106 protein-coding genes and 3 tRNA genes (1 of these 109 cut by a window edge) are annotated in these 113,356 nt (G+C 63.0%); 81 read left to right on the top strand and 28 right to left on the bottom strand.

What is annotated here, in order from left to right; translation table 11 throughout:
• The 6 genes from LVY65_RS00550 to LVY65_RS00525 all read left to right on the top strand — a co-directional run.
• Positions 1 to 24 (top strand) — tRNA-Cys (locus tag LVY65_RS00550) (it extends 50 nt beyond the left edge of the window).
• A 220-nt stretch (positions 25 to 244) separates the two neighbouring features.
• Positions 245 to 1,405 (top strand): efflux RND transporter periplasmic adaptor subunit, encoded by a 1,161-nt coding sequence (locus LVY65_RS00545; protein ID WP_235067135.1) that lies wholly within the window; start codon positions 245 to 247, stop codon positions 1,403 to 1,405.
• Positions 1,406 to 1,411: 6 nt separating this feature from the next.
• Entirely contained in the window at positions 1,412 to 4,603 is a 3,192-nt protein-coding gene (locus LVY65_RS00540) for an efflux RND transporter permease subunit (protein ID WP_235066069.1), read from the top strand.
• Positions 4,600 to 6,003, top strand: coding sequence for an efflux transporter outer membrane subunit (locus LVY65_RS00535; RefSeq protein WP_235066068.1), 1,404 nt, complete (start codon positions 4,600 to 4,602; stop codon positions 6,001 to 6,003). Before LVY65_RS00540 ends, LVY65_RS00535 begins: the two co-directional genes overlap by 4 nt.
• Before the next feature lie 68 nt (positions 6,004 to 6,071).
• The gene (locus LVY65_RS00530) at positions 6,072 to 6,503 is read left to right on the top strand and encodes a copper chaperone PCu(A)C (protein WP_235066067.1); all 432 of its coding nucleotides are present in this window, start codon (positions 6,072 to 6,074) and stop codon (positions 6,501 to 6,503) included.
• Between the two features lie 2 nt (positions 6,504 to 6,505).
• Positions 6,506 to 7,093, top strand: coding sequence for an SCO family protein (locus LVY65_RS00525; RefSeq protein ID WP_235066066.1), 588 nt, complete (start codon positions 6,506 to 6,508; stop codon positions 7,091 to 7,093).
• Here LVY65_RS00525 and LVY65_RS00520 read toward each other — a convergent pair.
• Positions 7,090 to 7,965: an alpha/beta fold hydrolase gene (locus tag LVY65_RS00520; protein ID WP_235066065.1), complete on the bottom strand. Its 876-nt coding sequence runs from the start codon at positions 7,963 to 7,965 to the stop codon at positions 7,090 to 7,092. The genes LVY65_RS00525 and LVY65_RS00520 overlap by 4 nt on opposite strands.
• Positions 7,966 to 8,006: 41 nt before the next feature.
• Between LVY65_RS00520 and LVY65_RS00515 the strand changes: the two genes are divergently transcribed.
• Together LVY65_RS00515 and astD are read left to right on the top strand one after the other, a co-directional pair.
• Entirely contained in the window at positions 8,007 to 9,386 is a 1,380-nt protein-coding gene (locus LVY65_RS00515; protein WP_235066064.1) for a protein adenylyltransferase SelO family protein, read from the top strand.
• Between the two features lie 45 nt (positions 9,387 to 9,431).
• Complete coding sequence (gene astD, locus LVY65_RS00510; protein ID WP_235066063.1) at positions 9,432 to 10,862, top strand: succinylglutamate-semialdehyde dehydrogenase; 1,431 nt, start codon at positions 9,432 to 9,434, stop codon at positions 10,860 to 10,862.
• Here astD and LVY65_RS00505 read toward each other — a convergent pair whose 3' ends face one another.
• Positions 10,863 to 12,377: a replicative DNA helicase gene (locus LVY65_RS00505; protein ID WP_235066062.1), complete on the bottom strand. Its 1,515-nt coding sequence runs from the start codon at positions 12,375 to 12,377 to the stop codon at positions 10,863 to 10,865.
• Positions 12,378 to 12,496: 119 nt separating this feature from the next.
• Between LVY65_RS00505 and dcd the strand changes: the two genes are divergently transcribed.
• Complete coding sequence (gene dcd, locus LVY65_RS00500) at positions 12,497 to 13,051, top strand: dCTP deaminase (protein WP_235066061.1); 555 nt, start codon at positions 12,497 to 12,499, stop codon at positions 13,049 to 13,051.
• A 3-nt stretch (positions 13,052 to 13,054) separates the two neighbouring features.
• Here the strand turns inward: dcd and LVY65_RS00495 are convergent, their stop codons facing one another.
• The 7 genes from LVY65_RS00495 to LVY65_RS00465 form a co-directional block, all read right to left on the bottom strand.
• Positions 13,055 to 13,234, bottom strand: coding sequence for a YegP family protein (locus LVY65_RS00495; protein ID WP_235066060.1), 180 nt, complete (start codon positions 13,232 to 13,234; stop codon positions 13,055 to 13,057).
• Positions 13,235 to 13,296: 62 nt separating this feature from the next.
• Positions 13,297 to 13,887, bottom strand: a complete 591-nt coding sequence (locus LVY65_RS00490) for an NADPH-dependent FMN reductase (protein ID WP_328282458.1) — start codon at positions 13,885 to 13,887, stop codon at positions 13,297 to 13,299.
• Positions 13,888 to 13,990: 103 nt separating this feature from the next.
• The gene (locus tag LVY65_RS00485) at positions 13,991 to 14,200 is read right to left on the bottom strand and encodes a hypothetical protein (RefSeq protein WP_235066059.1); all 210 of its coding nucleotides are present in this window, start codon (positions 14,198 to 14,200) and stop codon (positions 13,991 to 13,993) included.
• A gap of 108 nt (positions 14,201 to 14,308) precedes the next feature.
• A complete protein-coding gene (locus LVY65_RS00480; protein WP_235066058.1) occupies positions 14,309 to 15,166 on the bottom strand; it encodes a cytochrome c in 858 nt (285 codons plus the stop codon).
• A 38-nt stretch (positions 15,167 to 15,204) separates the two neighbouring features.
• Positions 15,205 to 17,478, bottom strand: coding sequence for a ribonuclease R family protein (locus LVY65_RS00475; RefSeq protein ID WP_235066057.1), 2,274 nt, complete (start codon positions 17,476 to 17,478; stop codon positions 15,205 to 15,207).
• Positions 17,479 to 17,485: 7 nt separating this feature from the next.
• On the bottom strand, positions 17,486 to 18,424 hold the full coding sequence (locus LVY65_RS00470; RefSeq protein ID WP_235066056.1) for a DMT family transporter: 939 nt from the start codon (positions 18,422 to 18,424) through the stop codon (positions 17,486 to 17,488).
• A complete protein-coding gene (locus LVY65_RS00465) occupies positions 18,425 to 19,831 on the bottom strand; it encodes a M28 family peptidase (protein ID WP_235066055.1) in 1,407 nt (468 codons plus the stop codon).
• A 90-nt stretch (positions 19,832 to 19,921) separates the two neighbouring features.
• On the opposite strand from LVY65_RS00465, the gene LVY65_RS00460 reads away from it, so the two are divergent.
• The 21 genes from LVY65_RS00460 (at position 19,922) to metK (ending at position 39,790) form a co-directional block, all read left to right on the top strand.
• Positions 19,922 to 21,424 carry a CoA-acylating methylmalonate-semialdehyde dehydrogenase gene (locus tag LVY65_RS00460; RefSeq protein WP_235066054.1) on the top strand — a complete coding sequence of 501 codons (1,503 nt, stop codon included), beginning with the start codon at positions 19,922 to 19,924 and terminating at the stop codon, positions 21,422 to 21,424.
• Between the two features lie 41 nt (positions 21,425 to 21,465).
• Positions 21,466 to 21,963 carry a hypothetical protein gene (locus LVY65_RS00455; RefSeq protein WP_235066053.1) on the top strand — a complete coding sequence of 166 codons (498 nt, stop codon included), beginning with the start codon at positions 21,466 to 21,468 and terminating at the stop codon, positions 21,961 to 21,963.
• A gap of 64 nt (positions 21,964 to 22,027) precedes the next feature.
• A complete protein-coding gene (locus LVY65_RS00450) occupies positions 22,028 to 22,582 on the top strand; it encodes a hypothetical protein (RefSeq protein WP_235066052.1) in 555 nt (184 codons plus the stop codon).
• A gap of 30 nt (positions 22,583 to 22,612) precedes the next feature.
• Positions 22,613 to 23,755, top strand: coding sequence for an acyl-CoA dehydrogenase family protein (locus LVY65_RS00445; protein ID WP_235066051.1), 1,143 nt, complete (start codon positions 22,613 to 22,615; stop codon positions 23,753 to 23,755).
• Positions 23,752 to 25,434 (top strand): PHA/PHB synthase family protein, encoded by a 1,683-nt coding sequence (locus LVY65_RS00440; protein WP_235066050.1) that lies wholly within the window; start codon positions 23,752 to 23,754, stop codon positions 25,432 to 25,434. The genes LVY65_RS00445 and LVY65_RS00440 overlap by 4 nt, the downstream gene beginning before the upstream one ends.
• 5 nt (positions 25,435 to 25,439) lie before the next feature.
• Positions 25,440 to 26,510, top strand: coding sequence for an enoyl-CoA hydratase/isomerase family protein (locus LVY65_RS00435; RefSeq protein WP_235066049.1), 1,071 nt, complete (start codon positions 25,440 to 25,442; stop codon positions 26,508 to 26,510).
• Positions 26,511 to 26,518: 8 nt separating this feature from the next.
• Positions 26,519 to 27,292, top strand: a complete 774-nt coding sequence (locus LVY65_RS00430; RefSeq protein WP_235066048.1) for an enoyl-CoA hydratase — start codon at positions 26,519 to 26,521, stop codon at positions 27,290 to 27,292.
• A gap of 11 nt (positions 27,293 to 27,303) precedes the next feature.
• Positions 27,304 to 28,239, top strand: a complete 936-nt coding sequence (gene mmsB / locus LVY65_RS00425; RefSeq protein ID WP_235066047.1) for a 3-hydroxyisobutyrate dehydrogenase — start codon at positions 27,304 to 27,306, stop codon at positions 28,237 to 28,239.
• A gap of 27 nt (positions 28,240 to 28,266) precedes the next feature.
• Entirely contained in the window at positions 28,267 to 28,845 is a 579-nt protein-coding gene (locus tag LVY65_RS00420) for a NifU family protein (RefSeq protein WP_235066046.1), read from the top strand.
• Between the two features lie 76 nt (positions 28,846 to 28,921).
• Positions 28,922 to 29,533, top strand: coding sequence for a tRNA (adenosine(37)-N6)-threonylcarbamoyltransferase complex dimerization subunit type 1 TsaB (tsaB, locus tag LVY65_RS00415; RefSeq protein WP_235066045.1), 612 nt, complete (start codon positions 28,922 to 28,924; stop codon positions 29,531 to 29,533).
• Positions 29,533 to 30,015: a GNAT family N-acetyltransferase gene (locus LVY65_RS00410; protein WP_235066044.1), complete on the top strand. Its 483-nt coding sequence runs from the start codon at positions 29,533 to 29,535 to the stop codon at positions 30,013 to 30,015. The genes tsaB and LVY65_RS00410 overlap by 1 nt, the downstream gene beginning before the upstream one ends.
• 119 nt (positions 30,016 to 30,134) lie before the next feature.
• Entirely contained in the window at positions 30,135 to 30,554 is a 420-nt protein-coding gene (locus LVY65_RS00405) for a MucR family transcriptional regulator (RefSeq protein ID WP_328282457.1), read from the top strand.
• 122 nt (positions 30,555 to 30,676) lie between these two features.
• Entirely contained in the window at positions 30,677 to 31,099 is a 423-nt protein-coding gene (locus LVY65_RS00400) for a Fur family transcriptional regulator (RefSeq protein WP_235066042.1), read from the top strand.
• Between the two features lie 13 nt (positions 31,100 to 31,112).
• Positions 31,113 to 31,841 (top strand): lysophospholipid acyltransferase family protein, encoded by a 729-nt coding sequence (locus tag LVY65_RS00395; protein WP_235066041.1) that lies wholly within the window; start codon positions 31,113 to 31,115, stop codon positions 31,839 to 31,841.
• An 11-nt stretch (positions 31,842 to 31,852) separates the two neighbouring features.
• Positions 31,853 to 33,181: a tRNA (N6-isopentenyl adenosine(37)-C2)-methylthiotransferase MiaB gene (gene miaB / locus LVY65_RS00390; protein WP_235066040.1), complete on the top strand. Its 1,329-nt coding sequence runs from the start codon at positions 31,853 to 31,855 to the stop codon at positions 33,179 to 33,181.
• On the top strand, positions 33,181 to 34,182 hold the full coding sequence (locus LVY65_RS00385) for a PhoH family protein (RefSeq protein ID WP_235066039.1): 1,002 nt from the start codon (positions 33,181 to 33,183) through the stop codon (positions 34,180 to 34,182). Before miaB ends, LVY65_RS00385 begins: the two co-directional genes overlap by 1 nt.
• Complete coding sequence (ybeY, locus tag LVY65_RS00380) at positions 34,182 to 34,685, top strand: rRNA maturation RNase YbeY (RefSeq protein WP_235067134.1); 504 nt, start codon at positions 34,182 to 34,184, stop codon at positions 34,683 to 34,685. The genes LVY65_RS00385 and ybeY overlap by 1 nt, the downstream gene beginning before the upstream one ends.
• A complete protein-coding gene (locus tag LVY65_RS00375; RefSeq protein ID WP_235066038.1) occupies positions 34,685 to 35,578 on the top strand; it encodes a hemolysin family protein in 894 nt (297 codons plus the stop codon). The genes ybeY and LVY65_RS00375 overlap by 1 nt, the downstream gene beginning before the upstream one ends.
• Before the next feature lie 65 nt (positions 35,579 to 35,643).
• Positions 35,644 to 36,978 (top strand): PQQ-dependent sugar dehydrogenase, encoded by a 1,335-nt coding sequence (locus LVY65_RS00370; protein ID WP_235066037.1) that lies wholly within the window; start codon positions 35,644 to 35,646, stop codon positions 36,976 to 36,978.
• Positions 36,979 to 36,988: 10 nt separating this feature from the next.
• Positions 36,989 to 38,503 carry an apolipoprotein N-acyltransferase gene (gene lnt / locus LVY65_RS00365; protein WP_235066036.1) on the top strand — a complete coding sequence of 505 codons (1,515 nt, stop codon included), beginning with the start codon at positions 36,989 to 36,991 and terminating at the stop codon, positions 38,501 to 38,503.
• Positions 38,504 to 38,560: 57 nt separating this feature from the next.
• Positions 38,561 to 39,790 (top strand): methionine adenosyltransferase, encoded by a 1,230-nt coding sequence (gene metK / locus LVY65_RS00360; RefSeq protein WP_235066035.1) that lies wholly within the window; start codon positions 38,561 to 38,563, stop codon positions 39,788 to 39,790.
• 42 nt (positions 39,791 to 39,832) lie between these two features.
• Here metK and LVY65_RS00355 read toward each other — a convergent pair whose 3' ends face one another.
• Positions 39,833 to 40,228 (bottom strand): DUF1761 domain-containing protein, encoded by a 396-nt coding sequence (locus tag LVY65_RS00355; RefSeq protein ID WP_235066034.1) that lies wholly within the window; start codon positions 40,226 to 40,228, stop codon positions 39,833 to 39,835.
• A gap of 120 nt (positions 40,229 to 40,348) precedes the next feature.
• Between LVY65_RS00355 and trmB the strand changes: the two genes are divergently transcribed.
• Genes trmB through LVY65_RS00340 form a run of 3 tightly spaced genes read left to right on the top strand, consistent with a single transcriptional unit; the run spans position 40,349 to position 42,856 of the window.
• Positions 40,349 to 41,050, top strand: coding sequence for a tRNA (guanine(46)-N(7))-methyltransferase TrmB (gene trmB / locus LVY65_RS00350; protein ID WP_235066033.1), 702 nt, complete (start codon positions 40,349 to 40,351; stop codon positions 41,048 to 41,050).
• Positions 41,051 to 41,089: 39 nt separating this feature from the next.
• Positions 41,090 to 42,139: a cysteine synthase A gene (locus tag LVY65_RS00345; RefSeq protein WP_408021969.1), complete on the top strand. Its 1,050-nt coding sequence runs from the start codon at positions 41,090 to 41,092 to the stop codon at positions 42,137 to 42,139.
• A gap of 36 nt (positions 42,140 to 42,175) precedes the next feature.
• Positions 42,176 to 42,856 (top strand): peroxiredoxin, encoded by a 681-nt coding sequence (locus LVY65_RS00340; RefSeq protein WP_235066031.1) that lies wholly within the window; start codon positions 42,176 to 42,178, stop codon positions 42,854 to 42,856.
• 3 nt (positions 42,857 to 42,859) lie between these two features.
• On the opposite strand, the gene LVY65_RS00335 is transcribed toward LVY65_RS00340, so the two are convergent.
• Positions 42,860 to 44,011, bottom strand: a complete 1,152-nt coding sequence (locus tag LVY65_RS00335) for a PQQ-dependent sugar dehydrogenase (protein ID WP_235066030.1) — start codon at positions 44,009 to 44,011, stop codon at positions 42,860 to 42,862.
• 40 nt (positions 44,012 to 44,051) lie between these two features.
• On the opposite strand from LVY65_RS00335, the gene LVY65_RS00330 reads away from it, so the two are divergent.
• The 10 genes from LVY65_RS00330 (at position 44,052) to LVY65_RS00285 (ending at position 52,897) form a co-directional block, all read left to right on the top strand.
• Positions 44,052 to 45,098: a type III polyketide synthase gene (locus tag LVY65_RS00330; RefSeq protein ID WP_235066029.1), complete on the top strand. Its 1,047-nt coding sequence runs from the start codon at positions 44,052 to 44,054 to the stop codon at positions 45,096 to 45,098.
• On the top strand, positions 45,098 to 45,583 hold the full coding sequence (locus tag LVY65_RS00325; protein ID WP_235066028.1) for an isoprenylcysteine carboxyl methyltransferase family protein: 486 nt from the start codon (positions 45,098 to 45,100) through the stop codon (positions 45,581 to 45,583). The genes LVY65_RS00330 and LVY65_RS00325 overlap by 1 nt, the downstream gene beginning before the upstream one ends.
• Before the next feature lie 128 nt (positions 45,584 to 45,711).
• Positions 45,712 to 46,233, top strand: a complete 522-nt coding sequence (gene rimP / locus LVY65_RS00320) for a ribosome maturation protein RimP (RefSeq protein WP_235067133.1) — start codon at positions 45,712 to 45,714, stop codon at positions 46,231 to 46,233.
• Between the two features lie 5 nt (positions 46,234 to 46,238).
• A complete protein-coding gene (nusA, locus tag LVY65_RS00315) occupies positions 46,239 to 47,900 on the top strand; it encodes a transcription termination factor NusA (protein ID WP_235066027.1) in 1,662 nt (553 codons plus the stop codon).
• Positions 47,881 to 48,600 (top strand): DUF448 domain-containing protein, encoded by a 720-nt coding sequence (locus LVY65_RS00310; RefSeq protein ID WP_235066026.1) that lies wholly within the window; start codon positions 47,881 to 47,883, stop codon positions 48,598 to 48,600. Before nusA ends, LVY65_RS00310 begins: the two co-directional genes overlap by 20 nt.
• A complete protein-coding gene (gene infB / locus LVY65_RS00305) occupies positions 48,597 to 51,104 on the top strand; it encodes a translation initiation factor IF-2 (protein WP_235066025.1) in 2,508 nt (835 codons plus the stop codon). Before LVY65_RS00310 ends, infB begins: the two co-directional genes overlap by 4 nt.
• A gap of 3 nt (positions 51,105 to 51,107) precedes the next feature.
• Positions 51,108 to 51,545, top strand: coding sequence for a PaaI family thioesterase (locus LVY65_RS00300; protein WP_235066024.1), 438 nt, complete (start codon positions 51,108 to 51,110; stop codon positions 51,543 to 51,545).
• The gene (gene rbfA / locus LVY65_RS00295; protein WP_235066023.1) at positions 51,545 to 51,937 is read left to right on the top strand and encodes a 30S ribosome-binding factor RbfA; all 393 of its coding nucleotides are present in this window, start codon (positions 51,545 to 51,547) and stop codon (positions 51,935 to 51,937) included. The genes LVY65_RS00300 and rbfA overlap by 1 nt, the downstream gene beginning before the upstream one ends.
• Entirely contained in the window at positions 51,934 to 52,464 is a 531-nt protein-coding gene (locus LVY65_RS00290; protein ID WP_235066022.1) for a GNAT family N-acetyltransferase, read from the top strand. The genes rbfA and LVY65_RS00290 overlap by 4 nt, the downstream gene beginning before the upstream one ends.
• Positions 52,465 to 52,495: 31 nt before the next feature.
• Positions 52,496 to 52,897: a hypothetical protein gene (locus LVY65_RS00285; RefSeq protein ID WP_235066021.1), complete on the top strand. Its 402-nt coding sequence runs from the start codon at positions 52,496 to 52,498 to the stop codon at positions 52,895 to 52,897.
• 36 nt (positions 52,898 to 52,933) lie between these two features.
• On the opposite strand, the gene LVY65_RS00280 is transcribed toward LVY65_RS00285, so the two are convergent.
• A complete protein-coding gene (locus LVY65_RS00280; RefSeq protein WP_235066020.1) occupies positions 52,934 to 53,809 on the bottom strand; it encodes a hypothetical protein in 876 nt (291 codons plus the stop codon).
• A 250-nt stretch (positions 53,810 to 54,059) separates the two neighbouring features.
• On the opposite strand from LVY65_RS00280, the gene LVY65_RS00275 reads away from it, so the two are divergent.
• Together LVY65_RS00275 and LVY65_RS00270 are read left to right on the top strand one after the other, a co-directional pair.
• Complete coding sequence (locus LVY65_RS00275) at positions 54,060 to 55,175, top strand: glycosyl transferase (protein WP_235066019.1); 1,116 nt, start codon at positions 54,060 to 54,062, stop codon at positions 55,173 to 55,175.
• Between the two features lie 32 nt (positions 55,176 to 55,207).
• Complete coding sequence (locus tag LVY65_RS00270; protein WP_235066018.1) at positions 55,208 to 56,212, top strand: glycosyltransferase; 1,005 nt, start codon at positions 55,208 to 55,210, stop codon at positions 56,210 to 56,212.
• Here LVY65_RS00270 and LVY65_RS00265 read toward each other — a convergent pair.
• A complete protein-coding gene (locus LVY65_RS00265; RefSeq protein ID WP_235066017.1) occupies positions 56,174 to 57,304 on the bottom strand; it encodes a glycosyltransferase family 2 protein in 1,131 nt (376 codons plus the stop codon). The genes LVY65_RS00270 and LVY65_RS00265 overlap by 39 nt on opposite strands.
• Between LVY65_RS00265 and truB the strand changes: the two genes are divergently transcribed.
• The 9 genes from truB to LVY65_RS00215 all read left to right on the top strand — a co-directional run bounded on the left by truB (position 57,248) and on the right by LVY65_RS00215 (position 69,759).
• Positions 57,248 to 58,096, top strand: coding sequence for a tRNA pseudouridine(55) synthase TruB (truB, locus tag LVY65_RS00260; RefSeq protein WP_235066016.1), 849 nt, complete (start codon positions 57,248 to 57,250; stop codon positions 58,094 to 58,096). The two genes, LVY65_RS00265 and truB, sit on opposite strands and share 57 nt — an antisense overlap.
• A gap of 18 nt (positions 58,097 to 58,114) precedes the next feature.
• Positions 58,115 to 58,384 carry a 30S ribosomal protein S15 gene (rpsO, locus tag LVY65_RS00255; RefSeq protein WP_235066015.1) on the top strand — a complete coding sequence of 90 codons (270 nt, stop codon included), beginning with the start codon at positions 58,115 to 58,117 and terminating at the stop codon, positions 58,382 to 58,384.
• A 163-nt stretch (positions 58,385 to 58,547) separates the two neighbouring features.
• A complete protein-coding gene (gene pnp / locus LVY65_RS00250) occupies positions 58,548 to 60,917 on the top strand; it encodes a polyribonucleotide nucleotidyltransferase (protein ID WP_235066014.1) in 2,370 nt (789 codons plus the stop codon).
• A gap of 365 nt (positions 60,918 to 61,282) precedes the next feature.
• Complete coding sequence (locus LVY65_RS00245) at positions 61,283 to 62,119, top strand: hypothetical protein (RefSeq protein WP_235066013.1); 837 nt, start codon at positions 61,283 to 61,285, stop codon at positions 62,117 to 62,119.
• A gap of 196 nt (positions 62,120 to 62,315) precedes the next feature.
• Positions 62,316 to 64,322 (top strand): DUF3604 domain-containing protein, encoded by a 2,007-nt coding sequence (locus LVY65_RS00240; RefSeq protein WP_235066012.1) that lies wholly within the window; start codon positions 62,316 to 62,318, stop codon positions 64,320 to 64,322.
• The gene (locus LVY65_RS00235; protein ID WP_235066011.1) at positions 64,306 to 65,220 is read left to right on the top strand and encodes a peptidyl-prolyl cis-trans isomerase; all 915 of its coding nucleotides are present in this window, start codon (positions 64,306 to 64,308) and stop codon (positions 65,218 to 65,220) included. Before LVY65_RS00240 ends, LVY65_RS00235 begins: the two co-directional genes overlap by 17 nt.
• On the top strand, positions 65,217 to 66,221 hold the full coding sequence (locus LVY65_RS00230) for a HupE/UreJ family protein (RefSeq protein ID WP_235066010.1): 1,005 nt from the start codon (positions 65,217 to 65,219) through the stop codon (positions 66,219 to 66,221). The genes LVY65_RS00235 and LVY65_RS00230 overlap by 4 nt, the downstream gene beginning before the upstream one ends.
• 970 nt (positions 66,222 to 67,191) lie before the next feature.
• Positions 67,192 to 68,220, top strand: coding sequence for a hypothetical protein (locus tag LVY65_RS00220; protein WP_235066008.1), 1,029 nt, complete (start codon positions 67,192 to 67,194; stop codon positions 68,218 to 68,220).
• A gap of 924 nt (positions 68,221 to 69,144) precedes the next feature.
• The gene (locus tag LVY65_RS00215; protein ID WP_235066007.1) at positions 69,145 to 69,759 is read left to right on the top strand and encodes a hypothetical protein; all 615 of its coding nucleotides are present in this window, start codon (positions 69,145 to 69,147) and stop codon (positions 69,757 to 69,759) included.
• A 79-nt stretch (positions 69,760 to 69,838) separates the two neighbouring features.
• Here LVY65_RS00215 and LVY65_RS00210 read toward each other — a convergent pair whose 3' ends face one another.
• Positions 69,839 to 70,669: a helix-turn-helix domain-containing protein gene (locus tag LVY65_RS00210; protein WP_235066006.1), complete on the bottom strand. Its 831-nt coding sequence runs from the start codon at positions 70,667 to 70,669 to the stop codon at positions 69,839 to 69,841.
• A gap of 147 nt (positions 70,670 to 70,816) precedes the next feature.
• Here LVY65_RS00210 and LVY65_RS00205 point away from each other — a divergent pair, with 147 nt between their 5' ends.
• Entirely contained in the window at positions 70,817 to 71,809 is a 993-nt protein-coding gene (locus LVY65_RS00205) for an alpha/beta fold hydrolase (protein ID WP_235066005.1), read from the top strand.
• A gap of 47 nt (positions 71,810 to 71,856) precedes the next feature.
• Here the strand turns inward: LVY65_RS00205 and LVY65_RS00200 are convergent, their stop codons facing one another.
• From LVY65_RS00200 to LVY65_RS00185, 4 genes are all read right to left on the bottom strand, one after another.
• Positions 71,857 to 72,132, bottom strand: coding sequence for a YgaP family membrane protein (locus LVY65_RS00200; RefSeq protein WP_235066004.1), 276 nt, complete (start codon positions 72,130 to 72,132; stop codon positions 71,857 to 71,859).
• 69 nt (positions 72,133 to 72,201) lie between these two features.
• The gene (locus tag LVY65_RS00195; RefSeq protein WP_235066003.1) at positions 72,202 to 72,438 is read right to left on the bottom strand and encodes a YgaP family membrane protein; all 237 of its coding nucleotides are present in this window, start codon (positions 72,436 to 72,438) and stop codon (positions 72,202 to 72,204) included.
• 50 nt (positions 72,439 to 72,488) lie between these two features.
• Positions 72,489 to 72,671 (bottom strand): hypothetical protein, encoded by a 183-nt coding sequence (locus LVY65_RS00190; protein ID WP_235066002.1) that lies wholly within the window; start codon positions 72,669 to 72,671, stop codon positions 72,489 to 72,491.
• 148 nt (positions 72,672 to 72,819) lie between these two features.
• Positions 72,820 to 73,728: a LysR family transcriptional regulator gene (locus LVY65_RS00185; RefSeq protein ID WP_235066001.1), complete on the bottom strand. Its 909-nt coding sequence runs from the start codon at positions 73,726 to 73,728 to the stop codon at positions 72,820 to 72,822.
• 102 nt (positions 73,729 to 73,830) lie between these two features.
• Between LVY65_RS00185 and LVY65_RS00180 the strand changes: the two genes are divergently transcribed.
• Positions 73,831 to 74,070, top strand: coding sequence for a hypothetical protein (locus tag LVY65_RS00180; RefSeq protein ID WP_235066000.1), 240 nt, complete (start codon positions 73,831 to 73,833; stop codon positions 74,068 to 74,070).
• Between the two features lie 23 nt (positions 74,071 to 74,093).
• Positions 74,094 to 74,792, top strand: a complete 699-nt coding sequence (locus LVY65_RS00175) for a pirin family protein (RefSeq protein WP_235065999.1) — start codon at positions 74,094 to 74,096, stop codon at positions 74,790 to 74,792.
• A 104-nt stretch (positions 74,793 to 74,896) separates the two neighbouring features.
• On the opposite strand, the gene LVY65_RS00170 is transcribed toward LVY65_RS00175, so the two are convergent.
• Positions 74,897 to 74,972, bottom strand: a tRNA-Ala gene (locus LVY65_RS00170).
• Between the two features lie 198 nt (positions 74,973 to 75,170).
• Between LVY65_RS00170 and LVY65_RS00165 the strand changes: the two genes are divergently transcribed.
• Together LVY65_RS00165 and LVY65_RS00160 are read left to right on the top strand one after the other, a co-directional pair.
• Positions 75,171 to 76,073 (top strand): DUF2171 domain-containing protein, encoded by a 903-nt coding sequence (locus LVY65_RS00165; RefSeq protein ID WP_235065998.1) that lies wholly within the window; start codon positions 75,171 to 75,173, stop codon positions 76,071 to 76,073.
• Positions 76,074 to 76,186: 113 nt separating this feature from the next.
• Positions 76,187 to 77,176 (top strand): NADP-dependent oxidoreductase, encoded by a 990-nt coding sequence (locus LVY65_RS00160; RefSeq protein ID WP_235065997.1) that lies wholly within the window; start codon positions 76,187 to 76,189, stop codon positions 77,174 to 77,176.
• 35 nt (positions 77,177 to 77,211) lie between these two features.
• On the opposite strand, the gene ypfJ is transcribed toward LVY65_RS00160, so the two are convergent.
• Positions 77,212 to 78,057 carry a KPN_02809 family neutral zinc metallopeptidase gene (gene ypfJ / locus LVY65_RS00155; RefSeq protein WP_235065996.1) on the bottom strand — a complete coding sequence of 282 codons (846 nt, stop codon included), beginning with the start codon at positions 78,055 to 78,057 and terminating at the stop codon, positions 77,212 to 77,214.
• Between the two features lie 99 nt (positions 78,058 to 78,156).
• Here ypfJ and LVY65_RS00150 point away from each other — a divergent pair, with 99 nt between their 5' ends.
• Genes LVY65_RS00150 through LVY65_RS00140 form a run of 3 tightly spaced genes read left to right on the top strand, consistent with a single transcriptional unit; the run spans position 78,157 to position 80,872 of the window.
• A complete protein-coding gene (locus tag LVY65_RS00150; protein WP_235065995.1) occupies positions 78,157 to 78,942 on the top strand; it encodes a 3-hydroxybutyrate dehydrogenase in 786 nt (261 codons plus the stop codon).
• Between the two features lie 9 nt (positions 78,943 to 78,951).
• Positions 78,952 to 79,554: a DUF4893 domain-containing protein gene (locus LVY65_RS00145; RefSeq protein ID WP_235065994.1), complete on the top strand. Its 603-nt coding sequence runs from the start codon at positions 78,952 to 78,954 to the stop codon at positions 79,552 to 79,554.
• Position 79,555: 1 nt separating this feature from the next.
• The gene (locus LVY65_RS00140; RefSeq protein WP_235065993.1) at positions 79,556 to 80,872 is read left to right on the top strand and encodes an amidohydrolase; all 1,317 of its coding nucleotides are present in this window, start codon (positions 79,556 to 79,558) and stop codon (positions 80,870 to 80,872) included.
• 27 nt (positions 80,873 to 80,899) lie between these two features.
• On the opposite strand, the gene LVY65_RS00135 is transcribed toward LVY65_RS00140, so the two are convergent.
• The 4 genes from LVY65_RS00135 to LVY65_RS00120 form a co-directional block, all read right to left on the bottom strand.
• Positions 80,900 to 81,661 (bottom strand): OmpA family protein, encoded by a 762-nt coding sequence (locus LVY65_RS00135; protein ID WP_235065992.1) that lies wholly within the window; start codon positions 81,659 to 81,661, stop codon positions 80,900 to 80,902.
• A gap of 133 nt (positions 81,662 to 81,794) precedes the next feature.
• Positions 81,795 to 82,061 carry a hypothetical protein gene (locus LVY65_RS00130; RefSeq protein ID WP_235065991.1) on the bottom strand — a complete coding sequence of 89 codons (267 nt, stop codon included), beginning with the start codon at positions 82,059 to 82,061 and terminating at the stop codon, positions 81,795 to 81,797.
• Positions 82,062 to 82,262: 201 nt separating this feature from the next.
• The gene (locus LVY65_RS00125; RefSeq protein ID WP_235065990.1) at positions 82,263 to 83,201 is read right to left on the bottom strand and encodes an aldo/keto reductase; all 939 of its coding nucleotides are present in this window, start codon (positions 83,199 to 83,201) and stop codon (positions 82,263 to 82,265) included.
• Positions 83,176 to 84,246, bottom strand: a complete 1,071-nt coding sequence (locus LVY65_RS00120) for a mannose-1-phosphate guanylyltransferase (protein ID WP_235065989.1) — start codon at positions 84,244 to 84,246, stop codon at positions 83,176 to 83,178. Before LVY65_RS00120 ends, LVY65_RS00125 begins: the two co-directional genes overlap by 26 nt.
• Positions 84,247 to 84,353: 107 nt before the next feature.
• Here LVY65_RS00120 and prsK point away from each other — a divergent pair, with 107 nt between their 5' ends.
• The 3 genes from prsK to LVY65_RS00105 all read left to right on the top strand — a co-directional run bounded on the left by prsK (position 84,354) and on the right by LVY65_RS00105 (position 89,734).
• Positions 84,354 to 86,441 carry an XrtA/PEP-CTERM system histidine kinase PrsK gene (prsK, locus tag LVY65_RS00115; protein WP_235065988.1) on the top strand — a complete coding sequence of 696 codons (2,088 nt, stop codon included), beginning with the start codon at positions 84,354 to 84,356 and terminating at the stop codon, positions 86,439 to 86,441.
• Complete coding sequence (gene prsR, locus LVY65_RS00110; RefSeq protein ID WP_235065987.1) at positions 86,438 to 87,811, top strand: PEP-CTERM-box response regulator transcription factor; 1,374 nt, start codon at positions 86,438 to 86,440, stop codon at positions 87,809 to 87,811. Before prsK ends, prsR begins: the two co-directional genes overlap by 4 nt.
• Positions 87,812 to 87,913: 102 nt before the next feature.
• Positions 87,914 to 89,734: a DUF885 domain-containing protein gene (locus LVY65_RS00105; RefSeq protein WP_235065986.1), complete on the top strand. Its 1,821-nt coding sequence runs from the start codon at positions 87,914 to 87,916 to the stop codon at positions 89,732 to 89,734.
• A gap of 21 nt (positions 89,735 to 89,755) precedes the next feature.
• Here the strand turns inward: LVY65_RS00105 and LVY65_RS00100 are convergent, their stop codons facing one another.
• The gene (locus tag LVY65_RS00100; RefSeq protein WP_235065985.1) at positions 89,756 to 91,591 is read right to left on the bottom strand and encodes an ABC-F family ATP-binding cassette domain-containing protein; all 1,836 of its coding nucleotides are present in this window, start codon (positions 91,589 to 91,591) and stop codon (positions 89,756 to 89,758) included.
• Positions 91,592 to 91,721: 130 nt separating this feature from the next.
• Between LVY65_RS00100 and LVY65_RS00095 the strand changes: the two genes are divergently transcribed.
• On the top strand, positions 91,722 to 92,054 hold the full coding sequence (locus LVY65_RS00095) for a hypothetical protein (RefSeq protein ID WP_235065984.1): 333 nt from the start codon (positions 91,722 to 91,724) through the stop codon (positions 92,052 to 92,054).
• Between the two features lies 1 nt (position 92,055).
• On the opposite strand, the gene LVY65_RS00090 is transcribed toward LVY65_RS00095, so the two are convergent.
• On the bottom strand, positions 92,056 to 92,655 hold the full coding sequence (locus LVY65_RS00090; protein ID WP_235065983.1) for a DedA family protein: 600 nt from the start codon (positions 92,653 to 92,655) through the stop codon (positions 92,056 to 92,058).
• A 157-nt stretch (positions 92,656 to 92,812) separates the two neighbouring features.
• Here LVY65_RS00090 and LVY65_RS00085 point away from each other — a divergent pair, with 157 nt between their 5' ends.
• The 5 genes from LVY65_RS00085 to gnd all read left to right on the top strand — a co-directional run bounded on the left by LVY65_RS00085 (position 92,813) and on the right by gnd (position 99,062).
• Positions 92,813 to 93,478, top strand: coding sequence for a response regulator transcription factor (locus tag LVY65_RS00085; protein WP_235065982.1), 666 nt, complete (start codon positions 92,813 to 92,815; stop codon positions 93,476 to 93,478).
• Positions 93,475 to 94,881: a sensor histidine kinase gene (locus LVY65_RS00080; protein WP_408021950.1), complete on the top strand. Its 1,407-nt coding sequence runs from the start codon at positions 93,475 to 93,477 to the stop codon at positions 94,879 to 94,881. The genes LVY65_RS00085 and LVY65_RS00080 overlap by 4 nt, the downstream gene beginning before the upstream one ends.
• A gap of 80 nt (positions 94,882 to 94,961) precedes the next feature.
• Complete coding sequence (locus LVY65_RS00075) at positions 94,962 to 96,989, top strand: M13 family metallopeptidase (protein WP_235065981.1); 2,028 nt, start codon at positions 94,962 to 94,964, stop codon at positions 96,987 to 96,989.
• 37 nt (positions 96,990 to 97,026) lie between these two features.
• Positions 97,027 to 98,040, top strand: a complete 1,014-nt coding sequence (locus LVY65_RS00070) for a polyprenyl synthetase family protein (protein ID WP_235065980.1) — start codon at positions 97,027 to 97,029, stop codon at positions 98,038 to 98,040.
• Between the two features lie 41 nt (positions 98,041 to 98,081).
• A complete protein-coding gene (gene gnd, locus LVY65_RS00065; protein WP_235065979.1) occupies positions 98,082 to 99,062 on the top strand; it encodes a phosphogluconate dehydrogenase (NAD(+)-dependent, decarboxylating) in 981 nt (326 codons plus the stop codon).
• A gap of 33 nt (positions 99,063 to 99,095) precedes the next feature.
• Here gnd and LVY65_RS00060 read toward each other — a convergent pair whose 3' ends face one another.
• On the bottom strand, positions 99,096 to 99,677 hold the full coding sequence (locus LVY65_RS00060; protein ID WP_235065978.1) for a hypothetical protein: 582 nt from the start codon (positions 99,675 to 99,677) through the stop codon (positions 99,096 to 99,098).
• Positions 99,678 to 99,810: 133 nt separating this feature from the next.
• Between LVY65_RS00060 and LVY65_RS00055 the strand changes: the two genes are divergently transcribed.
• From LVY65_RS00055 to LVY65_RS00045, 3 genes are all read left to right on the top strand, one after another.
• Entirely contained in the window at positions 99,811 to 100,779 is a 969-nt protein-coding gene (locus tag LVY65_RS00055) for a L,D-transpeptidase family protein (RefSeq protein WP_235065977.1), read from the top strand.
• 67 nt (positions 100,780 to 100,846) lie between these two features.
• Positions 100,847 to 103,297 carry an ATP-dependent helicase HrpB gene (gene hrpB / locus LVY65_RS00050; RefSeq protein WP_235065976.1) on the top strand — a complete coding sequence of 817 codons (2,451 nt, stop codon included), beginning with the start codon at positions 100,847 to 100,849 and terminating at the stop codon, positions 103,295 to 103,297.
• A 32-nt stretch (positions 103,298 to 103,329) separates the two neighbouring features.
• Positions 103,330 to 103,611, top strand: coding sequence for an NADH dehydrogenase ubiquinone Fe-S protein 4 (locus LVY65_RS00045; protein ID WP_235065975.1), 282 nt, complete (start codon positions 103,330 to 103,332; stop codon positions 103,609 to 103,611).
• Between the two features lie 3 nt (positions 103,612 to 103,614).
• Here LVY65_RS00045 and LVY65_RS00040 read toward each other — a convergent pair whose 3' ends face one another.
• Complete coding sequence (locus LVY65_RS00040; protein WP_235065974.1) at positions 103,615 to 104,499, bottom strand: phosphodiesterase; 885 nt, start codon at positions 104,497 to 104,499, stop codon at positions 103,615 to 103,617.
• Positions 104,500 to 104,584: 85 nt separating this feature from the next.
• Here LVY65_RS00040 and wecB point away from each other — a divergent pair, with 85 nt between their 5' ends.
• The 7 genes from wecB to LVY65_RS00005 all read left to right on the top strand — a co-directional run.
• Positions 104,585 to 105,742, top strand: coding sequence for a non-hydrolyzing UDP-N-acetylglucosamine 2-epimerase (wecB, locus tag LVY65_RS00035; RefSeq protein WP_235065973.1), 1,158 nt, complete (start codon positions 104,585 to 104,587; stop codon positions 105,740 to 105,742).
• A gap of 52 nt (positions 105,743 to 105,794) precedes the next feature.
• Positions 105,795 to 105,870, top strand: a tRNA-Glu gene (locus LVY65_RS00030).
• A gap of 903 nt (positions 105,871 to 106,773) precedes the next feature.
• Positions 106,774 to 107,385 carry a TetR/AcrR family transcriptional regulator gene (locus LVY65_RS00025; RefSeq protein ID WP_235065972.1) on the top strand — a complete coding sequence of 204 codons (612 nt, stop codon included), beginning with the start codon at positions 106,774 to 106,776 and terminating at the stop codon, positions 107,383 to 107,385.
• Between the two features lie 337 nt (positions 107,386 to 107,722).
• A complete protein-coding gene (locus tag LVY65_RS00020) occupies positions 107,723 to 108,127 on the top strand; it encodes a hypothetical protein (protein ID WP_235065971.1) in 405 nt (134 codons plus the stop codon).
• The gene (locus LVY65_RS00015) at positions 108,127 to 109,401 is read left to right on the top strand and encodes an efflux RND transporter periplasmic adaptor subunit (protein ID WP_235065970.1); all 1,275 of its coding nucleotides are present in this window, start codon (positions 108,127 to 108,129) and stop codon (positions 109,399 to 109,401) included. The genes LVY65_RS00020 and LVY65_RS00015 overlap by 1 nt, the downstream gene beginning before the upstream one ends.
• A 14-nt stretch (positions 109,402 to 109,415) precedes the next feature.
• The gene (locus LVY65_RS00010; RefSeq protein WP_235065969.1) at positions 109,416 to 112,595 is read left to right on the top strand and encodes an efflux RND transporter permease subunit; all 3,180 of its coding nucleotides are present in this window, start codon (positions 109,416 to 109,418) and stop codon (positions 112,593 to 112,595) included.
• 9 nt (positions 112,596 to 112,604) lie between these two features.
• A partial coding sequence (locus tag LVY65_RS00005; RefSeq protein ID WP_235065968.1) for a TolC family protein occupies positions 112,605 to 113,356 on the top strand: 752 nt, incomplete at its 3' end.

Raw genomic sequence — 113,356 nt, 5'->3', positions numbered from 1 at the left:
GTTCGATTCCCGGTCGGGCCTCCATCCTTTCGGGAAATACCCGGAAATCCCCAAAAAGCGCATCGAAAAATCCTTTTTCGATTCTATTGCGGCATTACCAATTGCGGCCGGTCGAATCCTTGATGCGGTTTTGTATCTTCCTTGCTAGGCGGAGCCCCGTTGGAGGACGCCGCATGTCGAAGAGCTGCCTTTGCTAAGACAAGATGTGAAAGGGCGGACGGGCCTTCACTTGCGGGACGCGGCGATGCTTGCCGCGCTGCTGCTGCTAGGCGCTTGCGGAAAGGCCGATAATGCGGCCGGCAAAGGACCCCAGGGTCCGGTCACCGTTGGCTATGTGGTCGTGCAACCCAGCAGCGTTCCTGTCGAACAGGATCTTCCCGCGCGGGTTTCGGCCTATCAGATTTCCGAAGTGCGCCCGCAGGTCTCCGGGGTGGTCCTGCGGCGCCTGTTCAAGGAGGGCGGGGTCGTCCATCAGGGGCAAACGCTCTACCAGATCGACCCCAGCCTCTATCAGGCGCAGGTCGCGCAGGCCTCCGCGAACGTACAAAGCGCCCGCGCCAGCGCCGAGGCAGCGCGCGCCCGCGCCAATCGCTATCGGCCGCTCGCCCAAATGGAAGCGGTTTCGAAGCAGGATTATACCGACGCACTGTCGCAGGCTCGGCAGGCCGAAGCGGCCATTGCCCAGAACAACGCCGCCTTGCGGACCGCGCAGATCAACCTGCGCTACACGCGAGTGCCGGCGCCGATCACGGGCCGGATCGGCCTATCGAACGTCACCGAGGGCGCGCTTGTCACCGCCAACCAGGCGGAATCGCTGGCGACCATTACCCGACTCGACCCGATCAATGTGGATATCCAGCAATCCGCGTCCGACCTGATCGGGCTAAGGCGGTCGCTGTCGCAGGGCGGGGTATCGCCGACCACGGCCCAGGTGCGGCTGCTGCTGCCCGACGGCAGCGACTATGGCTATACCGGCACCGTCCAGTTCAGCGAGGTCATCGTTAGCCCCGATACCGGCGCGGTGACGCTAAGGGCCCGCTTTCCCAATTCGCAGAATATCCTGCTGCCGGGGATGTTCGTGAAGGCGCGCTTTGCCCAGTCGATCGACACGCTGGCGTTCCTTGTGCCGCAATCGGCGGTGACGCGCGATCCGAAGGGCAATGCAACGCTGTGGGTGGTAGGACCCGGCAACAGGGCCGTGCATCGTACGGTCGTTGCCAGCCAGACTCAGGGTTCCAACTGGGTTGTTACCCAGGGCCTGGCGCCGGGCGAGAAGGTCATTACCCAGGGCACCGCCAATCTTCGCCAGGACGCCCAGCTAAAGCCTGTCCCGGCCTCCGCGCCACAGCGCATCGAGGCGCCGCCAGCCGGTACACAGGCCCAGCCCGCCGGCCGCCGGCCCTAAGCGCCCATGTCGCGCGTCTTCATCGATCGGCCGATATTCGCCTGGGTAGTCGCGATTATCTTCATGCTGGTCGGGATCGGATCGATCACGCAACTGCCGATCGCCCAATATCCCGACGTGGCCCCGCCCCAGGTCAGCATCCGCGCAACCTATCCGGGCGCGTCGGCGCAGACGCTTCAAGACAGCGTCACCCAGGTGCTGGAACAGCAGCTGACGGGCCTGGACGGGCTGCTTTATTTCCAGTCGTCGTCGAGCTCGCGCGGCCAAGTGACGATCAATGTCACTTTCGCCAAGGGTACCGATCCGGATATTGCCCAGGTCCAGGTCCAGAATGCGATTCAGCCCGCCTACTCGCGACTTCCGCAACAGGTCCAGCAACAGGGTGTCCAGGTCGTCAAGGCGTCGACCGACTTCCTGCTGATCGTCGGCCTTTATGACGAGAACGACAAATATAGCGACATGGACATTGCCGACTGGCTGTCCAGCAATTTGGAGGATCCGCTCGCCCGGGTGCCGGGCGTCGGCGACGTCACTGTGTTCGGCTCTCCCTATGCAATGCGCATATGGCTGGACCCGGCCAAGCTGCGCTCCTTTTCCCTGATACCGGGCGACATCGTCAGCGCGATCAGCGCCCAAAATATCGAGGTCGCAGCCGGCGAGGTGGGAGGACAGCCGTCACCGCCGGGTCAGCTCCTCAACGCGACCGTGACTGCCCAATCCCGGCTCCAGTCCCCCGAAGAGTTCAGAAACATCATCGTCAAGGCCGAGCGATCGGGTGCCCGAGTGCTGCTCAGCGATGTCGCCCGGGTCGAGCTTGGCGCCGAAAATTATAATGTCGACCGCCGGGTGAACGGGCACCCGGGGGCGGGTATCGCGGTGTTCCTGGCGCCGGGCGCCGACGCGCTGGAGACCGCTGACTTGGTGAAGGCGCGAGTCGAGGAAATGGCCAAAAACTATCCTCCCGGCTTCCGGCACACATTCGCCTATGACACGACCGACTTCATCAAGCTGTCGGTCGAAGAGGTGGTGCAGACGCTGGTCGAGGCGATGATCCTGGTGATCTTCGTCATGTTCGTCTTCCTCCAGAGCTGGCGGGCCACGCTGGTTCCTGCCGTTGCCATTCCAGTGGTGCTGCTTGGGACATTCGGAGTGCTCTACGCGCTCGACTTCTCGATCAACACGATGACCCTGTTCGGCCTGGTGCTGGCGATCGGGTTGCTGGTCGATGACGCCATCGTCGTGGTCGAGAATGTCGAGCGACTGATGGAGGAGAACCCGCATCTGACGCCCCGCGAGGCCACAATCGAGTCGATGAACCAGATCCAGATGGCGCTGGTCGCCATCGCATTGGTTCTGTCGGCGGTGTTCCTGCCGATGGTGTTCTTCGGCGGCTCGACAGGAGTCATCTACCGCCAATTCTCGGCAACCATCGTCTCGGCAATGGTGCTGTCAGTGTTCGTGGCCATGACCTTGAGCCCGGCATTGGCGGCGCAGGTGCTGAGGCCGAAAAGGCAGGATGCCGATGCTGACTGCCGCCTTGTCGACCGCTATGGCCGCATTGCCGAACAGATCTTCAAGGAACGCGACCGATTCAATCGGGGTTTCAAGCGGCTGACCGATTGGTACGTCGGGTCGGTCGGCTATGTCGCCAGCCGCAAATGGCGCTTCCTCGCCGGTTATGCGGCCGTATGCGCAGCCCTGGCCTTGATGTTCTTCCGCCTGCCCACCGGTTTTCTTCCGACCGAGGACCAGGGCGCTGCCCAGGTCCAGTTCCGGCTTCCCGCGGGCGCCACGCTCGAGCGGACGCGGGAGGTGCAGCTGGCGGTTGAGAATTACCTGATGCGAGGCAAGGACAAGGACAACTTCAAGTCCTACTTCATCGTCGCCGGCGGCGGCCAGGGGGCGGCAGGCCAGAACACCGGCCAGGCCTTCATCAATTTGTCCGACTTTAATCAGCGCAAGGGCAGTGAAAATTCCGCCGATGCCATTACCCAGCGCGCGAGGGCTGCCTTCTCGGGTCTTCGCGACGCGCAGGTGTTCGCACTTATTCCCCCGGCGATCCGCGGCCTCGGCCAGTCGGGCGGATTCAACATGCAGCTGCAGAACACCAGCGGCATGAGTCAGCAGCAGTTCGAGGCGGCGCGCGACCAGCTTCTGCAGGCGGCGCAGGCGGACCCGGATCTCTATCAGGTGCGCCTGGGCGAGCTGCCCGATGTCGCGGCCCTGAAGATCGACATCAACCAGGAACGCGTTTCGGCGCTTGGGCTCAGCACCGCAGACGTCAACAATACGCTGGCGACCGCCTGGGGCGGGCGATACGTCAACGACTTCGTCGACCGCGGGCGGGTCAAGCGTGTCTATGTGCAGGGCGACGCCCAATATCGGGCGGCGCCGTCCGACATCGACCAATGGTCGGTGCGAAACGACGAGGGGGAAATGGTACCCTTCTCCTCCTTCGCGCAAGCAAGATGGTCGATCGCCCCGGTCACCCTGTCCCGCTTCCAGGGTATTCAGTCCTACGAATATCAGGGCCAGCCCGCGCCGGGCAAAAGCACTGGCGATGCGATGAACCGGATCGAGCAACTCGCTTCCCAGATCGGCGGGGTCAGCGTTGCCTGGTCCGGCCAATCCTTCGAGGAAAGGCTGGCCTCGGGGCAGGCGCCGCTGCTCTACGCCATTTCGCTGCTGGTCGTGTTCCTCTGCCTAGCGGCGCTATACGAGAGCTGGTCGATCCCGGTTGCCGCCCTACTGGTGATACCGTTGGGACTGGTCGGGGCCATATTCGCGGTCAAGCTTCGCGGGCTGCAGAATGACGTCTACCTGCAGATCGGCTTGCTGACGACGATGGGGCTCGCCGCAAAGAACGCGATCCTGATGGTCGAGTTCGCTGAGCGCGCCGAAAAACAGGGCAAGCGGGTCATCGACGCGGCGATCGAGGCAGCTCGAATCCGGCTTCGCCCGATCCTGATGACCAGCTTCGCCTTCATTTTCGGCGTGCTTCCGCTGGCCATTTCGACCGGCGCCGGCGCCAACAGCCGCATCGCCATCGGAACGTCGGTGATCGGCGGAATGCTGACGGCGACGATCCTCGCCATCTTCTACATCCCGCTGTTCTTTGTGCTGGTGCGCCGCGGCGTTCGCGACGGACTGAAAGCAGTAAGGGAGCGAATCGGGCAGCGGCGAGAGGCGGCGGCATGAACAGGGTCGCCCCGCTCATTGCGCTGACACTCGCCGGCTGCGTGTCGCTTGATCCGCAATATGTGCGCCCCGATCCGGCAATTCCCGCAAGTTGGCCGGTCGGCGATCCCTATTTGCGCCAATCCGAAGCCATTCTTCCGGCGCTGACCTACCAGGACATATTTCGCGACCCGCGGCTGCAGACCTTGATCGAACAATCACTGGCCAACAATAGCGACCTGCAGGTCGCCGCCGCCAACATCGTTGCGGCCCGCGAACAATATCATATCCAGCGCGCCCAGCGCCTTCCCGAAGTGGATGCAAGCACCGGCGTAAATGCCGTCGGTAACGACAATGGATCGGGAGTTGTCGCGCAATATACGGCGGGTGTCGGCATCCCCAGTTTTGAGGTGGACCTGTTCGGCCGAATCGGCTCACTGACGCGGGCCGACCTGAACCGCTACCTGGCGACCGAGGCAGGGGCGCGGGCGACGCGGCTTACCCTTATTGGCGACGTTGCCATCGCCTGGCTGAACTATGCCGCCGACAGGAGCATGCTCCAAATCTCAGAGCAGACCGCGGCAAGCGCTGAAAAGAGCGTATGGCTGACCCGTGCCCGGCTGGAGGGGGGAATCGCACCGCGAACCGACCTCCGCCAGGCAGAGCAGATCCTCAACCAGGCGCGGGCGGATCTCGCCAATTTGCGAACGCAGGTCGCTCAGGATGTGAATCTGCTGCAGCTATTGGTAGGAGCGCCGATCGAGGCGCGCCTGTTGCCGGGATCGATCGACGAGGCTGGTACCGCCATTGGCGAGTTGCCGGCTGGCCTAAGTTCCGAAGTACTCCTCCGCCGTCCGGACATCATGCAGGCCGAATATCAGCTGCTGGCGGCCAATGCCGAGATCGGCGCCGCGCGCGCCGCCCTGTTCCCTCGGATCTCGCTGACCGGGCTGCTGGGCCTTGCAAGCGGGTCGCTTTCGGGCCTGTTCAACGGCGGCAGCTTTGGATGGGGCGGAGCGGACGACGCGACTTATCCGATCTTTCGGGCCGGTGCCGGCAGGGCGAACGTTCGCCTGACGCAGGCCCAACGGGATGCTGCCGTCGCATCTTACCAGAAGGCAATCCAGACGGCCTTTCGCGAAGTGGCCGATGCGCTCGCGCGGCGCGCAACCATGAATGACCAGGTTCGCGCCCGACAGGCCCAGAAAGAGGCGGCCGCCGACAATTACATGCTGTCGGAAGCGCGCTATCGCGAAGGCATCGACGACTTCCTCAGCAGCCTCGACGCACAGCGGTCCTCATATTTCGCGCAGCAGACGCTGGTGACGAGCAAGCTTGCGGCTGCGACCAATCTGGTCGAGCTCTACCGGGCCCTTGGTGGGGACTCGCTCTACGGTTCGTCTGATAGCAACAAGCAATGACCGATGTCTCCCTCGCGGCCATATTCCGTCCATTGCGAAGCGCGGGGGCAGGCCTTAGGTCGAAAGCAATGATACGCCAGCTATTGCTTCCCGCCCTGCTCGTCCTTGCCGCATGCGGCCAGCAGGGATCTCCCGACATCGAACTCCACAATGCCTGGGCCAGGCCAACCGTCGGACAGGCTCCCGCCGCCGTCTATGTCACGATCGACAATAAAAGCGGTTCTGACGATCGCCTGACCGGCGCATTCAGCGACCATGCGGCAATGGCCATGGTCCATCAGAACGAGTTCATCGACGGCGTTTCGAAGATGCGGATGGCGGGCGAGATCAATATTCCCGCGGGCGAAACAATCGAAATGACTCCCGGCGGCACTCACGTAATGCTCGAAGGCCTGCGCGCTCCACTCAAGCCAGGCGATCGATTCGACCTGGTGCTCCGCTTCAAGGAAAGCGGCGACAAGACCGTGAAGGTGACGGTCATGAAGCCCGAGGGCCAATGACAATGACGCGGCTTCGGCTCGTCCTGTGGGTAATGGTGGCCCTCGCCGCAGTCGGCGCGCTCTCACTCGTGCTGCAGTCCCGATCGCCAACTGTCCGCGAGACGGCGCTGGGCACGATCGGCGGGCCGTTCACTTTGACCGGAAGCGACGGCAAGCCCTTTAACAGCGCCACTCTCAATGGCCGGCCGGCCGCCATCTTCTTTGGCTTCACTCATTGCCCCGACGTCTGCCCGACCACTTTGGCGCGGCTGGTCAAGCTGCGCCGGCAACTCGGCAAGGGCGACGATGCATTGTCGATCGTCTTCATCAGCGTCGACCCGGAACGCGACGGTCCGGCCGAAGTCGGAAGCTATGCGGAACTGTTCGACGCTCCGGTCGTCGGCCTGACCGGCAGCCCGGCCGACATAGAGAAGGTCAAGAAGCAGTTCGGAGTTTATTCGGCGAAAGCGCCTCTGCCCGGCGGCAATTACAGCGTCGACCATACGGCAACGGTCTTCCTGCTGGACAGCAATGGAGCGTTCGTCGCGACATTGTCGCCGCAGGAAGGCGATACCGTCGCGCTCGACAAGCTTCGACGTATCGCGGCTTAGAGCACATCCTCGCGGGCCGATACCCGCTCAAGCAGCCGATCCATTGCGGCCTGAACGACGGGTTCTTCCAGATTGGGCGTGTGACCCACGTCTGGCACCACCACCAGTTCGGCGTCGCCGTGCAACACCTCAACCATCCGCTCCGCTGTCTCGGCTGAGAGCAAATCCGACAGCTCGCCGCGAAGGATCGTAACCGGTCGACCGGCCAGCGCTTCGAACAGGTGCCAGCTTTGGCCGGGAGGACCTTCGGCTACCGCGCGGAAATTCTGGGCGATCGCCATGTCATAGTTCAGGCGGATGCCATCGCCGGTTTCGTGGCAAATTCGGCGCGCGAACTTGTCCCAGTCGGCCGACGTCCATTTGGGAAACTTGTCACGGTTGCGATCGGCCAAGGCGCTTGCCGCATCTTCCCAGCTTTCGAACCGCACATCCTTGCCAACATAGGTGCCGATGCGCTCGATTCCGGCCGGGTCGATCTCCGGCCCGATATCGTTGAGCATCGCGCCCGCGATCCGGTCGGCGTCGGTGGAGGCGAGAAACATCGTGCAGATGCCACCCAGCGAGGTGCCGAAGAAAACCGCATCGGCGATCCCCTCCTGGTCGAGCAGCTTCAAGATATCGGCGACATAATAGTGCGGCGAATAGCGGTCGGGATCGGGATCGGGTTCGCTCAGCCCGCGACCGCGAAGGTCGACGCAAATCACTCGCCATTGACCCGCATAGCGGTCTGCCACCGGCTCGAAATCGCGGGCGTTGCGGGTCAGCCCCGGGATGCACAGGATCGGCGGCTTGTCGCGCGGTCCTTCATAATCGCGATAGTGGAGACGAAGTCCTTCCGCGCTATACCAGTAACGGTCGGTCCAACTCGCCATCTACGCTTTCCCCCGGTGACTGCCTCCCCTATCGCGGGGCAATGGCCGCACCGCAACCCATTCCGGGCAATCCGCCAATTCTTGAGCTCGGCGATCAATATTATGATGCGGTCAGGCAGGCCGATTTCCCGAGGGCGATCCCGCGCTTCCTGAACCGGCGATGGGCCGAGCGTGTCGGGCTTGGCGATGTCGACTGGGAGAAGCATTTCGCCCGGTTCGAGCCGTTGCCCGGCAACCTCGAGCAGCCCTTGGCACTCCGCTACCACGGCCATCAATTCCGCGTGTACAATCCCGAGATCGGAGACGGACGGGGGTTCCTATTCGCGCAAGTCCGCGATGATCGTGGCCGGCTGCTCGACCTTGGCACCAAGGGAAGCGGACAGACGCCTTACAGCCGCCGCGCCGACGGCCGCCTGACCCTCAAGGGTGGCGTGCGCGAGGTTCTGGCGACCGAGATGCTGGAGGCGCTTGGCGTCAACACATCGAAGAGCTTCGCGCTTTTCGAAACAGGCGAGGAGCTGTGGCGGGGCGACGAGCCCTCACCCACCCGATCGTCGGTCCTGACCCGCCTCAGCCACGGACATATTCGCATCGGGACCTTTCAGCGCATGGCCTTCTTCGATGATGCCGATGCTATCGCCAAGTTGACTGGCTACTGCCTTCAACATCTGCTCGACGAGCCGACCGGCGACGACGTGGAAAATGCCCTGCGATTGTTCGATCGCGTTTGCGGCAACACCGCGACGCTGGCTGCCGGCTACATCGCCGCGGGGTTTGTCCATGGCGTACTCAACAGCGACAATATCAACGTCACGGGCGAAAGCTTCGACTATGGCCCGTGGCGCTTCACGCCGGAGTGGGACGAAGCCTTCACCGCTGCCTATTTCGACGAGACCGGCCTTTACGCCTTCGGCCGCCAGCCCGAGGCGATCCAGTGGGACGTTGCGCAGCTGGGCGGATGCCTGGCGTTGATCGCCGATGGCCCGCAGTTGGCCGACTTGCTGGGGCAATGGCCGGCAAGGTTCGAAGAGGCGTTGGTCGAAAAGCTGATTATGCGCCTTGGAGTCGAGAGACGGGGCGATGCCGAGGATCGGCCGTTGGTGTCCGCCATGCTCGGCGCATTGAGATCGCGGCTGGCCGGCATCGACCGCTTCTTCTTCGACTGGCGGGGCGGACGAAACCCGTCCGGCGAGACCTATCGGGCAAGTGAATTCGACGAACTTCGAGCGCGGCTCGATGGGCGGCATCGCCCGCTTAGCCATCCCTATTGGACCGACCCGCAGCTCTGTTCGATGCTGATAGACGAGGTGGAGGCGATCTGGGCGGCGATCGCCGACCGGGACGATTGGCAGCCATTTGAGGCCAAGATCGCAGCCATCCGTCGCATGGGCGACGCCATGACGTCAGACGCTCCGGCTTGACCCAAGCGCGCCGTCGTGGGAACGCGCCGACGTGCTGGAGCATCCATGACTGACATGATCGTATCGACCGAGCCGGCGACCGGCGCGGAAGTCTGGTCCGGGCCGGTTGGCGATGCCGCGGCCGAGGTCGCCATTGCGCGCGCCTCCTGGGCCGAGTGGGCGGCACATTCCGTCACTTTCCGGATGGAGACGCTGCGCCGTTTCGCCAATGTGGTCAGGGCGCGGGAGGAAGAGTTCGCGGAACTGATTGCGCGAGAGACCGGCAAGCCGTTCTGGGAGGCCAAGACCGAGGTCAATTCGGTCATCGGCAAGGTAGAGATTTCGATCAACGCCTATTCGGACCGGACCCCGACCAGCCGGCTGGAAGCGGCCATGGGCAACAAGATCGCCGTGCGCCACAAGCCTCATGGTGTGCTGGCGGTACTCGGCCCTTATAATTTCCCCGCTCACCTTCCCAACGGCCACATCGTCCCAGCGCTGATCGCCGGCAATGCTATTGTGTTCAAGCCGTCCGAGAAAACCCCGGCCACCGGCGAATATCTGGTTCGCTGCTTTCATGAGGCGGGCGTGCCCGAAGGGGCGTTGCGCCTGCTGATCGGGGGAGCGGCCGAGGGCAAGTCTTTAGCCAGCCAGGCGGGAATCGATGGCCTGCTGTTTACCGGATCGGTTGGCGCGGGAATGGCGCTCCACCGTCAATTCGCTGAAACGCCAAACAAGATACTGGCGCTCGAGCTTGGCGGCAACAGCCCGATCGTCGTCTGGGACGCACCCGACCTACAGGCCGCTGCGACGATCATCGTCCAATCCGCTTATCTTTCGGCCGGGCAACGCTGTACCGCTGCGCGCCGGCTGATCGTCGAGGATGGAAAGCATGAGGGGCTGGTCGAAGAGATAACCAAGCTGATCGATCGGATCATCGTCGATCACCCGATGGCCGACCCTCAACCGTTCATGGGCCCGGTAATCGACCAGGCGGCCGCCGATATCCTCCAGGACCGCTTTCTCGGGCTGATGATGAAGGGTGGAAAGCCGATCCGCCGGCTCGATCGTCCGCATGAGGAACGGCCCTACCTTACGCCCGCGCTGATCGACATGACCGACGTGACTGACCGTCCCGACGAGGAATTGTTCGGCCCGGTGCTTCAACTCATCCGCGTCAAGGATTTCGATGCGGCAATCGACGAGGCCAACAACACTCGCTTCGGCCTGGCGGCGAGCGTGCTGACCAAGGATCCGGCGCTGTACGATCGCTTCTGGGCTAACGTCCGCTCGGGTGTGATCAACTGGAACAAGCCTACCAACGGCGCCCCCTCCAACGCTCCATTCGGCGGCGTGGGCTTTAGCGGAAATCATCGTCCGAGCGCCTATTATGCCGCCGACTATTGTGCATATCCGGTAACAAGTGTTGAAGCAGAAGTAACCAGAGCGGTGATCGGAGAAGGCCTCCGCGACGCCTATGTTCCGACCGACGACTGATCAGCCGCGCAGCTCCGGCATATAGGTTTCGTCGACCGGATCGCTGAACTTGGTAGTTCGGCTGTCGAAGCGCATCTTGACCTTGCCGGTGGCGCCGTGGCGCTGCTTGGCGACGATCAATTCGGCCATGCCGTAGACCCGCTCCATGTCGCGCTGCCATTGCTCATAGGCCTCGAAGATTTTGGCGTCGTCGCCTTCCATCGGCCGCTTGGGTTCCTTTGCGGCGACGTAATAATCCTCACGATAGACGAACAGCACGATGTCGGCGTCCTGCTCGATCGAGCCGGATTCGCGAAGGTCGGATAGCTGCGGCTTCTTGTCCTCGCGCTGCTCGACCGCACGGCTCAGCTGCGATAGCGCCATCACCGGCAGGTCGAGCTCCTTGGCGAGTTGCTTCAGGCCACGGCTGATTTCCGAGATTTCCTGGACGCGATTGTCGTTGCTGCTCTTGCCCGTCCCCTGCAGCAGCTGGAGATAATCGACCACGACCATGCCGATGCCCTTCTGCCGCTTCAAACGGCGGGCACGGGCGCGGAGCGCTGCGATGGTGAGGCCAGGCGTATCGTCGATGTACAGCGGCAGGGTCGACAGTTCGCCCGCGGCTCGAGCCAGCGAGCGGAATTCCTGCTGGCTGATCTTGCCCATGCGGAGGTTTTCCGAACTGATGCCCGACTGCTCTGCCAGGATACGCGTCGCAAGCTGATCGGCCGACATTTCGAGGCTGAAGAAGGCAACCGGCGCACCGGCGCTCTTCCCAGGCTCGATGCCGTCTTCCTGGTCGCGAACGAACCGCTGCGCGGAAGCGAAGGCGATGTTGGTGGCAAGCGAGGTCTTGCCCATGCCCGGACGCCCGGCGAGGATGGTGAGGTCGCTCTTGTGGAGGCCGCCGATCTTGGCGTTGATGCCCTCCAGGCCCGTGGTGACCCCCGATAGATGACCGCCACTGTTGAGCGCGCGTTCCGCCTGTTCGAGCGCAAGCCTGGTCGCCTCGCCGAAGCTTTTGACCTTCCCCTCGTTCCCGCCCTCTTCGGCGACGCGGTATAGTTCGCTTTCCGCCCGCTCGATCTGGGTCAGCGGCGCGACTTCGTCGGACGTGTCGAGCGCGCCTTCGACCATGTCGCGGCCGACCCCGACCAGCGCGCGAAGCAGTGCCAAATCGTAAATCTGAGCGGCGAAATCGCGCGCGCCGATCACTGCGGCGCCGGAGCCGGTCAACTGGGCGAGATAGGCCGGACCGCCGACCTCCTTCATCGCTTCATCGCCGTCGAACATCGGCTTCAAGGTGACCGGGTTGGCGACCATATTCTTGTCGGTCATCCTGAGGATGGCCTCATAGATGCGCCCATGCAGCGGCTCGAAGAAATGATGCGGCTTCAGCCGGATCTGAATGTCCTCGACCAGCCGGTTGTCGATCATCAACGCGCCAAGCAGCGCCGCCTCCGCCTCGATATTTTGGGGGAGCGATGGGGTTGCGGGCGTTTCAGCGCCCTCATTGATTCGGATAACTTCGGCCATGGGTGCAGACTATGCGCAACCGCGGTCAGGCTCCATCCCGCCTCGACGATTTTCGTGGACGCGCCTGTGGATAATCAGCGGCATTGCGCGCCGCCCGTCGCGGCGGCTAGCGGTGGCGCATGACCATTCAATCGGACCGCTGGATTCGCGAGCAGGCGCTCAATAACGGCATGATCGAGCCATTCGTCGAGGCGCAGCGCCGCGAGGGCTGCATCAGCTATGGCCTTTCCTCCTACGGCTATGACGCGCGCGTCGCCGACGAGTTCAAGATTTTCACCAACGTCGACAGCGCGACCGTCGATCCGAAGGATTTCGCGTCGAACAGTTTCGTCGACCGGCAGACCCAAGTCTGCATCATCCCGCCCAACAGCTTCGCGCTGGCCCGGACGGTCGAATATTTCCGCGTGCCAGAGGATGTGCTGGTGATCTGCCTTGGCAAATCGACCTATGCCCGCTGCGGAATCATCGTGAACGTGACCCCGCTCGAGCCCGGCTGGGAGGGGCATGTCACGCTGGAATTTTCCAACACCACGCCGCTACCGGCCAAAATCTACGCCAACGAAGGCGCGTGCCAGTTCCTGTTCCTGAAAGGGAATGAGCGCTGCGAGACCAGCTATGCCGACCGCGCCGGCAAATATATGGGCCAGCGCGGCGTGACGTTGCCGAAGCTTTAGAGCTTAGCTCGTTTGATCGTCGGTTGGAGCGCCCGGTCCATTCTTCTGGATGGACTCGATCGCATTCTTGGCGCTGGCTTTGCTCGAATAGCCCTCGGTCCAGAAAATCTTCTCGCCATTATACTCGAAATAGGCGCGAAATTCGCCGTTTGCCGATTTCCGGATCACAAACTCATGGGCCATGGCTTCCTCCCTCGCTCTTGGGGCTAGCGGTCAATGTTCCGCCATGGTGACAGTTCCATGATTTAACCGCGTGCTGTGCGCTCCAGGTGCGCCCGAGCTTCGTGAATTGTCGTCACCCACTCGGCAAAGGCATGAGCAAGCTTCTCGACCAGCCCTAGAAGCGGCCCCTCCTTCAGCTTGCCATTCTCGTCGAAGCTCTCGTCGTTGACGTGGCCGAGATAGGCCTCGGGCTGCTGCATCACCGGCATGTTGAGGAACACGCAAGACTGGCGGACCTGGTGGTTGGCCAGCGCCCCGCCAATGGTTCCCGGTGAAGCGCTGACGATGGCCGCGGGCTTCCGGTCCCAGACGCTGCGACCATAAGGCCGTGAGCCGACGTCGATCGCGTTCTTCAATACGCCCGGCATGCCGCGATTATATTCCGGCGTGCAGAAAAGGATGCCGTCGACTGCCGCGATCTTTTCCTTGAACCGAACCCATTGTTCAGGCGGGTTCTGCTCCAGATCCTGGTTGAAAAGCGGCAGGTCGCCGATCTCGACGATCGAGCAATCGAGATTGTCGTCCTTAAGTGCGCAGATCGACCGCGCGATCTTGCGGTTGATGCTGCCTTCACGAAGGCTGCCGACAATGATCGCGATCTTGTGAACTGGCATGCGTGCCTCCCCTGGTCGAACGTCAGGCTAAGCGCGCGGCAGCTGGATTGGTTGCGGACGAGCCGGCCGGACGGCGGAAAAGTTCAAACCGGCCCGTACGCCTTTATTTTTGCTCCTCAACCTTTTTCCATTCGCTTGCAGTCAGGCATACTCGGTCGCCCATGCGCGAACCGGTCACCTTCAATTTCTTGCAGACCTTCTTTTCGGCGGACTGGCCAGCGGTCGGTTGATCGGAATCGGACTGGCCCTTGGCCGTCGCCGGAACGGCAAAGACAAGGGCAGCAGACAGCGTCGCCAAGGTGATAATACGCATTGCACTTCTCCCAACGACATCCCGCATTGCTTTTACGGCGGGAGGGACGCGCCATGCCATCCGCCCTCTGTCGGTTGGTCGACAGGCCAGCTGTATTGGTAGAATAAATCAGTTAGCGCGGTTTGCCCGCTCCACCAGATAGTCGTGGATCGCCTCGATCTCCGCATCCGTTAGGTGGCTGAAATCATTTCGCGAAACGTCCGCCATCATGTCGAGCTTGCGGCCACCGGTAGGGACGCCCGTCCGCATCAGCCGCTTGAATTCCGGCAGGTCGTAAGCGCCGGCGACGACCAGGTCCGGCGCCTTCAGGCCCGGCTTGGGCTCCCCACCGCCGAACGTGGGGCCATGGCATTCGGCGCAATTGACCATCGCCAATTTGCGGCCCGCGGCGAACTGCGGTCCGAGGTCAGCGGGCATGTTTTCCTTGTATCGCGCTACTTGGCTGGGCTGGGTATGCAGTTTGCCAGCCGCCAGGCCGATGCGGCCCAGCGGGCCGACGTGATTTGGCGGAGTCTGTTTTCCACCGACGGGAAGCCCCCGGATCGCGGCAATCAGCGCCGCGGTCTCCGCATCGTCCATCCGGGAATATTGGGAAGAGGGCATGATCAGCAGCGGCCTGCCGTCTGTGCCAATACCCTGGCGGATCGCGCGGGCGAGTTGCTGATCGTTGGCCTTGGCTGCGACCAAAGTCAGGTTAGGTGCATAGACATCCGCGACGTTTGGCTCGGAGAACATGAGGTTCCCGCGAAGCCCGTCGCCATGACAGCTAATGCAGCCCATGACGCGGAGTTGGCGTGGGCCGTCGGCCAGCTGCGCGGCAGTCGGCGTGACGAGCGTTTCCGGGACGCCTTCAACCTTGCCGCCTAGTGCGCGCTCGGAAGCGAACCACACCCAGGCCGCCGCCAACAACGCCAGTACCAGCAAAAAACCAACCAGATAACCGAACCAACGCAACGCTTTTGCCATTGAGCCCTCCCCAGTTCGGGGACGGCCATTAGCAATGATCAGCGCCGTCCGCGATGGCGAATATTGGCCGGGCGTCCGCGCTTCGGACCACCACGGACCCGGTCTCGTCGCTGGCCCATTCGCGGCGGAGCGGCGAACTTTCCTTCGGGCAGTTCGAACCGCAGAGCACCCGAGGCGGGGTTGGCCTCAGTCAGCTTCAGCTCAAGGTGCTGGCCGACGTGGTAGGTTTCGCCGGTCTCCTCTCCGACCAGCGCTCGGGCCGCCTCGTCATAGCGGAAATATTCATTGCCGAGGATCGCTGCCGGGACCAGCCCGTCGCCGCCCAAATCCTCTACCGTCGCGAAGAAGCCGAACGGCTGGACACCCGTGATGCGGCAACGGAGAATTTGCCCGACCTTGTCGGCGAGAAAGGCCGCAACATAGCGATCGATCGTCTCCCGCTCTGCTTCCATCGCTCGGCGCTCGAGAATGGAGATTTTTTCGCCGATCTCGACGAACGCCTCGGCGTCGGCAGGCGGAAGGCCGCCCTCGCCAAGCTTCGTCGAACTGACCAGCGCTCGGTGAACCAGCAGGTCGGCATAACGGCGGATTGGCGATGTGAAATGGGCGTAGCTCGGAAGGGCCAGTCCGAAATGGCCGAGCGGTTCGGGCGAATAGCGCGCCTGCATCTGGGTACGCAGCACCTGCTCCATGATTTCGGGCCGCGCCGGATGATCCTCACCGATCCGTTCGATGATGCGGTTGAAGGTCGCCGGGCGGATGACCTGACCGAGCGCAAACTCCAGGTCGAAGGTGGCAAGATAGTCCTTGAGCGCGACCAGCTTCTCCCGGCCCGGCGCTTCATGAACGCGGTACATGACCGGCGCCTTCTTGCGTTCCAGCGCCTTGGCCGCCGCCACGTTGGCGGCAATCATAAAGTCTTCAACCAAGCGGTGTGCGTCGAGCCGTTCGCGCGGAGCGACAGACATGATGCGCCCCTTTTCGTCGAGCACCACGCGCCGTTCGGGCAGGTCGAGCTCAAGCGGCTCGCGCTTGTTGCGCGCGGCGAGCAGAGCTCGCCAGCAGGCCCAGAGCGGCTTCAGCGCCTTGTCGACCAGCTCACCTGGCACCCGTCCTTCAAGCGGCGGCATCGAGCAAGGAGAAGATGCATTTTCAATGACTTGCTCGCCCGCAGCATCCATCGCGGCTTGAGCATCCTCATATGCAATATTTGCAGCTACGCAAATCTTGGCACGTGAGAATTGCCAGCTTTTCAGCGCCCCGTCCCTGCCGACATGCAGTTTGCAGGTCATCGCCGCGCGCACCTCTCCCTGCTTCAGCGAACAGATGTCCGACGAGAGTTCGTGAGGCAGCATCGGCACGACCCGATCGGGGAAATAGACGCTGTTACCGCGGGCCCGGGCCTCGCGGTCGAGCTCGCTGCCGGGCCGCACGTAGAAACTGACATCGGCGATGGCGACGATTGCGTCCCATCCGTCACCGTCGTCGCGTAGGCTGGCCCAGATCGCGTCGTCATGATCGCGCGCATCTTCCGGATCGATGGCAACGATCGGCAGGTGCGTGAGGTCTTCACGGTCGTCGCCCAACCGCTGATGGGCGACATGCTTCGCCTCGACGATCGCCTCGGTGCGGAACTCATCGCGCAGGCCATATTTGTGGATGGCGATCAGGCTGAAGCTGCGCGGCGCAAACGGATCACCGAGGATCGCGTCGACCCGCGCCGTCACCCGCGGCGGGCGGCCCGACGGCTCGGCCAGCACCAGGTCGCCGGGCTGGGCGTCCTTCAGGTCGGAAATCGGCAGCTCCCGCCGCTCCTTCTTGTCGACCGGGGTCAGGTAGAAGCGGTCACCCTCCTTGCGAACCACACCCAGCACCAGCTCGGCCGAACGAGCCAGCTTCTTCATGACATGGGCGACATGGCCCTTCCCCGCTTCCTCGGTCCGGGCGAGGATTCGGTCGTTAAGCGCCAGCGCCGACCGCCTGCCCCGTTCGATTACTCGGAGACGCGGTGGCGGCGTATGCGCGTGCCAGCTTTCCGGCTGCGCCCAGACCTGCCCGTCGTCGACCGACACGACGCGCAGCACCGTTACGCGAGGCACCCCGCCCGCCTTGTGGAAGGCACGGCCGGGTGCGCTGTCGATCAACCCTTCGTCGGCCATGTCCTTGAGCAAGGCCTTCAGCATGATCTTGTCATGGCCGGAGAGTTTGAATGCGCGAGCGATCTCTCGCTTTCCCGCGGGCTGGCCACTGGATTCGATGAAGTCGAGGATCTGCTTGGGGGTGGGCAGGCCGGAAGGTGGTTTGCGGGGCATGTGGTTCCTAATTGGGCGCGGCCGTGGCCGCCGACAATGCCGCGCGGCGGGACAGCCGATGTTCGCGCCACACGATGACCAGCCCGCTGGCAATAATGATCGGCGCGCCGACCCAGGTCCATGGCGTCGGCAGTTCACCGAATATCCACGCCCCGAACATCGTCGCCCAGAGCAGGCTGGTGTAATCCATCGGCATCACCAGGGCGACCGGAGCCAGCCGCAGCGCGCCGGTCAGGGTAAGCTGAGCCAACCCTCCCGCCAGCGCCAGGCCGCCGAGGATTGCCCAGGTCATCGGATCGTGGCCACGGCCGAACCACGGCATCAGCATGCCGAGCGGAACCAGCGAACTTGCCGCAAACCAGAAAACGGTGGTCGACGCCGGTTCCGTCGCTCCTAGCCGTCGGATGACGATGGTCACCGAAGCGGTGAGCAGCGCCGCGACCAGCGCGACCGATGCCCCGTGAAGCGGAACCTCGCCGGTTCCGGGCTGGACGATCAGCAGCACACCGAGGAAACCGGCCGCGACCGCGCCCCAGCGCCATTTGCCATTGGGCTCACCAAGGACCAGCGCGGCCAGCACGGTCGAGAAGATCGGCACCGTAAATCCGATCACCGTCGCCTCGGCCAGAGGCAGCATGATCATTGCCGCGAAATTGGTCGCCATCGCCGAGAGGCCGAGCGCCATTCGGCCGACATGGGCCCAGACGCGCCGAGAGCGAAGCGAAGCGAAGCCCGGTCCAGCGGCGACCAATCCCATGGCACACAGTGCAGAACCGCACTGGCGGTAGAACAGGCTCTCGACAATATTGACGCCGCGCGTCGCCGCCAGCTTCACCAGCGCGAACATCACGGCAAGCAGCAGCGCCGTGACAAGGCGCAGGCCGACGCCCGCTACATGTCGCTGCTCGGCAGGCCGGTCAGTGTCGTGGGTGGTCGCTTGCGCCATCTATTGGGGAGCAGCGGGAGGCTGCGCGACATAGGGCTTGAACGCCCCGCCGGTGACGGCCGAGGCAACCGGGCTTTCGAAGCCGTCCGCGCTGACTGACGAGACGCCGAACACCCAGTCATCGACGCGGACGCCGCGCAAGTCTATGCCCTGCCGACCGGCCCCGCCCCAGGTAGGCCCGTCACCTGCAACGCGCACCTCATCTCCTCCCAAGGCAAATACGGCGCGACTATTTTGCCATTGGTTGGCGTCAGTTCGACGCCAATGGACAACGTATTGGGCAGCACTGGGGAAATTGTTCCATACGATCGTCGTATCCGTGCTCACCGCCCCCTCAACGGTCGGCTCGGGCGGCGGTGGGGCGCTGGCTAGCCAGGCGAGGGCGGCGACATTGAGCTTGGTGATCCGCGCCAGGTACGGAAAATCCATCTTGTCGATCGTGTCGCCATATTCGACGCCCTTTTCGACCCGGAGGTCCTGGTGCTGCCAATTGTAATTCTCGACCGCGACCGACAGGCGTACCGCGGGAAAGCCGGCGTTGAGGAATTCGGTATGATCGCCGCCGCGGCCGAAGCGGTCATTGCGCCATACTTGCATCACGTCGATGCCGAGCGACGGGTTGCGCTCGGCCAGCGCGTCAAGAAAGCGCGAAATGTTGCGCGAGGGCGAGTCATTTTCGCCGCCGAGGCTGCGGATCTGCGCGGCCAACTCCTCATGCCCCTGCCAGCGTGGACCTTCCGAAAAGACGCGGACCTGCTTGTCGTTGCACAAGCCGTCGGAGCCGCAGCTATTGCCGATAATGTCATTGTTGAGGACGGTGACGACGTTCCAGCCCTGCGCCTTGGCATAATCCGCGAGGATCTTGCCGCCGTAGAGCCCCTGCTCCTCGCCCGACAGCGCCGCATAGACGATCGTGCCGGGGAATTTGTGTTTCGAAAGGACTCGCGCTGCCTCCATCACCGCCGCGGTGCCCGACCCGTCGTCGTTGGCGCCGGGGGCATCCTTGGATGCATCCATCGGATCGCTGACCCGGCTGTCGATATGCCCCTGGATAATGACGACGTCATTGGGGCGCTCGGTCCCGCGCTGGATGGCGACCATGTCGCAGACCCGCGTCGGGGTCGGGACGCGCTTGCCGGTGACCGTGTCGCACGGGCGGACAGTCTCCAGCTTGAGCGCCTTGAACTCGCCTTCCGTCCAGCCGAGCGCGGCGCCGATCCCGCGCTTGGGGTCGGTTTGCGACGACAGCGTGTGGCGGGTGCCGAAGCTCACCAGCTTCTCGACGGTAGCCTTCGTCCGGTCCGGCGAAACGTGGGCGGCGATCGCCGCAACCTTCTGGTCAGGGCCCGGCGCCGGCGCGGCGAACGCGGACGAACCAAGCAAGCCAAACAGCAACAGCGAACGCATTCCACAGTCTCCTTTTCGGCCACGCTGGCATTCGCCGCCGCGCTTGGCTAGGGGCATCGCCAAACCCATATCAGCCCTGAGGATAACCCCATGCGCAGCATCGAACATTTCATCAACGGCAGCAGCGTCGCCGACGGCACGCGCCACGGCGACGTGTGGAATCCATCGCAGGGCGAGGTGCAGGCCAGGGTCACCCTCGGCACCGCCGCGACGCTTCAGAAGGCGGTCGACGCCGCCAACGCTGCTCAGCCGGCCTGGGCCGCCACCAACCCGCAGCGCCGCGCCCGCGTGATGTTCAACTTCAAGGCGCTGGTCGAGGCGAACATGAACGAGCTCGCCGAGCTTCTCGCTTCCGAGCATGGCAAGGTCATCGCCGACGCCAAGGGCGATATCCAGCGCGGGCTGGAGGTGATCGAATTCTGCTGCGGAATCCCGCACGCGTTGAAGGGCGAATATACGCAAGGCGCCGGCCCCGGCATTGACGTCTATTCGATGCGTCAGCCGCTCGGCATCGGCGCGGGAATCACTCCGTTCAACTTCCCGGCGATGATCCCGATGTGGATGTTCGGCGTCGCCATCGCCTGCGGTAATGCCTTCATCCTGAAGCCGTCGGAGCGCGACCCGTCGGTCCCGGTGCGCCTGGCCGAGCTAATGAAGGAAGCCGGCCTTCCCGACGGAATCCTTAGCGTCGTCCATGGCGACAAGGAGATGGTCGACGCCATCCTCGATCATCACGACATCAAGGCGGTGAGCTTCGTCGGATCGTCCGACATCGCCCAGTACATCTACTCGCGCGGCACCGCGAACGGGAAGCGGGTGCAAGCGTTCGGCGGGGCCAAGAACCACGGCATCGTCATGCCCGACGCCGACCTTGACCAGGTCGTCAATGACCTTGCCGGCGCAGCATTCGGATCGGCCGGCGAGCGCTGCATGGCGCTGCCGGTGGTCGTGCCGGTGGGTGACGACACCGCCGCCGCGCTTCGCGAAAAGCTGGTCCCGGCGATCGATAAGCTGCGCGTCGGAATCTCGACCGATCCTGACGCGCATTACGGCCCGGTAGTCAACGAAGCCCACAAGCAGCGGGTCGAAAATTACATTCAGATGTGCGCCGACGAGGGCGGTGAGCTGGTAGTCGACGGCCGCGGCTTTACGCTTCAGGGCCATGAGAAGGGCTTTTTCGTCGGCCCGACCCTGTTCGACCATGTGAAGCCGCATTTTAAGTCCTACCAGGAGGAAATCTTCGGCCCCGTCCTGCAAATGGTCCGCGCCGACAGCTTCGACGAGGCAGTGCGCCTGCCGAGCGAGCACCCGTACGGTAATGGCGTCGCCATCTTCACCCGCAACGGCCATGCGGCGCGCGAGTTCGCGGCCCGGGTCAATGTGGGCATGGTCGGCGTGAACGTCCCGATCCCAGTTCCGGTCGCCTATCACACTTTCGGTGGATGGAAGCGCTCAGGCTTTGGCGACACCAACCAGCACGGCATGGAGGGCGTCAAATTCTGGACCAAGGTCAAGACGATCACCCAAAAGTGGCCCGACGGATCGGCCGCCGGCGATCATAAGGAAGCTTTCGTCATCCCGACGATGGCATGACGAGCCCTGCATCCTAATCCAAATTAGGGCGTTGATCGGTCATGAAACAGATTTGCTCCATCGCCTTGCTCGCGCTGGCGCTGGCGGCCTGCCAGCAGTCAAACGACGACAATATCGCCATTGACGACACCAATACGGCGAATGCCGAGGTCGAGACGTTACCGCCCGACGAAACGGTCTCAAACGACGCGGATAATGTCGCGGACGGCAATTCCGCCGAGACGCCCACTGCGCTCGCCATTCCGGCCGCCTTCCATGGCCGATGGGGAATGGTTCCGGCCGACTGCACCTCTACGAAGGGCGACGCCAAGGGGCTGATCAGCATCGATGGCAACAGCATCAAATTCTTTGAAAGTCTGGGCAAGCTGACCAAAGTGACCCTGAATGCGCCGGAGAATTTCACCGGCACCTTCGCCTTTACCGGCGAAGGAGAAAGCTGGACCAACAGCCAAAACCTCAAGCTGACGGGCAGCAGCAACACACTGATCCGGAGCGAGACCGATGTCGCTCAAAGCTACACTTACAAGCGCTGCGCCTAATTGCGGCCGGTGGAGAGCGAATGACCGGGGACGTTGATCGGCCGATCGAAGTGGCGGCGAATTAGTGCGCAAGAAGCTGCTGGCCATCGCGGGCCTCACACTCATCCTGTCGGCGTGCGGCGCGCCACGCGACGAGGATGTGCTGACCGACGCCAAGATCCAGTCGTCTCAATCCGCGCCCGAATTGCCCGACGTCCAGCTAAGTGAAAATCCCGAGCCGCCCCCCGCGCCGGCCCCACCTCCACCCGAGGAGCCCCTGGGCAACGAGCTCGATAACGCAATTGAAAATGAGGTGATCCCGGCCGGCATTCCGGGCACGATCCCGCCGGCCTTCCAGGCATTGTGGGCCCTGGCCCCGTCCGACTGCCGCCCCGGCGATGTCACCGGCAACGCCATCATGATCACCCCGGACCAAATTCTATCAGCCGATGCCGTTGGATCGCTACAGGGAGTACTCGGCGATTATCCGGGCCGCTTCGAGGGCCGGTTCGCCTATGACAGCGCAACAGAGGTGCGCGAGCAGCTAGTACTGACGGGCGGCCGCAATGTGCTGGTCCGCACCAGCGGCGGGCAGCAAGTCACCTATCGGCGATGCGCAGCAAGTGGCCCCACTGGATGAGCCGGTGAGCCGGTGCTAGTGGCGCTGGCCATGACCCAATTCGACCTGACCGACGACCAGCGCCAGATCCAGGAAATGGCGCAGAAGTTCACCGCCGACGCGATCACCCCGTTCGCGGCGGAATGGGACGAGAAACATATATTCCCTCGCGACACGATCCGCCAGGCGGCGGAGCTCGGCTTCGGATCCATCTATGTGAGCGAGGAAAGCGGCGGGATCGGTCTTGGCCGGCTCGAGGCGGCGCTGATCATGGAGGCGATGGCCTATGGGTGCCCCAGCACCAGCGCCTTCATCTCGATCCACAATATGGCGAGCTGGATGATCGACCGCTTCGGGTCGGACGAGCTCAAGGCAAAATATCTCCCCTCGCTGATCCCGATGGATCGGATCGCCAGCTATTGCCTGACCGAACCGTCATCAGGGTCCGACGCAGCAGCGCTCAAGACTCGCGCGGTTCGGGACGGCGACCATTATGTGGTCAGCGGCAGCAAGGCATTCATCTCTGGCGGCGGCGAGAATGAGATTTACCTGACGATGGTCCGCACCGGCGAGGACGGGCCCAAGGGCATCAGCGCGCTGGTGATCGAAAAGGACATGAAGGGCGTCAGCTTCGGCGCCAACGAGAAGAAACTGGGCTGGCATTCGCAGCCGACGGCTCAGGTCAATTTCGACGAGGTTCAAGTACCGGTTTCCAACCGGGTCGGAGCAGAGGGCGAAGGCTTTCGCATCGCCATGATGGGCCTCGACGGCGGACGGCTCAACATCGGCGCCTGCTCATTGGGAGGCGCCCAGCGCTGTCTCGACGAAGCGGTCAAATATACCAAGGAGCGCAAGCAGTTCGGCACTGCCATCGCCGACTTCCAGAACACGCAATTCATGCTGGCCGATATGGAGACCGAGCTCCAGGCGGCCCGGCAATTGCTCTATGCCGCGGCGGTCAAGGTCACCGCCAATGCCCCCGACAAGACCAAGTTCGCGGCCATGGCCAAGCGCTTTGCAACTGATACTGGATCTTCGGTGGTCGACCGGGCGCTGCAGCTGCATGGCGGCTACGGCTATCTGATGGACTATCCGATCGAGCGCTTCTGGCGCGACCTGCGCGTCCACTCGATCCTTGAAGGCACCAACCAGGTGATGCGGATGATCGTTGGACGGGAGCTCACCCGCCAGTGATTGCCGACCTCACTCGCCAGCTGCAGGATGCGGCCAAAAAGATGATGAAGGGCGAGGTCAAGACGACCCTGCCCTTCGACCCATTCGCCGTCGCGCAGGCGACCAGCGAATTCGCGCTGGGGCTGGCGATGAAGCCGACCGACCTGATGCAGGTCCAGCTTGCTGCCGCCCAGCAGTGGGGCGCCTTCTGGACCGGCGCGCTGGCCGGGAAGGAGACCGAAAAGCCGCGGGATCGCCGCTTCGGTGCTCCGGAGTGGCAGGACGACGCCTATTATCGGGGCATCCGCGACGCCTATCTGCTCGCGTCCAAGCAGCTTCGAGAAATCGTTTCGCTAGGCGAGGGTTCGCAGAGCGGCACGGCCATGGTCAGCTTCCTGCTCGACCAATATCTGAACGCCATCTCGCCGGCCAATTTCGCCGCGACCAATCCCGAGGTGGTCAAGCGGACGAAGGAAACCGGCGGCGCCAACCTGGTCCAGGGCTTCGCTCACCTGATCGAGGACATCTCTAGCGGCAAGGGCATCGTCCAGCGCCGAACCGACCCGACTGCGTTCGAGAAGGGCAAGACTATTGCCGCAACCCCGGGCGAGGTGGTTTACGAAAACGATCTCTTCCAGCTGATCCAGTACACTCCGACCACCGACAAGGTCGCGGCCGAGCCGCTGCTTTACGTGCCGCCACTGGTCAACCGCTATTACATGATCGACCTCGTGCCGCGGCAGAGCCTGGTCAAATGGCTGGTCGACGAGGGCCGCACGGTATTCGTCGTCAGCTGGGTGAACCCCACCGAAGCGCACAAGGACAAGGGTGTCGGCGATTATGTGCTCGACGGCATTGTCGAGGCGGTCGGCCAGGTCCGGCAGCGTACCGGCGCTTCGCCCGATCTGTTCGCTTTCTGCCTGGGCGGGACATTGGTCGCGATCGCGCTGGCGTGGCTGGCGGCCAAAAAGCGCGCGGACGAGGTCAATTCGGCAACGCTGATCGGGTCGCTGGTCGACTTCGCCGACATGCGCGACTGGTCGGCGTTCGTCCATGAAGGCCATCTTGCGGCGCTCGAGGATCATCTCGAAAGCCAGGGCTTCATCGACAGCCTGGAACTTCAGCGGCTGTTCGCGGCGATGCGCGCCAACGACCTGATCTGGTCGTCAGTGGTGAACCATTATCTGCTCGACCGACCTGCGCCGCCGAGCGACCTGCTTTACTGGTTCGAGGACGGGGCACGCATCCCTTCGGCCTTTCTCAAGGGCTACAACCGCGATCTCCTGTTAAACAACAGGCTCAAGGAGCCGGCGGGCTTCGAGGTCGGCGGCGTGCCGATCGACCTTGCGGCGATCAAGACCCCGGTGCTGGTGATCGCGCTGAAGGACGACCATGTTTCGGCGTGGGAAGCGGTTTATCGCGGCGCGCGCGACATCGGCACCGAGTTCATCCTCGGCGGGTCCGGCCACAACGCCGGGGTGATCAATCCGCCCGCTGCCAACAAGCATGGCTTCTGGACGAACAAGGCGAAGCCTGCCGATGCGAACGAGTGGCTAGCGAGCGCAACCCGCCACGAAGGAAGCTGGTGGCCGACCTGGACAAAGTGGCTCGATGCCCATGGGGGTAAAAGGAAAGTGCCAGCGCGCACAATCAAGGATGGGATAGAACCGGCCCCCGGCCGCTACGCGATGATGAAATGAACCTGATGACCGATCTTCAAGGCGACGTTCTCACCACCAAGGAGGGGCTGGCCGGCCGCCTCCGCCTCAATCGTCCCAAGGCGCTGCATAGCCTGAACCGCCAGATGGTTCGAGACATGGCGCGGGCACTGATCGAATGGCGAGACGATCCGGACGTCCGAATCATCCTGATCGACCATTCCGAAGGCCGCGGCTTCTGCGCCGGCGGCGACGTCGTTGACATTTCGCAGAACGTCGATGGAGCCGAGGCCGCGGCGCGGGCCTTCTTCTTCGACGAATATCGGCTCAACCACCTCGAATATACTTATCCCAAGCCCGGCGTCGCCTTCATGGACGGCGTGACGATGGGCGGCGGCGTCGGCATCGCCTGCCCGTGCCGATACCGGATCGCGACCGAGCGCACCGTGCTTGCCATGCCCGAAACGGCGATCGGCATCTTTCCCGACGTCGGCGGCGGACGCTATTTGTCGCGGCTGCGCGGGCGGCTGGCGCAGTTCCTGGCGCTGACCGGGGCGCGGCTCGATGGAGCGGAGTGTAAGGCGCTGCGTCTCGCCACCCATTACCTGCCTTCCGACCGGCTCGACGAGGCCAAGGAGCGAATCATGGCCCAGCCATTCCGGGTCGAAGCGATCCTCGACGAGCTGAGCGAGGACGATGTCCCGGAGGCCCGCATCCGGGGCAATTTGAAGAAGATCGACGATTATTTTGCCAGCGACCGGCTGGAAGAAATATTGGAAGCGCTCGACGCGGGCGCGGATGAGGGCGACGAATGGGCGGCCACCGAAGCGGCGACAATCCGCAAGAAATCACCGATGGCCTGCAAGGTCAGCCTGAAGCTGCTGCAGGAAAGCCCGTACCAGCTTCATTTCGTCGATGAGATGCGGATGGAATATGGCATCATGGTCCGCCTGATCCACCACCCCGACTTCAAGGAGGGGGTGCGTGCCCTGCTGATCGACAAGGACAACAAGCCCAATTGGCATCCGACCCGACCTGAAGTGATCGGGGATGCGGAGGTCGAAGCGTTCTTCGAGCCGCTTCCGGTCGAGGAGCAGTGGCGGCCGTTCGATTTTTAGGAGAGAAAATGCCGTACGAAACCATTTTGGTCGAGAAACGGGAAGCGGTGACGCTTGTCACCCTGAACCGCCCGCAGGCGCTCAACGCGCTCAATTCGACCGTGCTCAAGGAGCTGATCGAGGCCTTCGCCGCGTATGACGCCGACGGCAGCCAGCATTGCCTGGTCCTCACCGGCTCCGAAAAGGCGTTCGCGGCGGGAGCCGACATCAAGGAGATGCAGGTCCAGGGCTTCCCCGACATGTATTCGGCCAATTTCTTCGCGGGATGGGAGCAAGTTACTCGCACTCGTAAGCCGTGGATCGCCGCAGTCGCGGGCTTCGCGCTCGGCGGCGGTTGCGAGGTAGCGATGATGGCGGACTTCATCATTGCAGCTGACACGGCCAAGTTCGGACAGCCTGAAATCAAGCTTGGCGTGACCCCGGGCATGGGCGGATCGCAACGGCTGACCCACGCTATTGGCAAGGCCAAAGCAATGGAAATGTGCCTGACCGGCCGGATGATGAACGCGGAGGATGCGGAGCGAGCGGGCCTTGTGGCTCGCGTCGTCCCGGCGGCGTACCTGCTCGAGGAGGCACTGAAGGCGGCGGAGACGATCGCCTCTATGGCCCCGCTCGCCGCCATCGCCACCAAGGAAATGATCAACGCCTCCTTCGAAATGGGCTTGGCGCAGGGGATCAACTTCGAACGGCGGCTGTTCCACGGCCTGTTCGGTACCGAAGACCAGAAGGAAGGCATGGCCGCCTTCGTTGAAAAGCGCCCCGGCAATTGGACCGGGCGTTAAGGGAGTAAGACATGGCACGCGTCGCATTCATCGGGTTGGGGCATATGGGCGGCGGCATGGCGCCCAACCTTGCCAAGGCGGGACATGAGGTTCTGGCCTTCGACCTCAGTGAAGAGGCGCTTGCCCATGCTGTCGAGCGCGGCTGCAAACGCGCCAAATCCGCGGCGGAAGCCTGCAAGGACGCCGATGCGGTTGTCACCATGCTGCCCGCCGGTAAGCATGTCGCCCAAGTGTATCGCGAGGCGGTATTCGGCGCTGCGCCCAAGACCGCGATCCTGATGGATTGCTCGACCATCGACGTTGCCACCGCCAAGGCGGTCGAGGCCGAAGCTGACGCGGCGGGCTACACGATGGTCGACGCACCGGTATCGGGCGGCATCGCCGCGGCCGAGGGCGGCACGCTGACCTTCATGGTCGGCGGGAGCAAAGGCGGGTTCGCCAAGGCTAGTTCTTTCCTCGAAAAGATGGGCAAGGCCGTGATCCACGCCGGCGGTCCCGGAGCCGGCCAGGCCGCCAAGATCTGCAACAACATGCTGCTGGGCGCGACCATGGCTGCGACCTGCGAAACGTTCGTGCTGGCCGAGAAGCTTGGGCTCGACCCCAAAGTCTTTTTCGACATTTCATCGAAGGCCAGCGGCCAGAGTTGGTCAATGACCAGCTATTGCCCTGTTCCCGGCGTCGGTCCCGAAACGCCGGCAGACCGCGGCTATGAGGGCGGCTTTGCCGCCGCGCTGATGCTCAAGGATCTGAGGCTGGCGATGGAAGCGGCCCAGGCATCGGGCGCCTACACGCCAATGGGTGGCGAGGCCGAAGAGCTTTATCAGCGCTTCGTCGACCTGGGCGGCGGGTCGAAGGATTTTTCGGGCATCATCAAGATGATCGATGACAGTTGGCAGGCGCCGGAGGGGGCCAAGGAGCCGGAGCCGCCGGTGACGGCGCTTGATTGAGCGGCGCCGAGCGACCACATCCCGGCCATGCTGATTGAAATCGAAAAGACGCCCAACCCGGCGACACGCAAATTCCTGCCCGGCCGTACCGTAATGGAAGCGGGAGGGCGCGATTTCCCGAACGCCGACGCCGCCGAAGCGAGCCCGCTGGCCGAGGCATTGTTCGCGACCGGCATGGTCGATGGCGTTTATTTCGGCCGCGACTTCGTCTCAGTCTCGGCAGCGCCAAAGGTCGAATGGAACCAGCTCGAGCCCGAAGTCCTCTCGGTCCTGCTCGATCATTTCATGCTCGACGCGCCGCTGTTCCGGCAGGGCAGCGCCGCCGGAATTGATGTAGCGCCGGATTCCAGCCCGTTGTTCGAAGGCGATCCGGCCGACGCCGATATCATCGACCAGATCAAGGAATTGCTGGAAACGCGGGTCCGGCCCGCGGTTGCGCAGGACGGCGGCGATATCGTCTATCGCGGCTACAAGGACGGCAAGCTTTACCTTGGAATGCAGGGCGCGTGCTCAGGCTGTCCCTCCTCCGCCGTCACCTTGAAGCGGGGCGTCGAAAGCCTGATCAAACATTATGTTCCCGAGGTGGAAACCATCGAAGCGGTTTGATCCGCTTCGATTTTTTCCTTGCCCGATAGCGGCGCCTGTGCCTCCATGGGTCCGGGGGAGACTGGAGGCTAAGCCGTTGATCCTAGCGCTCGACACGTCGACCGCCGCTTGCACCGCTGCGCTGCTGCTGCCGGACGGTACGATCATCGCGTCGCGTGACGAGGTGATCGGGCGCGGCCACGCCGAACGACTAGTGCCAATGATACAGGAAATGCTCGACAGCCATGTGCCCACCCGGCTTCTGGTCGGCGTCGGCCCCGGGAGTTTCACCGGCCTTCGCGTCGGGATCGCCGCTGCCCATGGATTGGCAATCGGCTGGAGCATCCCGCTGGCCGGGATGAATTCGTTAGCCTTGGTCGCAGCTTCTGCTCCACCGGGTGAAGGCAAGCTGGCGGTGGCAATGGCCGGCGGCCACGGCGAGCTGTTCGTCCAGACTTTCAACCGCAAAAAGCTGACGGCGACCGGTCCGATCCTCAATCTGACTCCGGTCGCGGCCGCGGCCAAGGTCGATGCACCGCTCGTCGTTGGTAGCGGTGCGGAAGCGCTGGTGGCCGCCCGACATTCGGGCGAGGCGATGCCCCTGCTGCCGACAGCAAGCCACGCGATGCAATTGCCGGAGCTTCTCCGGATGCTCGAGTGCAAGCCGATCTACGCCCGCGCCCCCGATGCGCGGGCCAAGGCGGCATGATGGCAACCATCCGCAAAGCAGCGAGCCTTGTCCGCTTGCGTCCCGGAGGGATCGATGACCTCGACGATGTCATGCGGATCATGGGCGGCGCGTTCCAGCCCTGTTTCGGTGAAGCCTGGACCCGATCCCAATGTGCCGGGATCCTGCCGATGTCAGGCGTCAACCTGACCATCGCCGAGGATAACCGAGGACCCGCCGGATTCTCGCTGGCAAGGTGCGTGGCGGACGAAGCCGAGCTTTTGCTGATCGCGGTCGATCCCGCGAGCCAGCGCAGCGGCATTGGCCAGTCGCTGCTCGACAATTTCATCGCAACGGTACGACATTGGGGCGCAACGAAGCTCCATCTCGAAGTGCGCGACGGCAATCCGGCGGTCGCGATGTACCGGGCAGCGGGCTTCATTCCAGCATGTCGTCGGCGCAACTATTATCACGGCGCTGACGGCAGGGCGTACGACGCCGTCACCCTGATTCTGGGCCAGTGAAACGATTAATTCGTATACGTGTCACTGCTTATTGCTGGCAAAATAATCACGTAGTAGTGAACGGTTAGTATCGGCAGTGGGCAACTGTCCTGTTCCTATTCATGCTCGGGAATTTAAATATGGACGCTCAAGGGAATGACGACACACTGATCACGCTTACGGCGGATATCGTCGCAGCGCATGTCAGCAATAACAGCGTGGCGGTGAACGACCTGCCGCAACTCATTCAGAATGTGCATGGTGCGCTGTCGGGCTTGTCCGGCTCAGGTGCGGCGGCCGAAGCCAAGCCCGAACCAAAGGTTTCGATCCGCTCTTCGATCAAGCCTGACTATATCGTCTGCCTGGAAGACGGCAAAAGGCTGAAGATGCTCAAGCGGCACCTGATGACCCATTATCAAATGACGCCGGATCAGTATCGACAGAAGTGGGGATTGGCCGCCGACTATCCGATGGTTGCACCCAACTATGCCGAACAGCGCCGTATGCTGGCCAAGTCGATCGGCCTCGGTACCAAGCGGCGCAAGACCAAGGGGCGGTAACCCCTGTCGTCATTGCGGGGAAAGAAATGAGGAAGCAATCCAGCCCTAAAAACACTGGGTTGGTTCCCTTTGCTTGCAATGACGGTCTGGTCTTCCTCCAAGGTCGCGACTAACAACTGCCCATGCATCGAACCATCGACATTGAGCAGCTGTGCGCCGACAAGGGCCTACGCATCACCGAACAGCGCAAGGTGATCGCCCGCGTATTGGGCGAAAGCGAAGACCATCCCGACGTCGAAACGCTGCACTCGCGCGCAGCCTCGATCGATCCCAACATCTCGATCGCGACCGTCTACCGGACGGTTCGCCTGTTCGAAGAAGCTGGAATTCTTGAACGACACGAATTCGGCGACGGGCGGTCGCGCTACGAAGCTGCGTCGGAAACCCATCACGACCATTTGATCGACGTCGAGACCGGCAACGTCATCGAGTTCGTCGATGAAGAGCTTGAAATGCTCCAGAAGCGGATCGCCGAGAAGCTCGGGTTCCGCCTGGTCGACCATCGCATGGAACTTTACGGCGTCGCCATTGATCGCGACCGCTGAACGGCCTTCCTCATTGATTCGCTGGCTCCGCATTGCCGGCCTTGTCATTCTTTTCCTGACTGTCGCGCCAATCCACATCCTGTCGAAGTGGGTGGTCGGCCATTCGGCTTGGCCTAGCCGTTTCCTGGCCGCCGCTGCGCGCATTATCGGGGTAAAGGTGCGGATCGAGGGGGGACCGTTGGAGCCTCACACCTTCGTTGTCGCCAACCACACAAGTTGGCTCGATATATTGATCCTCGGAGGGTTCGCCGGCGCCGCCTTCGTGTCCAAGGCAGAGGTTCAGCGAACGCCGCTCGTCGGATGGCTGGCCGACCAGAACCGGACGCTCTATATCGACCGCGCCCAGCGTGGCGATGCTCACACCCAGGTGCGGCGCATTGCGGAGGCGCTGAATCAACCCCAGCCTCTGGCGGTATTCCCCGAAGGAACGACCAGCGACGGCCGGCACTTGCTTCCGTTTCGCTCTGCCCTTCTTGAGGCAGTGGCGCCGCCGCCGGCGGGCGCAAGCGTCCGTCCGGTGGCGATCGATTATGGCGACCATGCCGATATCGTCGGCTGGCACAGCGGCGAACCCGGAATTGACAATGTGAAGCGGATACTGGGCCATCGCGGAACGATGCACGTCACCTTGCGCCTTCTCCACCCGCTGCCGCCCTCTGCCGACCGCAAGGGGCTGGCCCGCCACGCTCGCCAGGTGATTGCCGCGGCGCTATCTTCCGTGAACGAGCCGACGGGCCTATAGGCCCGCACCAAATGACTGATCTTCCCAAGACTTACCGCGTCAAGAGCTTCGGATGCCAGATGAACGTCTATGACGGCGAGCGCATGGCCGAGCTTCTCGGCGCACAGGGCATGACCGCCGCTGCCGAAGGTGCCGACGCCGATCTGGTCGTGCTCAACACCTGCCACATCCGGGAAAAGGCGGCGGAGAGGGCCTATTCGGATATCGGTCGATTGCGCCGCGAGGACGGCAGCAAGCCGATGATCGCACTGGCGGGATGCGTCGCCCAGGCCGAGGGCGCCGAGGCCAAGGCGCGATCCAGGATGATCGACCTGGTCGTCGGCCCGCAGGCCTATCACCGCTTGCCGGAGATGGTCGCCGAGGTCGCCAACGGCGGACGCCCGGTCGACACGGACATGCCGGCGATCAGCAAGTTCGGCGCTCTTCCGGCCCGCCGCAAGGTTGGGCCAAGTGCCTTCCTCACCGTCCAGGAAGGCTGCGACAAATTCTGCACCTATTGCGTGGTGCCTTATACCCGTGGGGCGGAAATAAGCCGGCCCTGGGCGGATATCGTCGCAGAGGCGCGGAGCCTGGTCGAAGGCGGCGCGCGGGAGATCACGCTGCTCGGCCAGAACGTCAACGCGTGGAGCGGCGAAGACGAGAAGGGCTGTTCCGGCGGGCTCGATTCGCTGATTCGCGCATTGGCGAGGATCGATGGGCTGGAACGCCTTCGCTACACGACCAGTCATCCGGCCGACATGACCGACGGGCTGATTGCCGCCCATGGCGAAGTCGACAAGCTGATGCCCTACCTTCACTTGCCGGTGCAGTCAGGGTCCGACCCGATCCTGAAGGCGATGAACCGCAGCCACTCCGCCGAGTCCTACCTGCGGACGATCGAAAAAGTTCGCGCGGCGCGACCCGATATCGCCATTTCCGGCGACTTCATTGTCGGTTTCCCCGGGGAGACCGATGAAGATTTCACCACCACCCTCGCCATCGTCGATTCGGTGCGTTACGCTTCGGCATATTCGTTCAAATATAGCGCCCGGCCGGGCACCCCGGCGGCGGTGATGGAAGGAGCGGTGACGGCAGAGGTGATGGACGATCGATTGCAGCGGCTCCAAGTCCGCCTCGCCGAGCACAGCCTCGCCTTCAACCGCGCCACCATCGGCAAGGACCTCGCCATTTTAATCGACCGCAAAGGCCGCCTGCCGGGACAGATGATCGGGAAGTCTCCATGGCTGCAATCCGTGTTTGTCGAAACGGATGCCGGGATAGGCGACATGCTCGACGTGACGGTTACCCACGCGCTTACCAATAGCCTCGGCGGCGTTCTCCGCACGGCGAAGGCCGCCTGATGGCCAAGCGCGACCTTCCCGCCGCCGCCAACATCGACGAACGCGCCCGGCTCGAGCTGGAATTCGAGCAGCCATATCTGCTGGGGCCGCTGTTCGGCGATTATGACCGTCATCTGGTGATGATCGAGGACCGGCTTGGCGTGAACATCTCCGCTCGCGGCAACCGGGTGATGATCGAGGGTGACCCCGATGCGGCCGCCCGTGCCCGCGACGTGCTGTTCGGCCTCTACAACCGGCTCGATCAGGGCCAGGACGTCGATGCCGCCGCGGTCGAAGCGGTGATCGGCATGGCCAACCAGCCGGCGCTTGACGGTATCATCGCTGACGAAGTGGCCTCTCCTCCGCACGTCATGATCCGGACGCGCAAGAAGACCATCGTTCCGCGTTCGACGGTGCAGACCCGCTACATGGAATGCCTGGCGCGCGACGACATGATCTTCGCGCTCGGTCCTGCCGGAACCGGCAAGACCTACCTCGCCGTCGCCCAAGCGGTGTCGCAACTGGTGTCGGGCAGCGTCGACCGGCTGATCTTGTCGCGTCCCGCGGTCGAGGCGGGCGAGCGGCTCGGCTTCCTGCCCGGCGACATGAAGGAGAAGGTCGACCCCTATCTCCGGCCGCTTTACGACGCACTTTACGACATGTTGCCGACCGAACAGGTGGAGCGGCGCATCGCCAGCGGGGAGATCGAAATCGCTCCGATCGCCTTCATGCGCGGACGGACGCTCAACGACGCCTTCATCATCCTTGACGAAGCACAGAATACCACGCCGCAGCAGATGAAGATGTTCCTGACCCGCTTCGGCATGCGCAGCCGGATGGTGGTTTGCGGCGATCCCAACCAGACCGACTTGCCCCCGGGCGTTACCTCGGGCCTGGCCGACGCTGTTTCGAAGCTTGAGGGTATCCCGAAGCTCTCGATGGTCCGCTTTTCCGCTGCCGACGTCGTCCGCCACCCGTTGGTGGGCCGCATCGTCGAAGCCTATGAGGGCCCGGGCCGGTGATGCTCGAAGTCGCGATCGAGGCTGACGGGGAGTGGGACAGTAGCACCGGCTGGGACGAGCTCGCTCGTTCCGCCGCAACCGCCGCAATCGCCGAAAGCGCATTCCCGCAACTGACGAGCAGTGAGCGGATGGTCGAGCTGTCGTTTCGCCTGGCCGGCGACAAGGAAGTGCATGCTCTCAACGCTGAATGGCGCGGCAAGGATAAGGCGACCAACGTCCTGTCCTTCCCGATGGCTGAGGCCCACGAACTGGCCAAAGCCGCCTCTCCTGGTCCGGAACTGATGCTCGGCGATATCATTCTTGCCCGCGGGGTCTGCATTGCCGAGGCGGCCGAAAAGGCCATCTCAATCGAAGAGCATGCCGCGCATCTGATGGTGCATGGAACGCTTCATTTGCTGGGTTACGACCATATGGACGATGAAAGCGCAGCCGATATGGAAGCGCGGGAAATCCGCGCGTTGGCGCGAATGGGCATCGCCGATCCCTATGCGGGGGATCGTTGATGGCTACCCAAAATGAGGAAGAGGGCGGCTCCCGGCTGTGGCGCGGAATGCGCGCGCTACTGTTCGGTGAAGACCATGATGCGACACTCCGCGACCAGATAGAAGATGCGATCGACGAGGCGGACGCCGAGCCTCCCAAGCGCGGCGACCTCTCCCCGCTCGAACGCCAGATGCTCCGCAACCTGCTGCATTTCGGCGACCGTACCGTCGGCGAAGTGGCGGTGACACGCGGCGACATTGTCTCGGTCCCGTCGACGATCAGTTTCGAGGGCCTGATCCGCGCCTTCGCCGAGGCTGAACACAGCCGATTGCCGGTCACCGGCGAAGACCTCGACGAGGTGATCGGCATGATTCACATCAAGGATGTGTTCAAGGCGCAGGAAGATCCGTCCCGCCCCCGCTCGATCGAAGGCCTTCTCCGCACGCCATTGTTCGTGCCCGAATCGATGGGAGTGCTCGACCTGCTTGCGCGGATGCGTACCGGCCGGATGCACCTTGCCATCGTCGTCGACGAATTCGGCGGTACCGAGGGCCTGGTCACGATCGAGGATGTTGTCGAGGAGATCGTCGGCGAAATCGAGGATGAGCACGACGTGCAGGCCGCCGGAATGCTGCAAATGCTCGACGATGGCCTGTGGGAAGCCGATGCCCGGCTGGAGCTCGACGAACTCGCCCGGGTCGTCGATCGGAGGCTCGTGGCCGAGGATGACGAAGTCGACACCTTGGGTGGACTCGTTTTCCTGCTCGCGGGGCGCATTCCGGCCAAGGGAGAATCGGTACTTCACTCTTCGGGCTGGAGGCTGGAGGCGGTAGATTCCGATCCCCGGCGAATCCTGCGCTTGCGACTGCATGCGCCCGAGGCAGCGCCCGAGACTGCTCCGAACGGCAAGTAACGCATCCTTTGGCGCGCGCCGCCGTTTAGAGCGCCGGGCGGCGGGCCGACGAAGGGAAGATTCCAATGCGGCTGTACCGTTTCGCGCCTGCGCTGCTATTCGCGCTCTCCGCTTGCAACAACTCGCCGAGAGAGAGCGTAAGCAAGACCCAGGGACCTAATCCGCCCCTCGAACAGCCCCGCACGTCCGTCGTTCCTACGGTCAATGTTGCCAAGGGCGAAGGCTGGCCGGCCGGCAAGACGCCAGTTGCCGCTGAAAGTCTCAAGGTCAATGAATTTGCTGGCGGCCTGACCCATCCGCGCTGGCTGCAGGTGCTTCCCAACGGTGACGTACTGGTCGCTGAGACAGACAGTCCCGGCACTGACAAGACCGGCGGCAGCATTCGCGGCACAATCCAGGAAATGCTGATGAAGAAAGCGGGATCCAGCCAGGGTAGCGCCAACCGGATCAGCCTGCTTCGTGATGCGGACGGTGACGGCGTCGTCGAACGCAAATCGCCACTGCTGACCGGCCTCTATTCGCCCTTCGGAATGGCTTTGGCCAATGGCGAACTGTTCGTTGCCAATGCAGACGGCATTGTCGCCTATCGCTTCCAGCCCGGGCAAACGGAGATCGCCGGACGGCCGCGCCACGTCACCAATCTTCCATCGGGATATAATCACCATTGGACCAAATCGATGGTCGCCTCTCCCGACGGCAGGTTCCTGTTCGTCGGCGTCGGCTCGAACAGCAATGTCGGCGAAAATGGGTTGGAAATGGAAAAGGGCCGCGCCGCGATATGGATGATCGACGCCCGCAGCGGCGCCTACCGCATTTTTGCAAGCGGCCTGCGCAACCCGGTTGGCATCGCCTGGAACCCGTGGAGCAACAGGCTGTGGGTCGTGGTCAATGAGCGTGACGAGCTTGGCGACAATCTGGTCCCCGACTATCTGACATCCGTCAGGGATGGCGCCTTCTACGGTTGGCCGTGGAGCTATTTTGGCAATCATGTCGACAGCAGGGTGAAGCCGCCCCGGCCCGACATGGTCGCCAAGGCCATTGCCCCCGACTATGCGCTTGGGACGCATGTTGCGCCACTCGGCCTGGCGTTTTCGTCCGGTGCAGCCCTCGGCGCCCGCTTTATGCAGGGGGCCTTTGTGGGCGAGCATGGCTCATGGAACCGCAAGGACCCAAGCGGCTACCGGGTAGTGTTTGTGCCTTTCACGGGCGCCCAGCCATCCGGCAAGCCGATCGACATATTGACCGCTTTTCGCGTCGGCGACGTCGCTTACGGCCGCCCTGTTGGCGTGGCGATCGGCAAGGACGGAAGCCTGCTGATTGCCGACGATGTCGGCGGCAAGGTTTGGCGAGTGACCGCCGCGGCCACGCAGCCGCTTCCCCCGAAGCCCGCCACCCGCTAGCCACGACTTCATGAATTTCCTTATCGCGCTGGTCTTCGGCGCCATTTCCGCCTTCGCCTTCCAGCCGGTTGGTTGGTGGCCGCTCATGATCCTTTCGATCGCCGCGCTGTGCGAGCTGGTCGCGCGCTCCGGGTCTCTTCGCCAGGCGTTGCTCATCGGCTGGGGCTTCGGGCTCGGTCAGTTCGTCATTGCGCTCAACTGGATCGCTACCGCCTTCACATTCCAGGCGGCGATGCCGGCCTGGCTCGGCTGGATCGCAGTGGTGCTGCTTTCACTATATCTCGCCGCCTATCCGGCGATCGCAGCGGGCCTGGCCTGGCGGTTCGGAACGAAGAATCGTTTGGCTCTGGTTTTGGCGCTCGCCGGCAGCTGGCCAATCACCGAGTGGCTCCGCGCGACCATGTTCACGGGGTTCCCGTGGAACCCGGCAGGCGTGATTTTGGTGGACACTCCGTGGCTGGCGGCGGGCCAGTGGATCGGCACCTACGCGCTTTCAGCGATGGTCATGATCGCCGGCGGATGCTTGTGGTTGGCCTCGTGCAGGGAGGCGCGCCTGGCGGTGCCGCTCGGAGCCGCAGTGGCGCTTCTGGCGTTGATTCCCTTCCCTGCACTGCTGCCCGTCGATACGCCGCGGCCAATCCGGATCGTGCAGCCGAACATCGGCCAGCAGGTCAAATGGATCCCTGGCTATGAGGAAATTGCCGCGGCCAGGCTGAACAAACTGTCGAGCTTGCGCGACAGGCGCCAGGAGCTGATCTTTTGGCCAGAAGCCGCCGTCACGCAGCCTTTGTCCGATAACCGGCCGGGCGCGGCGTCCTACATCCTTGAAGAGAGGTCAGCTGCCACACGCGAAGTGGGTGATCGAGACCTGCTGCTGACCGGCGGACTGGCATTTCGGTCGAGCGATCGACGCAACGTCGATGGCGCCGCGAACAGTGTATTCATCCTCGGCCCCGGGGGGCGGTTCGTAGGCCGGTACGACAAGGCGCACCTCGTCCCCTATGGCGAATATCTGCCGTTCCGCACGGTCCTTTCGGCGATCGGCCTGTCTCGGCTCGCGCCCGGCGACACGGACTTTCAGTCCGGACCGGGTCCGCAGAGCCTGGCTTTGCCCGAAGGATGGGGAACCGCCGGTTTCCAGCTCTGCTACGAAATCATCTTCTCGGGGCGGGTCGTCGACCGGCATCACCGACCGGACTTCATCTTCAATCCTTCAAATGATGCATGGTTCGGAAGCTGGGGTCCCCCTCAACATCTGGCCCAAGCCCGGCTTCGCGCCGCCGAGGAAGGCCTGCCGGTAATCCGTTCCACGCCTACAGGGATCAGCGCCCTCGTCAGCGCGCACGGCAAACTGATCGACTCCATCCCCTGGGGCAAAGCCGGAATTATCTGGGGCTACCTGCCTCCGATCGCTCCGCCGACCTTCTTCTCTCGCCATGGCAACATCATCCCGCTGACCATCGGCTTCTTGTTGTTGATCACTGCGATTGCGCTGGACCGTCGCGCTCGCTACAGGGCCATATAACGAATCCTTTATATCTTATTTTTTAGCAGTTTTCAGCCAAGGAATAGACATTTTTCCATGCGCAGCTCCTATCTCTTTACGTCCGAGTCGGTTTCCGAAGGCCATCCGGACAAGGTTGCCGACCAGATCAGCGATGCGATCGTCGACCTGTTCCTGTCGAAGGACCCGGAAGCGCGGGTCGCCTGCGAAACGTTGACCACCACCAATCGTGTCGTCCTGGCTGGTGAAATCCGTGGCCAGGGCATCATGGACCGCGAGGGCAATTGGGCTCCGGGCATCCGCGACGAGATCGAGCATGCCGTTCGCCAGACGGTGAAGCGCATCGGCTATGAACAGGCTGGCTTCCATTGGGACCGCCTCGACTTTGCCAACCATCTCCACCCGCAATCGGCGCACATCGCGCAGGGCGTCGACGCCAGCGGCAACAAGGATGAGGGCGCGGGCGACCAGGGCATCATGTTCGGCTTCGCCTGCGACGAGACCCCCGACCTGATGCCGGCGACGCTCGATTACAGCCACAAAATCCTCGAGCGCATGGCAGCGGATCGCCACGCCGGCCGCGCCCCCTTCCTGGAGCCTGACGCGAAGAGCCAGGTCACGCTTCGCTTCGAAAACGGCAAGCCGGTCGCGGCAACGGTCGTCGTCGTCTCGACCCAGCACAAGAAGGGCTACGACGAAGGCGAGAACGAGGCCGAACTGCACGCCTATGTGAAGCGGGTGATTGCCGACGTGCTCCCTGCCGAGCTGCTGAGCGATGAAACCGTCTATCACATCAACCCGACCGGCAGCTTCGAGATTGGCGGGCCCGAGGGTGATGCCGGAATCACCGGCCGCAAGATCATCGTCGACACGTATGGCGGCGCGGCGCCCCATGGCGGCGGCGCATTCAGCGGCAAGGACCCGACCAAGGTCGACCGCTCGGCTGCCTATGCGGCGCGTTACCTTGCCAAGAACATCGTCGCCGCCGGCCTGGCGCGCCGTTGCACCATCCAGCTGGCTTATGCCATCGGCGTTTCGGAGCCGTTGTCGCTTTACGTCGACACCCACGGCACCGGCACGGTCGGCGACGACGTGATCGAGACCGCGATCGGGCGGATCGGCAAGCTCGGCCGCCTCACCCCGCGCGGCATTCGCACCCACCTTGGGCTCAACAAGCCGATCTATTCGGCCACCGCCGCCTATGGCCATTTCGGCCGCAAGGCCGAAGGCGACCTCTTCCCGTGGGAAAAGACCGACCTGGTCGATGACCTGAAGGCGGCGTTGGCCGAAGTGGCCGTCCCCGCCTGATTGGTATATGGGCGCCGCCGATTAGCGGCGCCCAGCGTTTGGCTATTTCCAACCTCCCAAAATCGCACCGGCCGCAATGTGGCCGAGCAGCAAATGTGCGCAGTCGATCATGGTCATGTCGGTCGGCAGCCCGCCATAGACCCAGCCGTAGAGCATTGTCGGCACGGCCGAAGCCAGGCCGATCACGACCGCCCACTTGATTCCCGCCATCGCGTCGGCAACCTGGCCCCATTTGAACAGGACGGCCATGAACACCGCCGTCAGGATCGGCATCAGCGGGCCGTACATCATCCGCGACATCGCCGTAGCCTTTTCGGCATCGGTCATTCCGCTCATCGCCTCCTCTGGGACGAGCATTCCGTAGATAACGAATCCTATTACGTAGATCGCAATCGCGGCCACGATCACGGCCAGCCAGTTGATTCCACCAGAGCGCATATTTCCCTCCCCATTTCACGCCGAAGTTTGCTCCTCGTTGCGCGGGCGAAACCATAACATCGCGCCTTCGCCGCTCCAATCGCGTTGCGCGTGAGATGTTCGCCGCCTAACGAGCCGCCGATGATTGCTAAAACGGAAGCGGATCCGACTACCATCAACCGCCTTTACGGCCGGTCGAGCGGGCATAAGCTGCGCAAGAGCCAGTCCGATCTGGTCGAAACGTTGCTCCCCGCCATTGCCGTGCCCAGCGAGGGCGATATCACGGCGGCAAGGCTGTTCGGCGACGACCGCCCGCTGCACTTTGAAATCGGCTTCGGCGGCGGCGAGCATCTCGCCTATCGCGCGGACTTGCTGCCTGACCATGGCTTCATCGGCTGCGAGCCATTCCTGAACGGAGTCGCCCAGGCGCTTGCCCATATCCGCGACCAGAAGCTGGCCAATATTCGGATTCACATGGGCGATGCGCTCGATGTGCTTCGGCGGCTGCCCGACCGATCGCTTACGATGGTCTACCTTCTCCATCCCGACCCCTGGCCCAAGGCGCGCCATGCCAAGCGGCGGATGATGAACGATGGGCCGCTCGCGCTTATCGCGTCCAAGATGAAGCCGGGCGGCGAGTTCCGCGTCGCCACCGACGATCCGACCTATTTGAATTGGCTGTTGATGGTAATGCAGCGCCACACCGACGAGTTCGAATGGGTGGTAAAGGAACCCGGCGAGTGGCTGCGCTATCCGTCCGGCTGGCCGGAGACGCGCTACGCCGCCAAGGCCCGTCGCGAAGGCCGCACGCCTCATCAGTTTCGCTACCGCCGGCTGGGCTGAGTACTTCCGCTGGGGCGGAAGCATACCTAAATGCGGGTCATGGACTTCAGGGACTCCGTTCTCGCCGCGATTGGCAATACGCCGTTGATCAAGCTCAAGCGCGCGTCGGAGGAGACTGGCTGCACCATCCTCGGCAAGGCCGAATTCATGAATCCCGGCGCTTCGGTCAAGGACCGCGCCGCGCTGGGCATCGTCAGCGACGCAATCAAGAAGGGGCAGCTTCGGCCTGGCGGGACCATCGTCGACGGGACCGCGGGTAATACCGGCATCGGCCTGACCATCGTCGGCAACGCGATGGGAATGAAGACCGTGATCGTCATCCCCGAGACGCAGGCGCAGGAGAAAAAGGATACGTTGCGATCCCTGGGCGCGGTCCTGATCGAGGTGCCCGCCGTCCCCTACCGCAACCCAAATAATTATGTGAAGGTCGCGGGCCGCGTCGCCGAAAAACTGGCGCGCGAGGAGCCGAATGGCGCCATATTCGCCAACCAGTTCGACAATGTCGCCAATCGCGACATCCATGTCGCCACTACGGGCCCCGAAATCTGGGACCAGACCGGAGGCAAGGTCGACGGCTTCGTCAGCGCGATCGGAACCGGCGGCACGCTGGCGGGGGTTGCCAGGGCACTTCGCGAGCGGAAGCGCGACATCGTCATCGCCCTTGCGGATGTGCCGGGCGCGGCGATGTACAGCTATTACCAGACCGGCGAATTGAAGGCTGAAGGAAGCTCGATCACGGAAGGTATCGGCCAGGGGCGCGTAACCGCCAATCTCGAGGGCTTCGCACCCGACCAAAGCTTCTTCATTCCCGACGCGGAAAGCCTGGCCACGACTTTTGCCATGCTCAAGGACGAGGGTCTCGCGCTCGGCCTGTCATCCGGCGTGAACGTCGCCGGGGCCATCCGGCTCGCAAAGGAGCTGGGCCCGGGCCGGACGATCGTCACCATGCTGTGCGATCCGGCGACGCGCTATCAGTCGCGCCTGTTCAACCCCGAATTCCTCCGCTCCAAAGGCTTGAGCCCGCCGGAGTGGCTCGACCGCCCAGTGGAGGTCGAACCCGATTTTGTCCCGGTGCCCGCAGTAGTATAGCGGCGCCATCCAACCGACTCAGCAAGGGAAGAAAACATGACGCTTTCAATCGGCAGCGTTGCCCCGGATTTCACCGCGGAAACCACGCAGGGCTCTATCAATTTCCATGACTGGATCGGCGACCATTGGGCGATCCTATTTTCGCACCCGAAAGCCTTCACTCCGGTCTGCACCACCGAACTTGGATATATGGCCGGCCTCGAGGATGAGTTCGCCAAGCGCGACACCAAGATTATCGGCCTGAGCGTCGACGCGACCGAAGACAACAGGAGGTGGCTGCCGGACATCGAGGAAGTGTCGGGCAACAAGGTCGATTATCCGGTCATCGGTGACCGTGACCTCAATGTCGCGAAGCTCTACAATATGCTCCCGGCCGATGCCGGTGATACGGCCGCGGGCCGCACGGCGGCCAGCAACGCGACCGTCCGCACCGTCTACATCGTCGGCCCGGACAAGAAGATCCGCGCCATGTTGCTTTACCCGATGAGCTCGGGCCGCAACTTCGACGAGGTGCTGCGCCTGCTGGATTCCGTCCAGCTGACGGAAGACAAGGGCGTCGCCACCCCGGTGAACTGGCAGCCGGGCGAGGACGTCATCATTCCGCCCTCGATCAGCGACGAAGCTGCTCGCGAGAAATTCCCGGGCGGCTGGAAGACGGTTAAGCCCTATTTGCGGACCGTGCCGCAGCCGGTTGACGAGCCACAGCCCGTCGATTGACGATCAGCGGGCGGCCGCCGGCTCGAGCCTGAGCAGCCGCCCATTATCCTCCAGCAGGTAAACGCTGCCATCCGGCCCCTGGTCGACGGCGCGAATGCGCGCGCCCATCGGCCATTGCTCGGCCTTGCGCGCCTTGTCGCCGTCGATGTCGACCCGAATGAATGCCTCGCCGGACAGGGCGCCCAATAGCGCGTCGCCCTTCCAGCCAGGGAATTTGTCGCCGGTGTAGATCATCAGGGCCCCGGGCGAGACCGAGGGATTCCACCAGACCTTCGGCGCCTCATAGCCGTCTCCCGGCTTGTGATCGGGAATATCTGCGCCGCCATAATGGCTCCCGTTCGAGACGCGCGGCCAGCCATAGTTGCGGCCCGGCAGGATCAGGTTGACCTCGTCACCGCCCTGCGGTCCCATTTCGCTGGCCCACAGCCGGCCGTCGGGCGCGAAGCTCAATCCCAGCACGTTGCGATGCCCGATCGTCCAGAATTGGGCGGCGACGCCGCCGCGCGATGCCCATGGATTGCCTGGGGCTGGCGCGCCCTCATCGGTCAGTCGCAACACCTTGCCGAGATTGCCGCTAAAGTCCTGCGCGGGTGCCATTTTCTGCCGTTCGCCCGAGCTCAGGTAAAGGAAGCCATCGGGACCGAAGGCGATACGGTGCGAGAAATGGCCGTCGCCCGAAACCTTCGGCTGCTGGCGCCATATGACCTTGAAATCAAGGAGTGCCGGAGCCTCGGGATTGCCGAGATCGAGGGTCCCATATCCCAGGGCCGCGCCACTGGTGCCACCTTCGCCGCCCTCGACGAAGCTGAGATAGATGCGCCGATTACCCGCGAAATCGGGATGGGGCATGACGTCGCCCAGCCCACCCTGCCCTGCGACCACCACGCTTGGCACGCCCGAAACCGCCGTTCGCTTGCCGCTACCGACATCGACCAGCCACAGCTTGCCCTCTTTCTCGGTCAGCAGGGCCATGTTGGACAGTGGAACACCGCTGCCAGGCAGGAAGGCCATGGCCCATGGCGTGCTGAACTTTGCGATCTCGGTGACCGTGAAAGGTCGCTTGCTGGCGGCCGCGTCGCGCTGTGCCGAACCCTCTGACTGGCAGCCCATCAGCATCATTGCAGCCAGTGCCGCTTGCAAAACTCCCCGGCTCATCCGATCTCTCCTTACCAACAGGGCGAACTGAAAGGCTTGTATGGACAAGGTCGGCCTTCTGTCGCTCGCCACAGCGCTTCCCCCGCACATCGTCGAACAAAGCGAAGCAAAATCCAAGGCTCGCCAGTTGTTCGGCGGCAGGAAAGAGCTGTTCGACAGGCTGGCAGGCGTGTTCGACAATGCCGGAATCGCCCAACGCCATATCGTCGCGCCGATACAATGGTATGAAGGCAACCACGGCTGGACCGAACGCAACCGGCTCTACCTGGAAGCGTGCGATGCCCTTTTCCGCGAAGTAGCTTCTGCAGCCATCAAGCGGGCCGGCCTCCAGCCACATGAAATTGACGGAGTGGTCGCGGTGTCGACCACTGGCATCGCCACTCCAAGCCTTGACGCGCGCAATGGCCCGGCAATCGGCTTCCGGCCCGATATCCGCCGTGTCCCGATCTTCGGCCTGGGCTGCGCCGGCGGAGTGAACGGGCTTGCGACCGCCGCTCGACTGGCGGCCGCCGAGCCCGGGAAGCGCTGGCTCTATGTCACCATCGAGACCTGTTCGATTGCCATTCGCCTGGACAGCGACGATCCCGCCGCAATCGTCGCTACCGCTATCTTCGGTGACGGAGCTGCGGCGGCAGTCGTCGCGGCCGGCGAAGAGGGAATCGCCAATATTGCCGGCGCCGACGAACGAATGTGGCCCGACACGCTCAATATCATGGGCTGGCGGGTCGAGGATCCGGGCCTTGCCGTGGTGTTCGACCGGGCGATCCCGCCGTTTATCGAGCGTGAATTGGCCGGCGCGGTGGACGGCATGCTTGCCCGGATGGGTCGAACCCGCAACGCAATCGACCGCTTTTGCTGCCATCCCGGCGGAGTGAAAGTCATCGATGCGATCGAAACCGCGCTGGACCTTCCCGTCGGCACGCTCGACCTGGAACGCGGCGTCCTCAATGATTGCGGCAACATGAGCGCGCCTACGGTTCTGTTCGTCCTGGAACGATTGATCGAGCGCGGCCTGCCGGAAAATGTGCTGATGACTGCTTTCGGCCCCGGCTTCACCTGCGCCGGATTATTGCTGGAGCGCCATTGATGTGGCCGTCAATTGCGCTGCTGGCGTTCGTCACGCTGCAGAGACTGGTTGAGCTGCCGATTGCGCAGGCCAATACCAGGAGGCTACTCGCAGCCGGCGGGCATGAAGTCGGTGCCGCCCACTACCCCTACATCATCGCCCTTCACGCCGCCTGGCTGTCGGCCCTGTGGTGGCTGGCACCCGGTCGGTCGATCGATATCCCTTTCCTCGCCCTGTTCGCTCTGATCGAAGCGGCGCGCATCTGGGTGCTGCGGACCCTGGGGCCTCGCTGGACGACGCGCATCATCGTGGTTCCTAGCGAGCAACTGGTCGCGACCGGACCTTACCGCTTCGTCAGCCATCCCAACTATTTGGTGGTGATCGGCGAGATCGCCGTGCTGCCGCTGGTGTTCGGCCTGTGGCAGGTCGCGCTCATCTTTTCGCTGCTCAACGCTGCAGTTTTGACGATCCGGATCCGCGCCGAGAACCACGCCCTCGGCCGCTGACTCTTCTTCTTGCGACTCTGCGATCACCCGCCTATATGGCGGCCACTCTCCTCGACATCGTCAAGACGTTGAGGCCGGGCCGGGGACGGTCCGGCACCGAGAGGGCTTGGTTTTGTCTCGAGGTGCATTTGACCGACACCGTTGCCATCGCTCGACTGATCGAGCCCGCCGTCAAGGAATTGGGCTTCGACCTCGTGCGCGTGGCGATGATTGGCGGCACATCGGACCCGACGCTGCAGGTTATGGCCGAGCGCCCGGACACGCGCCAGCTGACGATCGACGACTGCTCCGAGATTTCGCGCAAGCTTTCGGACATCCTCGACGAGGCCGACCCGATCGAGGAAGCCTATCGATTGGAGGTCAGCTCGCCCGGCATCGACCGGCCGCTGACCCGCCGCTCCGACTTCGCCGACTGGGCGGGTCATGAGGCGCGGATCAAGTACGCCGAGCCGGTCGACGGAGCCAAGCAGGTGTCCGGGATCATCGAGGGAATTTCCGGCGACACGATCCGGATCGCGACGCCCAAGGGCGAGCGGCAGGTCGACTTCGCCAACATCGCTTCGGCCAAGTTGCTCTTGACCGACAAGCTCATCAACGCCACCGCGCCGCTCAGCACTGAAGGCGCCGATACAATCAAGACGGAAGGTTGAACGAAATGGCCACTACTGCAGCTTCCGGCGTGCCCGCCGCTGCTACCGCCAACAAGGCAGAGCTGCTCGCCATCGCCGATGCGGTCGCTCGCGAGAAGCTGATCGACAAGGGGATCGTCATCGAGGCGATGGAGGACGCGATCCAGCGCGCCGCCCGTGCTCGCTACGGCGCCGAAAACGACATCCGCGCCAAGCTGGACCCGATCACCGGTGACCTTCGCCTGTGGCGCGTTCTTGAGGTGGTTGAAGAGGCCGACGACCATTTCAAGCAGGTCGACCTCAAGGGTGCGCAGAAGCTGAAGAAGGATGCCGCGGTCGGCGACTTCATCGTCGATCCGCTGCCTCCGATCGAGTTCGGCCGCATCGCTGCCCAGGCCGCAAAGCAGGTCATCTTCCAGAAGGTCCGCGACGCCGAGCGCGAGCGGCAGTTCGAGGAATTCAAGGATCGCACCGGCGAGGTCATCACCGGCGTCGTGAAAAGGGTCGAGTTCGGCCATGTCGTGGTCGACCTGGGTCGCGCCGAAGGTGTCATCCGTCGCGACCAGCAGATCCCGCGCGAAATGGTCCGTGTCGGCGACCGCATCCGCTCGCTGATCATGTCGGTCCGCCGCGAAACTCGCGGGCCGCAGATTTTCCTCAGCCGCGCGCATCCCGACTTCATGAAGAAGCTGTTCGCGCAGGAAGTGCCGGAAATCTATGACGGCATCATCGAGATCAAGGCCGCCGCCCGCGACCCGGGCAGTCGGGCCAAGATCGGCGTCATCAGCTACGACAGCTCGATCGACCCGGTCGGCGCATGCGTCGGCATGAAGGGCAGCCGCGTCCAGGCGGTCGTCCAGGAACTCCAGGGCGAAAAGATCGACATCATCCCGTGGAGCGAGGATACCGCGACCTTCGTCGTCAACGCGCTGCAGCCGGCGACGGTCAGCCGCGTGGTTATCGATGAGGAAGAGAGCCGGATCGAGGTGGTCGTACCCGACGATCAGCTAAGCCTGGCAATCGGCCGTCGCGGACAGAACGTCCGGCTCGCCTCGCAGCTGACCAACTCGCAGATCGATATCCTGACCGAGGCCGACGCCAGCGAGAAGCGCCAGCGCGAATTCGTCGAGCGGTCGGAAATGTTCCAGGGCGAACTGGACGTCGACGAGACCCTGGCACAGCTGCTGGTAGCCGAAGGCTTCACCAGCCTTGAGGAGGTCGCCTACGTCAGCGTCGACGAGATCGCCTCGATCGAGGGCCTCGACGACGAAATCGCTTCCGAGCTTCAGAACCGCGCCACCGAAGCGCTCGAACGCCGCGAGGCGGCCGCTCGCGAGGAGCGGCGCAAGCTTGGCGTCGAAGATGCATTGGCCGAATTGCCCTACCTCACCGAGCAGATGCTGGTGACCTTGGGCAAGGCGGGCATCCGCACGCTCGACGATCTCGCCGATCTTGCCACTGACGAGCTCATCCAGAAGAAGCGGGTCGAGCCGCGCCGCCGCGCCGAGACCAGCAAGCGGACCGAGGAAAAGGCCGGCGTGCTGGCCGACTACTCGCTGACCGAAGAGCAGGGCAATGAGATCATCATGGCCGCTCGCGCACATTGGTTTGAGGATGACGCATCCGCGTCGGGGTCCGAAGACGCGCCTTCAACCGGGGAGGACGCGGTTGCGGACAAGGACCAATGATCGCCTGAACGCCGCTGACGGCGATGTAAATGACGCGGGTCCCGAGCGGACCTGCGTTCTTACTCGCGCCACGCGTCCGAAGGACCAGCTGATCCGGCTTGCGCTCGGGCCCGATGGCCAGGTCGCGCCCGACGTCCGTGCCCGTGCGCCCGGCCGCGGAGCGTGGATCGGCGTCGGCCGAAAGGCGCTTGACGAGGCCAATGCCAAGGGCAAGCTCAAGGGCGCCCTGGCCCGCGCATTCAAGACGGGCGACATCCATATACCGGCCGACCTGGGTGATCGGATCGAGGCGACGCTTCGGGCCCAGGCGCTCGATCGGCTTGGCCTTGAGGCTCGCGGAGGAACCCTAGTCACCGGCGCCGAACGGGTCGAAGCCGCTGCCCGCCAGGGCAAGGTTCGCCTGCTGATCCACGCCGCCGACGCTGGAGAAGATGGGCGCAAGCGGCTCGACCAGGCGTGGCGCGTAGGCGGCGGCGACCGGGCTGGGTTGGTTTTTCCCGAGGGACGCACCATCTTGTCGATGGCGCTGGGCCGCGAGAATGTGGTACACATCGCCTTGACCGATGCCGCAGCCGCAAGGCGCGTCACGCATGCCATCGACCGGTGGCAAGCTTTCATTGACCCCGATGCTGGGCTAGACGGCGGCCGCACCGCTGGGCCGAGCGCGGCTGACGAATTTGTAGACGAAGGAAACGCATGACCGACCAGAGCGAGAAGCCCAAGCTTGGTACCCGGCCGCCGCTGGGCCTGAAGCGCACGGTCGAGACGGGCAAGGTGAAGCAGAGCTTCAGCCATGGCCGCTCGAACACCGTCGTGGTCGAGGTCAAGAAGCGCCGTATCCTGGGCAAGCCGGGCGAAGCACCGCCCGCGCCCGAACCCAAGGTCGAGGCTGCGGCCCCCGCGCCGACGCCAAAGCCGGCCGCGCCCGCTCCAAAGCCCGCTGCCAAGCGTCCAGTGGATGACATCACCGCGCGCAAGGAAATGCAGGAACGCCTGCTGCGTGAGGCCGAGGAAGCGCGCATGACCTCGCTGGAGGAAGCGCGCCGCCGCGAGGACCGCTCCAAGCAGGTGCAGACCGAGGACGAAAAGCGTCGCGCCGAAGAAAATCGCAAGGCCGAGGAAGAAGCCGCTCGACGGGCAGCCGACGAAGCTGCTGAGGCCGAGCGTCGCGCGGCGGAAGAAGCAGCCCAGCCCGCCGCCGCTCCGGTCCGTGAAGAGCCGGAAGATGATCGCAGCTTCCGCAAGCCGGCATCGGCTCCAACTCATGCGCCGAAGCGCACCGAGCCTGGCCGTCCCGGCCGCGGCCATGACGAGCGCCGCCATGCTGGCAAGCTGACCGTTTCCCGTGCCCTCACCGGCGAAGACGATAGCCGCACCCGCAGCCTGGCCGCGCTTCGCCGCGCCCGCGAAAAGGAAAAGCGCGCCCATCAGCAGGCCGGCCCCGCCGTCAAGCAAGTCCGCGACGTTCAGGTGCCCGAGACGATCACCGTCCAGGAGCTCGCCAAGCGCATGGGCGAGCGCGGTGCCGATTTGGTCAAGTCGATGTTCAAGCTTGGAACGCCTGTCACTATTACTGAAACCATCGACCGCGATACGGCGGAGTTGCTGATCGAGGAATTCGGCCACCGCTTTGTGCCGGTGTCAGAGGCCGACATTGACATCGACACTTCGATCGACGTCGACGCCGACGAGACACTGCAACCGCGCCCGCCGGTGGTTACGATCATGGGCCATGTCGACCATGGCAAGACGTCGCTGCTCGACGCCATCCGCGGCGCGGATGTCGTCTCGGGAGAGGCCGGCGGCATTACCCAGCATATCGGCGCCTATCAGGTCACCCTGAAGGACGGGTCGAAGGTCACCTTCCTCGACACGCCGGGTCACGAAGCCTTTACCGAAATGCGGGCCCGCGGCGCCAATGTCACCGACATCGTCGTGCTGGTCGTGGCGGCGGACGACGGACTGAAGCCTCAGACGATCGAGGCGATCAACCACACCAAGGCGGCCGGCGTTCCGATGATCGTGGCGATCAACAAGATCGACAAGCCCGGCGCCAATCCGCAGAAGGTACGCGAGGAGCTGCTGCAGCACGAGATCATCGTCGAGGCGATGGGCGGCGACGTCCAGGACGTCGAGGTATCGGCACTGAAGAAAACCAACCTCGACGGCCTACTGGAAGCGATCAACCTCCAGGCCGAAATCCTCGAGCTCAAGGCCAACCCCGAACGCGCCGCGGAAGCGACCGTGGTCGAAGCCAAGCTCGACAAGGGCCGCGGCCCGCTGGCGACCGTATTGGTCCAGCGCGGCACGTTGAACGTCGGCGACATCATCGTTGTCGGGGCTGCATCGGGCAAGGTCCGCGCGATGATCGACGACCATGGCCGCCAGGTTAAGCAGGCAGGTCCGTCATTCCCCGTCGAAGTGCTCGGCCTTGGCGCCGTGCCGTCGGCCGGCGACCAGCTGACCGTGGTTGAGAATGAGGCCCGCGCCCGCGAGGTCGCCGCTTATAGGCAGTCGGTCCTCGACAAGAAGCGGACCACGTCGGCGCCGGTCAGCCTCGAAAATATGTTCGCCAACCGCGCCTCGACTACCAAGGAATTTCCGATGGTGGTCAAGGCCGACGTGCAGGGTTCGGTCGAAGCGATCGTCAATGCGGTCAACAAGATCTCGACCGACGAGATCCGCGTTCGCGTGCTCCATTCGGGGGTCGGTGCGATCACCGAGAGCGACGTGACCCTTGCCGCGTCGACCGGCGCGCCGATCATCGGCTTCAACGTCCGCCCCAATGCCAAGGCGCGCGAGACTGCCGAGCGCAACAAGGTGGAACTGCGCTACTACGACGTCATCTACCACCTCACCGATTGGGTGAAGTCGGCGATGGCGGGCGAGCTTGGTCCGGAGATCATCGAGACGGTCGTCGGCCGCGCCGAGGTCAAGGAGGTTTTCCCGGCGGGCAAGAAGGACAAGGCCGCCGGCCTGCTCGTTCTCGAAGGCGTCATCCGCAAGGGCCTCCACGCGCGCCTCACGCGCGACGATGTCATCGTCAGCAAGACGACGATCACCTCGCTCCGTCGCTTCAAGGACGATGTGAAAGAGGTCAACGCGGGCATGGAGTGCGGTGTGCTCCTGGCCGACACCAACGACATCAAGCCGGGCGACAACCTCGAAGTGTTTGAGACCGAGGAACGCGCTCGGACGCTGTAATCCATGGATGCCGCACCGCCTCCCTCGGTGTTCGACCGCTTCGAATTGCCCGCGGCGTCGGCCCTATTGGGCTGGACGCTGCGAGCGATCGACGCGAAAGCCGGGACGATCGAAATCGGCTTTACGATCGATGAGCGCTTCGCCAATCCGCAGGGAATGGTGCAGGGCGGCTTCATCGCTGCGATGCTCGATGACACACATGGGCCGGCGCTCTTCGCCCAGCTCGATGGTGAGATGTTCCCCGTCACTGTCGACTGCAGCATCTCTTTCCTGCGCGCGGCGCGGTTCGGTAACTTCATCGGCCGTGGACGAGTGATCAGTTGCGGCAAAACGATTGCCTTTACTGAGGGCGAATTGTTCGACCATGACGGAACCTTGGTTGCCCGCGGCACCTTCACGTCGCGACTCGTGCGGGGCGAAAGCCGAGGACACGTAAGCTGATGCGAAAAGTTGAAACCCCCGAAGGCCGCTCGGTCCGCTTACTTCGCGTCGGCGAGCAGGTGCGCCATGTCCTAAGCGAAATACTCCAGCGCGGCGACGTGCATGACGACACGCTGGCGAGCCACCTCGTATCAGTGACCGAAGTCCGCATGTCGCCCGACCTCCGCCACGCCACCGTGTTCGTGAAGCCGCTGCTTGGCCAGGACGAGGATGAAGTGCTCAAGGCACTGCGGACGCACACCGCATTCTTGCAGCGCGAAGTGGCAAGCCGGGTCAGAACCAAATATGCGGCGAAGATCAAATTCCTCGCCGACGAAAGCTTCGATGAGGGCAGCCACATCGACACGCTCCTCCGATCGCGCCACGTGGCCCAGGACCTCGGCGAGGGATGAGCGAACTTGATGCGCCCATGCAGGGCGAATATTGCCGTGCCGAGCTGTTTTCCGAGCGATATCGGGAACCGCTCAAATCTGCCTGCGCCGAGGATTGCGACATCTGGCAGGTTTACGCCAATAATTTCGGCCCCGACGGCTTTGATGACAGCATCGACTTTTACCGAAGCAACGACCGAAATCGAACCTTCGTCCTGTTCGAGGGCGACGAGTTGGCCGGAATGTCTAGTTTCCTTGGTATCGACGAGGGCCGCGGAGTGCTGGAGATTGGCGGCACCTATTATCGCCCGCATCTTCGCGGCACCGGCTTCAACCGGCGGATCAAGGACATGATGCTGCGCCGCGCCTTCGATTGCGGTTTTCGCCGGGTCGAATTCCGCGTCGACGAGCGCAACAAGCGCAGCCAGGCGGCGATGACCAAGCTTGGGGCGACACGAGAAGGCGTAATGCGCGCCGATCGCATCACCTGGAACGGTCACGTTCGCGACACGGTCCTTTTTTCGGTCCTTCGTGAAGAGTGGAAGTGATAGGCTGGCTCGGCTAGCCTTGCCCGGTCTCATGCGCCCAATTGTCGCCCTCGTCCTCCTGGCCCTGGCCACCACGACTTCAGCCGCCAAGGCCCCTGGCCTCAGCGTGAAAACGGGCGAAAGCTGGGTTTTTGCAATTCAGGCTGGTCAGCCGGCCAAGGCGCGCAAGGTTGCACCTTCGACGAAGGCTAACAAAGGCCAGGTAATCGTGACCGTCCGCTCCATGATGGGCACGACCATGACGATCAGCAGCAATAACTCGGTCGCCTACACCTACCAGGCCGAACTGATCGGCAAGGGCAAGGCGGTGCCGATCCGGTCCTGTACGCTGCCGGCGAATGGCGGGCTTGCCTTCGAACATTGGCCCCAGCTGGCCGAAGCTGTGAGGCTGAGCAACTTCAAGGTCGCGACGAAAGATGGCGCCTGCCCCTGATGGTCAAGCTCCGCCTTTGCCCGCTAGCCTAGCCGCTCAGTCATCGTCATCGTCTTCTTCGGCAATGGCGTCCGCGTCGCGCGTCGGAAGGTATCGCCACAGCATGACGACATTGCCGGCGGCTGCCGCCACCTGGCACAGGCCGGCCGCCCCGATCATCGCCGCGGGCTCACCACTGCGCAAGGCCAGGAAGACGGCCCCTGCGAAGGACGCTGCGGTGAACAGGATGAAGCCGCCTAAATGGTGCGGCACATAGGGCTCCAGCTTTTGGTGCAGCTTCAATCCTCGGCCAGTCCGCGCAGCGAAATTGCCGATCGGGCCGAATACCGTCAGCAGCGATTTTCCCAGGCGATACGTCAACAGGCGGCGGCCCAGGATCGCCGTATAGCGTGCGACTTCCGCAAATTTTAGGGGGTCGTTGTTGGGGTAGCGGGGCTCGTGCGGAATGCGGGGCCATAAGCGCAGGGTTATATAGGCGATCCACTCGCGCGCCCCGAATGCCACGCCCAGCGCCGCGGCCTGCCAACCCGCGGCCCACCCGATCAAGACGAGCACAAGCCCGCCGGCCGACATCGCCAGCCGGTAATAGGGGGAAGCCACCCGGATGTCGGCGAAGCGCAGATAACGCACGGGCATGCCCAGCGCGATGAACGGCAGGAAAGCAGCAACCTGTTGCTGGCCGATGCTCTTCATCGCCTCCGACAGCAAAGCCACCAGAATCATCGCTGCGGCCAAAGCCGCGCATTGCATTGTCATCGCCAGCCGGCGCGCTTGCCGGCGAATTTCCCGCGGCGCCTTCATCCGCCGCATGAGCGGGGCCTGCGTTGCCAATTTGGTCAGTTGCTGCACGGCCCGGATAGCGGCGACGGCCGCGAGCAGGCGCGCCGTGTCGGCATGGCCGATTGCCGCCACGACCACCGCCCATGTGGCGACGGTCCCGGCTAAAGGCAGATACTCACGCCAGGCGAGCTGTTCGATTTTGCGGCGCCTGCTCACGCTGGCCAGGCGATAGAAAACAAGATTTGGCGGTCCTCCGGAAGGCCGGCGAACTTATGGTCAAAGCAGGCGGCCTTGTCTATCAGGCGCCGATCGTGAATCTACGGTCGGATTGTCGCCGCCTGCGGGTCGACGATTAGGCATGGAAATGACGGGTAAGTTCAGTATGTCGACTGACCCAGGCCAATCGGTCGCTCCGACCCGCATCGCTTTCCTGGCGATCGCCCAGGCGCATCAGTTCCTCCACTGGCTTCCGGCGGCCCTTCGTCTGGCGCGGGAACCTAGCGTAGAGGTAACCGTGCTTGCATCAAGCCAAGCGGGGCTCGATTTCATTCGCTCCTACGATCCGGAGGGTCGCCTTAAGCTCAAGCGGCTAAGGGCTCCTTCACGGTCGCCGGACGGGCTTTTCAAGCCGCCCGGACGTCGACTGACCTTGCTGCTGAACCAGCACATTATTCGTCGCTATCCGACGATCGTAACGACCGAAACGACGAGCGGGCACCTCAAGCTTATTCCCGGTTTCCGATCCCGCCTGATTCACCTGAAACACGGGGCCGGGGATCGCGAGGGCGGCTATAACCCGAAGCATCGTTTCGCCGACCTGACCCTCGTCAACGGACCCAAGGATAAGGAGCGGCTGATCGCCCGCGGCCTTGCGACGGCGGAAAATTGCGAGGTCGTAGGCTACGCCAAGTTTGAGCTGGCGCGCGCGCCGGAAAGGATTTTCCCGAACGACAATCCGGTCGCGTTCTACAACCCTCATTTCGACGCCAAGCTTTCATCTTGGTTCAGGCATGGAAAGGCCCTCGTTCGCCAGATGGAAGCCATTCCCGACTGGAATTTCATCGTGGCGCCGCACGTCAAGCTTAAGGGCGGCCCCATTGTCCGCTCGTCATCGCCCAACGTCCTGATCGACCGCGGCAGCATACGGTCCATCGACATGACCTATACGGAGTCCGCGAATGTCTACGTCGGCGACATTTCCAGCCAGGTGTATGAATTCCTTCGCCGGCCTCGCCCCTGCATCTTCCTCAACCTCGACCATATCGATTGGCGCTCGAGCGAAAATTATCTCCATTGGCGGCTCGGCACCGTGATCGAGCACGTTGAGGAACTTGGACCTGCACTTGCCGCTGCCGAGGAACGGCAGCCCGGCTACGAGCAGCTTCAGCGAGACCTGACGGCAAAGTCGCTTGACCCTTCACCGGTTCCCGCATCGGAGCGGCAGGCTCGGGCGATCCTCGACTTTATCGCACGGACCCAGGGTGAAGCCCGGCATTGAGGTAGGTGCGGGCACGCGCTAACCTGCTGGCCATGGAAAACTCCTCCCCGCTCCCGCCGATCACTTTGCTCATTGAGTGGGAGAATGCGATCGATGTCGCCGACGACTGGACCCGCAAGGCGATGGACGGTCTTGCGCGCGAACTCGCCGCCGTCGCCGATCGCATGCCTCAAAAACCGCGGATCATGTACCTCTACAACCGTCATGCCGTTCCCGCCGGCACGGTCGAGAAGGTGATCGACAGCGAAGCGCCACAGCTTCGCGATCTGGCCGATCTCGAAGTCGTCCCCACGGAAAATCTGACTTATTACAAGCTCAAGAACTATGGGATCGCCCGGACCAGGACGCCGCTTGCGGTCATGATCGACAGCGACGCAATTCCACAGCCGGGCTGGCTCGACGCTTTATTGACGCCTTTCGCGGAACCGAAGGTCATGGCCGTGGGCGGCTTCACCCGCCTCGGCCACGAGGATTTTCTTTCGCGCGCGATGGCGCTGACCTGGATCTTCGACCTCGAGGGCGACCGGGAGAAGACCGAGAGGCGCAATTCGATCCACGTCAATAATTGCGCGGTCCGCACCGATTTCTTCCGCGAGCATCCCTTCCCCGATCTGCAAGCCTTCAAGAAACAATGCGTATTCTGGCTGCGCGGCATCAAAGAGGAAGGGCATCTGTACGTCCGGACTGCCGACGCCAAGGCGATTCACGCCCCGCACCCGGGCCTCCGATTCCTCGTTTGGCGCGCCTGGACCGCGGGTTTCGACAGCGACTTCGTTACCTATCACACGCGGACGAAAAGCCGGGTTGGCCGGCTGGGCTACGCCTTCGTGCATTATGCGAAGAAACTGGCACGCGCGGGCAAACGTGTCCTGCTGCGGGGGGACGTCGTGGGAATGCCCTGGTACGAGCGGCCTTTCGCCCTGCTGATCGCCCTGGGTTATTTCACGGTGCTCCTGGCCGGCCAGATAACCAGTTCGGTGACCCGCAGCCTGGACCCGCTACCGCCCTTCAAGCCGATGGCCCCGGTCACCGCCTGAGCGCCGGTGGCGGTTGAGTCTCGCCAATTCGGCAGCGCCCCTTGACAGCACCCTGGCCGTGTTGACGCGGCCCACTCGCCTGCTCACAACGCCGAGACTCTCCCGCAGCTGTGACCAGCGCCCGAGCTTCGCCAACCGCAACGCATGCCGCGCAAGATCGAGGGAGAAGCCGCGCCTCAGCACGGGATCGTCGTAATAATCCGGATGGCGATCCCAAAAGGCGACAAAGGCATCCATAAACCCGCCGAGGTTCGCTGAAATGCTGTCGTCCGTATAGGTTTTCACCCAGGTCACATCGGGACAGCTCAGGGATGGCACGGCACGGATCACGCGCACGAGGAAATCCAGGTCCTGGCGCCGTTTCAGCTCTTCATCGAACAAGCCGACGGCCAGCGCGGCTTCGCGCGTCACGCTGATCCCGGAGGTCGATTTCCAGATTCGGCGATCGAACAGGGCCCGGATCAGCTCCTCGCGGTTCTCAAGCGTCGGGTTGCGGCAGTCGGTTTGCCGTCCGCGTCGTCGGGTCTTGCGGAAACTGTCCATCATCAGCCCCAGCCCAGGCCGCGCCGCGAAGCAGTCGGCAACGATCCGCAGCTTGTTCGGTAGGAAATAATCGTCGCTGTCGAGGAAGCTGACGATGTGCCCGCGCGCCTGGCGAACGCCCTCGTTCCGGGCGGCGTTGGCACCACGATTTCTGTCTTGCCGGATCAGGCGTACGCGCGGATCCTCCATGGCTTCCACGATCGCGGGACCCTCGTCGGTCGAACCGTCGTCAACAATGAGGAGTTCGAAGTCCTGAAACTCCTGGGCGAGGACACTGTCGATCGCCGCGCCAATTAGCGCAGCGCGATTATAAAGCGGAATGACGACCGAGATCGCGGGGCTGGACGATATGTTCGCTGCCTTGCGCTGGAGCGGCCGGGCATGCTTGGTACCGCGCGCTGCCGGATTAGTCCGGGCCGCCTTGCTCGACGAATAGGACCTTTTGCCATTACCTGCGCTCACGGCTGGATCATCCTCGACAAGCCCGTCGGCATGGGCTCGACCCAGGCCGTGTCCCTGGTAAAGCGGGCACTGCGCGAAGCGGGTCATCCCAAGACCAGGGTAGGTCATGGCGGAACACTCGACCCGTTGGCAAGCGGCGTCCTGCCGATCGCCATCGGCGAGGCGACCAAGCTTGCCGGCCGGATGCTCGATGCGACCAAGGCCTACGACTTCACCGTTCGCTTCGGCGAGGAGACCGACACGCTCGATCTCGAAGGCAAGGTGATCGCAAGCAGCGACATCACCCCGTCCCGCGCCGCCATCGAGGCCGTCCTCCCGAGTTTCACCGGCGCAATCGAGCAGGTCCCGCCGGCCTTCTCTGCGTTGAAAGTTGACGGAAAGCGCGCTTACGACCTCGCCCGGGCGGGCGAAACCGTGTCGCTGAAGCCGCGCAACGTCACCGTCCACGGCCTCCGCATCGTCGATTTCGACCCCGAAGGCACCGTCACCCTCTCCGCCACCGTCAGTAAAGGCACCTACATCCGCAGCCTCGCGCGCGACATTGCTCACACGCTCGGCACCGTCGGGCATATCCCCATGTTGAGGCGCACGAAGGCCGGTCCCTTCACCCTGGAACAGGCGATTTCGCTGGACTTTCTGGCCGATGCCGCTAAGGCGCGCCAACTGACGAGGACGGTTCTCCCGCTTGAAGCGGGTCTGGACGACATCCCGGGCCTCCCCGTCACCCCCGAACAGGCACAGCTGCTCCGTCACGGACAGCAACTTTTCGGGACCCCCGTAACCCCGGGGCTTCATCTGGCGATGGACGGCACAACGCCGGTCGCGCTGGTCGAGAGCGACGGGAGCGCGATCAAGGTCGTGCGCGGGTTCAACCTATAGACAGATAAGGAGTGCTAGATGTCGATTACCGCTGAGAAGAAGCAGGAACTGATCAAGACCCACGCCCGCGGCGCCGACGATACCGGTTCGCCCGAAGTGCAGGTCGCGATCCTGACTAGTCGCATTCAAACCCTGACCGAGCATTTCAAGACCCACGCGAAGGACAACCACTCGCGCCGCGGTCTGTTGATGATGGTCAACAAGCGTCGCTCGCTGCTCGACTATCTCAAGCGCGAAGACACCGCCCGCTACAGTGACCTGATCACCAAGCTGGGCCTCCGTAAGTAACAGGCAAGGGCGCCCGAGCGGCGCCCTTCGCATTTTGGGGCAAGGCCGCATTCCGGCGGCCAGCCTTTTTTGGGGCAAATTAGGCCCCGCGCCGCTCGCAGACCGGATTGTCTGCCAAATGCTGTCCCCGCCGGCATCCGGCCCGCGGGGTGAAGGAAATAATATGTTTGATATCAAAACTGTGGAAATCGAGCTCGGTGGAAAAACCCTGAAGCTCGAAACGGGCCGCGTTGCCCGCCAGGCTGACGGCGCCGTTCTGGCGACCCTCGGCGAAACCGTCGTCCTCTGCGCGGTAACCGCCGCCAAGTCGGTCAAGCCGGGACAGGATTTCTTCCCGCTGACTGTCCACTACCAGGAAAAATTCTCGGCCGCCGGGCGTATCCCGGGCGGCTTCTTCAAGCGAGAGCGCGGCGCGACCGAAAAGGAAACGCTGACCAGCCGCCTGATCGATCGTCCGATCCGCCCGCTCTTCCCTGAAGGCTTCTATAACGAGGTTCTCGTTATCGCCCAGGTGCTTAGCTACGATGGCGAGAATGAGCCGGACATTGTCGCGATGATCGCGGCTTCGGCTGCTCTCACCATTTCCGGCGTGCCCTTCATGGGCCCGATCGGCGCGGCACGGGTCAGCTACCAGGACGGCGAGTATATCCTCAATCCGTCGCAGGAGCAGATCAAGGCCGGCCAGCTCGACCTGGTTGTCGCCGGCACGCCCAATGCGGTGATGATGGTCGAATCTGAAGCCAAGGAGCTTTCGGAAGACGTCATGCTCGGCGCCGTCATGTTCGCCCACGAAGCGAGCAAGAAGGTTTGCGGAGCAATCATCAGCCTCGCCGAGAAGGCCGCCAAGGACCCGTGGGAGCTCGCCACTAGCGATGCAAAGACCGCGGCCAAGGACAAGCTCAAGAAGCTGATCGGCACGGACGTCGAGGCCGCTTACAAGCTGACGAACAAGTCGGAGCGTTCCGCCGCTCTCAATGCCGCGCGCGAAAAGGCCAAGGAAGCCTTCACCGACGCTGACCCGCAGGAGCAGATGGCTGCATCGAAGGCCGTCAAGAGCCTCGAAGCGGACATCGTCCGTGGCGCGATCCTCAAGGAAGGCCGCCGCATCGACGGCCGCGATACCAAGACGGTTCGCCCGATCGAGGCGATTGTCGGCTTCCTGCCGCGCACCCATGGATCGTCGCTGTTCACCCGCGGCGAAACCCAGGCGATCGTTACCACCACGCTCGGCACCAAGGACGCCGAGCAGATGATCGACGGGCTGGAGGGTCTTTCCTACTCGCGCTTCATGCTGCACTATAACTTCCCGCCCTATTCGGTCGGCGAAGTCGGCCGCTTCGGCGCGCCGGGCCGTCGCGAAGTCGGTCACGGCAAGCTCGCCTGGCGCGCGCTGAACCCGATGCTGCCGAGCGCGGAGGAGTTCCCCTATACGATCCGTGTTCTCTCAGACATCACCGAGAGCAACGGCTCCTCGTCGATGGCCACCGTCTGCGGCGGCTCGCTTGCGATGATGGACGCCGGCGTTCCGCTGGCGCGCCCGGTCGCGGGCATCGCCATGGGCCTGATCCTGGAAGGCAAGGATTTCGCGGTCATCAGCGACATCCTTGGTGACGAAGATCACCTCGGCGACATGGACTTCAAGGTTGCGGGCACGTCGAACGGCGTCACCGCGCTGCAGATGGACATCAAGGTCGCCGGCATCACCGAGGAGATCATGAAGGTCGCGCTCGCCCAGGCGAACGAAGGCCGCGCGCATATCCTCGGCGAAATGGCCAAGGCGCTCGACCACACCCGTACCGAGCTGTCGGCGCACGCGCCGCGGATCGAGACGATGCAGGTTCCCAAGGACAAGATCCGCGAGATCATCGGCACCGGCGGCAAGGTCATTCGCGAAATCGTCGCGACGACCGGCGCCAAGGTCGACATCGACGACGAAGGCCTGATCAAGATCAGCTCGTCCGACCTGTCGCAGATCGAGGCCGCTCGCCAGTGGATCCACGGCATCGTCGCGGAGCCGGAAGTCGGCACCATCTACACCGGCAAGGTCGCCAACATCGTCGATTTCGGCGCGTTCGTGACCTTCATGCCCGGCAAGGACGGCCTGGTCCACGTTTCGGAAATCAAGAACGAGCGGGTCGAGAATGTCCGCGACGTCCTCACCGAAGGCCAGGAGGTCAAGGTCAAGCTGCTCGAGGTCGACCAGCGCGGCAAGGTTCGCCTGTCGATGCGCCTGGTCGACCAGGAAACCGGAGCCGAGCTTGAGGACACCCGCCCCGCGCGCGAGCCCCGCGAAGGCGGCGATCGTGGTCCGCGCGGTGACCGTGGCGATCGCGGCCCGCGCCGCGATGGCCGTGGACCTCGGCGCGACGGCGGCGACCGTGGCCCGCGCCGTGAAGGCGGCGACCGGGATCGCGGACCGCGCGGCGAAGGCCGTGGCGACCGTGGGCCTCGGCGCGAGCGTGAAGGCGGAAACGACGAAGGCCCCGCGCCCGAGTTCGCTCCCGCGTTCCTGAATCGGGATGACAACGACTAAGCTGTTCCCCGGCCTTGGCCGGGGTCCAGTTCTCTAAAACAATGGCCCCGCGGATCGGGTCCCATCAAGGTACTACTTTGACGGGGCCCAGGATGCGGGGCCGTTTTGCTGCGGTGCCTCGTCCCGGCCCTTCCCGGCCAGGCCGCTGCCGATTCCTGCGTCGCCACGTAGCAGGGAAATGTTTCCACTCATGGGTTACTAGCACGGGTTAATTCGTCACTTGTGGAGTCCGCGGCGAGTCATTACGCCCCTGTTTCGGACGACCCTGCCCGCCAGCAATACTATCTTGCTGTGACGGGGCCGCCTCAAGCGGGGGATCGTCCGCAGTGGGCCTTCCCTTTCGCGTAAAAGAAGGGGGTATCACCATGAGGATGTTGATCTCGACCGCGATTGCGGCGGCACTGGTTGTGTCGCTTCCGGCGTGCAAGCAGCAGCCGGCCGGCAACGAGGCCGCCGTCGCGGAATCCGCGTCGTTGGAGGCCTTGAACGGCACCTGGAAGGTCGACCTGGCCAGCCTGAAGTTTGAGCAGAAGCCGAACGAATTCCTGCTCAAGGACGGCACTTATTCATGCAGCACTTGCATCCCTCCGTTGACCGCCTCGGCCGACGGCCAGTTCCACCCCGTGACGGATCGTCCTTATTATGACAGCCTGCAGATCAAGGCTGTGGACGACCGCACGGTCGAATTCCACCGCAAGAAGGGCGACAAGGAGGTTTCATCGACTGTCCTTCAGGTATCGGAGGACGGAAAAACGATGACGACCAAGTTCGTCGATGCGACCACCCCCAATTCGCCGCCCATCGAGGGAACTGCCACCTCGACCCGGGCCGGGCCTGCCCCGGCCGGCGCCCATGCCATTTCGGGGCAGTGGATGCCCGACAAGTTCGCCGACTATTCCCAGGCAGCGCTGGACATGGTCTACAAGATTAGCGGCAACACCGTGACCCAGAGCAGCCAGGGCCAGGGCTATACCGCCGAGCTCGGCGGGCCGGCCGTGGCGGTCCAGAACGATCCGGGCGGAACCATGGTCGCCATCGCGCGCGATGGCGCGAACAGCCTTCGCGAGACCTATACGCGCGACGGCAAGGAAATTGGCGTGACGACGATCGTCCCGAGCCCGGACGGCAAGTCCTTCGCCTTCACCAGCGTCGATCCGCGCGACCAGTCCAAGGTCACTTGGATCGCCAACAAGAAGGAATAGCGACGGGCAAGCGCGACAAAGCGCGCAAAAGGGCAGCGTCGCAATCCGCGGCGCTGCCCTTTTTTACAGCGATTGGCTGGAGGTGTTTCAGCCGTCTCTCACGCTAATGCCTTCTAGGGAAAAGTCCCGATGGGCAGGCGGCGTTAAACGCCGGAATGTCGACCTTGGGAATTCAGCGTTTCGCTGAGGAGATGGCATGATGTCGAACAGGGGCAAATTTGCAGGTTCCGTCGCGGTTGTCGCTTTACTGGCGGGCGGGGCTTATCTGGCGCAATCGCGCGATGCCGATGCGGTTGTTCCGGATGGCGTGCTGTCCGTCAGCCTGGCGCAGGACGCTCCGGCGGCGGCCATCCCCAGCAATCCCGACCGGGACGTGTTTTTCGGCCAGACCCATAACCACACCAGCTGGTCGATGGATGCGTTCACGATCGGCAACACGCTGACCGGACCTGCCGAGGCATATCAGTTCGCCATGGGCATGCCGATCAAGCATCCCGGCGGCTATGAAGTGAAGCTAAACAAGCCGCTCGACTTCCAGGGTGTCACCGATCACTCGGAATATCTGGGCATGATCCGCCTGGCGAACGATCCGACGTCGCCTGTCAGCAAGCTTCCCATCGCCGACAAGCTCAAGGCCAGTTCTCCCGAGCAGGCCATGCAGGTCTTCAAATATCTCGTATCGTTCATTGCCACGAACAAGCCGATCCCGGGCCTAGCGGATCCTGCGCTGACAAAATCGGTGTGGGACGAATATGTCGCCATCTCCGAAAAATATAATCAGCCCGGGAAATTCACCGCGTTCGTTTCCTATGAATGGACGTCGGCGCCTGGCTATCAGAACATGCATCGCAACATCTTCTTCCGCGACAGCAAGCATTTGCCGCAGGTCCCCTTCACTTCCATGGATTCCGACAAGGCCGAGGATCTTTGGGCGTGGATGGACGGGCAGCGGAAATCGGGCACGGACCTGCTCGCCATTTCCCACAACGGGAACCTCAGCAACGGGCTGATGTTCCCGGTCTCGACCGACGGCAAGGGCAAGCCCCTGACGCCGGCCTGGGCCCAGGAGCGGCTCAACAATGAGCCGCTGACCGAGATTCACCAGCTGAAGGGAACGTCGGAAACCACGCCCGAGCTGTCACCCAATGATGAGTTCGCCGACTATGAGCTGATGAACTTCATGATCGGCCTCGATAACAGCTACTCCAACCCGCACGGCAGCTTCGTCCGCGAAGCATATCAGCACGGCCTGGCAATGCAGGCGTCGCGTGGCTACAATCCCTATAAGTTCGGCATGGTCGGTGCCGGCGATTCCCACAACACGGTCACTGCCTATACCCAGTCGAACTATTTCGGCGGGCATGCTTTCCTGGACGGCTCGCCAAAGGCCCGCCTGGCCGGAACGGTCGAGGCCGGCATGGACATTGTGAAGCTGAGCACGTCGGGCCTGGCCGGCGTCTGGGCCGAGCAGAATACGCGGGAATCGATCTTTGACGCCATGCGCCGCAAGGAGGTCTACGGCACCAGCGGCGTACGCATTAAGGTGCGCATGTTTGGCGGCTGGAACTATCCGGCGACGGTGTTCGGCCAGCGCGACTGGGTCAAGGTCGGCTACCGCAACGGCGTGCCCATGGGCGGGGACCTCCGGCCGAGAAAGGGCGGCGCGCCAAGCTTCCTTGTCTGGGCGCTGAAGGACCCCGACGACGGCAACCTCGACCGCATCCAGATCGTCAAGGGCTGGACCAAGGACACCAAGCTTTACGAGAAGGTCTATGACGTCGCGTGGGCCGGGGATCGCAGGCCCGATCCGCGCACGGGCAAGGTCCCCGCGATCCGCAGCACCGTCGACATCAAGAACGCCAGCTACACCAACACGGAGGGCGCGGTGGAGCTGAAGAAGGTGTGGCGCGATCCGGATTTCGATCCGTCGCTGCATGCCTTCTATTACGTCCGCGTGCTGCAGATCCCGACGCCGCGCTGGTCGACCTATGATGCCAAGGCGCTGGGCGTTGCGCCGCCGAAGGGCGTTTCGCCCACGGTCCAGGAGCGGGCATGGGGATCGCCGATCTGGTACACGCCCACGACCGCACAGGCTCGCCTGCAGAAAAACGGGGTGAGGATCGCGGCAAATGTCGATCCGCGGCCGAAGGCAAAGGCGAAGCCTGCCAACAGGGGATTGCTGACCCTTGCCACGGGATCATAGCGACAAGGCCCCGGGGGCGGAGCAGTTGCCGCAAACGGTAAGGCAGCGCATTCGCAAGGCGCTGCACGAACCGCTGCTGCTTTTCCTGCTGATCGGCGCGGCCATCTTCATGCTCTACCTCGCCGTCACGCCCCGGCGCGTGGCGGACCCGGGTTCGCGGATCGAGCTGACCAGCGACGACATGCGCCAGATCGAGCTGGGCTGGACTGCCAAGTGGAAGCGGCCGCCCACCCCGGCCGAATGGCACGACCTGGTCGAAGACGCGGTGCGCGAGGAAGTACTTTATCGCGAAGCCCTGAAGCTCGGCCTCGACCAGGACGATACCATCGTCCGCCGGCGGCTGGGGCAGAAGCTGGAATTCCTGATGGAGGATGTTTCGGCCCTGCGCGACCCGACCGTTCCCGAACTGAAGGCGTGGTACGGGCAACATGGCGCGCAATTCGCGCTTCCCGCCAAGGTCACCTTCTGCCACGCCTATTTTTCGCCCGACAGCCCGGGCGGGCCGGCCGAAGCCCGCGCCAAAGCGGCATTGGCCCAGCTCCGCTCCAAATCGTCATGCGGCGCCAGCGGATCGATCGGCGACCGCTTCCCCGACTATGACTATTACGCTAATCGCTCCCCGGACGAGGTCGCCAACGTCTTCGGCACGCAATTTGCGAAGGCCCTGTTCCTCCTCCGGCCCGGCGGTTGGCAGGGACCGGTCGAGTCAGGGCTAGGCTGGCATCTCATATTGGTCGAGGCGATGACGCCGGGCCGCGTGCCCGCATTCAGCGAAGTCGACCGCGCGGAGATGGAATCCGCCTGGCAGGACGACCAGCGCGCCGAAGCGAAGCGCAAGGCGTTCGCGGCAATGCGCGCAAACTACCAGGTGGTCCTGCCGAAAAGCCCGGCCTCATGAACCGGCTGTGGCTGCGGCTGGCGCTGTGGCTGGGCTTGCTGATGGCCGCGACCGCCGTCCAGGCGCATGAATCGCGCCCCGCCTATCTTGAGATTAATGAGGTCGTTCCCGGCCGCTATTCGCTGCTTTGGCGAACGCCGACGAACGGCGGCATGCCCCTGCCCGTAAGGCTGCAGCTACCCGCCGGCGTTCGCGATCTCACTCCAACCGCCGTGCGCGAACTTTCGGACTCGCGGGTGGAACGCCGCCTTATTGAGTCTCCGGACGGATTGGCCGGCAAGCGGATTTACTTTGTCGGCCTGCAGGGAACCATCGCCGACGTATTGGTCCGCGTGCAGCAGGCGAACGGCATCCAGTCGACCGTCCTGGTCCATCCCTCCAACGCCTGGGTCGATATCCCCCGGGAACAGGGGGCAATGGCCGTGGCCAGCTCCTATGGCCTGCTCGGGGTCGAGCATATCCTCTCCGGCTTCGATCACCTGTGCTTCGTGCTCGCGCTCATCATGATCGTCGGCTTCAACCGGCGGCTGTTCTGGACCGTGACCGCCTTCACCCTTGCCCATTCGATCACGCTTGCGCTTGCCACTTTGGGCGTCATCCACGTCCCGGGCCCGCCGGTCGAGGCGACGATCGCCTTGTCGATCGTGTTCGTCGCCAGCGAGATTATCCAGCAGCAGCGCGGGCGGGAGGGGCTGGCCTCGAAACAGCCGTGGCTGGTGGCATTCACCTTCGGTCTGCTGCACGGCCTCGGCTTTGCCGGGGCATTGGCGGAGATCGGCCTGCCGCCCAACGCCATTCCGCTGGCCCTGCTGTTCTTCAACATCGGGGTCGAGGTCGGCCAATTGATGTTCATCGCGGCGGTATATGCGGCCATGCGTTTGCTGTTCGCGCTAGTGCCGGAACGGATCGATCTGCGCCGCGCCGCGGCCGTCCCCGCCGTCATGATCGGCGGCCTCGCCAGCTTCTGGGTCATCGAGCGCGTGTATAACTTCTGGGTCTAACGACGACTGATCGTCATCGCGAGCCGCCCTGGCGGCGCGGCGATCCATGGATTGCTTCGCTTCGCTCGCAATGACGAGCGGTGTAGGAACAACCTATGCGCACCCGCCTGAGCATCTGCCAGAAGAAGGCGCGGTTCCGTTCGGCCGAGGATGCGCAGCTCATCGCCGATCGCTCCGCCGTCCCCCTAAGACCCTACCGCTGCGACCGCTGCCGCATGTTCCACCTCACCAGCCGGACGAAGGGGAAGCGGGTGGTGAGGCCGGGGATGGCGGGATGACGAGATCCTCCCCGGAACGGGGAGGGGAACCAGCGTAGCTGGTGGAGGGGCCGGCTCGCCGATCCCAAGTCCCGCCCCAAATACGAGAAGCCCCCACAGCAATGAGGTGCCTTTTATTAATCATGATTCGCTAATTGGGCGCGATGAATGCCCCTGCAAAAGTTGTTCCACCGTTGGCGGAAGAATGCCGCGACAAACGCGAAGCATTACTCCAGGCCTTTTGTGCACTCGAAATCGAGCTAACCGCAGCGCTCGGCCCGGACTCACCTAAGATGTTTAGCCAGAAGCTGGGGCGCCTAACGCCCGACCAGCTGGCTGGGGCCGATTCCAAGTCCCTAATTGCAGCCCGCAACCTGGTTGCGCATGCCTATATCGTTGTAGCCAGTCAGGGAGGGGCGCCCATCAGCGTTTGGCTGGTGCCCCATCCGGAACGGCACCTAAATGCCCGCGTCATGTCGCGCGACGAACTTGGCGATTGGTTTCGGACTCTGACAAAGGAAATTGAGTTACTTAGGGTCTCCGTCAGTACAATTGGGTGACAATCTTCAACAGACAATAGAAGACCCCGGAGCGATCCGGGGTCTTTTCATACCAAGCATTGAGGCCAAGTCGCTTTGCCGAGAGCTTGAATTAAACGGAAATTTAACAGATGATAGCCTCGCTCGGACAAAAATCGGCGGGGGGTATTGCCGATGAGAATGTATGTTGCAGCGGTCTCTATTTCTTTGCTTGCCACACCTACAAGTGCTGCGCCGAAAATTGACGTCCAAGGACTTATTCTTGGCAACGAGGGGGCGCGCTATCTCAAAGGCGTACCCACGCTTGATCTTCAGCAACAACAAGGCGCCGTTCAAATCCGTTTCCTGGAATGGGACCACAGCAATGCCGTGTTTGCAGTTGGCGTTTATAATGCCGGCCTCGAACCTGCGAACGTGGGGCTTGAGAATCTTCATGCTTCGGCAGGTGGGGAGCCGGTAAGAATCTACACATTTGATGAGTTGAAGCGCCAAGCCAAAAACCGCGCCATGTGGGGGAAGATCGGTCTCGCACTGCTCGGGGGAATAGGTGCTGCGGCCGCTGCAAATCAGCGCGATACTTACAGTGGCTCAATTAGTGGACCCTATGGTTCATACCATTACAGCGGTAGCTATCCGAGCTTGGCGGGGCAGCTTCAGGCTGATCGCATCATGGCGAATACATCAGCAAGCATGGCTTTGATCCAATATCGACTAGACCAGACAATTGAGATGGCTCGCGAGCATCTCCTGCAAACGACAACCGTCGATCCGGGGATGGCCTTTGCGGGGCTCGTCGTTGTTCAAAAGCTTGATTACGGCAAGGCGCCGATTGAATTCCGGCTCGATGTTGATTGGAACGGAGAGCGCTATCCATTCGGATACCTGTTGCTGAAGAAGGGTCAGGCAGTTCCTGATGCCTACGCTCAAATGCTTGCGTCCAAAGCCAAGCCTAGGGCGCTATCCGGCGGCTCGTCTTTCGCTACGTCTTCACAATCAAGCAGTCCAAGCGCTGTCGGCTCCGTGCAGACAATCAACGGCGCCATCGCCTTGCGATCCGGCGCAGTGAAGATCCCTGCAAAGACGCCTTCCGGCTACTGCCTGAGAGCACCGCCGGACTACGTGGGAACCGGGTCTCTCAATACGCCTCTTATCAACAAGGCCTTACCACGCTGCTCTGAAGAGCTTGAGCTAGGGGCGCCTTGAAGGCCTGACGGCTTACCGGCACATTGGCTGGTCAATTAACCGGCCTCTTTCTCAGGCTTTGCATACGCGTCCAACCGGCCTTTAGCCGAGCGGAAGCTCCAATGCTCCGGCTGATTGCCAACCGTCGGCCGTGAATGAAGCCCTGGTCGCTCGCCTCCATATGGAAGTGGTCGGCGTAAGCTGGGTTGACGCCCTTCAACGTGTATTTGGCCACACCACCCGGCTTGGTAGCGTCTAGGAAGTGAACTGCACGGTCGAGACATGCGAGGCCGGTCAGCTTCTCCAATCTCGACCGGACGATCCGCTCCAGTTCTGTTCGGGCCCCTTCTGGAGCGCGAACGAACCAATGAACGTGACGCGGGCCTTGATTGGGGTGTTCGTGAACCGCGTAGCAGTCAAACGGGCCAAACGGCCTGCACTTGGTTTTTCGTTGATACGCCCACCACCGCCCGACCCGTTGCCAAAGCTTCTGAAAGAAGGGTCCAGCAGCTTCGGGCGAGATACCGAGGCTGGTCAGTTCAATCGTGATGAGCAAATTGAGCGGACGGCCGTTGTCATTGGCAAATCTAACGGCGTGAAACGCTCTAGCGGCTTGTTTCGGCCCTATGTAGCGGGACCCCCATTTCGTAGCCATTACGACCACCTTATACATACGACGTCGTTCGTGGAATGTTCTAATTAACGGTTCATCGTTTGTTCTAAACGTTACGGCGCAGAATCTGTCTGCCAGCGCTTGGGATGAGCAATCGGGGAGAAGGGAGCCTGAGGAGGTAAATTCGTCACAACAGTCCCGTCCGATTCGCAGCAAGCTGGCCGGGCGTTTCCTAATTCTTCGTGCTGCCTCTTGAACCCTGCGCAATCGCTCCGCTGCACTGGGCGTAAAATGCTGTCCTACAGCCCCCGCATGAGCGCATAGAATGGTCGATGAGCACGCCCCCCTTCGACTGGACCGAATTCGAACCCGAATTCGACGACCCCACGAAACACATCCCCTTCACCCCCGTCCCCCGCCTCCGCGCCCGTCGCCGCGGGTGGTCGGAGGGGCGGCAGCGGGCGTTCATCTTTGCCTTGTCGCGCTGCGGCAGCGTCGCTCGCGCCGCGCGCGCGGTGGGGATGAGCCCACGCAGCGCATACCAGCTGCTCTACGCGCCCGGGGCCGATGACTTCGCCCGGGCCTGGGACATGGCGATCGACCAGGGGGTGGCGCGGGTTCGCGCCGATGCACTGCAGCGTGCGCTTGGCGGCGCGTTCGTGCCGGTGTTCCGGCGCGGGAAGCTGGTCCGGGTCGAACATCGCCGGTCCGACGCGCTGGCCATCGCCCTGCTCGGCGGTCAGGACAAGGTCATCGACGATTATCGCCGCACCGCCGTCTCCCGCCGCCGCTACCGCCAGGACATGGCGGAGTTGGACCGGCAGCGGGAGGAGGAGCAGCGTCGCAAGGACCAGGTCTGGGCCGAACACCAGGCGATCCTCGACCGGATCGAGCTCGACCGCCTGCTAGGCCGCGACCGCCCCCAACCTCGTGTTCGCATACTCTAACTTCACAAAAATGGTCGCCGTCCCCATGAAATTAGTGAAGCTAAGAGGCCGCGAGTGCCCGATGCGCCGGCTAATTTGCCTACCGAATGCCCGCGGAACGCTGAAACGCGCGCGGGGTTTGGCCATAGGCCTGGCGGAAGGCGGCGGTGAAATGGCTGTGGCTCGAAAAGCCGAGATCGAGACCCAGCATGGTCAGATCGTCGTAGCGGTCGAGCAGGTCGAGCGCCCGGGCGAGCCGCAGCCGCAGGTGATAGCGGTAGAGCGGAACGCCTTCGACCTGCCGGAACAATTGGGTGAGATAGACAGGCGAGACGCCGACCTCGCGTCCGATTTCCGTCGATGTCCAACGCCGCGCAGGCTCAGACGCCAGCATTCGCTTGGCCCGATCGACGATCCTCTTCGTTCCAAATCGCGGTTCGCGAGCGTTCGGGCTGCGCTCGCCCAGTGCGCGGGCCACCAGTGCAAACGCGATCGTCTCCACCTCAAGCGGTTCGGCAATGCCCTTCGCCAGGCGGTGCCGCAAATGCGCAAGAAGCAACTGGGCGTTGGGATCGATGCCACGATGCTGGCGGCGAAACCGCAGCTGCTCGCCCGCAACGACCTGGTCGACCGGCGCAAGCTCGCGAAGCACTTCCTCGGCAACCAGCAAGGAAAGGCAGGCATCTCCGCCGTCTGCGGGATGGCTGATGCTATACTCCTCACCATTGTTGAAGAATATCAGCTGGTTAGCTTCGCCTATCGCCTCGCTTCGACCGACATGGCGGGCAAAGACACCGCGATAGGGAAAAACGAGATGTGTAGCGCTCGCACATTCCGCCGCGCTCTTGTGACGGCAGGTTCCGCTGCACAGGATGTCGCGGATCGCAATTGCCGGCGTCTCGTGCAGCAAGCGGACCGCTAATTCAGACATTGTAGGCCCGCTTCCAGAATCGGTTCTGCCATGACGGGCCCTTATCCACGATCGCTAAAAATCTCGACAGCGATTCCAGGCCGCCCCGTGCTCTGCCTGCTTCAGATCGCCAATCGATAGCAGCCCTTCGGGCACGGAGAAGAGGACATGGACCGCCGTACGTTTCTAAAGGTTACAGCCAGCACCGCCGCAGCGACACTGGCTGCCGGCCGGGCCGCGGCCGCAGTCACGAGCGATCCTGTGGCGATCGATGCACTCCATGCGCAAGAATTCCGTCGCAAAAGGCGCTTCGTCAAATTGCCTGCGGGCAAGATTGCCTATGTCGAGGATGGAGCCGGTCCGACTGCCCTGTTCCTGCATGGGTTTCCGCTAAACAGTTTCCAGTGGCGCCATGCGATTGAGCGGCTGTCGATGCACCGTCGCTGCATCGCACCCGACTTCCTCGGCATGGGCTATACCGAAGTAAACGACGGCCAATCGGTCGGACCCGACGCGCAGGTCGATATGCTTGTCGCACTGCTCGACAAGCTTGGGGTCCGAGATGTCGACTTGATCGCCAATGACAGTGGCGGGGCCGTCGCCCAGCTATTCCTGGTGCGGCATCCGGGGCGGGTCCGCACGCTGCTACTCACCAATTGCGATACCGAGATCGAAAGCCCTCCCGCAGCGATGCTGCCGGTGATCGCGCTGGCCAAGGAAGGCCGGTATGTCGACGAATGGCTGGCACCGTGGCGCGCCGATCCTGCACTGGCGCGTTCGCCCGCGGGCATCGGCGGCATGTGCTATTCGAACCCCGCCAACCCGACCGACGAGGCAATCGAGACCTATTTCGCGCCCTTGCTGGTATCGCCTCGTAAGAAGGCATTCGCGAACGCCTACGCCGTCGCGCTCGAGCGCAATCCCTTGGCCGGCATCGCCCCGAAGCTGGCGCAAGTTCAGGTACCCACCCGGGTAATTTGGGGCATGGCCGACACCATCTTCTCGCCCGCAAATGCCGACTATCTCGACCGCACTCTCGGCAACTCACGAGGCGTGATGCGGTTCGAGACGGGCAAATTGTTTTGGCCGGAAGAATATTCCGACATCATTGCGGAAGAAGCCCGTCGGCTTTGGGATGCCACCAAGCCTTATTCGACATAGCCGACGAGCACCGCGCAATCGCTTCGCCATGTTCGGACGCTCAGGGCTTAATTGCCCCCTCTCCCATCATAGGGATCCTCGCCGCTGTAATAGGTTCCGCCGTGGACGTGGCTATCGATATCGAGCATTCGATAGACGAGGCAGGTGCCGAGTACGGCGCTGAGCAGAAGGTATCCCCCAGCGACATAAAGAAGAATGGTGAGCCAATAATCCACGGATGGCGTTGCCGAGAGCACCACTCCCGGAGCTATAGCTAGGAAGAACAGAAAACAGGCCGCGAGCATTCTTGCTACGCGATCGATATTGCCGACGTTTTTGAGCATGATAACGCTCCTCCACCTGGGTCCAGGCGCCTGTCTCCGGTCGGCCCCGGACTAGCTGGGCTCGGCGGATCAGTCGGCCTCAGTCGGGCCGCTATGATATTCTCCACCATGGACATCGCTTTCGATGCCAATCATCCGGTAGATAAGGCAGTGGCCGGTAATCGCAGTGATTACGAGATAGGCGGCGACGGCAAGAAAGCCATAAGCCACCCCGCCATTGATCGCGGGAGTGGCGGCAAGGAAGGTGAGCGAGGCCGCCACCACAATCCTCACGACGCGGTCGACCCGTCCAACGGTTTTGTTCATCTTGACGCTTCCTCCACGATTGGGCCCAGCAACTTGCCTGACAGCCCTGGTTACGCGGCGCAGGCGGCCACCACATCGACCGTCGCGTCACAGGCAATGTAGCGCGAACTGGGGCGGTTGGGCAAATCGCTTTGCGGGCGGGAAAAGGCGGCAAACTCGTGGTTGTCCGCCGCACCTAAATCATCGACCCGGCGTTTATAAATGCGGCCGTCAGGGGCATAGGGACTGTACATGAGTTTTCGCCGTCTTTTCATGATGCTGTTCGCGCTGGCGATATTGGTCGCCCCGCTAGCCATGCCCGAAGGCGGGGTGGCGGCCGCTGCGCCATATCACAGCTAAATGGTCGATACGGGCCATTGCAGCGGGAGATCGGCGAGGACGCTACGCCCAATGCCGCGCGGCAACGTGTTGCAGTAACCAGCTCCCTGCCGGACCAGGTGGCGTATCGGTCCGATAGATTGCGTCGAACATATAATCGATGCCCAGCTGATCGGGTAGTGCAAGGCGAACCAGCGTGCCATCGACAAGGTCGGGTTCGACGATCGGCAATGGCATGCTGCCCCAGCCGATCCCTTCCCTAAGCAGGGCATGTTTGGCGCCAAGGTCGGCCAGCCGCCAGGTTCGCGGGCTAAGGACCGAGAAATCGCGCCCTTTGGTGAGCGGGGAGCGGTCGGTCAGGACCAGCTGGATATGGTCACGGGTCGCGCCGGGCGGCACGGGGTGCAGCTTTGCCAGTGGATGATCGGGTGCTGCTACAGGCACAAGCTTGACCGAGCCGGCATGGATCCTCTCCAGCTGATCGGCACCTTCAATGATTGTCGCCAGCGGCCCGCTGATACCGATCCGGGCCCGACCGGTGAGAACCAGGTCGGCCACAGCGCCGAGCGCCTCGACGTGCAGGCGAAGCGATACCGTCGGGAATTCGCGCTGAAACGATTTTAACAAATCGCCGAGCTGCGCGGCCGGAACCATGACGTCGACCGCAAGGCTGAGTTCGGCCTCAAGGCCTTCCAGCAGTCCCTTGGCCTTCGCGCGAAGGCCGTCGACTCCATGGGCGACGGTCCGCGCTTCGGCCAGTATCGCTTGGCCGGCAACGGTAAGCGTCGGCCTGCGCGTGGCGTCGCGTTCGAACAGCGCCAGGCCAAGCTGGGCCTCAAGATTGTCGATGCCGTAACTGATAACAGAGGTAGCGCGGTTAAGGCGGCGACCGGCCGCGGCGAAACTGCCGGTTTCCGCCACTGCCAGGAATATGCGCAGCTGATCGAACGTTGGAGTACCGGGACTCGCCATATCCTATTATTCGACTTTTCTGAATAATTTCCACAAGATTATGCCACTAATCATTGGAGCTGCCCGGCCCTACATCGTCACCAATCCAAGAGGGTGACAACGATGACCGTACTGAACGCAACCGCACCGAAGCTGACCCAGTCCGAATGGAAGAAAGTCGCGTCGACACTGCTGGGGATCGACGTCCGTCATCCTCGGTCGGGCGAAGCGCCCGATCCGATCCGGCAGTTCGTTTCCCTGACGCGCCGCGATCGCAGGCCTGCCGACCAATGCCGCGAAGCGCTGTCCCAGCTGGGCTTCAACGAGCGGCAGATCGCCGCGCTCGGCATCCTGTCCCTTTAATCTTATAAGTCGGGAGAGTATCAATGATTGAACTTCGACCCTTTTCCAGCCTCGGTGGCGAGAACCATGGTTGGCTTGATGCCAAGCATCACTTTTCATTCGCAAACTATTATGATCCCGATCGGGTGAATTGGGGCTCGCTGAGGGTCTGGAACGACGACACCATCCAACCGCAGACCGGCTTTCCACCCCATCCGCACCGCGACATGGAGATCATCACTTATGTCCGCGAAGGCGCGATCACGCACCGCGACAATATGGGCAATGTCGGCCGCACTGAGGCGGGCGACGTCCAGGTGATGTCGGCCGGCACCGGCGTTCGGCACAGCGAATATAATCTGGAAGACGGTGTCACCCGCATCTTCCAGATCTGGATCATGCCAGACCGCGAAGGCGAGCAACCGAATTGGGGCAGCAAGCCCTTCCCCAAGGCCGACCGTGCCGAAGGTTTCGTAACGCTGGCCAGCGGGATGGGCGGTGACGATGGCGCCCTGCCTATCCGAGCCAACGCACGGGTTTCCGGCGTGACGGTCAAGGCTGGCGAAACGGTGCGTTATTCGCTCGGCGAGGGCCGCAATGCCTATCTCGTTCCCGCCACCGGGCGGGTCGAGGTCAATGGCGTCGCCGCCGGAGCGCGCGACGGTGTTGCCATCCGCGACGTCGACGAAATCGCGGTCACCGCGATCAACGACAGCGAAATCATATTGGTCGACGCAGCCTGACCCCGCGCGTCGCCCGGGCCCGCCGGTTTCTCCCCTGGCCGGCGGGCTCACCCCTTACGATGGCAACCGGCACGAGATTGTGGTTGAATATCAACGAAGGGGGCTGGTGGAGCTGAGGGGAATCGAACCCCTGACCTCTGCAGTGCGATTGCAGCGCTCTCCCATCTGAGCTACAGCCCCGCGCCCTACGGTGGGCGCCCCAATAGCCGCGCTTTCTTGCCGTGGCAACGTGTCTCAATTCCCCTTTCTCACTCCGGCGCTCATGGCCTTCGCTTGGGCGTTGTCCTGCCCCTTCCGGCGGAACGGCGCCTTTCCGAAATCGTTGATTGGATCGAGGATTTAGGGCGGACGGGCTGGTTCGAAAAAGGAGGAATTTCCATGGCTTATGACCGATATGAAACCCGCCGCGGCTGGCGCGAACCGCGTTCTCGATTTGCCGGCGACTATGATCGACCCGAAGAGCGGAGCTATGGCCGTCCGTTCGATCGCGACTATGATCGCGACGATCGAGGCTTCTTCGAGCGCGCCGGTGACGAGGTGGCCAGTTGGTTCGGCGACGAGGAAGCCGAGCGCCGCCGCCGCGAGGACGCGCGGCGCTTCGATCGCGACGAAGACCGCTGGAGCCGCCGTCCCGGCACCTTTACGGGCGACGATGATTATTCACGCTACGGCCGGGTGCCCCGGTTCCGCGAGGAAGGCTATCGCCGCCCCTACACCGGCCGCTTCCAAGGCCGTGGCTTTATCGGTGGGGACGACCGCCTTGACCGAGGTGACCGTTGGACTCCGGAGCGGCAGCGCGATTTCACGGGCACCGCTTCGGGTATCCACGATCCACATTATAGCGAATGGCGTCGCCGACAACTGGACGAGCTGGATCGTGACTATGACGATTATCGCCGCGAAAATCAGTCGCGCTTCGAGGATGATTTCTTGTCATGGCGCAACACCCGGCAAGGCAAGCGCCAGCTGCTCGGCCATGTGCGCGAACATATGACCGTTGTCGGATCGGACGAGGAGCATATCGGCACAATCGACAAGATTCGCGGCGACCGGATTGTGCTCAGTAAGAGCGACAGCGACGACGAGCAGCATCATTCGCTGCAATGCTGGATGGTCGATCGGGTCGAAGGCGACCGGGTCATCCTCGATCGGCCGGCCGCCGAGGCAAAGCAGCAGTTCACGGCCGAGAATCGCGATCGCGGATTGTTCGACCGCGATGAAGATCGCGAGACAGGCCCGCACATGCTGAACCGTAGTTTCTCGGGCACTTACGAGCGTTAAGCAGCAAATATTGACCCGATCGAAGGCCCGGCTGTCGTTCGCGGTGGCCGGGCCTTTCGTTTGTGGCGCTACCGGCCTAATCCGTTTCGAAGCGCGACGTGAGGAGACGAGCAATGGCCAAGGCCTGGCATTTGATGCGCCGCCCGCAGGGTATGCCGGTCATGGAGGATTTCGCGTTGAAGGAGCAGAGCCTGCCCGCGCTTGGCGAGGGCATGGTCCGCGTCCGGAATCGCTGGCTGTCGGTCGATCCTTATATGCGTGGCCGCATGAACGACGTGAAAAGCTATGTCCCGCCGTTCGCGCTCGATGCCCCGATGGAAGGTGGGGCGGTCGGCGAAGTCGTCGAAAGCCGCGACGCCGGATTCGCACCGGGCGACTTGGTGCTGCACATGGGCGGGTGGCGCGACGAAGCGGTCGTGCCCGCATCGTCGCTGAACAAGTTGCCAGCAATTCCCGGAGTCGAGCCGCAGGCGTTTCTCGGCAATCTCGGCCTGACCGGCGGCACCGCCTATTTCGGATTGCTCGAAGCGGCGTCGGCGAACGAAGGCGATATCGTCTTTGTGTCCGCCGCGGCGGGCGCGGTGGGATCGGCAGTGGTGCAGATCGCAAAGGCGCTCGGAATGACCGTGATTGGCTCCGCCGGGGGAGCTGGCAAATGCGACTTCGTCCGCTCGCTCGGTGCCGATGCGGTGGTCGATTACAAAGCCGGCCCGGTGCTGAAGCAGCTGGCGGAGGCAGCTCCCAAGGGCATCGACGTTTATTTCGACAATGTTGGCGGCGACCATCTCGACTCCGCGCTGGCGCTGGCGCGAAAAGACGCACGCTTCGCCATTTGCGGGATGATCGAGGGCTATAACGAGGCACATCCGACTTGCCTCAAATATATCATGCGGATCATCGCTATGCGCATCCGCCTGCAGGGCTTCATCTACACTGATTATTTGGCGAAGATGGGCGACTTTTATCGTGACATGGGCGGATGGATCGCAAGCGGCCAAGTGCGCGGGCGCGATACCATCTTCGAGGGCCTCGAAAGGACGCCCGACGCCTTCCTCGGCCTGTTCAGCGGGGCCAATACGGGCAAAATGCTGGTGAAGCTCTGAGCACGGCTATGCCGGCCACTTAGCGAATAAAGGCTTTAACGCGCGTAATTGCAGCTTGACGGATTGCCGCTCGACAAGCCGCGGCGGAGGGCCTCCATCCGCTGTGCAGACGTCCCGTGGGTGAAATTGTCCGGCGAGACCTGACCCTTGGTCAGCATGTCGTCGCCGATCGCCTCTGCGGCGCGCATGCCTTCTTCGATATCGCCCTGCTCCAGCGCGCCGGACCGCGCCGCCCAAACCCCCGCGTAGCAGTCGGCCTGAAGCTCGACCCCGACCTGGATCTGGTTGCCGCCGGCGGTGCCTGAGCTGGCCTGTGCTGCCTGCGCTTTGTCGAGCGTGCCCTCCAGGTCCTGGATATGATGCCCGACCTCATGGGCGATGACATAGGCCTGGGCGAAATCGCCCGGGGCGCCGAACCGCCGAGACAGTTCGTTGAAAAATGCGGGGTCGATGTAGATCTGCTTGTCGGTCGGGCAGTAGAAAGGCCCCATCGCCGCCTGCGCCGCGCCGCAGCCCGACTGGTTGTAATCAGTGTAGGCGATCAACCTGGTCGGCGTATATTTCGCGCCGGCCTGCTGGAAGACTTGGCTCCACACCTGCTCGGTCGACCCCAGCACCTGGCGCATGAACTTGCTGGTCGCGGGATCGAGCTTTGACGGCCCAGACTGAGTAGAACCGCCGCCGAGCATCCCGCCGCCCCCGCCAAGCTGCGTTAGCGCGCAATAGCCGAGAACAAGGATCAGCACTCCGACGATCCCGAAACGCGAGGCGACCAACGGCAAGATCATGCCGAGCCCGCCGCCCAGGTTCATTCCGCCACCGCCCGATTGGCCGGTTCGGTCCTCGAAATTGTCGCTTTCCGGTGAATCGCCAAAGCGCATGAAACTCTCCCTGCCTTGGGGTCCCAATGCTCCACCCGCGTAACGGTTGCAATCGAAGGCGCGGGCCGCGACATCAGCCGCAAAGGAGAATCGCAACCCATGAAGCTTCAGGGCAAGACTGCGCTTGTTACCGGATCGTCTTCGGGCATTGGCCTGGCAATCGCCCGGGCGCTGGCATTCGAAGGCGCCAGCGTGATGATCAATGGCTTTGGCGACCCCCAGGAAATCGAGTCCATCCGCCTCGAGCTTGAGGCTTCGTCGGGCGCGCAGGCGCACTATGACGGCGCCGACCTGGGCGACGCCACGGCGATCGAGGAGATGATCAAGCGCTGTAGCCATGAGCTCACGGCGCCCGATATCCTGGTCAATAATGCGGGGATTCAGTACGTTTCACCGGTCGAGGATTTTCCGGTCGAGAAGTGGGAAGCGATCCTTCGGATCAACCTGACCGCAGTGTTCCACACGACCCGGCTCTGCCTGCCGGCCATGCGTCAGCGCGGCTGGGGCCGGATCATCAACACCGCTTCGGCGCATAGCCTCGTCGCATCGCCCAACAAGTCGGCCTATGTCGCCGCCAAGCATGGCGTTGCTGGATTCACCAAGACGGTGGCCCTGGAAGCGGCGCGTGACGGCGTTACAGTCAACTGCATCTCTCCGGGCTATGTCTGGACCACGCTCGTAGAGAACCAGATCCCCGATACGATGAAGGCCCGCGGCCTGACGCGCGAGCAGGTAATGAACGACGTGCTCCTGGCTGCGCAGCCGACCAAGCGGTTCGTGACGGTCGACGAGGTGGCCAGCCTTGCGCTTTACCTGACCAGCGATGGCGCCGCCTCTATTACAGGTGCCAACTTGTCGATGGACGGAGGTTGGACGGCAGCCTAGGCTCGCGCCATGCGGATCCCTGTCGCGCTTGCATTTCTTTCTCTAACCGCCTGCGCCACCACGCCGCGCCCAACCATCACCGATTGGCGAGTTGTCGCGACCGACGACGATCGCGAGCGAATGCGCGATTGGCGCACGGCTTTCACCAAGGCCCTCGACCAGGCGCAGGCGGCGGGTCATGCGGCCGACATCGCTCGCGAAGGGGTGTTGCTTGAGCCCGACGCCGCGCTCGGCCCGGTGCCGATCCCCAATGGACGCTACAAGTGCCGGGTGATCAAGCTCGGCGCGAAGAGCGAAGGCATGCTCGACTACATCGCCTATCCGGCCTTCGACTGCCGAATTGGCCAGGAGAAAGAGCTGCAAAGCTTTTACAAACTGACCGGGTCGCAACGTCACACGGGCCTGATCTTTGCCTCCGATCCGTTGAGGCAGGCATTCCTCGGCACGCTGGTCCTCGGCGACGAAAGTCGGGCCATGCAATATGGCCGGGACCAGGATCGCGACCTCGCCGGCTGGGTGGAGCGCATCGGCGACAATCGCTGGCGACTGATCCTGCCCTACCCCCATTTTGAATCGACCCTGGATGTGGTCGAGCTTGTTCCGGAGCCATGACATGACGCGCACTGCCCTCGCCCTGCTGGCCGCATCAATCCTTGCCGCCCCTGCCCCCGCCGCGACGCTCAACGAAGCAATCCGAGCCGACATGCCGGAGCTGATGACGCTTTATCGCGACCTCCACGCCAATCCCGAATTGTCGATGCAGGAAGTCAGGAGCCCGGCCAAACTGGCGGTGGAAATGAGGAAACTCGGCTTTACCGTGACCGAGAAGGTCGGCAAGACCGGCGTTGTCTCGGTCATGAAGAACGGCGCCGGGCCGACTCTCCTCATCCGTGCCGACATGGATGGGTTGCCGGTGGTCGAGCAAACCAACCTCCCGTTCGCCTCCAAGGTCCGGGCCGTGGCCCGCTCCGGCGTGGAAACCGGGGTGATGCACGCCTGCGGTCATGACACCCACATGACCAGCTTCATCGGTGCCGCCCGGCGGTTGGCAGCGATGAAGGACCAGTGGTCTGGGACGCTCGTTATGATCCTCCAGCCTGGCGAGGAAACCGGCGAAGGGGCTCGAACGATGCTGGAGGACGGGCTCTATACCCGCTTCCCCAAGCCCAATGTGGCGCTCGCCTTTCACGACGCCGCTGCACTGCCTGCCGGAATGATCGGCATCACTCCTGGCTACGCCCTGGCCAATGTCGACAGCGTCGACATCAGCGTCAAGGGCATCGGCGGTCATGGAGCATATCCGCAGGCGACCAGGGACCCGATCGTGCTGGCCAGCCGGATTGTCACTACGCTTCAGACCTTGGTCAGCCGTGAAAACGACCCATCGCAACCGGCGGTGGTAACCGTCGGAAGTTTCCAGGCCGGCGCCAAGCACAACATCATTTCCGACGAGGCCAAGCTTCAACTGACGGTGCGCAGCTACACGCCCGAGGTACGGAAGCTCTTGCTGGACGGGATCCGGCGCATCGCTCGCGGCGAGGCGATCGCAGCTGGAATGCCCGAGGACAAGATGCCGGTCGTCACGATCCGCGAGGCGGAATTTACCCCGTCGACCTTCAACACCGAGAAAATCAGCGCGAGCACCTTGGCGCTTTTCCAGCAGCATTTTGGCCCGGAGCGCGCGATCAAAACCCCGGCCGTAATGGGCGGTGAGGACTTCAGCCGTTACTGGCTGGCCGACAAGTCGATTGAGAGCCTGATTTTCTGGGTCGGCGGAACCCCCAAGTCCGTGTGGGACGCGGCCGGCGGCAACCAGCAGAAACTCCCTTCGCTCCACAGCCCTTATTGGGCGCCGGACGCCGAAGCCGTCATTTCAACGGCGACAGAGGCAATGACGATTGCCGCGCTGGACGTGCTTAAGAAGGGCTAGCTACCGCAAGCGGCGGGAAACGGCGCCTTATTGATTCAGTTGGACTTTCGGCGTGACAATCCGAACCACCACCCGTCGTGCTTCGGTATTGTTTACCGGTGCCGCTTCGCCGGGCGCCGTGGTGCCCTCACCCATCGCCGATGGCGAAAGGACCCGCCCTGGCTCAATCGCCCCAGTTTGGCGCAGATAATTGCTGACAGCCATGGCGCGCTTCTGGCTCAGACGCTCGTTCGCCGCAGCGTTGCCGGTTGGGTCGGCGAAGCCGAGGATCGAAATGCGGTAATTGCCGTAAGTCGGGGCCTTCTGTGCAAGCGCAGTGAGATTCTGCTTATAGGTTACCCCAATTACTGCGCTTCCGGTTGGGAAATAGACAATCGATTCCTCACGGATCACATATTCCTGGCCGCCGATGATGGCGCTCCGAAGCTCAGCGAATTCCGCGACGGTACCAGCCTTGGCGGCCACCGCAGCGCGCCAGTCACGATCCTTGAACTTGATGTCCTCGGCCGTCACCGTCTGGCCCTGCATGTCGCCATTGACTGTAAAGATGAGGCCAGGGATCAGCGCCTTTACGGGGCGCGCTTCCCTCTTTGCGATACCGCTGGTCTGAGTGATCTTTGTGGAAGGTGTCAAAATGACGGTCAGCGGCCCGTTCATGGTCTTGGCTGTAATCGTATTGCCGTCGACCGCCGTAATGACGGCTTCGGTCTTCACCGGCTCTGCAAAGGCGTAGGTCGAAACCAGTAGGGTGGCGGCGCAGACTGCCAAGCCATTTTTCGTGACTTTCATTTCAATTTTCCTCTCGAAGGCTCATGCCCGGAGGTATGGGTGGGGGACCCAGTCGGTAAATAGGGTAATACCCTTAGGACGCCCATGAAGAATTACGGGGCGAGTGCGGGCAATTGCAGAAGCTAAAGCTGAACTATTCGGCCGCCCACAGCCTGGATTTCTCGACGATAGTCAGCTCGCGCAGCAATGTGTCGACGCTGCCGGTCAGGTCGTCGAGGAAGGTGATCTGGTGTCGTGCGCCGCGGTAGGATTCGACCAGCAATATGGCGTCTATCAGGATCGGCACCACCAGGCTTTCCGGATCGTCCATTTCGGCGATGCCGCGCAGCTTTTCCAGTGCCTTGCGTCGCGCGCTTTCCGGATCGGACATGGCCGCAGCCCGCCCAATAAGCCAACTCATCTTCGATTCTCCATTAAAGGATCAAAAGTAGCGACGGTATGCGCGGCGGCTAGCTCGGGCGGTCTCGGCGTCGCACCGCCTCGGCGCATCGCCAATAGAAAAGCCCGCCGCGACTGGCGCGACGGGCTTGGAGGCTCGGCACCTCCGAATTGATCAACTGTGTTTCGGACGTTCGGTTCCAGCGTCCCGGCGCAAGACCACTTAAGCGCTCGCATATTTCAATCGCTCGACCTGCGACGAGGACAGGTTCAGCGATAACGCCGCGATCAGTTGCTCCGCCTGGTCCAAACTGGTCGCGCTGGCGATGGGGGCCGTGACGGCGGGCTGAGCCTTGAGCCAGGCAAGCGCTACCGTGGCCATTGCCCGACCGGTTTCGGCCGCGACCTCCTCCAGCGCCGCCAGCACTTTTTGGCCACGCTCACTGTCGAGATATTCGATGCTCCGGGAACTGCGGACACTTTTGCCGAGATCGTCCTTCGACCGGTATTTGCCGGTGAGGAAGCCGCTGGCGAGGCCGTAATAAGGGAAAAATGAAAGTCCCTCGCGCAGCGCTACGTCGCGCAGCGGCCCCTCGAACTTCTCTCGTTCAACAAGATTATACCAATTCTGAAGCGCGTCGGGCCTGTCGAAGCCCTCGCTCGCGCTAACGGCAAGCGCTTCCTCGACCCGTGCGGCGGTGAAGTTGGAAAGGCCGATCGATCGGATTTTCCCGGCCCGGCGGAGCTTGTCGAATTCCCTCAGGCTGTCGGCCAGCGGGACACTCTCGTCATCCTTGTGCTGGTAATAAAGGTCGATCTGCTCAATCCCCAGCCGCTGGAGCGAGGCATCGCATGATGGCCCGATCGTGTCCGGTGCAAGGCCAGCCATGAAACCGACCTTGGTCGCAATGATCACCTTGTCGCGCTTGGCGGGATCCCGCCTCAGCCAACGGCCGATCAGCGCTTCGCTCTCCCCGCCCTTATGGCCCGGAGCCCAGGCCGAATAGACGTCGGCCGTGTCGATCATCGTGCCGCCGGCATCGACGAATGCATCGAGTACCGCGAAGCTCGCCGCCTCATCAGCGGTCCAGTCGAATACGTTGCCACCGAGCGCGACGGGCGCGACCTCGATCCCGCTATTTCCGATCGGACGCCTTTCCATCGACGCGCTCCCTTTCGAACCATTCGGCCGCTTCTTTTACGCGCTGGCTATGCGACAATCGGGTTACCAGCACGGAGTCACCGGAAGCGATGATAACCAGGTCGTCGACACCAATAGCGGCTATCCTGGGTCCGTCACTGCGGATCAGATTTGCATGACTGTCGAGGACCAGGGCGTTTCCGACGACGACGTTGCCGCCCTCATCCTTGACTGAAGCGTCGAACACTGCCGTCCAGCTGCCAACGTCCGACCAGCCCATCGATACCGGTACGACCGCCACACGGTCCGACTGCTCCATCACCGCATAGTCGATCGACTTGGCCGGCGACCGGGCAAAGGGCGCTTCGGCGATACGGATTAACGGGCCGTCGCGCTTGCCTTGTTCAAGGGCTTCGGTCGCAGCCTCAAGAATTCCCGGCGCATGGCGCAGCAGCTCCTCCCGCCAAGTTGCGGCCGAAGCCAGGAAGATACCCGCATTCCAATAGTGGCCGCCCTCAGCCAGCATCGCCTCAGCCCGTTCGATTTGCGGCTTCTCGACGAACCGTGCCACCGGACGAACCCCCTCGCCTTTGCCCCCGGCAATGTAACCGAAGCCCGTCGCCGGATGGTCGGGCTCAATGCCGAAGGTGACGATCTTTCCCGCTTCGGCTTCCGGCCGCGCCAAGGCGATGGCGTTATGAAATGCCTCGACGTCGCCAATGTGATGATCGCTGGGGCAGACCAGCAATATTTCGTCCTCGTTGGCCAGCATTGCCGCCAGCGCGATCGCTGCCGCACTGTCGCGCTTCATCGGTTCGAGGATGATACTCGCCCCGGCTCCAACCATGGTCCGAAGCTCCAGCTCCTGTGCCTGGTTGGCAACGACAATCGGCGGGGCGAAGGCATCACCGAATCGCTCCAACGTCTGCTCGAATAGGTTCTGCTCGCCAATCAGCGGAATAAGATGCTTTGGCCGCTCAGCAGTCGACAGCGGCCACAGCCGAGTCCCCGCACCACCTGCTAAAATTACCGGACGGATCGGCCGCTCTCCATGGGATACGCTCATAATCTGCTCCATGGAGATAACAGCCGCAGAATGCCAGCGTTCACCTTTCCTTTGTAAAATTTTGCGACACCCTCCTGCATGTCGGTGAATTTGACAGTCGAGGCTCAGTGGAGACGTTGATCGCCTTCTGGGCGCATGCCCTCGCCGCGGCGCTGTTCGCCTCGCTCACCTTGTGGGAGCTCCGGCGGGGGGTGGCCGAAAGCGAGCAGCGCATGCTGCTTGCCGCCTTCGCCCTGACTGGCGTCTGGGCGTGGATCACCGCAATGGCGCCAACGTCCATGCTTGCCGCCTATTCGGAGACCGCCCGCAACCTGGTCTGGGTCGGCGTACTCTATCGACTAGCCGGAATCGACGGCAGTGAAGAGCAGCGCGGAGTCCGGCCGGTCTATGCGGCAGTGGCGGCGGTGCTTGGCCTGCAATTGGTGGTCGACGCTCTGCCCCTGGTGGTCGAAACCGACGGAATCAGCAGCAACCATGCGCTGGTCGTAACCGCAATCATCCTCCGCCTGACCGCTGCTGCCGGCGCGCTGGTCCTGGTTCACAACCTCTACGGACAAGCTGCGCCGTCGAGCAGGGGGAGCATCCGCCTGGCGATGATCGCCCTCGCAATCATGTGGGGCTACGACCTTAATCTATACACCATCGCCTATTTCGATCCCGGCTCTGCCAAGGGATTGTTCGACTGGCGCGGGCTCGCGCTGGCTCTCGCTGCTCCACTTTTCGCCGTCGGCGGAACGCAGGATGATCGCTGGCGAATCCGCCTGTCGCGCGCCGCGACCTTCCAGAGCCTCTCGCTGCTGGCCATCACCGCCTATCTGGCGGTGATGTCGGTGCTGGTGACCGGGCTTCGGGGTTCCGGCGTCGACTGGACCCGGGCACTGCTGATTGCATTGCTGGCGGCGATCACGGTGGCTGCAATCGTACTATTGCCCTCAAGCCGCGCGCGGGGTTGGGCCAAGGTCAAGATCGCCAAGCACTTCTTCGAACATCGCTATGACTATCGCACCGAATGGCTGCGTTTTACCGAGACCATCGGCGCGACCGGGCCGAAGGCAGCGCCACTCGGTGAGCGAGTAATCAAGGCCTTTGCTGACATCCTTGACGCGCCTGGCGGATTGCTACTCGTCGCCGACGAAAGCGGCTCGATCGAGCCTGCGGCCTCCTGGAACTGGTCGGGTAGCTCAAATCTCGGCTCCGCCATCCCAAGTGCGGAAGCGCTGAACTTCTGGCTGTCGGTTGGCGCCGAGGGCCGGATTATCGATTTCGATGCGCTCGGCGGCGGCTGGGCCGATGCCCGCGACCGGGAATTGGACATCCCTGCCCCGCTGCTCGGCGAAGAACAGGCCTGGACCGGCGTGCCATTGATCCATGAGGATCGGTTGGTCGGCCTGGTCCTGATGGCAGCGCCAGACTATCGCCGCCCATTGGACTGGGAGGATTTCGACCTGCTCCGGACCGCCGGGCGGCAGGCCGCGTCGTCGCTTGCCGAAGCTCACGGCCAGCAGGCGCTGATGAATGCCCAGCGGTTCGAGGATTTCAATCGCCGCTTTGCCTTCATCCTGCACGACGTAAAGAACCTGGTCAGCCAATTGTCGCTGTTGGCTCGAAATGCGGAGCGGCATGCTGACAATGCCGAATTTCGCGCAGACATGGTCGCGACCCTGAAGGGCTCGGTCGGCAAGATGAACGACCTGCTTGCACGGCTTGCCCCGGCCCCTGACCAGCGACCCGCGAGGCCCGAGCCGACGCCACTGCGGCCGCTGGTCGCGTCGGCAATCGCCGCCAATCGAGGCGATCATGACATCATGCTCTTGGGCGACGGAAATTTGTGGGTCATGGCCGACCCACTGATGCTCGAGCAGGCAATCGGGCACCTTGTCCAAAACGCAGTCGACGCAAGCAGTCCCAGCCAACCGGTCACGGTTCGAATGAGCGACGAGGACCGGGACGTCCTCATCACGGTTGCCGACACCGGGACCGGCATGGACGCCGATTTCATCCGCACTCGATTGTTCCAGCCTTTTGCCTCGACCAAGAAGGGCGGCTTTGGCGTGGGCGCGTTTGAGGCGAAGAGCCTGATCGCAGCCATGGGCGGCCGCCTCTCCGTCGAGAGTAAGGCAGGCGAGGGCAGCAGCTTCACCATTAGCCTTAACGCGGCCCAACCCGCCGCCGAACCAAAACGGAAGAGCGCATGAGCGACCAACCCGAACTCCCAGTCCTGCTGATCGTCGAAGATGACGAAGGCCTCCAGCGCCAGTTGAAGTGGGCTTATGAAGGCTATCGCGTGGTGAGCGCCGGGGACCGCGCGACTGCAATCGAAATGGTGCGCCTGCACGAACCGGCGGTGGTCACGCTCGACCTCGGCCTGCCTCCCGATCCCGACGGCACGACCGAAGGATTTGCGACGCTGACCGAGATTCTGAACCTCAAGCCCAATACGAAGATCATCGTTGCGTCGGGCCATGGCGCAAGGGAAAGCGCGCTCAAGGCAATCGCGCTTGGCGCCTATGATTTCTACCATAAGCCAGTGGATATCGACGAGCTTGGGCTGATCGTCGGCCGCGCCTTCCACGTTTATGAAATCGAAGTCGAGAACCGGCGGCTCGAGGCTGCAGGAGGGGGCGCGGCAGCGCTTGGAAGCCTGCTCACCGGAAGCCCGGAAATGGTCAAGGTCATTCGGACCATCGAGCGAGTTGCTGGCGCCGATGTCTCGGTGATGCTGTTGGGCGCCAGCGGCACCGGCAAGGAACTGCTGGCCCGTGCGGTCCATGAAAAGTCGGCGCGTGCCAAGGGCGAATTCGTTGCCATCAATTGCGCCGCCATCCCGGAGAACCTGCTTGAGGCCGAGCTGTTCGGCTATGAGCGCGGCGCCTTCACCGGCGCGGTCAAGACCACGCCGGGCAAGATCGAGCTCGCGCAGGGCGGGACGCTTTTCCTGGACGAAGTCGGCGACATTCCGCTGCCGCTCCAGGTCAAGCTGCTGCGTTTTCTCCAGGAGCGAGTGATCGAACGAATTGGTGGCCGGGCCCCCATCGCCGTCGATACCCGCATCGTCTGCGCCACGCACCAGAACCTGGAAGCGATGATCGGTGACGGGCGTTTCCGGGAGGACCTTTATTATCGACTGGCCGAGATCGTGGTGAAGATTCCGAGCCTCGCTGAGCGGGCGGGCGATGCCGTGCTCCTGGCACGTCATTTCGCTTCCCGCTTCGCGCGGGAAATGAATCCGAAGGTGCAAGGACTGGCCCCGGATGCAACGGACGCGATCGACGCCTATCAATGGCCCGGAAATGTTCGCGAGCTTGAGAACCGCATCAAGCGGGCGGTGATCATGGCCGACGGCAAGTCGGTTGGGGCGGCGGACCTCGACCTGCCGGGCGCGCGCAGCGGCGGAGACGAGCCGCTCCCCGTAAACCTCCGGGCCGCGCGCGAAGTCGCCGATCGTCGAGCCATCCGCCAGGCGCTGACCCGAACCGAAAACAACATTAGCGGTGCGGCGAAGCTGCTCGGCATCAGCCGGCCGACCCTCTATGATTTGATGAAGCAGTATCAACTGGGAGCCTGACCGGCCGTCAATTGACGAACCGCCGCTGCTTTTCGACAGACGTCCTTGCCCAGCCCTGTTGTGGGACTATCGTCCGCCCCAAATTTTTGGATGGGGTGAAAGATGGATCGCCGTGAATTCCTGTCGCTAGGTAGCGTTGCAGCGCTGCTTCCAATCATGCCGGCCGGACTTGCGTCTGCGCAGGCTCCCGCAGCCCCTGGGGACGAAGCGCTCAACCGGCTGTTCGAGGCGATATTCCAGGAGCAGGTTGCCACCTATCCGACTTTCGCCACCCAGCTCGGCCTCGACAAAGGCAATTTGGCCGGGCTTCGCTCAAAGCTCGACACTCGACCCGATCAACGGGCCCGCGCCGAAAACCTGGCCCAATCCAAGCGCTGGATTGCGAGCCTCGAGGGGGTACCGCCAGCTTCGCTTTCGGCCTCCGCCGCACTCAATCGCGAGGTCGTGCTTTGGGACCTCAAGACCAACAATGTCGGACCTGAGCGGTTCGACATCTCCAATCCGCAAAGCCCCTATGTGATCAGCCAGCAGGACGGGGCCTACTTTTCGATCCCGGATTTCCTCGCCACCGCGCATCCGATCGAAAATGCGTCGGATGCCGAAGCCTATCTGTCCCGCCTCAGCCAATTCGCAACCGTGCTCGACAATGAAACGGCGGAGCAGCGGCGACAGGCAGTTCGCGGCTTCCTGGCACCGGGCTGGGCGATCGATCTGGCCTTGGCCCAATTGGGCGAACTTCGGTCGGCCACCGCCGCCGAAAGTTCGATGGTGGATGCACTAACATCGCGAACGACCGCCAAGGGCGTCGCTGGCAACTGGAAGGCGCGCGCGGCAACAATCGTCGGCGGCGAAGTCTATCCCGCGCTCGACCGACAGATCGCCATGCTGCGCGAGCTTCGCCCGAACGCCGCTGCCGGAGACGGCCTATGGCGGTTGCCTCAAGGCTCCGAAATCTATGCAGCTGCCTTGGCAGAAGCGACAACGACCAGCTTCACGCCTGACGAGATCCATCAGATCGGGCTGCAGCAGGTAGCGGAGATCAGCGCCGAGCTGGACAAGATCCTGCGCGAGGCTGGCCAGACGTCCGGCACGGTTGGCCAGAGGCTTTCGGCGCTCAACAAGCTGCCTGAGCAACTTTATCCAAACACCGACGCGGGTAGGGCGGAACTGATCGCCGGCCTTAACGCCGGCGTCGCGGACATGGCCAAGCGCTTGCCCCGCGCTTTCCATAATCCGCCAACCGATCCGCTCGATATCCGCCGAGTTCCGCCGGAGATCCAGGAGGGGGCGTCGAACGGATATTACCGCCAGGCTTCGCTCGACGGATCCCGCCCCGCCATCTACTTCATCAATCTCAAGAATACCGCCGATTGGCCCAAATATTCCCTGCCAGCGCTGACGTTCCACGAAGGCCTGCCAGGGCATCACCTCCAGCTGCTTACCGCGCAGAAGGCGGGCGCCATGCCGATGTTGCGCCGGATCGCATTCTATTCCGCCTATGGAGAGGGCTGGGCTCTATATGCCGAACAGCTTGCCGATGAGCTTGGCGCCTACAAGAGCATCGAACGCGCGGGCTATCTGCAATCCTATTTGTTCCGTGCCGAACGCCTGGTGGTCGACACCGGCCTCCATCACAAGCGCTGGACCCGCGAGCAGGCTATCGAGCATATGGTCGCGACGACCGGCTTCGCCCAACCACGGGTCAAGCGCGAAATCGAACGCTATTGCTCATCGCCAGGTCAGGCCTGCAGCTATAAGATCGGCCATATCGCCTGGATCCGGGCTCGCGCCAAAGCCCAGAAGACGCTTGGCGCCCGCTTCGATCTGCGGGACTTCCACGACATATTGACCGAGGGCGCGATGCCGCTGACCATCTTTGAGCGGCGGGTGGATGAAAGGATTGCGGCGAAGCTGAGGAGTTAGGCGCTCGGCTTTTCCCACGGCCTACGCGGCGCTCGCCCCCCGGGCGAGCTGCTCGGCCATCTCGGCAACCTCCAGCCAGCGGTGTTCGGCGGCTTCCTTTGCCGCGCGTTTGTCCGCGATTGCCCTTGTCAGGGCAGCAAAACGCATTGGATCGCGGGAGTAGAGGTCTGGGTCGTGCAACGCTTCCTCGTCGGCGGCAATTTCCCGCTCCAGCCGCTCGATCTCCTGTGGGAGGCGATCGAGATCGCGTTGGTCCTTGTAGGACAGTTTTGCTCCCTTCCCGCCTGCGGCAAGGGATTGAGGGAAGGGCTTGTCGCGGTCTTCAACAGCCGCTCGACCGGTCCCTCCAGCACGCGGAGGGGAGGATTTCTTCGCCTCGCTTCGTCTCCGCGCCCAATCCTCATAGCCGCCGGCGACTATGTCGACCTTGCCTGAGCCGTCGAGTCCGAGCGTCACGGTTACCGTCTTGTCGAGGAAATCGCGGTCGTGGCTGACGATCAGCACCGTGCCGTCATAGTCGGCGATCACTTCCTGGAGGAGGTCGAGCGTTTCCAGGTCTAGGTCATTGGTGGGTTCGTCGAGCACCAGCAGGTTCGACGCCCGGGCGAATTCGCGAGCCAGGAGCAGCCGCGATCGCTCCCCGCCCGAAAGCGAGCCGATGGGTGCTTCGGTCAGCGATGGGTCGAACAGGAACTCCTTCAGGTAGCCCTTGATGTGCTTCTTGTGGCCGCGGACGTCGATCCAGTCGCCGCCTTCGGCCAGCACGTCGCGCACTCGCCGCGTCGGCTCCATCAGCTTGCGTTGCTGGTCGATGACGATGCCGGTTAGCGTCTTCGCCTGGGTCACCGAGCCGCTGTCAGGCTTCAATTCGCCGGTGAGGAGCTTCAGCAGCGTCGTCTTGCCGGTACCATTGGCGCCAACCAGGCCGATTCGGTCGCCGCGTTGGATGCGCAGGGTGAAGTCGTTGATGATCTGGCGGTCGCCGAAGGCCTTGAAGACATGCTCGGCGTCGATCACCGTCTTGGTCTTCACATCATCCTTGGCCAGGCCGAGCTTTGCCGCGCCCGCCGGGCCGAGCATTGCCGCCCGCTGGGCGCGCATCTCATTCAATTTGGCGAGTCTACCCTGGTTGCGCCGCCGCCGCGCCGTTACCCCGCGCTGAAGCCAGTGGAGCTCAAGCTTCAGCTTGGCGTCGAGCTTTTCGGCCGCGCGAATTTCTTCAGCATAAACCGACTCGGTCCATGCATCGAAACCTCCGAAGCCAATTTCGGCACGGCGAAGCGTGCCACGGTCGAGCCATAGGCAACTCTTGGTCAATCGCGTCAGGAAGGTGCGGTCGTGGCTAATGACGATGAACGCGCCCTTGAAGCGGTTCAACCACTCCTCCAGCCAATCGATCGCTCCCAGATCGAGATGATTGGTCGGCTCATCGAGGAAGAGAACGTCGGGTTCCTGAGCCAGCGCCCGAACGATCGCCGCCCGGCGCCGCTCACCGCCACTTGCGGTCTTGACGTCACGGGAAAGATCGATGCCGATCTGGTGGGCAATCGCCGCCGCCTCATGCGCCGCTGGAGCTCCCGCGCCGGCCAGCACCCAATCCTCGAGCGTCGAATGGGCGCCCATGTCGGGATCCTGCTCGAGCAGTACGACCTTTGTACCGGGCACGATCTTGCGGGCGCCTTCGTCGGTTTCGATAAAACCGGCAAGGCATTTCAGAAGCGTCGTCTTGCCTGCGCCGTTGCGGCCGATCAGCGCAAGCCGATCGCGGGGCCCGATATGGACGTCCAGATGGCGAAACAGCCAACCCTCGCCCTGGATCAGACCAAGGTCTTCATAGGATAAAATAGGGGGTGCCATCGCGTGGCCCCTAGCGTAGCTTCCCCCCCTCGTCACCTAGGCGCACGGGGCAAGCTGAACGGGACGCGACAAGGGCATTCATAGCTTGTTCAATGGAATGGCTTTAGTCAGGCCGATGAAAGATTTGCCAATGAGCCTGTTCCGTACCCTTCTCCTGTCGCTTTGCGCCGCTGCTGCTGTCGCAACCCCCGCGCTTGCTCGCCCCAAGGACGAGGTCGTGCGGTTCGCATCGCTCGACCGTCCGCGCGACCAGGACCGCGCCTACATTCAAAAGCAGCGCGGCCAATCGATGCCGCTTCCCCAAATCGAGAATCGCGTCCTGCCGCGAATGGGCGGCGCCGACTATCTGGGGCCGGAAATGCGCGGACGGAATCTGCGCATGAAATTCATGGACCAGGGCAAGGTCATATGGGTCGATGTCGATCCGATGACGGGCCAAATAATCGGCAAGTCGGACGATTAGGTCAGGACCTTCGCTTCCAGGTCACTATACGAATGAAATAAGTCACGGCGACGGTCGCAAGGACCAGGGTACTGATCGGATTAAGATATCCCTTGACCTGGATGTAGTGCGATTTGAGCAAGTAGCCGGCGCCTGTCATCAGGCCGTTCCACATCGTATCGCCAATGGCGGTAAACAGGATGAAGCGGCGCAAATCCATGGCGAAGACGCCCGCCGGGACGGAAATCAATAATCTTACGACCGGCACAACCCGGGCCATCATGACTGCCGGCGCGCCATGCCGGTCGAACCAACGATCAGCCCGGTCGACCTGTGCCGGCGTCAGGGTGAGCCAATGGCCATGACGGGCCGCGAATGCTTTCAACCGCTCGACCCCGACCAGCCGCCCGACAAAATACCAACAAATCGCGCCCAAGGTGGATCCGGCAGTGCCGGCCACGACGACGGCGAACGGCGAAAATCGTCCCTGCGATGCCTCAAACCCCGCCAGCGGCATCACCAGCCATGAAGGGATGGGGGGGAAGAGCCCCTCAAGGAACATCAGCAAGGCGATGCCGACATAGCCGGCCCGATCGATCAGATGGGCGATCCAGTCGAACATATGCTGTGCCTGCCCCCGGGTCGGCGCGGGGTCAATTCTGCATTCAGCGCCGCCCGATTGACATTCGCGACTTGATCGCCAGCTTCGTTGCGCACAAGCAACCGTTCAGCTTCGCGCGTGTTTCAGTAGACGAACCCTATTTTCAAGGAATAATTTGATGCGCGTGTTGATCGTCGAGGACGAACCGAACCTGGGGCGCCAGCTGCGCTCGACCCTCGAAGGCGCGGGCTATGCGATCGATCTCGCCACCGATGGCGAGGACGGCCATTATCTGGGCACAACCGAGGATTATGACGCAGTGGTTCTCGATCTCGGCCTCCCTGAGATCGATGGACTGACCGTGCTCGATCGCTGGCGCAAGGAGGGCCGAAAGATGCCGGTCCTGGTGCTGACGGCCCGCGACAGCTGGTCGGACAAGGTCGCGGGCCTCGACGCCGGCGCCGACGACTATCTTGCCAAGCCGTTCCAGACCGAGGAGTTGATCGCCCGCCTTCGCGCGCTAATTCGCCGCGCCGCGGGCGTCGCCAGCTCCGAGCTCAATGCCGGCGACATCCGTCTCGATACTCGTTCGGGCAAGGTCACAAAGGCCGGCGAGCCGGTCAAACTGACCGCGCAGGAATATAAGCTGCTGAGCTACCTCATGCATCACACGGGCAAGGTCGTTAGCCGGACGGAGCTGATCGAGCATATCTACGACCAGGATTTCGATCGCGACAGCAACACCATCGAGGTGTTCGTGACACGAATTCGCAAGAAGCTGGGGGCCGACGTCATCACCACCATCCGCGGTCTTGGCTACAGCCTTGAGGACAGTCCCGCTTGAATGATGCCGCCCCCGACAGGGAGGCGACCGATGAAGCGGTGAAGGTAAGGGAACGCCGCGGGGGGTCGCTGACCCGGCGCATGATCGTCGTCGCGGCGATCTGGATTGGCGTGCTTTTGCTGATCGGCGGCTACGCGCTGGACAGGGTATTGTCGCGCAGTATTGTCCAGAATTTCGACCAGCAGCTCGAATATGTGTTGAATGCGATGATCGCCGCATCGGAAATCGGCCCCGATGGCGAGGTTCGGTTCACGCGTCCCCCGGCCGACCAGCGCTTCCTTGAGCCCTATTCCGGCGCATATTTCCAGATTTCGGGCCAGGGCCAGGAAACCTTCCCTTCCCGGTCGCTGTGGGACAGGCGGCTCATCGTCGACGACGGGCACAACGACGTGGAATTGCACAAGCGCGACAGCTTCGAATTCCAGGACGAACCGTTGCGGATTCTCGAGCGCGACGTGATGCTTCCTGGGTCGAATGTCCGGTGGCGTTTTCAGGTTGCCCAGTCGCGCGACGCAATCGACGGTCAGATCCGGGAGCTGCGAGCGACTCTCGTCCGCAGTTTCGCTGCTTTGGGAGCAGGCCTGCTCGCCCTTGCCGCGTTGCAGGCCTTCTATGGGCTGTGGCCTTTGCGCCGCGTGAGACGCGAAGTCGCGGCCATTCGCGGTGGCACGCAAGTGAGAATTTCCGAAGGTTTTCCGAGAGAAGTCGAGCCGCTGGTCGACGAAATCAACGAGCTTCTGGCCCATAGCGAGGAACAGGCCGAGGAAGCGAGGCGCCACGCCGGCAATCTCGCTCATGCGCTAAAGACACCACTTACGGTGATTACCAACGCCGCCACGGCCCACTCGGCCGACCTCAACGATACGGTGATCCGCGAAGCAGCAGCAATGCGGCGCCAGGTAGACCATCATCTGGCCCGCGCCAGGGCCATTGGCCGTCGCGCTTCCGCCCAAGCCCGCGCGACCGTCTGGGACAGTGTACAGGCAGTCGATAGAGCGGTCTCGACCCTCTATCCCGGCGTCACCATTGACACGGCGGGCGCCAAGACAGCCCAAGTGCGAGTTGAGCGCCAGGACCTTGATGAAATGCTCGGCAACCTTGTCGAGAACGCTGCGAAATACGGCAACGGCCGAGTGTTCGTGACGGTGGATCCACCCGCCGGCGGCAAGGTCAATATCCAGATCGAGGACGACGGCACGGGCATTGCCAAGGCGCAACGCGAAGAATTGTTCACCCGCGGTAAGCGGCTCGACACCACGGGCAAGCCTGGCACCGGCCTGGGACTCGCCATCGTTCGGGACGTGGCAGAAATCTATGGCGGCACCGTTTCGCTGTCAGAAAGCGAAGATTTGGGCGGCCTGCTCGTAATCCTGTCACTGCCGGAAGCACCGCAAGTCATTTAATAATGGCCGTTTATCGAAAACTTGCTTGGCAACGCGGCTGCCGCGTCTAGCGTCCCGCCAACTATTGGGGAGGGGATTTCATGACCAAAAAAATGCTGCTGCTCGCCGCCGCTTCGGTGCTGGCGATGTCGCCCGCGGCGGCCCGGAACGGCCAGCCGGCATTTGCGCCCTGGGGCGTCGACCTCACCGCGATGGATTCCGCCGTCAAGCCGGGCGATGACTTTTTCGACTACGTCAATGGCGCCTGGGCCAAGCGGACCGAAATCGCGGCAGATCGCACCTTCGTCGGCATTGACTCCGTTTTGAACGACCAGATCGACAAGGACGTTAGAGCCATCGTCGAGGACGTGGCCAAGGACCCAGCCAGCTCGGGGCAAATCGGGCAGCAGGTTGGCGATTTCTACGCAAGCTGGATGGACGAAGCGACCATCGCCTCCAAAGGTACCGGGCCACTCAAGCCTTATTTGGATCGCATCGCTGCAGTGCAGGGCAAGGGTGATCTCGTCGATTTGTTTGCGACCGTCGGCTTCGAATCTCCGGTGGGTTTGGCCATCTACCCCGATCTCGCTACCCCGACCAAATATGCCGTCTATGCAGGCCAGAGCGGGCTCGGAATGCCCAACCGCGACTATTATCTGCTCCAGGGCGCCAAATATGACGCCTACCGGGCCGCCTATCGCGCCTATGTGACGCGGATTCAGGAGCTTGCCGGAATCTCCGATGCCGCGGCCAAGGCCGACCGGATCATCACGCTCGAGACGGCTATCGCAAAGGTTCATTGGACGCCGGAGCAAAGCCGCGACATCGACAAGATCTACAATCCCATGGATCGCGCCAAGCTGGGTAGCTTCGCGCCGCAATTCGAATGGAACCGGGCGCTTGCGAAATCAGGCCTGGGTGACGTGAATACGGTCGTCGTTACCGAAACGACGGCCGTTCAGGCCATCGGCAAGCTGCTGGACAGCGTGCCGCTCCAAACTTGGAAAGACTATCTCGCCTATCATTTCGTCAGCGATCATGCCCCCTACCTGCCATCGGCGTTCGACGAAGCGAACTTCGACTTTTTCTCAAAAACCTTGCGCGACGTGCCGACCCAACGCGATCGCTGGAAGCGCGGGGTCAGCCTGGTCAATGGCGCGCTCGGCGAGGCCGTTGGACAGATTTACGTGCAGCGCCATTATCCGCCCGAAAGCGACCGGCAGATGGGCGAGCTCATCACCAATGTTCGCGCCGCGCTCCAGGAAAAGATCGAAACCAACTCCTGGATGGATGAGCCGACACGCAAGGAGGCGCTAGCCAAGCTTGCGGCATTCGATCCACGAACTGGCCACCCGGCCAAATATATCGATTACTCCAGCCTCAAGGTCGATCGCTCCGACCTGCTTGGTAATGTCATGCGATCGAACCAGTTCGACTGGGACTTATTGCTGACCCGGATGAAGAAGCCGGTCGACCGTACGCTGTGGGACATGACCCCACAGACCAACAATGCCTATTATGATCCGACCCAGAACCAGATCACGTTCCCCGCCGCGATCCTGCAGCCGCCCTATTTCGATCCCGACGCGGACGCCGCATCGAACTACGGCAGCATCGGCGCGACCATCGGTCATGAGATCGGCCATGGGTTCGATGACCAGGGACGCAAGTTCGACGGAACTGGAAAGCTGCGCGACTGGTGGTCCCCGGCGACAGCCAAGAAATATGAAGCGCACGCGGCCGCGCTAGTGAAGCAATATGACGCTTACGAGCCAATCCCGGGCGTTCACATCAAGGGCCAACTGACGCTGGGAGAGAATCTTGGCGACCTAGGCGGGCTGGAAGTCGCCTATGCCGCCTATCGCCGCTATGTGGCTGCCCATGGCGAGCCGCCGGTAATTGGCGGGCTGACCGGCGACCAGCGCTTCTTCATCGCTTATGGCTACAGCTGGGAATCGAAGCAGCGGGAGGGCGCACTTCGCGCCCAACTACTGACCAACGAACATTCACCGGCGAAGTATCGGGTCAACGGCGTCGTCCGCAACGTCGATGCCTGGTACAAGGCGTTCAACGTCCAGCCCGGCGACAAAATGTACCTGCCGCCGGAGCAGCGCGTGAAGGTTTGGTAGCTAGTCAAACCGCCGCCGTCCGGTTAGGGCGGCGGCCGTGACCGCGACCGTTCACCAACTGGGCGACAAGCGCAGCCCCTCGCTCGATCCGATGATCGCGTTGACCGCGGCTGACATGAATGCGGTCAATGCCGTGATCCTTGACCGGATGCAGTCCAAGGTCGCGCTGATCCCCGAGCTTGCGGGGCATCTCATCGCCGGCGGCGGCAAGCGCATGCGGCCGATGCTGACTCTGGCCAGCGCGGCGCTGCTCGATTATCCCGGCACGCGTCACCACAAGCTCGCCGCCGCGGTCGAGTTCATTCACACCGCGACACTGCTCCACGATGATGTCGTCGACGGGTCGGGCCTGCGCCGCGGCAAGCGCACTGCCAACCTCATCTGGGGCAATCCGGCGAGCGTATTGGTCGGCGACTTCCTCTTTTCCCGTGCGTTCGAGCTGATGGTCGAGGACGGCAGTCTGAAGGTGCTGCGTATCCTCAGCCATGCTTCCGCGGTGATTGCGGAGGGCGAAGTCGACCAGCTTTCCGCCCAGCGGCAGGTCGAGACCAGCGAGGAACATTACCTCCACATCATCAACGCCAAGACCGCCGAACTCTTTGCCGCTGCTTGCCGCATCTCGCCGGTGGTCGCCGAGGGTGGTGAAGAGGCCGAAGAGGCTCTCGAAGCTTATGGACGCAGCCTCGGCATCGCCTTCCAGCTCGTCGACGATGCCATCGACTATTCGTCCGACGAAGCGACGATGGGAAAGGGACAGGGCGACGACTTTCGCGATGGCAAGGTGACGCTGCCGGTCATCCTCGCGCACGCCCGCGGATCCAGCGACGACCGCGCCTTCTGGAAGGCGGCGATGCAAGGGGAGCGCATCAGCGATGACGACCTTGCCTATGCCACCCAGCTGATCAATTCGACCGGCGCACTGTCCGACACGCTCGAGCGCGCCCGATATTATGGCCGGCGAGCCATCGATGCCCTCGCCCCCTTCCCGGCCGGCCGCGCCAAGGCCGCGCTGGTCGAAGCAGTCGAATTCGCGGTGGCGAGGGCTTATTAATTTCTCACCGGCGCGTCGCCGGTCAAATGAAGGAGGCGCGCATGAAGCTGGCAATGATCGGACTTGGCCGAATGGGCGGCAACATGGCGCACCGGCTCGTCCAGCAGGGTTTTGAGGTGGTCGCCTACGATCGTGATCCTGCTGCAGTTGCCGAAGCGGTGACGAAGGGCGCGACTGGCGCCTCCGACCTCGCCGTCATCCCTGACATGCTGCCCTCACCCGCCATCTACTGGCTGATGCTCCCTGCCGGCGAAATCACCGAGAAGGTGATGCGCGAGGTCGGCGGTCTCGCACGCGAAGGCGACATTATCGTCGACGGCGGCAACAGCTTCTGGAAGCACGACCTCGAGCGCAGCAAGTGGCTGAAAGAGCGCGGCCTTACCTTCATCGACGTTGGCGTGTCGGGCGGCGTATGGGGACTAGAGCGCGGATACTGCATGATGATCGGCGGCGACGATGCCGCGGTGAAACATATCGACCCGATCCTGCGCGCGCTCGCACCCGGTCCCGGCACCATTCCCCGTACCCATCGCCCAAAGACCCAAGGCGAGTGGCAGGCCGAAATGGGCTATGTCCACTGTGGTCCCGCCGGTGCAGGCCATTTCGTGAAAATGGTCCACAACGGCATCGAATATGGGATGATGCAGGCGTACGCCGAAGGGTTCGACATTTTGAAGCAGCGGGCCAAGCAGGATCTGCCCGAAGAAATGCGATTCGAATTGAACCTGTCCGATATCAGCGAAGTCTGGCGACGCGGCAGCGTCATCTCGTCATGGCTTCTGGACCTCATCGCCATTGCGCTGGCCGGGGACCAATCGCTGTCGAAGTTCAGCGGGAAAGTCGCGGATTCGGGCGAAGGCCGCTGGACGATCGACGCTGCGATCGAGGAGGCCGTCCCCGTCGACGTACTCGCAGCCGCTCTGTTCGCGCGGTTCCGCAGCCGGGTCGAATTCAGCTTCGCCGACCAACTATTGTCGGCGATGCGGTTCGGCTTCGGCGGCCATGTCGAGGTACCGCAATAAGCGCGAGGCCGCCCGCACAGCCTTAAATGACGCCTAGCTGATTGGTATCATTACATGGGCGTAAGGTGTGCCGCCGAACATGACATAGGGCTTGGTCGTGTCGGGATTGTCGCTGCTCGGATAGAGCTTGTTGAGCGATTCCGATCCGACAATCATCACGTGCGGTCCGGTTTCGACCCATTTGCCGCCGTCTTTGGGCTTCTCACCCCATGGATCGGTGTTGCTGGCATCGCTTCCTCCGGCGAGCATGTACATCAGTCCGACATTGTCGGACGGTGGCGGTTTATGACCGATCCACGCTTCGGCCCATTTCATGGCGTTGGCGTCCATGCACATCGGATCTGCCCCCGGGGTAGCCGGGTTGTTGGGCATGCAGGTCCAACCATTGGAGCCTTCGCGCAGCACGCTCATCGTACCATCGGGCTTCATCGAGATGATCTTGGCATCCTTGGCGATCGCGGCGGGCGCCGCCGCCATTGCGCTTTCGACCGGGTCGGTGGGGTGGGCCGCGACTTCTTTTTCAGATTTGGGTTCGGCCACTTTGGCTTTTTCGCAGGCAGCTAGCGACAGTGCCGCAACGGCACCGATCACTGCGGCGGTTTTGCAGATTTTCATGGACTCCCTCCAACAAAGGCTGGGACCCAGCCGATGTAGCACAAAAGCAGATTGTGCAGCAGGCTTTCGCAATGGAGGCGGCTTGGGGGATTCCCTGATGGCAATGGCGTTGAAAACAGGCTTCATTTGCCGAATGAAGAAATTGCTGACCGCCCTGTCACTAACCGTTGCCGCACCGACGGCTGCCCTCGCGCAAGCCGTCGAACCTGCCGGCCGACCGATCCTGGAAGTGGTTCCGACGCTCAAGGCCGGTCAATTTGTCTGGGCGCCTGACGCCGCGGCCGAAGGCCCGGGCCTGCTAATCGTCAACCTTGCGACCCAGCGCGCAATCCTGTTCCGAAATGGCGTTCCGATTGGGGCGAGCAGCGTTTCCACCGGACGCCCCGGATATGAAACGCCGACCGGCGTGTTCACCATCCTTGAAAAGCAGAAAGTGCATCATTCGCGTACCTACGACAATGCGCCGATGCCCAATATGCAGCGCCTGACATGGAAGGGGATCGCGCTCCATGCCGGCAACCTCCCAGGCTATCCCGCCTCCCATGGCTGCATCCGTCTGCCGCCAAAATTCTCGGCCCTGCTGTTCGACGCCACCCGGCTCGGCATGACGGTGATCATTACCAGCCTGCCGGTCGCGCCGCAGCAATCGGCCCCGCCGGACATGGCCGCGGCAATTCCGCCAGCCGCAATGAATCTCGCCCGCGCTCCGTTCGAATGGCATCCCGAGCGATCGACCAAGGGGCCAGTTTCGGTAATCGTTAGTGCCGCCGACCAGCGAGCCGTCGTGTTGCGCAACGGAGTCGAGATAGGATCCGCCCCGGTCCGCGTCAGCGGCGAGGTCAAGGGCGGTTGGGCTTATGCACTTCGTTCCTGGGACGATACCGGGCAGCATTGGCTGAAGCTGCAATTTTCCGGCCCGGGCGGAGGCATGGAAGTATCGCCGAACGAAGGCGATCGGTTCGATGCGCCTTGGGATTTCCGGCATAATGTCCAGACGGTGCTCCGCCCCGGCAGCATCATCGTCGTCACTCCTCAGACCCTCCAGGCCGGAAGCTCGGGAAGCGCGCTGACGGTGATCGAGAATGAGGGACGTCCGCGGTAGGGCTTGCCGGACGACGACGGCAGCCACCCTGTCCTGGCTCGCGACGATCTGACATAGCGGGCGCCTGATGCCCCGTCCCGCGCTGCCCATCGATGCCGTCTTGCCGCAATTGCTCACTGCGCTTCGCGACCGGCCGCGCGCACTGCTGGTTGCGCCGCCCGGCGCGGGCAAGACGACGAGGGTCGCTCCGGCGCTGCTGGATGAGCCTTGGTGCGACGGGCAGGTGTTGCTGCTGGTCCCGCGCCGCCTTGCGGCCCGGAGCGCCGCCGAGTTCATGGCCAAGGAACGCGGCGAAGAAGCGGGGGCGACGGTCGGCTATGCGACCCGCCTCGACAGCAAGGTGGGAAAGGCGACGCGGGTCATTGCGATGACTCATGGCGTCTACCTTTCGCGGCTCCAGGAAGATCCCGAGCTCAATCGGGTCAGCGCGGTATTGTTTGACGAGGTGCATGAGCGCAGCCTGGATAGCGATCTCGCGCTTGCACTGACGCTCGACGCGGCCGAAGGGCTCCGTCCCGACCTGCGCATTCTTCCCATGTCGGCAACGCTGGACAGCGATCGCTTCGCCCGCCTGCTCGGAAATCCGCCCAAAATCGAAAGCGAGGGCAAGAGCTATCCGCTTACCCTCATCCATGAGGGGCGCGATCCTGTCCAACGGATCGAGCCGCAAATGGCGTCCGCAATCCGAGATGCTTTGCATGAGCATGACGGTTCGCTGCTCGCCTTCCTTCCCGGCGTCGCAGAGATCGAGCGGACCGCTGAGGCGCTGGGCAAGTTGCCGCAGAATATCGTCCTGCATCGACTCCACGGCGCGATCGATCCGGCACAGCAGCGCGCCGCGCTTGCGCCGCCAAAGTCGGGCACGCGCAAGCTGGTGCTCGCCTCGGCGATCGCTGAGACCAGCCTGACACTCGACGACGTCCGTATCGTGGTGGATAGTGGTCTTGCCCGTCGGCCGCGCTACGACCGTGGCGCAGGGCTCACCCGCCTCGTCACCGAGCGTGCCAGTCGTGCCGCCGTCACCCAGCGCGCCGGCCGGGCAGCCCGCCAGGCGCCTGGCATCGCCATCCGGCTTTGGGAGGAGGCCGCGAACGCGTCGCTATTGGCCCATGACCCACCGGAGATTTTGGAAGCCGACCTGTCGAGCTTGCTGCTGACTTGCCTGCTTTGGGGCGAGGGCCACCCCGAACGCCTCCCCTTCCTCGATCCGCCGCCAGCACCGGCGCTGGCGGAGGCCCGTGACAGGTTGGCGCGATTGGGCGCAATCGACGATGACGGTCATGTCACGCCACATGGCCGCGCCATCGCAGCGATCCCCCTGGAGCCGCGCCTCGCCCATATGCTGATCGAAGCGGGGGCGCAGGGGTTCGCCAAGGCCGCGGCCGATGTCGCGGTCTTGCTCACGGAACGTGGGCTAGGCGGCAATGACGCGGATCTGGAAATCCGTTATCGGCGGTGGCTGGGCGATCGTAACCCAAGGGCACAGGCGGCACGGCGCATGGCCGAAAATATGGCGCGCCGGGTCAAATCCGAAGGTCCGGTTCATGGGCACGATCTTGCCCGCGCCATCGCCCTTGCCTTTCCCGACCGCCTGTCGCGCCGCCGCGATGCCAGTGGAGAACAGTGGCAATCGGTCGGCGGACGCGGATTTCGCCTGGATCCGACATCGCCGCTCGCCCGCAGCGAATGGCTCGCTATAGCCGAAGTCGCCGGCGCCGCCTCCGGCGCGCGAATACTCTCTGCAGCTGCCATCGAGTTGAGCGATGTCGAATCGCTGTTCGCCGATCGGATCGAAACCTACGCCGATGTGCGCTTCGACCCATCAACTGCCGCAATCAGCGCAACCAAGGGCCGCAAGCTGGGAGCAATTCGCCTATCGTCCGCGCCCGACCCCCGGCCCGACCAGGCTGCGATCGAAGCCGGACTGGTTGATGCCGTCCGCCGCCACGGCCTCGCAATCCTGCCGTGGAGCGAAAGCGCCATCGGATTGCGACAGCGTGCCGCCTTTGCCGCCATGCATGACGAGGGCATTTCCGATTTGTCGGATGCCGCGCTCATTGCTCGCCTCGACGAATGGCTGGCACCCCTTCTCCGCGGCAAGCGCCGGCTCGACGCAATTGCGCCCGGAGCGCTCAAGAGCGCCCTCGACGGGCTGCTTGGCTATGAGGCGAGCCGGGCGATCGACAAGCTCGCTCCACCGCATTTCGATTCGCCCGCGGGCTCGTCGCACCCGATAGATTATGCGGCTCCGGGTGGCCCGACAGTCGAGGTGCGCGCCCAGGCACTATACGGACTCAAGGATCATCCGATGGTGGCCAACGGACGAGTCCCGCTTACGTTGGCCATTACCTCGCCGGCCCATCGGCCGATCCAGACGACAAAGGACCTGCCTGCTTTTTGGACGGGGAGCTGGCGCGATGTGGCCAAGGAGATGCGTGGCCGCTACCCCAAGCATCCCTGGCCCGACGATCCCGCTGCGGCCTCTCCGACGCTGCGCACAAAGCGCGCGGCCCCTTGATTCCTGCCACTAGTTCAGCCAATCGCAAGCCCATGACCGTCGCCCGCATCATCGAAGAGCAGCGCAAGACCACCCAGTCCGGCAAGGCACAGGCCGGCCGCTGGACGCTGGAGTTCGAGCGGCAGCAGCCCCAGCGTCCGGATCCGCTGACCGGCTGGAACGGATCGGGCGATACCAAGACCCAGATCCGCCTCCGGTTCGACAGCAGGGAAGAGGCGCTGGCCTATGCGGAGCGGAAGGGCTTTGCAGTCCACCTCGTCCCGGCAGCTCCGGTTAGCCTGAAGCTTCAGGCCTACGCCGACAACTTCCGCTAGCGGCTATCCGGTACCGCGTTCCTGGATGAAGTCGCGGATCATCGGCTGAGCATTGCTGTCGTAGTTTGCCAGAACGTTGCGCGGCCCGGCGGCGTCAAAATGGGTTAGCAGCCGCTCGCCATTCCAATAGTGAAGCGCAAAGGCGGGAGGGTCGGCGAGAATGAGCGCCCTGCCATCGGGATGCGCGGGATCAATATCCTCCAGGTCCAGTGCGATCCAAGGCGCAGTTGACGCACAAATAGCCAGCGGCTTGCCGGCGAAGCTGGTCGCGATCGGCCGGTGCACATGGCCGGCGATCATTCCAACGACCTGCTTGGCGCCGCGTACGACGGCTTCCAGCCGTTGCACCCAGGCTTCGCAACTGAGCGCGCTCATCCAATCGATGCCGGTATCGACCGGTGGATGATGAAGGATAATGATCGTCGGGACATCCTTGCGCTCGCCTAGTCGCGCCTTGAGCCATGCGGCCCGCTCTTCGCAGATCATGCCGCCGTGCCGCCCGGAATCGAGCGTGTCGAGGACGATCAAGCGCAGCCCCTCGTGATCCAGCTCATACTGGACGAAGCCGTTCTCATCGACCGGCACATGGGGCAGGACAGACTGAAATTGCTTGCGGTCGTCGTGATTGCCGATGGCCCACAAAATCGGCCCTTCCCATCGACCGATCAGCGCGACCAGATGTCGATAGGCGCCGACGTCATCCCCGGCCTCGACGAGGTCGCCGGTGACCAGCAAAAGCGACGGCTTTGGCCGCATCGCGTTCAACCGGTCGATCACCAGGTTGAGGCGTCCGACATTGAGCTCGTGTGGATTATCCCGGTCGAACCCGATGTGAAGATCGGTCACCTGCGCGATCAGGGTCCCGTCAATCGAAGGTCTTTTCGCCAAGCTATCCCCCTTGAGCCGCAGGCTTGAACAGCCGCGCGCGCTTGTCCAGCCTTTTGTGCGCGACTTGCCTAGCTGTCCATTTTGGATGAAAAGACGAGCGCCGAAGCCAGGGGGAAAGCTGCGCGAGTATCGTATAGCGTTGGTTGTTGGAACGCGTCCCGAAGCCATCAAACTCAGCCCCGTCGCCCATGCGCTTGCCAGGCTTGGCGAGCCGCCCAGCCTATTTGTGACCGGCCAGCATCCCGGTCTCGAACTTGGCGACCATCGGCTGCAAGGCTTTGAGTGCATCTCGCTTAACTGCCCTGGCCAGCCCGACCCTGTGCATCATTCCGACATCGTCCGGGCCGCGCTGAAGCGCTTGCTGCCCCTCGATCCGCCCGACCTGCTCATCGTCCAGGGCGATACGTCGAGCGCGCTCGGCGGCGCTCTTGCGGCACGGGAACTGGGCATCATGCTCGCCCATGTCGAGGCGGGCTTGCGCACCCACGACCCGACAATGCCCTGGCCCGAGGAGCAAAACCGGGTGACGATCGACCGATTGTCCGACCTGCTGTTCGCACCGACCAGCGCCAATGCCCACAACCTCCGCCGTGAACGCGTAAATGGCAAAATCCATGTGACCGGCAATAGCGGCATGGATGCGCTCGCCGCGCTGGTTGGGCCCCTGCCCCCGAAGCCCAAGCGGCAATGGTGGCCGCGACGCCGCTTCCGGATGCTCGTCACCTGCCACCGGCGGGAGAATTGGGGCGCCGGGCTCGATGGGCTGTCCGAGGCGCTCGTCGACCTGGGCATGAAGCAGGTCCGAAGCGACGTACTGCTTCCGCCCAATCCCAAAATCACCGAGCGGCTCACGGACCTGCTGGGGGGCCAGGACGGAATCCGGCTGATCTCGCCTCTGTCCCATTCGGCCACGGTGCAGGCGATGCGGGAAGTGGACCTGATCCTTTCCGATTCCGGCGGAATGCAGGAAGAGGCGCCGGCGCTGGGGGTCCCTCTGCTCGTGTTGCGCGAAAAGACGGAGCGGCCCGAGGCGCTGGCCTGTGGCTCTATTGAGCTGGTTGGCACCGATGCTGGGCGCATTGTCGCCGCAGTCGACCGGCTGCGGCGTCACCGATCGCAGTTGAGGGCCATGTCGCAAGCCATGCTGCCGTTCGGTGACGGGCATTCCGGCCCGAGAATCGCCGCACACTGTCTCGCCTTTCTGGGTAGCCAAGGGTTCAACCGACAAACCTGCCGCGCCTGATTGACTAGCGGCCCAAGAGCCGACATATGCCCGCCCTTGCCGCCATGGCCGTGGCCCCTTCGTCTAGCGGTCTAGGACGTCGCCCTCTCACGGCGAAAACACGGGTTCGAGTCCCGTAGGGGTCACCAGCAAATTCATCAGAAACGACCCGAAGCCGGGCCCGAACAATGGTGCTCAGGCAGCATCCAAATTCCCTGTTAATCCCTGAATAACAGGGAATTGTCAGCCAGTGGCATTGTTGCGGCCGTGTTCATTCTTTGTTCTTGAATGAGATGGGGCAATGTTGTTTATCGTCGCTCTGCCTCATGCGCTGCTAATGAAACCCGATCTCGATGCTCTTGATGGCCGAGCCGCAAGCGAGGGCAACAAGAAGTGCCCCTACTGCGCAGAGCATATTCGAAGAGAAGCCGTTGTATGCCGATTCTGTGGCAAGGATCAGCCATCGTCAGCGAGTGCGTGAATGTAAATTTGGGGGGACAATGACAAAAAAAGTTGCCTGGGGGCTAGGTGGTGCGGGAGCAGCTGGCGTACTCTTCTACATGCTATGTGGACTCTATACGGTCCAGCCCATTGGCGCCCTTCCTGAGGGCGTCACTGCTATTGTTTGGAGAGCCAACGGGGAGCCCTTTTTCAATTCGCCAGACGCACTCTGTCTTGAACGAATGGGCGGCGTGTCCTTGCTATGTCGTGGGATGGCTATGGGCCAGGCGCCAACTGATCGGATAATATTCCGCCTACCGTATCAGAAATGGGCTTACTCCGCGTCGACCGGAGGTCAGGAATTCGGCCGCTAAGATCCAGCGCATATCATTTCCACTCTGGAATCTGAGTGTTTACGTGGTGCTTCCTTCGACGATTGAGTGGCCCCATTTGCCCATTTCGATCCGCTAGTCCGGTGTTAGCGGTGCTGGTCGGCACGTGAGCGGCGGACCGCCATGCCCCACAATGTTCAAGTTGCCGGGGATCAAGCGATTCAGCTCCGTAAAGAAACCTATGGATATTTTCGCAATCGGTATTATGTACCGTGCGATATGAATAAACCCGAAGCCATTGCCGCCCGCGGCCGACCGCGCGAATTTTGCGTCGATCACGCGCTCGCCCAAGCGCTCCGGGTCTTTTGGGAAAAGGGCTATGAAGGCACTTCCCTGACCGACCTTACCGACGCGATGGGGATCACCCGGCCGAGCCTTTACGCCGCATTCGGCAACAAGGAGTCGCTATTCCGCAAGGCGCTCGATCTCTACGAGCGCGAAAAGCTGGATTATATCGGCAAGGCCTTGGCCCAGCCGACAGCGCGCGGCGTCGCCGAGACGATGCTTCGCGGCGCCGTCGACAATGTCATGAGTTGCGACGAACCGCATGGATGCCTGGGGGTGATCACGTCCGTGGCATGCGGCGCCGAGTCCCAGTCGATCCGCGAAGAAGTGGTAAAGCGTGGTCAGGCGGGAAGGCTCGCGCTGATTGACCGGTTCGAACGAGCCAAAGCCGAAGGCGACCTGCCTGCCGCTATCGATGCGGAAGGGCTGACCAGCGTATTGATCGCCATGCTCCAGGGGATTTCCATCCAGGCCAATCAGGGTGCCGATAAAGCCGCGCTCGAGCGCCTGGTGGAATCCGGTCTCGCTCTCTGGCCGAGCGCCTGATTTAATCGCCCCATAAAGATTTTTTATCGACCGGTATAGAAATTCGCTTGACGTCGCTTATCTGGCTTTATACTGAGCAGTACAGAAAGGTTGTGGCAGCCCTTTCTGACTCAACGACAGATAAAGGGGCCGATGAGTCTGAATTTCCGCCATGTTCACTGCGGGCCCTGACACCCGCCAGTAATTTGTAACAACAGCCAAAGCCGACCGCCGTTGGAGCCATCCGCTCCGCCGATTGGATTTCTGCGCGTCCGGTTCTGCCCATGCTGCCTTGAGACCGTCTCTCGGCCGATGATGGAGCTTGCCCGGGATCGCTTAAATGGAAGGGAGCAATTTCATGGCCTATCACGCGCCGATACAGACCCAGGCTGCACAGCCGGTCCCCTTCCCGGTGAAGGCATTAAGGTCGGTGACCCCCGCGATCGAGAAGCCGAGCTTCTCTCCGCTGGAATGGTCGGTAATACGGCTCGCCCGGGTGGACAGCCTGTCGACCCTACGTGAGAGTGGGATCATTTCCCGATTCATCAATTGGCTGACCGGTCGCAACGGCAGCCCTGAACTCGCCAACCCGCAGCTTGAAGCGTTGCGGCGGATTTCGGTGCTCAGCTGGCACTTCGGTTTCACCGTGCCGGGCGACGACGTCGCCGACTTTATCGCCGCGGGGTTCAGTCCCGAACAATATGAGCTGCTGGTGCACAGCATCCGCGCCGCCATCAGCGCCGGCTCGCAAAGGATCCACTAATGAACATGATCACGTCCATGTCGCGGGTCGACGGCGAAGCCGTGGCCCTGCGCGCCAAATTCAACGAACGCCCGCTGTGGCAACGCGCCGCCATCGTTGGCGGACCTCTTGCCGTGCTTGCCGCGGCCGTCACCATCTGGAACAGCGACCCCTCCCCAGCCGCTGCCCCACCAATGCCCATGGTGACGGTCGCGGCTCCCATTGAGCGCCAGATCAACCAGTGGGACGACTATGTCGGCCGGTTCGAGGCTAGCCGCAGCGTCGAAGTACGCCCGCGCGTGTCCGGGCAGATAGTCGGCGTTCACTTCACCGACGGCCAGGTCGTGCAAAAGGGCCAATTGCTCTTCACCATCGATGCCAGGCCTTTCGCCGCCGCGCTTGCCGAAGCACGCGCCGGCGTCGCTACTGCCCAGAGCGACTTGGCGCTGGCAGAGACCGATCTAGGCCGTGCGACCCGTCTGCTGGCCGCCGAAGCAGTGTCGCAAAGTGACGTCGACCGGATCACCGCTCGAGTCCGCGCTTCCCGGGCAGCACTGGCCGCTGCACAGGCCCGGGTCCACGCCCGCGCCCTAGACGTCGAATTCACCCAGGTCCGCGCACCCATTGGCGGCCGGATCTCGGATCGCCGGATCGATGCCGGCAACCTGGTCTCGGCCGGGGATAGCGGCGGAACGTTGCTCACCACGATCAATGCGCTCGACCCGATCTACTTCACCTTCGACGTGCCGGAATCGCTCTATTTGAAAACCGCGCGTGAGCGGCAGGCCAAGGGCGGCGCAGGCCAGACCGCAGAGATCAGGCTTCAGGACGAAGCGGATTACAGCTGGCGCGGACGGCTCGACTTCACGGACAATGGGCTCAACCAGAATTCGGGGACCATCCGCGCACGCGCGGTGATTGCCAATCCCAACTATTTCCTGGCTCCCGGAATGTTCGGCAACATGCGCTTGGCAGATGGCGGGACCACCCCTGCCCTGCTGATCCCGGATGCGGCCGTTAGAACCGACCAGGCGCGCAAGATCGTGCTGGTCGTCGGCAAGGATAACACGGTCGCCGCGAAGCCGGTCGAGATTGGCCCGCTGGTCGGTAATCTTCGCGCTATCCGCTCCGGCCTCGCCCGGACTGACCGCGTCATCATCCAGGGCGTGCAGTTCGCCATGCCCGGAGCCAAGGTGAAACCGCGCGTGACCAGCATCGTGCTGAACATGTCGGGTCCAACCAGGACCGCTGAGGCAATCGCGCCCAGCGCTTCGCAAGCAACGCTCGCGAACTAGTCGAAAGCCAAGTCATGCGCTTTAGCCACTTTTTTATCCGGCGGCCGATCTTTGCCGCGGTGATCGCGATCATCATCACCATCGTCGGCGCCTTCGCTTACGTCGGCCTGCCGGTGTCGCAATTCCCCAATGTCGTCCCGCCGACGGTTACGGTCAGCACCTATTACCCCGGTGCGTCGGCCGAAACGGTCGCGGACACGGTTGCCGCACCGATCGAGCAGCAGATCAACGGCGTCGACAACATGCTCTACCAGTCGTCGCAGTCGACCGGTGACGGTCGGGTGACCATCACGGTTACGTTCAAGCTTGGTACTGATCTCGATACGGCGCAGGTGCTGGTCCAGAACCGCGTCGCGCTGGCCGAGCCGAGCCTGCCGGAGGAAGTCCGCCGCCAGGGCGTGGTGGTTCAGAAGACATCGCCTTCGTGGCTGATGGCGGTCAACGTCCTGTCACCAGACGGGTCTCTGGATCGCGGCTATGTCTCCAACTATGCGCTGACCCAGATCCGCGACCGGCTGACCCGCGTCGACGGCATCGGCGACGTTCAGATTTTCGGGGCGCGCGACTATGCAATGCGGGTGTGGATCGACCCCGGTCGCGCGGCGACGCTTGGTTTCACCGCCGGCGAAGTAGTCGATGCGCTGCGTTCGCAGAACGTGCAGGTCGCCGCCGGCGTAGTCGGCCAGCCACCCTACGACACCGGCGCGGCGCAGCAGCTCAATGTCGAAACCCAGGGGCGGTTCAAGACCGCCGAGGAATTCGGCAACATCGTTATCCGTACCGATCCTGCATCGGCCGCGGTCACCCGCCTACGCGACGTAGCGCGGGTCGAACTCGGTGCCTCAGACTATGGCGTCAACGCCTACCTGTCCGGCACGGATTCGATCATCCTCGGCATTACCCAGCGCCCCGGAACCAACGCGCTCGCGGCCGCCGAGGGCGTCAAGGCAGAACTCAAGGATGCCGCCAAGAGCTTTCCCAAGGGGCTCGAATATAGGATCATCTGGAACCCGACCGAATTCATCAGTGAATCGATGAGCGCGGTGCAGGAAACATTGCTCGAGGCGATGCTGCTCGTCGTCCTGGTCATCATCGTCTTCCTGCAAAGCTGGCGCGCAGCGGTGATCCCGATCATCGCGATTCCAGTGTCATTGATCGGCACCTTCGCGGTGCTCGCGGCGCTTGGATATTCGCTCAACACATTATCGATGTTCGGCCTGGTGCTGGCGATCGGTATCGTCGTCGACGACGCCATTGTCGTCGTCGAAAATGTCGAGCGAAACCTCGAGCATGGACTCAGCCCTCAAGAAGCCTCGCATCGCTCGATGGACGAAGTATCAGCCGCACTGGTAGCGATCGTCCTGGTGCTGTGCGCGGTGTTCGTGCCGACTACGTTCCTCACCGGCATCACGGGTGAATTCTATCGCCAGTTTGCGGTTACCATCGCCAGCTCGACGATCATCTCTCTGTTGCTTTCCTTGACCCTGTCGCCGGCACTTGCCGCCCGGCTCCTGAAACCCAAGAGCGAGCATCGGGCCGAAGCCGGCATGTTAGGCTTGGTTCACCGTGCGGGGGACAAGTTCAACGAGAGCTTCTCCCGCCTAAGTGAATGGTACGGCCGCTTCACGCAGCGGGTCGCCGCAGCGCCACGCCGCGCGCTGACGACTTACGGCGGCCTGATCGTCCTGACCATTGCGCTGTTCTGGGCGACGCCGGCGGGTTTCGTTCCGGCGCAGGACCAGGGCTATGCGCTTGCCGCTATCCAGCTGCCGCCAGGAAGCTCGATCGAGCGGACCGACGCGGTCCTCAAGAAGGCCGTGGGCAAGCTGCTCAAAGTGCCTGGTGTCGACGAAGCGGTGATGTTCTCCGGCTTCGACGGTGCGTCCGGCACGCAGGCCTCCAATGCCGGCGCCGCCTACGTGACATTCGACCCGTTCGAGGAGCGGGCGGGCACGGACAGGACCGAGCAGAATATCGAAAACGACATGAGGGCCGCGCTGGCCGACATGGACGAAGCGTTCGTGTTCGTCATTCCGCCGCCCGTCATCCAGGGCATCGGCAACGGCGGCGGCTATCGCATGATCGTCCAGGATCGTAGCGACATGGGTTACCAGGCGCTCGAGCAGGCCGCCGGCCAGTTGATCGGCGCGGCGCACCAGGACCCGACCCTGGCCAATGTCTTCACTCTCTATAATACCGCGACCCCGCGGATATGGGCGGACATCGACCGTGCCAAGGCAGACATGCTCGGCGTGCCGCCTTCGCGCGTGTTCGAGGCGCTGCAGATCTATTTGGGATCGGCCTACGTCAACGACTTCAACCTGCTTGGGCGTACCTATCGAGTGACCGCGCAGGCCGAGGCCAGTGCTCGCGACGACCCTAGCGACATTGCCCAGTTGAAGACCCGTTCCAATTCCGGCGCGATGGTTCCGATCGGCTCGGTCGCAACGTTCAGCGACAAGACGGGACCGTACCGTGTGACCCGCTACAACCTCTTCCCCGCGGTTGAGGTCGATGGCGAAACCGCACCCGGCACGTCGACCGGTCAGGCGATGAACACGATGGAGAAGCTCGCCGCCCAGCTTCCCGCCGGCTTCTCGACCGAATGGACGGGAATTGCCTTCCAGCAGGAAGCGGCGGGCAATATCGCCATCCTGATCTTCGCCTTGTCGGTGGTGTTCGTCTTCCTGGTGCTGGCCGCCCAGTTCGAAAGCCTGCTGTTGCCGCTGGCGATCATCCTGATCGTGCCGATGACGCTGCTGGCCGCGATGGCGGGCGTGAACCTGCGCGGCATGGACAACAACATCCTGACCCAGATCGGCCTGATCGTGTTGATCGCGCTTGCGGCAAAGAATGCGATCCTGATCGTCGAATTCGCCAAGCAAGCCGAAGAGAGGGGGCTAAGCCCGCTCGATGCGGCGGTCGAGGCGGCTCGTACGCGCCTTCGGCCGATCTTGATGACCAGCTTCTCCTTCATTCTCGGCGTGTTGCCGCTGGTGATGGCAAGCGGCCCGGGCTGGGAGCTTCGCCAGGCGCTTGGCACCGCGGTCTTCTTTGGAATGATCGGGGTGACCGCGTTCGGCCTGGTCTTCACTCCAGTCTTCTACGTCGCCACCCGCTCTCTTGGAGATCGGCTGCGGCGGCCCCGGCAAGGCCCAACCCAGCCTGAGCTCGCGCTGCTGCCGGCAGAATGAGGAATTTGCATGACCTACCTTAGGAACCTCGCCACCATCGCGTCGGTGCTCGCGCTTGCGGCATGCGCGGTTGGACCGAACTATGCCCCTCCCGCCACGCCGTCGGCAGCGGCCGGTCCCTTCGTCGCTGCCACGGGGCCGGCAATCCAGCCAATGGCCCCGGTGGAGGGCAATTGGTGGCGGCTCTATGACGACCCCGTCCTTGACGGGCTGGTCGCCGACGCGCTCGCCCATAATACCGACGTGCGGGTTGCGGTGGCCAGGCTGGCAAGGGCTCGGGCCGCGCTTCGCGAAGTGAAGGTGGACCGGCTACCCAATGTGGGCACTAGCGCTTCGGCCACTCGGGGCCGCGACGCAGGCCAATCGGATGCCAGCACCAGCTTCGATGTCGGCCTCGACGTTGCCTATGAAGTCGACCTGTTTGGCCGAGTCAGCCGCAATGTCGAGGCAGCACGAGGCGATGTCGCAGCTTCAGAAGCCGATGCCGAAGCAGTTCGCGTGGCGATCGTTGCCGAGACCGCCCGCGCCTATGCCGATGCCGCAAGCGCCTCCGAGCAACTTGCCGTTGCGACGCGGATCGTTGCCCTACTCGACGACTCCTTGAGACTCACCACCCGCCGGGTTGAGGTTGGGCTGACGACCCGCCTCGACACCGCCCGCATCGCCTCGCTGCGCAACCAGCGTCAGGCGGAAATTCCGGCCCTCGCTGCCGAGCGCGACTCCGCGCTGTTCCGGCTGGCGACGTTGACCGGGCGCGGGGC

It is taken from the genome of Sphingomonas cremea, from assembly GCF_021502585.1.
GTDB lineage: Bacteria > Pseudomonadota > Alphaproteobacteria > Sphingomonadales > Sphingomonadaceae > Sphingomicrobium > Sphingomicrobium cremea.
Note: the sequence above shows the minus strand (reverse complement) of the source record. Positions and strands in the feature narration are given on the sequence as shown.

Bases quoted from the DNA above. Each gene is read 5' to 3' on its own strand.
- LVY65_RS00545 (WP_235067135.1), top strand. From the start codon at position 245: ATGCTTGCCGCGCTGCTGCTGCTAGGCGCTTGCGGAAAGGCCGATAAT.
- LVY65_RS00540 (WP_235066069.1), top strand. From the start codon at position 1,412: ATGTCGCGCGTCTTCATCGATCGGCCGATATTCGCCTGGGTAGTCGCG.
- LVY65_RS00535 (WP_235066068.1), top strand. From the start codon at position 4,600: ATGAACAGGGTCGCCCCGCTCATTGCGCTGACACTCGCCGGCTGCGTG.
- LVY65_RS00530 (WP_235066067.1), top strand. From the start codon at position 6,072: ATGATACGCCAGCTATTGCTTCCCGCCCTGCTCGTCCTTGCCGCATGC.
- LVY65_RS00525 (WP_235066066.1), top strand. From the start codon at position 6,506: ATGACGCGGCTTCGGCTCGTCCTGTGGGTAATGGTGGCCCTCGCCGCA.
- LVY65_RS00520 (WP_235066065.1), bottom strand. From the start codon at position 7,965: ATGGCGAGTTGGACCGACCGTTACTGGTATAGCGCGGAAGGACTTCGT.
- LVY65_RS00515 (WP_235066064.1), top strand. From the start codon at position 8,007: ATGGCCGCACCGCAACCCATTCCGGGCAATCCGCCAATTCTTGAGCTC.
- astD (WP_235066063.1), top strand. From the start codon at position 9,432: ATGACTGACATGATCGTATCGACCGAGCCGGCGACCGGCGCGGAAGTC.
- LVY65_RS00505 (WP_235066062.1), bottom strand. From the start codon at position 12,377: ATGGCCGAAGTTATCCGAATCAATGAGGGCGCTGAAACGCCCGCAACC.
- dcd (WP_235066061.1), top strand. From the start codon at position 12,497: ATGACCATTCAATCGGACCGCTGGATTCGCGAGCAGGCGCTCAATAAC.
- LVY65_RS00495 (WP_235066060.1), bottom strand. From the start codon at position 13,234: ATGGCCCATGAGTTTGTGATCCGGAAATCGGCAAACGGCGAATTTCGC.
- LVY65_RS00490 (WP_328282458.1), bottom strand. From the start codon at position 13,887: ATGCCAGTTCACAAGATCGCGATCATTGTCGGCAGCCTTCGTGAAGGC.
- LVY65_RS00485 (WP_235066059.1), bottom strand. From the start codon at position 14,200: ATGCGTATTATCACCTTGGCGACGCTGTCTGCTGCCCTTGTCTTTGCC.
- LVY65_RS00480 (WP_235066058.1), bottom strand. From the start codon at position 15,166: ATGGCAAAAGCGTTGCGTTGGTTCGGTTATCTGGTTGGTTTTTTGCTG.
- LVY65_RS00475 (WP_235066057.1), bottom strand. From the start codon at position 17,478: ATGCCCCGCAAACCACCTTCCGGCCTGCCCACCCCCAAGCAGATCCTC.
- LVY65_RS00470 (WP_235066056.1), bottom strand. From the start codon at position 18,424: ATGGCGCAAGCGACCACCCACGACACTGACCGGCCTGCCGAGCAGCGA.
- LVY65_RS00465 (WP_235066055.1), bottom strand. From the start codon at position 19,831: ATGCGTTCGCTGTTGCTGTTTGGCTTGCTTGGTTCGTCCGCGTTCGCC.
- LVY65_RS00460 (WP_235066054.1), top strand. From the start codon at position 19,922: ATGCGCAGCATCGAACATTTCATCAACGGCAGCAGCGTCGCCGACGGC.
- LVY65_RS00455 (WP_235066053.1), top strand. From the start codon at position 21,466: ATGAAACAGATTTGCTCCATCGCCTTGCTCGCGCTGGCGCTGGCGGCC.
- LVY65_RS00445 (WP_235066051.1), top strand. From the start codon at position 22,613: ATGACCCAATTCGACCTGACCGACGACCAGCGCCAGATCCAGGAAATG.
- LVY65_RS00435 (WP_235066049.1), top strand. From the start codon at position 25,440: ATGACCGATCTTCAAGGCGACGTTCTCACCACCAAGGAGGGGCTGGCC.
- LVY65_RS00430 (WP_235066048.1), top strand. From the start codon at position 26,519: ATGCCGTACGAAACCATTTTGGTCGAGAAACGGGAAGCGGTGACGCTT.
- mmsB (WP_235066047.1), top strand. From the start codon at position 27,304: ATGGCACGCGTCGCATTCATCGGGTTGGGGCATATGGGCGGCGGCATG.
- LVY65_RS00420 (WP_235066046.1), top strand. From the start codon at position 28,267: ATGCTGATTGAAATCGAAAAGACGCCCAACCCGGCGACACGCAAATTC.
- LVY65_RS00410 (WP_235066044.1), top strand. From the start codon at position 29,533: ATGGCAACCATCCGCAAAGCAGCGAGCCTTGTCCGCTTGCGTCCCGGA.
- LVY65_RS00405 (WP_328282457.1), top strand. From the start codon at position 30,135: ATGGACGCTCAAGGGAATGACGACACACTGATCACGCTTACGGCGGAT.
- LVY65_RS00400 (WP_235066042.1), top strand. From the start codon at position 30,677: ATGCATCGAACCATCGACATTGAGCAGCTGTGCGCCGACAAGGGCCTA.
- miaB (WP_235066040.1), top strand. From the start codon at position 31,853: ATGACTGATCTTCCCAAGACTTACCGCGTCAAGAGCTTCGGATGCCAG.
- LVY65_RS00385 (WP_235066039.1), top strand. From the start codon at position 33,181: ATGGCCAAGCGCGACCTTCCCGCCGCCGCCAACATCGACGAACGCGCC.
- ybeY (WP_235067134.1), top strand. From the start codon at position 34,182: ATGCTCGAAGTCGCGATCGAGGCTGACGGGGAGTGGGACAGTAGCACC.
- LVY65_RS00375 (WP_235066038.1), top strand. From the start codon at position 34,685: ATGGCTACCCAAAATGAGGAAGAGGGCGGCTCCCGGCTGTGGCGCGGA.
- LVY65_RS00370 (WP_235066037.1), top strand. From the start codon at position 35,644: ATGCGGCTGTACCGTTTCGCGCCTGCGCTGCTATTCGCGCTCTCCGCT.
- lnt (WP_235066036.1), top strand. From the start codon at position 36,989: ATGAATTTCCTTATCGCGCTGGTCTTCGGCGCCATTTCCGCCTTCGCC.
- metK (WP_235066035.1), top strand. From the start codon at position 38,561: ATGCGCAGCTCCTATCTCTTTACGTCCGAGTCGGTTTCCGAAGGCCAT.
- LVY65_RS00355 (WP_235066034.1), bottom strand. From the start codon at position 40,228: ATGCGCTCTGGTGGAATCAACTGGCTGGCCGTGATCGTGGCCGCGATT.
- trmB (WP_235066033.1), top strand. From the start codon at position 40,349: ATGATTGCTAAAACGGAAGCGGATCCGACTACCATCAACCGCCTTTAC.
- LVY65_RS00345 (WP_408021969.1), top strand. From the start codon at position 41,090: ATGGACTTCAGGGACTCCGTTCTCGCCGCGATTGGCAATACGCCGTTG.
- LVY65_RS00340 (WP_235066031.1), top strand. From the start codon at position 42,176: ATGACGCTTTCAATCGGCAGCGTTGCCCCGGATTTCACCGCGGAAACC.
- LVY65_RS00335 (WP_235066030.1), bottom strand. From the start codon at position 44,011: ATGAGCCGGGGAGTTTTGCAAGCGGCACTGGCTGCAATGATGCTGATG.
- LVY65_RS00330 (WP_235066029.1), top strand. From the start codon at position 44,052: ATGGACAAGGTCGGCCTTCTGTCGCTCGCCACAGCGCTTCCCCCGCAC.
- LVY65_RS00325 (WP_235066028.1), top strand. From the start codon at position 45,098: ATGTGGCCGTCAATTGCGCTGCTGGCGTTCGTCACGCTGCAGAGACTG.
- nusA (WP_235066027.1), top strand. From the start codon at position 46,239: ATGGCCACTACTGCAGCTTCCGGCGTGCCCGCCGCTGCTACCGCCAAC.
- infB (WP_235066025.1), top strand. From the start codon at position 48,597: ATGACCGACCAGAGCGAGAAGCCCAAGCTTGGTACCCGGCCGCCGCTG.
- LVY65_RS00300 (WP_235066024.1), top strand. From the start codon at position 51,108: ATGGATGCCGCACCGCCTCCCTCGGTGTTCGACCGCTTCGAATTGCCC.
- rbfA (WP_235066023.1), top strand. From the start codon at position 51,545: ATGCGAAAAGTTGAAACCCCCGAAGGCCGCTCGGTCCGCTTACTTCGC.
- LVY65_RS00290 (WP_235066022.1), top strand. From the start codon at position 51,934: ATGAGCGAACTTGATGCGCCCATGCAGGGCGAATATTGCCGTGCCGAG.
- LVY65_RS00285 (WP_235066021.1), top strand. From the start codon at position 52,496: ATGCGCCCAATTGTCGCCCTCGTCCTCCTGGCCCTGGCCACCACGACT.
- LVY65_RS00275 (WP_235066019.1), top strand. From the start codon at position 54,060: ATGTCGACTGACCCAGGCCAATCGGTCGCTCCGACCCGCATCGCTTTC.
- LVY65_RS00270 (WP_235066018.1), top strand. From the start codon at position 55,208: ATGGAAAACTCCTCCCCGCTCCCGCCGATCACTTTGCTCATTGAGTGG.
- truB (WP_235066016.1), top strand. From the start codon at position 57,248: ATGGGCTCGACCCAGGCCGTGTCCCTGGTAAAGCGGGCACTGCGCGAA.
- LVY65_RS00265 (WP_235066017.1), bottom strand. From the start codon at position 57,304: ATGACCCGCTTCGCGCAGTGCCCGCTTTACCAGGGACACGGCCTGGGT.
- rpsO (WP_235066015.1), top strand. From the start codon at position 58,115: ATGTCGATTACCGCTGAGAAGAAGCAGGAACTGATCAAGACCCACGCC.
- pnp (WP_235066014.1), top strand. From the start codon at position 58,548: ATGTTTGATATCAAAACTGTGGAAATCGAGCTCGGTGGAAAAACCCTG.
- LVY65_RS00245 (WP_235066013.1), top strand. From the start codon at position 61,283: ATGAGGATGTTGATCTCGACCGCGATTGCGGCGGCACTGGTTGTGTCG.
- LVY65_RS00240 (WP_235066012.1), top strand. From the start codon at position 62,316: ATGATGTCGAACAGGGGCAAATTTGCAGGTTCCGTCGCGGTTGTCGCT.
- LVY65_RS00230 (WP_235066010.1), top strand. From the start codon at position 65,217: ATGAACCGGCTGTGGCTGCGGCTGGCGCTGTGGCTGGGCTTGCTGATG.
- LVY65_RS00220 (WP_235066008.1), top strand. From the start codon at position 67,192: ATGAGAATGTATGTTGCAGCGGTCTCTATTTCTTTGCTTGCCACACCT.
- LVY65_RS00215 (WP_235066007.1), top strand. From the start codon at position 69,145: ATGAGCACGCCCCCCTTCGACTGGACCGAATTCGAACCCGAATTCGAC.
- LVY65_RS00210 (WP_235066006.1), bottom strand. From the start codon at position 70,669: ATGTCTGAATTAGCGGTCCGCTTGCTGCACGAGACGCCGGCAATTGCG.
- LVY65_RS00205 (WP_235066005.1), top strand. From the start codon at position 70,817: ATGGACCGCCGTACGTTTCTAAAGGTTACAGCCAGCACCGCCGCAGCG.
- LVY65_RS00200 (WP_235066004.1), bottom strand. From the start codon at position 72,132: ATGCTCAAAAACGTCGGCAATATCGATCGCGTAGCAAGAATGCTCGCG.
- LVY65_RS00195 (WP_235066003.1), bottom strand. From the start codon at position 72,438: ATGAACAAAACCGTTGGACGGGTCGACCGCGTCGTGAGGATTGTGGTG.
- LVY65_RS00190 (WP_235066002.1), bottom strand. From the start codon at position 72,671: ATGTACAGTCCCTATGCCCCTGACGGCCGCATTTATAAACGCCGGGTC.
- LVY65_RS00185 (WP_235066001.1), bottom strand. From the start codon at position 73,728: ATGGCGAGTCCCGGTACTCCAACGTTCGATCAGCTGCGCATATTCCTG.
- LVY65_RS00180 (WP_235066000.1), top strand. From the start codon at position 73,831: ATGACCGTACTGAACGCAACCGCACCGAAGCTGACCCAGTCCGAATGG.
- LVY65_RS00175 (WP_235065999.1), top strand. From the start codon at position 74,094: ATGATTGAACTTCGACCCTTTTCCAGCCTCGGTGGCGAGAACCATGGT.
- LVY65_RS00165 (WP_235065998.1), top strand. From the start codon at position 75,171: ATGGCTTATGACCGATATGAAACCCGCCGCGGCTGGCGCGAACCGCGT.
- LVY65_RS00160 (WP_235065997.1), top strand. From the start codon at position 76,187: ATGGCCAAGGCCTGGCATTTGATGCGCCGCCCGCAGGGTATGCCGGTC.
- ypfJ (WP_235065996.1), bottom strand. From the start codon at position 78,057: ATGCGCTTTGGCGATTCACCGGAAAGCGACAATTTCGAGGACCGAACC.
- LVY65_RS00150 (WP_235065995.1), top strand. From the start codon at position 78,157: ATGAAGCTTCAGGGCAAGACTGCGCTTGTTACCGGATCGTCTTCGGGC.
- LVY65_RS00145 (WP_235065994.1), top strand. From the start codon at position 78,952: ATGCGGATCCCTGTCGCGCTTGCATTTCTTTCTCTAACCGCCTGCGCC.
- LVY65_RS00140 (WP_235065993.1), top strand. From the start codon at position 79,556: ATGACGCGCACTGCCCTCGCCCTGCTGGCCGCATCAATCCTTGCCGCC.
- LVY65_RS00135 (WP_235065992.1), bottom strand. From the start codon at position 81,661: ATGAAAGTCACGAAAAATGGCTTGGCAGTCTGCGCCGCCACCCTACTG.
- LVY65_RS00130 (WP_235065991.1), bottom strand. From the start codon at position 82,061: ATGAGTTGGCTTATTGGGCGGGCTGCGGCCATGTCCGATCCGGAAAGC.
- LVY65_RS00125 (WP_235065990.1), bottom strand. From the start codon at position 83,201: ATGGAAAGGCGTCCGATCGGAAATAGCGGGATCGAGGTCGCGCCCGTC.
- LVY65_RS00120 (WP_235065989.1), bottom strand. From the start codon at position 84,246: ATGAGCGTATCCCATGGAGAGCGGCCGATCCGTCCGGTAATTTTAGCA.
- prsR (WP_235065987.1), top strand. From the start codon at position 86,438: ATGAGCGACCAACCCGAACTCCCAGTCCTGCTGATCGTCGAAGATGAC.
- LVY65_RS00105 (WP_235065986.1), top strand. From the start codon at position 87,914: ATGGATCGCCGTGAATTCCTGTCGCTAGGTAGCGTTGCAGCGCTGCTT.
- LVY65_RS00100 (WP_235065985.1), bottom strand. From the start codon at position 91,591: ATGGCACCCCCTATTTTATCCTATGAAGACCTTGGTCTGATCCAGGGC.
- LVY65_RS00095 (WP_235065984.1), top strand. From the start codon at position 91,722: ATGAGCCTGTTCCGTACCCTTCTCCTGTCGCTTTGCGCCGCTGCTGCT.
- LVY65_RS00090 (WP_235065983.1), bottom strand. From the start codon at position 92,655: ATGTTCGACTGGATCGCCCATCTGATCGATCGGGCCGGCTATGTCGGC.
- LVY65_RS00085 (WP_235065982.1), top strand. From the start codon at position 92,813: ATGCGCGTGTTGATCGTCGAGGACGAACCGAACCTGGGGCGCCAGCTG.
- LVY65_RS00075 (WP_235065981.1), top strand. From the start codon at position 94,962: ATGACCAAAAAAATGCTGCTGCTCGCCGCCGCTTCGGTGCTGGCGATG.
- gnd (WP_235065979.1), top strand. From the start codon at position 98,082: ATGAAGCTGGCAATGATCGGACTTGGCCGAATGGGCGGCAACATGGCG.
- LVY65_RS00060 (WP_235065978.1), bottom strand. From the start codon at position 99,677: ATGAAAATCTGCAAAACCGCCGCAGTGATCGGTGCCGTTGCGGCACTG.
- LVY65_RS00055 (WP_235065977.1), top strand. From the start codon at position 99,811: ATGAAGAAATTGCTGACCGCCCTGTCACTAACCGTTGCCGCACCGACG.
- hrpB (WP_235065976.1), top strand. From the start codon at position 100,847: ATGCCCCGTCCCGCGCTGCCCATCGATGCCGTCTTGCCGCAATTGCTC.
- LVY65_RS00045 (WP_235065975.1), top strand. From the start codon at position 103,330: ATGACCGTCGCCCGCATCATCGAAGAGCAGCGCAAGACCACCCAGTCC.
- wecB (WP_235065973.1), top strand. From the start codon at position 104,585: ATGAAAAGACGAGCGCCGAAGCCAGGGGGAAAGCTGCGCGAGTATCGT.
- LVY65_RS00025 (WP_235065972.1), top strand. From the start codon at position 106,774: ATGAATAAACCCGAAGCCATTGCCGCCCGCGGCCGACCGCGCGAATTT.
- LVY65_RS00020 (WP_235065971.1), top strand. From the start codon at position 107,723: ATGGCCTATCACGCGCCGATACAGACCCAGGCTGCACAGCCGGTCCCC.
- LVY65_RS00015 (WP_235065970.1), top strand. From the start codon at position 108,127: ATGAACATGATCACGTCCATGTCGCGGGTCGACGGCGAAGCCGTGGCC.
- LVY65_RS00010 (WP_235065969.1), top strand. From the start codon at position 109,416: ATGCGCTTTAGCCACTTTTTTATCCGGCGGCCGATCTTTGCCGCGGTG.